This is a genomic window from Marinobacter sp. L-80 (assembly GCF_056859395.1).
The window spans coordinates 1-115,343 of the sequence record NZ_JBSXOI010000077.1; the positions used below are offsets into that span (position 1 = coordinate 1).

98 protein-coding genes, 2 tRNA genes and 1 pseudogene (1 of these 101 running past the window's edge) are annotated in these 115,343 nt (G+C 57.7%); 44 read left to right on the forward strand and 57 right to left on the reverse strand.

The window, feature by feature from the left end:
- Positions 1–153: 153 nt before the first annotated feature.
- Entirely contained in the window at positions 154–924 is a 771-nt protein-coding gene (locus tag AC13E3_RS19595) for a carboxylesterase family protein (RefSeq protein WP_482902420.1), read from the forward strand.
- Between the two features lie 87 nt (positions 925–1,011).
- Here the strand turns inward: AC13E3_RS19595 and AC13E3_RS19600 are convergent, their stop codons facing one another.
- From AC13E3_RS19600 to dapA, 10 genes are all read right to left on the reverse strand, one after another.
- The gene (locus AC13E3_RS19600; RefSeq protein ID WP_008171966.1) at positions 1,012–2,328 is read right to left on the reverse strand and encodes an HlyD family type I secretion periplasmic adaptor subunit; all 1,317 of its coding nucleotides are present in this window, start codon (positions 2,326–2,328) and stop codon (positions 1,012–1,014) included.
- Positions 2,328–4,163 (reverse strand): type I secretion system permease/ATPase, encoded by a 1,836-nt coding sequence (locus AC13E3_RS19605; protein WP_482902421.1) that lies wholly within the window; start codon positions 4,161–4,163, stop codon positions 2,328–2,330. The genes AC13E3_RS19600 and AC13E3_RS19605 overlap by 1 nt, the downstream gene beginning before the upstream one ends.
- The gene (locus AC13E3_RS19610) at positions 4,156–4,836 is read right to left on the reverse strand and encodes a PEP-CTERM sorting domain-containing protein (protein WP_482902422.1); all 681 of its coding nucleotides are present in this window, start codon (positions 4,834–4,836) and stop codon (positions 4,156–4,158) included. The genes AC13E3_RS19605 and AC13E3_RS19610 overlap by 8 nt, the downstream gene beginning before the upstream one ends.
- Positions 4,837–4,934: 98 nt before the next feature.
- Positions 4,935–23,405, reverse strand: coding sequence for an Ig-like domain-containing protein (locus AC13E3_RS19615; protein WP_482902423.1), 18,471 nt, complete (start codon positions 23,403–23,405; stop codon positions 4,935–4,937).
- Positions 23,406–24,016: 611 nt separating this feature from the next.
- Positions 24,017–24,553, reverse strand: a complete 537-nt coding sequence (locus tag AC13E3_RS19620) for a lipocalin family protein (RefSeq protein WP_482902424.1) — start codon at positions 24,551–24,553, stop codon at positions 24,017–24,019.
- A gap of 60 nt (positions 24,554–24,613) precedes the next feature.
- On the reverse strand, positions 24,614–25,621 hold the full coding sequence (locus AC13E3_RS19625) for an NAD-dependent epimerase (RefSeq protein ID WP_482902425.1): 1,008 nt from the start codon (positions 25,619–25,621) through the stop codon (positions 24,614–24,616).
- A 28-nt stretch (positions 25,622–25,649) separates the two neighbouring features.
- Positions 25,650–26,378, reverse strand: coding sequence for a TIGR04219 family outer membrane beta-barrel protein (locus AC13E3_RS19630; RefSeq protein WP_482902426.1), 729 nt, complete (start codon positions 26,376–26,378; stop codon positions 25,650–25,652).
- Between the two features lie 31 nt (positions 26,379–26,409).
- Positions 26,410–27,123 carry a phosphoribosylaminoimidazolesuccinocarboxamide synthase gene (gene purC / locus AC13E3_RS19635; RefSeq protein WP_008169108.1) on the reverse strand — a complete coding sequence of 238 codons (714 nt, stop codon included), beginning with the start codon at positions 27,121–27,123 and terminating at the stop codon, positions 26,410–26,412.
- 44 nt (positions 27,124–27,167) lie between these two features.
- The gene (bamC, locus tag AC13E3_RS19640; protein ID WP_008169110.1) at positions 27,168–28,265 is read right to left on the reverse strand and encodes an outer membrane protein assembly factor BamC; all 1,098 of its coding nucleotides are present in this window, start codon (positions 28,263–28,265) and stop codon (positions 27,168–27,170) included.
- Positions 28,266–28,300: 35 nt separating this feature from the next.
- Positions 28,301–29,179 carry a 4-hydroxy-tetrahydrodipicolinate synthase gene (gene dapA / locus AC13E3_RS19645; protein WP_092029757.1) on the reverse strand — a complete coding sequence of 293 codons (879 nt, stop codon included), beginning with the start codon at positions 29,177–29,179 and terminating at the stop codon, positions 28,301–28,303.
- 74 nt (positions 29,180–29,253) lie between these two features.
- Here dapA and AC13E3_RS19650 point away from each other — a divergent pair, with 74 nt between their 5' ends.
- Complete coding sequence (locus AC13E3_RS19650) at positions 29,254–29,721, forward strand: peroxiredoxin (protein WP_053112173.1); 468 nt, start codon at positions 29,254–29,256, stop codon at positions 29,719–29,721.
- A gap of 7 nt (positions 29,722–29,728) precedes the next feature.
- On the opposite strand, the gene AC13E3_RS19655 is transcribed toward AC13E3_RS19650, so the two are convergent.
- Positions 29,729–30,808, reverse strand: a complete 1,080-nt coding sequence (locus tag AC13E3_RS19655) for an AI-2E family transporter (RefSeq protein WP_286802558.1) — start codon at positions 30,806–30,808, stop codon at positions 29,729–29,731.
- A 16-nt stretch (positions 30,809–30,824) separates the two neighbouring features.
- Complete coding sequence (locus tag AC13E3_RS19660) at positions 30,825–31,052, reverse strand: sulfurtransferase TusA family protein (protein ID WP_008169116.1); 228 nt, start codon at positions 31,050–31,052, stop codon at positions 30,825–30,827.
- 203 nt (positions 31,053–31,255) lie between these two features.
- On the opposite strand from AC13E3_RS19660, the gene AC13E3_RS19665 reads away from it, so the two are divergent.
- Positions 31,256–32,689 carry a M48 family metalloprotease gene (locus AC13E3_RS19665; RefSeq protein WP_094182482.1) on the forward strand — a complete coding sequence of 478 codons (1,434 nt, stop codon included), beginning with the start codon at positions 31,256–31,258 and terminating at the stop codon, positions 32,687–32,689.
- Here AC13E3_RS19665 and nadA read toward each other — a convergent pair whose 3' ends face one another.
- The 15 genes from nadA to aspS form a co-directional block, all read right to left on the reverse strand.
- The gene (gene nadA / locus AC13E3_RS19670) at positions 32,690–33,751 is read right to left on the reverse strand and encodes a quinolinate synthase NadA (protein ID WP_014577384.1); all 1,062 of its coding nucleotides are present in this window, start codon (positions 33,749–33,751) and stop codon (positions 32,690–32,692) included. It abuts the gene before it with no gap.
- Positions 33,752–33,942: 191 nt separating this feature from the next.
- Positions 33,943–34,018, reverse strand: a tRNA-Lys gene (locus tag AC13E3_RS19675).
- Positions 34,019–34,086: 68 nt separating this feature from the next.
- Positions 34,087–34,162, reverse strand: a tRNA-Lys gene (locus tag AC13E3_RS19680).
- 85 nt (positions 34,163–34,247) lie between these two features.
- Complete coding sequence (gene ybgF / locus AC13E3_RS19685) at positions 34,248–34,994, reverse strand: tol-pal system protein YbgF (protein ID WP_008169119.1); 747 nt, start codon at positions 34,992–34,994, stop codon at positions 34,248–34,250.
- A 16-nt stretch (positions 34,995–35,010) separates the two neighbouring features.
- Positions 35,011–35,583 (reverse strand): peptidoglycan-associated lipoprotein Pal, encoded by a 573-nt coding sequence (pal, locus tag AC13E3_RS19690; protein ID WP_008169120.1) that lies wholly within the window; start codon positions 35,581–35,583, stop codon positions 35,011–35,013.
- A 67-nt stretch (positions 35,584–35,650) separates the two neighbouring features.
- A complete protein-coding gene (gene tolB / locus AC13E3_RS19695; RefSeq protein ID WP_482902427.1) occupies positions 35,651–36,964 on the reverse strand; it encodes a Tol-Pal system beta propeller repeat protein TolB in 1,314 nt (437 codons plus the stop codon).
- A gap of 16 nt (positions 36,965–36,980) precedes the next feature.
- Entirely contained in the window at positions 36,981–37,961 is a 981-nt protein-coding gene (gene tolA, locus AC13E3_RS19700; protein WP_482902619.1) for a cell envelope integrity protein TolA, read from the reverse strand.
- Positions 37,962–38,040: 79 nt separating this feature from the next.
- Positions 38,041–38,487 carry a protein TolR gene (gene tolR, locus AC13E3_RS19705; protein WP_014577388.1) on the reverse strand — a complete coding sequence of 149 codons (447 nt, stop codon included), beginning with the start codon at positions 38,485–38,487 and terminating at the stop codon, positions 38,041–38,043.
- A gap of 46 nt (positions 38,488–38,533) precedes the next feature.
- Positions 38,534–39,223 carry a protein TolQ gene (gene tolQ / locus AC13E3_RS19710; RefSeq protein ID WP_014577389.1) on the reverse strand — a complete coding sequence of 230 codons (690 nt, stop codon included), beginning with the start codon at positions 39,221–39,223 and terminating at the stop codon, positions 38,534–38,536.
- A gap of 3 nt (positions 39,224–39,226) precedes the next feature.
- Positions 39,227–39,688: a YbgC/FadM family acyl-CoA thioesterase gene (locus tag AC13E3_RS19715; protein WP_014577390.1), complete on the reverse strand. Its 462-nt coding sequence runs from the start codon at positions 39,686–39,688 to the stop codon at positions 39,227–39,229.
- On the reverse strand, positions 39,681–40,712 hold the full coding sequence (gene ruvB / locus AC13E3_RS19720) for a Holliday junction branch migration DNA helicase RuvB (protein WP_008169131.1): 1,032 nt from the start codon (positions 40,710–40,712) through the stop codon (positions 39,681–39,683). The genes AC13E3_RS19715 and ruvB overlap by 8 nt, the downstream gene beginning before the upstream one ends.
- Positions 40,713–40,844: 132 nt before the next feature.
- Complete coding sequence (gene ruvA / locus AC13E3_RS19725) at positions 40,845–41,474, reverse strand: Holliday junction branch migration protein RuvA (RefSeq protein WP_482902428.1); 630 nt, start codon at positions 41,472–41,474, stop codon at positions 40,845–40,847.
- Between the two features lie 30 nt (positions 41,475–41,504).
- The gene (ruvC, locus tag AC13E3_RS19730; protein ID WP_014577393.1) at positions 41,505–42,032 is read right to left on the reverse strand and encodes a crossover junction endodeoxyribonuclease RuvC; all 528 of its coding nucleotides are present in this window, start codon (positions 42,030–42,032) and stop codon (positions 41,505–41,507) included.
- 18 nt (positions 42,033–42,050) lie between these two features.
- On the reverse strand, positions 42,051–42,317 hold the full coding sequence (locus AC13E3_RS19735; RefSeq protein WP_273072735.1) for a YebC/PmpR family DNA-binding transcriptional regulator: 267 nt from the start codon (positions 42,315–42,317) through the stop codon (positions 42,051–42,053).
- Positions 42,318–42,342: 25 nt separating this feature from the next.
- Positions 42,343–44,151, reverse strand: coding sequence for an aspartate--tRNA ligase (gene aspS / locus AC13E3_RS19740; RefSeq protein ID WP_482902429.1), 1,809 nt, complete (start codon positions 44,149–44,151; stop codon positions 42,343–42,345).
- Positions 44,152–44,359: 208 nt separating this feature from the next.
- On the opposite strand from aspS, the gene fabR reads away from it, so the two are divergent.
- Complete coding sequence (gene fabR / locus AC13E3_RS19745) at positions 44,360–44,977, forward strand: HTH-type transcriptional repressor FabR (protein WP_108017333.1); 618 nt, start codon at positions 44,360–44,362, stop codon at positions 44,975–44,977.
- A 13-nt stretch (positions 44,978–44,990) separates the two neighbouring features.
- Here the strand turns inward: fabR and AC13E3_RS19750 are convergent, their stop codons facing one another.
- The 4 genes from AC13E3_RS19750 to tadA are packed head-to-tail and all read right to left on the reverse strand — an operon-like array spanning position 44,991 to position 48,331.
- Positions 44,991–45,431 (reverse strand): HIT domain-containing protein, encoded by a 441-nt coding sequence (locus AC13E3_RS19750; protein WP_482902430.1) that lies wholly within the window; start codon positions 45,429–45,431, stop codon positions 44,991–44,993.
- Between the two features lie 17 nt (positions 45,432–45,448).
- A complete protein-coding gene (locus AC13E3_RS19755; protein ID WP_008169144.1) occupies positions 45,449–46,792 on the reverse strand; it encodes a UDP-glucose dehydrogenase family protein in 1,344 nt (447 codons plus the stop codon).
- Positions 46,793–46,822: 30 nt separating this feature from the next.
- Entirely contained in the window at positions 46,823–47,818 is a 996-nt protein-coding gene (galE, locus tag AC13E3_RS19760) for a UDP-glucose 4-epimerase GalE (protein WP_482902431.1), read from the reverse strand.
- 9 nt (positions 47,819–47,827) lie between these two features.
- Complete coding sequence (gene tadA, locus AC13E3_RS19765) at positions 47,828–48,331, reverse strand: tRNA adenosine(34) deaminase TadA (protein ID WP_482902432.1); 504 nt, start codon at positions 48,329–48,331, stop codon at positions 47,828–47,830.
- Positions 48,332–48,738: 407 nt separating this feature from the next.
- On the opposite strand from tadA, the gene AC13E3_RS19770 reads away from it, so the two are divergent.
- Positions 48,739–49,695, forward strand: a complete 957-nt coding sequence (locus AC13E3_RS19770) for an arsenic resistance protein (RefSeq protein WP_482902433.1) — start codon at positions 48,739–48,741, stop codon at positions 49,693–49,695.
- Positions 49,696–49,710: 15 nt separating this feature from the next.
- On the opposite strand, the pseudogene AC13E3_RS19775 reads toward AC13E3_RS19770, so the two are convergent.
- Positions 49,711–49,968, reverse strand: a pseudogene (locus AC13E3_RS19775) (mercury(II) reductase); the annotation flags it as partial.
- Between the two features lie 106 nt (positions 49,969–50,074).
- Between AC13E3_RS19775 and AC13E3_RS19780 the strand changes: the two are divergent.
- The 6 genes from AC13E3_RS19780 (at position 50,075) to AC13E3_RS19805 (ending at position 57,487) form a co-directional block, all read left to right on the forward strand.
- Entirely contained in the window at positions 50,075–50,422 is a 348-nt protein-coding gene (locus AC13E3_RS19780) for a hypothetical protein (protein ID WP_153740020.1), read from the forward strand.
- A 63-nt stretch (positions 50,423–50,485) separates the two neighbouring features.
- Positions 50,486–51,796 carry a TolC family protein gene (locus tag AC13E3_RS19785; protein WP_103918245.1) on the forward strand — a complete coding sequence of 437 codons (1,311 nt, stop codon included), beginning with the start codon at positions 50,486–50,488 and terminating at the stop codon, positions 51,794–51,796.
- Positions 51,797–51,819: 23 nt separating this feature from the next.
- The gene (locus AC13E3_RS19790; RefSeq protein WP_009575228.1) at positions 51,820–53,034 is read left to right on the forward strand and encodes an efflux RND transporter periplasmic adaptor subunit; all 1,215 of its coding nucleotides are present in this window, start codon (positions 51,820–51,822) and stop codon (positions 53,032–53,034) included.
- A gap of 14 nt (positions 53,035–53,048) precedes the next feature.
- Positions 53,049–56,195 carry an efflux RND transporter permease subunit gene (locus tag AC13E3_RS19795; protein WP_044629832.1) on the forward strand — a complete coding sequence of 1,049 codons (3,147 nt, stop codon included), beginning with the start codon at positions 53,049–53,051 and terminating at the stop codon, positions 56,193–56,195.
- 80 nt (positions 56,196–56,275) lie between these two features.
- The gene (locus tag AC13E3_RS19800) at positions 56,276–56,470 is read left to right on the forward strand and encodes a DUF6316 family protein (RefSeq protein WP_044629833.1); all 195 of its coding nucleotides are present in this window, start codon (positions 56,276–56,278) and stop codon (positions 56,468–56,470) included.
- Positions 56,471–56,578: 108 nt separating this feature from the next.
- Entirely contained in the window at positions 56,579–57,487 is a 909-nt protein-coding gene (locus AC13E3_RS19805) for a cation diffusion facilitator family transporter (protein ID WP_042924023.1), read from the forward strand.
- Positions 57,488–57,593: 106 nt separating this feature from the next.
- Here the strand turns inward: AC13E3_RS19805 and AC13E3_RS19810 are convergent, their stop codons facing one another.
- The gene (locus AC13E3_RS19810) at positions 57,594–58,499 is read right to left on the reverse strand and encodes a cation efflux transmembrane domain-containing protein (protein WP_153740021.1); all 906 of its coding nucleotides are present in this window, start codon (positions 58,497–58,499) and stop codon (positions 57,594–57,596) included.
- Positions 58,500–58,577: 78 nt separating this feature from the next.
- Between AC13E3_RS19810 and AC13E3_RS19815 the strand changes: the two genes are divergently transcribed.
- The 3 genes from AC13E3_RS19815 (at position 58,578) to AC13E3_RS19825 (ending at position 60,544) form a co-directional block, all read left to right on the forward strand.
- Complete coding sequence (locus AC13E3_RS19815) at positions 58,578–58,946, forward strand: Cd(II)/Pb(II)-responsive transcriptional regulator (RefSeq protein WP_482902434.1); 369 nt, start codon at positions 58,578–58,580, stop codon at positions 58,944–58,946.
- Between the two features lie 41 nt (positions 58,947–58,987).
- Entirely contained in the window at positions 58,988–60,211 is a 1,224-nt protein-coding gene (locus AC13E3_RS19820; RefSeq protein ID WP_233048513.1) for an IS256 family transposase, read from the forward strand.
- Positions 60,212–60,367: 156 nt separating this feature from the next.
- Complete coding sequence (locus AC13E3_RS19825) at positions 60,368–60,544, forward strand: type 2 periplasmic-binding domain-containing protein (RefSeq protein WP_228247729.1); 177 nt, start codon at positions 60,368–60,370, stop codon at positions 60,542–60,544.
- A 122-nt stretch (positions 60,545–60,666) separates the two neighbouring features.
- On the opposite strand, the gene guaA is transcribed toward AC13E3_RS19825, so the two are convergent.
- Positions 60,667–62,244 (reverse strand): glutamine-hydrolyzing GMP synthase, encoded by a 1,578-nt coding sequence (gene guaA / locus AC13E3_RS19830; RefSeq protein WP_008169149.1) that lies wholly within the window; start codon positions 62,242–62,244, stop codon positions 60,667–60,669.
- A 62-nt stretch (positions 62,245–62,306) separates the two neighbouring features.
- Positions 62,307–63,770: an IMP dehydrogenase gene (guaB, locus tag AC13E3_RS19835; protein ID WP_008169151.1), complete on the reverse strand. Its 1,464-nt coding sequence runs from the start codon at positions 63,768–63,770 to the stop codon at positions 62,307–62,309.
- A 192-nt stretch (positions 63,771–63,962) separates the two neighbouring features.
- On the opposite strand from guaB, the gene xseA reads away from it, so the two are divergent.
- The 3 genes from xseA to AC13E3_RS19850 all read left to right on the forward strand — a co-directional run bounded on the left by xseA (position 63,963) and on the right by AC13E3_RS19850 (position 67,855).
- A complete protein-coding gene (xseA, locus tag AC13E3_RS19840) occupies positions 63,963–65,351 on the forward strand; it encodes an exodeoxyribonuclease VII large subunit (protein WP_288367870.1) in 1,389 nt (462 codons plus the stop codon).
- A gap of 103 nt (positions 65,352–65,454) precedes the next feature.
- Positions 65,455–67,329: a propionyl-CoA synthetase gene (locus AC13E3_RS19845; protein ID WP_288365429.1), complete on the forward strand. Its 1,875-nt coding sequence runs from the start codon at positions 65,455–65,457 to the stop codon at positions 67,327–67,329.
- A gap of 316 nt (positions 67,330–67,645) precedes the next feature.
- Positions 67,646–67,855: a cold-shock protein gene (locus tag AC13E3_RS19850; RefSeq protein WP_008169155.1), complete on the forward strand. Its 210-nt coding sequence runs from the start codon at positions 67,646–67,648 to the stop codon at positions 67,853–67,855.
- Between the two features lie 92 nt (positions 67,856–67,947).
- Here the strand turns inward: AC13E3_RS19850 and leuA are convergent, their stop codons facing one another.
- Complete coding sequence (leuA, locus tag AC13E3_RS19855) at positions 67,948–69,642, reverse strand: 2-isopropylmalate synthase (protein ID WP_008169156.1); 1,695 nt, start codon at positions 69,640–69,642, stop codon at positions 67,948–67,950.
- 145 nt (positions 69,643–69,787) lie between these two features.
- Between leuA and AC13E3_RS19860 the strand changes: the two genes are divergently transcribed.
- Positions 69,788–70,285, forward strand: coding sequence for an Lrp/AsnC family transcriptional regulator (locus AC13E3_RS19860; protein WP_474545665.1), 498 nt, complete (start codon positions 69,788–69,790; stop codon positions 70,283–70,285).
- A gap of 1 nt (position 70,286) precedes the next feature.
- Here the strand turns inward: AC13E3_RS19860 and AC13E3_RS19865 are convergent, their stop codons facing one another.
- Positions 70,287–70,901, reverse strand: coding sequence for a TetR/AcrR family transcriptional regulator (locus tag AC13E3_RS19865; protein ID WP_041646252.1), 615 nt, complete (start codon positions 70,899–70,901; stop codon positions 70,287–70,289).
- A gap of 127 nt (positions 70,902–71,028) precedes the next feature.
- Here AC13E3_RS19865 and AC13E3_RS19870 point away from each other — a divergent pair, with 127 nt between their 5' ends.
- Positions 71,029–72,762 (forward strand): proline--tRNA ligase, encoded by a 1,734-nt coding sequence (locus tag AC13E3_RS19870; RefSeq protein WP_474545663.1) that lies wholly within the window; start codon positions 71,029–71,031, stop codon positions 72,760–72,762.
- A 55-nt stretch (positions 72,763–72,817) separates the two neighbouring features.
- On the opposite strand, the gene murB is transcribed toward AC13E3_RS19870, so the two are convergent.
- The 9 genes from murB to AC13E3_RS19915 all read right to left on the reverse strand — a co-directional run bounded on the left by murB (position 72,818) and on the right by AC13E3_RS19915 (position 81,742).
- Entirely contained in the window at positions 72,818–73,864 is a 1,047-nt protein-coding gene (gene murB / locus AC13E3_RS19875) for a UDP-N-acetylmuramate dehydrogenase (RefSeq protein WP_104270085.1), read from the reverse strand.
- Positions 73,861–74,340 carry a low molecular weight protein-tyrosine-phosphatase gene (locus tag AC13E3_RS19880; protein ID WP_008169166.1) on the reverse strand — a complete coding sequence of 160 codons (480 nt, stop codon included), beginning with the start codon at positions 74,338–74,340 and terminating at the stop codon, positions 73,861–73,863. The genes murB and AC13E3_RS19880 overlap by 4 nt, the downstream gene beginning before the upstream one ends.
- Complete coding sequence (gene kdsB, locus AC13E3_RS19885) at positions 74,333–75,127, reverse strand: 3-deoxy-manno-octulosonate cytidylyltransferase (protein WP_482902435.1); 795 nt, start codon at positions 75,125–75,127, stop codon at positions 74,333–74,335. Before kdsB ends, AC13E3_RS19880 begins: the two co-directional genes overlap by 8 nt.
- Before the next feature lie 26 nt (positions 75,128–75,153).
- Positions 75,154–75,342 (reverse strand): Trm112 family protein, encoded by a 189-nt coding sequence (locus AC13E3_RS19890; protein WP_008169170.1) that lies wholly within the window; start codon positions 75,340–75,342, stop codon positions 75,154–75,156.
- A 19-nt stretch (positions 75,343–75,361) separates the two neighbouring features.
- The gene (gene lpxK / locus AC13E3_RS19895) at positions 75,362–76,408 is read right to left on the reverse strand and encodes a tetraacyldisaccharide 4'-kinase (RefSeq protein ID WP_482902436.1); all 1,047 of its coding nucleotides are present in this window, start codon (positions 76,406–76,408) and stop codon (positions 75,362–75,364) included.
- Entirely contained in the window at positions 76,405–78,183 is a 1,779-nt protein-coding gene (gene msbA / locus AC13E3_RS19900; RefSeq protein WP_082220527.1) for a lipid A export permease/ATP-binding protein MsbA, read from the reverse strand. The genes lpxK and msbA overlap by 4 nt, the downstream gene beginning before the upstream one ends.
- Positions 78,180–78,605 carry an ExbD/TolR family protein gene (locus tag AC13E3_RS19905; RefSeq protein ID WP_014577411.1) on the reverse strand — a complete coding sequence of 142 codons (426 nt, stop codon included), beginning with the start codon at positions 78,603–78,605 and terminating at the stop codon, positions 78,180–78,182. The genes msbA and AC13E3_RS19905 overlap by 4 nt, the downstream gene beginning before the upstream one ends.
- 5 nt (positions 78,606–78,610) lie before the next feature.
- Complete coding sequence (locus tag AC13E3_RS19910; RefSeq protein WP_008169179.1) at positions 78,611–79,237, reverse strand: MotA/TolQ/ExbB proton channel family protein; 627 nt, start codon at positions 79,235–79,237, stop codon at positions 78,611–78,613.
- A gap of 72 nt (positions 79,238–79,309) precedes the next feature.
- Positions 79,310–81,742: a DNA internalization-related competence protein ComEC/Rec2 gene (locus AC13E3_RS19915; RefSeq protein ID WP_482902437.1), complete on the reverse strand. Its 2,433-nt coding sequence runs from the start codon at positions 81,740–81,742 to the stop codon at positions 79,310–79,312.
- 81 nt (positions 81,743–81,823) lie between these two features.
- Here AC13E3_RS19915 and AC13E3_RS19920 point away from each other — a divergent pair, with 81 nt between their 5' ends.
- Positions 81,824–82,369, forward strand: coding sequence for a DUF2062 domain-containing protein (locus tag AC13E3_RS19920; RefSeq protein WP_349518409.1), 546 nt, complete (start codon positions 81,824–81,826; stop codon positions 82,367–82,369).
- On the opposite strand, the gene AC13E3_RS19925 is transcribed toward AC13E3_RS19920, so the two are convergent.
- Together AC13E3_RS19925 and AC13E3_RS19930 are read right to left on the reverse strand one after the other, a co-directional pair.
- Positions 82,357–83,046 carry an ABC transporter ATP-binding protein gene (locus AC13E3_RS19925; RefSeq protein WP_014577413.1) on the reverse strand — a complete coding sequence of 230 codons (690 nt, stop codon included), beginning with the start codon at positions 83,044–83,046 and terminating at the stop codon, positions 82,357–82,359. The genes AC13E3_RS19920 and AC13E3_RS19925 overlap by 13 nt on opposite strands.
- 13 nt (positions 83,047–83,059) lie before the next feature.
- Positions 83,060–84,301 (reverse strand): lipoprotein-releasing ABC transporter permease subunit, encoded by a 1,242-nt coding sequence (locus AC13E3_RS19930; protein ID WP_014577414.1) that lies wholly within the window; start codon positions 84,299–84,301, stop codon positions 83,060–83,062.
- Positions 84,302–84,424: 123 nt separating this feature from the next.
- Here AC13E3_RS19930 and AC13E3_RS19935 point away from each other — a divergent pair, with 123 nt between their 5' ends.
- From AC13E3_RS19935 to infA, 9 genes are all read left to right on the forward strand, one after another.
- Entirely contained in the window at positions 84,425–85,012 is a 588-nt protein-coding gene (locus AC13E3_RS19935; protein ID WP_014577415.1) for a PilZ domain-containing protein, read from the forward strand.
- 95 nt (positions 85,013–85,107) lie between these two features.
- Positions 85,108–85,410 (forward strand): hypothetical protein, encoded by a 303-nt coding sequence (locus AC13E3_RS19940; RefSeq protein WP_008169190.1) that lies wholly within the window; start codon positions 85,108–85,110, stop codon positions 85,408–85,410.
- 101 nt (positions 85,411–85,511) lie between these two features.
- The gene (locus AC13E3_RS19945) at positions 85,512–86,561 is read left to right on the forward strand and encodes an agmatine deiminase family protein (RefSeq protein WP_482902438.1); all 1,050 of its coding nucleotides are present in this window, start codon (positions 85,512–85,514) and stop codon (positions 86,559–86,561) included.
- Positions 86,561–87,484, forward strand: coding sequence for a carbon-nitrogen hydrolase (locus AC13E3_RS19950; RefSeq protein ID WP_482902439.1), 924 nt, complete (start codon positions 86,561–86,563; stop codon positions 87,482–87,484). The genes AC13E3_RS19945 and AC13E3_RS19950 overlap by 1 nt, the downstream gene beginning before the upstream one ends.
- 7 nt (positions 87,485–87,491) lie before the next feature.
- Positions 87,492–88,403, forward strand: a complete 912-nt coding sequence (locus tag AC13E3_RS19955) for an AAA family ATPase (RefSeq protein WP_014577419.1) — start codon at positions 87,492–87,494, stop codon at positions 88,401–88,403.
- 142 nt (positions 88,404–88,545) lie between these two features.
- Positions 88,546–89,499, forward strand: a complete 954-nt coding sequence (trxB, locus tag AC13E3_RS19960; protein ID WP_008169196.1) for a thioredoxin-disulfide reductase — start codon at positions 88,546–88,548, stop codon at positions 89,497–89,499.
- Between the two features lie 200 nt (positions 89,500–89,699).
- Complete coding sequence (gene aat, locus AC13E3_RS19965; protein WP_014577421.1) at positions 89,700–90,413, forward strand: leucyl/phenylalanyl-tRNA--protein transferase; 714 nt, start codon at positions 89,700–89,702, stop codon at positions 90,411–90,413.
- Complete coding sequence (locus tag AC13E3_RS19970; protein ID WP_482902440.1) at positions 90,414–91,127, forward strand: arginyltransferase; 714 nt, start codon at positions 90,414–90,416, stop codon at positions 91,125–91,127.
- A gap of 80 nt (positions 91,128–91,207) precedes the next feature.
- A complete protein-coding gene (gene infA / locus AC13E3_RS19975; protein ID WP_008169200.1) occupies positions 91,208–91,426 on the forward strand; it encodes a translation initiation factor IF-1 in 219 nt (72 codons plus the stop codon).
- Between the two features lie 105 nt (positions 91,427–91,531).
- On the opposite strand, the gene clpA is transcribed toward infA, so the two are convergent.
- Both clpA and clpS read right to left on the reverse strand, forming a co-directional pair.
- Complete coding sequence (gene clpA, locus AC13E3_RS19980; protein ID WP_053112223.1) at positions 91,532–93,802, reverse strand: ATP-dependent Clp protease ATP-binding subunit ClpA; 2,271 nt, start codon at positions 93,800–93,802, stop codon at positions 91,532–91,534.
- 18 nt (positions 93,803–93,820) lie between these two features.
- On the reverse strand, positions 93,821–94,180 hold the full coding sequence (gene clpS, locus AC13E3_RS19985) for an ATP-dependent Clp protease adapter ClpS (protein ID WP_008169202.1): 360 nt from the start codon (positions 94,178–94,180) through the stop codon (positions 93,821–93,823).
- A gap of 306 nt (positions 94,181–94,486) precedes the next feature.
- On the opposite strand from clpS, the gene AC13E3_RS19990 reads away from it, so the two are divergent.
- The 8 genes from AC13E3_RS19990 (at position 94,487) to AC13E3_RS20025 (ending at position 101,536) form a co-directional block, all read left to right on the forward strand.
- A complete protein-coding gene (locus AC13E3_RS19990; protein ID WP_008169203.1) occupies positions 94,487–94,798 on the forward strand; it encodes a cold shock domain-containing protein in 312 nt (103 codons plus the stop codon).
- Positions 94,799–94,982: 184 nt separating this feature from the next.
- The gene (locus tag AC13E3_RS19995) at positions 94,983–95,615 is read left to right on the forward strand and encodes a pseudouridine synthase (protein WP_008169204.1); all 633 of its coding nucleotides are present in this window, start codon (positions 94,983–94,985) and stop codon (positions 95,613–95,615) included.
- Entirely contained in the window at positions 95,612–96,076 is a 465-nt protein-coding gene (locus AC13E3_RS20000) for an NUDIX hydrolase (RefSeq protein ID WP_008169205.1), read from the forward strand. The genes AC13E3_RS19995 and AC13E3_RS20000 overlap by 4 nt, the downstream gene beginning before the upstream one ends.
- A gap of 36 nt (positions 96,077–96,112) precedes the next feature.
- A complete protein-coding gene (gene mnmA / locus AC13E3_RS20005; protein ID WP_053112227.1) occupies positions 96,113–97,300 on the forward strand; it encodes a tRNA 2-thiouridine(34) synthase MnmA in 1,188 nt (395 codons plus the stop codon).
- Positions 97,297–97,941, forward strand: a complete 645-nt coding sequence (gene hflD / locus AC13E3_RS20010) for a high frequency lysogenization protein HflD (protein WP_008174761.1) — start codon at positions 97,297–97,299, stop codon at positions 97,939–97,941. The genes mnmA and hflD overlap by 4 nt, the downstream gene beginning before the upstream one ends.
- A gap of 87 nt (positions 97,942–98,028) precedes the next feature.
- A complete protein-coding gene (gene purB / locus AC13E3_RS20015) occupies positions 98,029–99,396 on the forward strand; it encodes an adenylosuccinate lyase (RefSeq protein ID WP_482902441.1) in 1,368 nt (455 codons plus the stop codon).
- A 17-nt stretch (positions 99,397–99,413) separates the two neighbouring features.
- The gene (locus tag AC13E3_RS20020) at positions 99,414–100,565 is read left to right on the forward strand and encodes a cupin domain-containing protein (protein ID WP_008174755.1); all 1,152 of its coding nucleotides are present in this window, start codon (positions 99,414–99,416) and stop codon (positions 100,563–100,565) included.
- Positions 100,566–100,570: 5 nt separating this feature from the next.
- Positions 100,571–101,536 (forward strand): GNAT family N-acetyltransferase, encoded by a 966-nt coding sequence (locus tag AC13E3_RS20025; protein ID WP_062782559.1) that lies wholly within the window; start codon positions 100,571–100,573, stop codon positions 101,534–101,536.
- Here AC13E3_RS20025 and AC13E3_RS20030 read toward each other — a convergent pair.
- Positions 101,525–102,535, reverse strand: a complete 1,011-nt coding sequence (locus AC13E3_RS20030; RefSeq protein WP_039882066.1) for a LysR family transcriptional regulator — start codon at positions 102,533–102,535, stop codon at positions 101,525–101,527. The two genes, AC13E3_RS20025 and AC13E3_RS20030, sit on opposite strands and share 12 nt — an antisense overlap.
- Before the next feature lie 235 nt (positions 102,536–102,770).
- Between AC13E3_RS20030 and AC13E3_RS20035 the strand changes: the two genes are divergently transcribed.
- Positions 102,771–103,538 (forward strand): hypothetical protein, encoded by a 768-nt coding sequence (locus AC13E3_RS20035; protein ID WP_273158067.1) that lies wholly within the window; start codon positions 102,771–102,773, stop codon positions 103,536–103,538.
- Positions 103,539–103,591: 53 nt separating this feature from the next.
- Positions 103,592–105,919, forward strand: a complete 2,328-nt coding sequence (locus AC13E3_RS20040; protein ID WP_273158065.1) for an ATP-binding protein — start codon at positions 103,592–103,594, stop codon at positions 105,917–105,919.
- A 9-nt stretch (positions 105,920–105,928) separates the two neighbouring features.
- On the opposite strand, the gene AC13E3_RS20045 is transcribed toward AC13E3_RS20040, so the two are convergent.
- Complete coding sequence (locus AC13E3_RS20045; RefSeq protein ID WP_092029806.1) at positions 105,929–106,420, reverse strand: glutathione peroxidase; 492 nt, start codon at positions 106,418–106,420, stop codon at positions 105,929–105,931.
- Positions 106,421–106,672: 252 nt separating this feature from the next.
- Between AC13E3_RS20045 and AC13E3_RS20050 the strand changes: the two genes are divergently transcribed.
- From AC13E3_RS20050 to htpX, 3 genes are all read left to right on the forward strand, one after another.
- The gene (locus AC13E3_RS20050) at positions 106,673–107,887 is read left to right on the forward strand and encodes a pyridoxal phosphate-dependent aminotransferase (protein WP_014577437.1); all 1,215 of its coding nucleotides are present in this window, start codon (positions 106,673–106,675) and stop codon (positions 107,885–107,887) included.
- 11 nt (positions 107,888–107,898) lie between these two features.
- Positions 107,899–108,369 carry a hypothetical protein gene (locus tag AC13E3_RS20055; RefSeq protein WP_088557032.1) on the forward strand — a complete coding sequence of 157 codons (471 nt, stop codon included), beginning with the start codon at positions 107,899–107,901 and terminating at the stop codon, positions 108,367–108,369.
- A gap of 95 nt (positions 108,370–108,464) precedes the next feature.
- A complete protein-coding gene (gene htpX / locus AC13E3_RS20060) occupies positions 108,465–109,346 on the forward strand; it encodes a protease HtpX (protein WP_053112243.1) in 882 nt (293 codons plus the stop codon).
- 49 nt (positions 109,347–109,395) lie between these two features.
- On the opposite strand, the gene pdxB is transcribed toward htpX, so the two are convergent.
- The 3 genes from pdxB to AC13E3_RS20075 are packed head-to-tail and all read right to left on the reverse strand — an operon-like array spanning position 109,396 to position 112,435.
- Positions 109,396–110,547 (reverse strand): 4-phosphoerythronate dehydrogenase PdxB, encoded by a 1,152-nt coding sequence (pdxB, locus tag AC13E3_RS20065; protein WP_482902442.1) that lies wholly within the window; start codon positions 110,545–110,547, stop codon positions 109,396–109,398.
- Between the two features lie 17 nt (positions 110,548–110,564).
- A complete protein-coding gene (locus AC13E3_RS20070; RefSeq protein WP_482902443.1) occupies positions 110,565–111,848 on the reverse strand; it encodes a DEAD/DEAH box helicase in 1,284 nt (427 codons plus the stop codon).
- Positions 111,845–112,435: an elongation factor P hydroxylase gene (locus tag AC13E3_RS20075; protein ID WP_405420254.1), complete on the reverse strand. Its 591-nt coding sequence runs from the start codon at positions 112,433–112,435 to the stop codon at positions 111,845–111,847. The genes AC13E3_RS20070 and AC13E3_RS20075 overlap by 4 nt, the downstream gene beginning before the upstream one ends.
- A gap of 187 nt (positions 112,436–112,622) precedes the next feature.
- On the opposite strand from AC13E3_RS20075, the gene dsbD reads away from it, so the two are divergent.
- Positions 112,623–114,491 carry a protein-disulfide reductase DsbD gene (gene dsbD, locus AC13E3_RS20080; protein ID WP_405420256.1) on the forward strand — a complete coding sequence of 623 codons (1,869 nt, stop codon included), beginning with the start codon at positions 112,623–112,625 and terminating at the stop codon, positions 114,489–114,491.
- Between the two features lie 8 nt (positions 114,492–114,499).
- On the opposite strand, the gene tusA is transcribed toward dsbD, so the two are convergent.
- On the reverse strand, positions 114,500–114,739 hold the full coding sequence (tusA, locus tag AC13E3_RS20085) for a sulfurtransferase TusA (protein WP_482902444.1): 240 nt from the start codon (positions 114,737–114,739) through the stop codon (positions 114,500–114,502).
- A gap of 86 nt (positions 114,740–114,825) precedes the next feature.
- Between tusA and AC13E3_RS20090 the strand changes: the two genes are divergently transcribed.
- Entirely contained in the window at positions 114,826–115,116 is a 291-nt protein-coding gene (locus tag AC13E3_RS20090; protein ID WP_014577445.1) for an antibiotic biosynthesis monooxygenase family protein, read from the forward strand.
- On the opposite strand, the gene rlmM is transcribed toward AC13E3_RS20090, so the two are convergent.
- Positions 115,113–115,343: the 3' end of a 23S rRNA (cytidine(2498)-2'-O)-methyltransferase RlmM gene (gene rlmM, locus AC13E3_RS20095; RefSeq protein ID WP_092029813.1), read on the reverse strand. It continues 846 nt past the right edge of the window; only the last 231 of its 1,077 coding nucleotides appear in the window; the start codon falls outside the window, past its right edge; it ends in the stop codon at positions 115,113–115,115. The genes AC13E3_RS20090 and rlmM overlap by 4 nt on opposite strands.

The following is a 115,343-nucleotide window of genomic DNA, read 5'->3' on the forward strand; positions in this document are numbered from 1 at the left end:
CCACTCGTTCAGGCTCGGGGGAAGAAGCAGTTCCTGGCCAGGCGAATACGGGCGGAAAGTGGTTCCCATCAGTCATCCTGTTGCTGAAGAATTTTGATCTATTGTGCCAGAATGTAGCTTCTGCCGCGCAGACTCCTAGAGCAACTCCTTGCTTTGCAGGCCGGCGATCCTGAATTCGGTTCGGAGATTGTTCAGCGACCGGGTGTTCTTGAGCAGACTGTGGCAGCCGCCTTAGCAAGTGGGCAGTTCACCGCAGACCAGGTGTTGGAGGGCTCCAACCGAGATGAATGGCGATTGTTTGTTGCCGCTGAACAGCTGGTGAGTGGTCGCGATTCACTTGAGGATCGGCTTGCAGGGAGTTCGACGGACTATCGGCAAGAACTGATCCGGCGATATGGTTCAGTCACGGAGGCCAATGCAGACGCAGTGGTAGATCGCTATCCCCTGAATGATTTTGACAATGCCGACATCGCGGTCTCTGCCGTAGGCACCGATGCTATCTTTGCGTGCCCAGGCTTTGGCAACATCGCAGCTGCCGCGAAACATGTCCCGGTCTACGCTTATGAATTTGCAGACCGAAATGCCCCGCTGCCTTCACCATTATTTACAAGAGTTCAACCCGCGTTAGGTGCTGCGCACGCCACTGAGATTCCTTATGTATTTGCCTCTCAGGCTGAGCTGGAAGCAGAGTTCTCTGAAGACTCGGCAACGCTTGCAGAAACGATGGTCCGCTACTGGGCTGCATTTGCCCGCTCAGGCAATCCAACGCCGAGCGACGGAACTCTGCCTGCATGGCTGTCCTTTGTGAATCAGGGCTATCAATCGTTGCAGGCGCCTGCCGAAAACACTGGTCCTTTTTCGATGCTGTCAGGTGGCCCAACGTTCAACGAGGCTCGAAACTGCAGTTTCTGGTTAGGTAGTTGAAACTGGCACCTTAGAGGCACATCCTCTTGAAAAGCCCGGTGCGCTTCCGGCTCCGGGCTTTACTAATGAGGCCGAGTGAGAGGCATTCTAAGATTCGCGCCAAGCCTTTCTGGCGCTGCTGATAAGAGGCTCCAAAAGGTAGTCTATCGGTCGTCTATCAATGGTGCGAATAACAATATCAGCAGTCATCCCTGGCTGTATTCTCCGGTCTCCTAAACGCAAAATTTCGCTATCCTCAACCTCTATTCGGGCTTTGTAATAGCTCTCTTCAGACTTGCTGTCCTCAAAAATATCCGCAGCCACGTATGTCACGACACCTTGAATTTCGGGAACTTCACGTTGGTTGAAGGCCGTGAATTTGACGCCGGCGGCAAGGCCCGCGCGCACGTTGTCAATATCCTGAGGGCTGACCGCGGCCTCAATAATCAGGCGATCATGGACAGGGACAATTTCCATCAATACAGCACCGGGGGAAACCACGCCACCCACTGTATGCACTCCAGAACCGACCACCACGCCATCAACGGGAGATTTTAACTCCGTCTGGTCCAGTACATGTCTGGCAGCCAGCAAACGCTCGGTATAGTCGTGAACCTCTGCCTGCACTTCCTTGAGCTCATTAGACACCGACTCCTTGAATGATTTCATCAGCTGGAACTTTTCCAGCTCCTTCTCCCCGATATTCGAATTCGCGGCGGCGATCTGGGAAATCAATTCACCGCGTTCCCCGGCCAGTTCAGCCCCATCCCTCTCCAGTGCAAGCACCCTGGTTTTATCAATCATTCCCCTGGCGAGCAAACCCCGCAGCCCCTCCAGCTCGCCCTCGATTGAATCAATCTGAGAGGCCTTGGCGTTCTGCTGGGCATTGAGCCCCTGTATCTGTTCGCGCAGATGCAGGATCTGCTGGTCAAGTATCTGGATCTGCCCCTTTAGTGAAGTTCGGCGAGCCTCAAATAACAGGCGCTGGGATTTCATGATCTCCAGAGCCTTCGGATCGGAGGTACGTTGAGCCAGAGGCTCCGGAAACTCTATTTCCTCAGCATCTTCCTGTTCCGCCAGGAGTCGGGCCTTGGATGCCTGGGCGGTTTCCAGCCCCTGGCGGATCAGTTCCATCGAGGTGCCTGCCCGGGTTTTGTCCAGGAGCACGAGCGGCTGTCCAGCTTCGGCCATATCCCCGTCCCGCACCAGGATCTCTGCCACAATACCGCCTTCCAGGTGCTGTATCTGTTTGCGGCTTGTGTCTACCCGAACCGATCCGGCTGCCAGAACACCACTGGCCAGTACTGTCAGCAGCGACCAGAGTAGGAAACCTCCGATAAAGACCAGAATAATAACAACACCGGTATAAATGGGAGCGTTTGGGGAAGTAACGATTGGAGGCACGCTGTCTTCAACTGGAGTCATCACTGCTTTCCTTGATTCTCGTTGGCGCTGACCCTTGTTTCAGCAGCAGTCAGCTTCACACGACCGTTCTTGACAGGGATCCGTGCCTCGACATTGCTTCCGACGATACCGGAACCGGCTGCTCCATAGGCAGGCACAGTGGTTTTCTCCGCCGGTACCTGACGAGTGATCCCCGGAAGAACCTCGTCTAAAGGACCGAACTGGCTAAGGACTCCTTTTTGAATAACCATCAGTTTATCGACTCCACCGATAACCGTCGGTTTATGGGCGATCACCACGCAGGTAATCTTCTGCTTTTTTAGCCAGCCAATCAGTGTGCGTACCGAAGATTCACCCTCTGCATCAAGATTCGAGGTGGGTTCATCCAGCACAATCAATTTGGGAAGATCGTAAAGTGCTCGGGCCAGACCGATACGCTGGCGCTGCCCGCCGGAAAGGTTGGCTCCTCCGGGTCCAATCAGCGTGTCGTATGCCTTAGGCAGATCCAAAATCATACTATGGCCACCGACCAGCTTGGCGGCAGTGACTACTTTCTCCGGGTCTGCTTCGCCGAAGCGGGCAATGTTGTCCGCAACCGTACCCGGAAAGAGCTCAATATCCTGCGGCAGATACCCGATATAGCGACCCAGCTGGGCACGGTTCCAATTGAGGAATTCAGCACCGTCCAAACGGACACTTCCGGACTCAGGAAGCCAGATACCGGTCATCAGCTTGACCAGAGATGATTTACCAGCACCGCTGGGACCCGTTATACCTACCGAATCCCCTGCTTCTATGGCAAAGCTGAAGGCCTTGATGATGGGCGCCTCTAAACCGGGAGGGCGGGCATAGACATTTTCAAAGCCAATCTGCCCATTGGGTTCGGGTAATGACATTGGCGTACCGGCTTCATAATGCTCGAAGGCTTCCTGCAACCGCGCATAAGCACGCTTTGCACCCTGGAGTCCCTGCCAACTAGAGATGGAGGATTCCACCGGTGCCAGCGCACGGGACATGACGATAGAGGCCGCAATCATAGCGCCGGGACTGATAATGTCCTGGATCGCCAACCAGGCACCAGTGCCCAAGATCGCCACCTGAAGGGTAAAGCGAACGAATTTGGCGGCAGAAACAAGGGTTCCTGCACGGTCACTGGCGATCGCCTGAAACGCCAGTGCTGCACGCTGGTCTCCCAACCAGCGTTGCTGCAGATTGTCCAGCATACCCATTGCATTGATCGCTTCGGAGTTGCGCGCACTGACTTCGGTAAAATCCGTTGCCTTACGCTGATACTCCCCAGCTTTCGCCAGCAACCCGCGGGTACGTTTTTCATTCCAGACAGCCAGGCCAAAAAGCACAACCGCCCCGATGAGTGCCACATGACCAAGATAAGGATGCAATATATAGACAAAACCCAGAAACAAGGGCGCCCAAGGCACATCGAAGAGAGTCACCATGGAGGAGCCGGTAAGAAAGGTGCGTACGGTTTCCAGATCACGTAATCCGTTCGCTGTTCTCGCTCTACCCAGAATCAGGCGAAACAATTCGGGAGTAACCGTCTGACTGAAGTTGTTGCTCAATCTCACCAGAATGCGTGAACGCACCACATCCAGCGCCGCCAGAACAAGCAAAGCCGCGACTGCCAGCAGAGTAAGATAAACCAGCGTCGGTTCATTGCGCGACACCAACACCCGGTCGTATACCTGCAGCATATACAGCGGACCAGTCAGTATCAGCAGGTTCAGGAAGCAACTGAAGCCGAGTAGTACCTTTAGGTACCGCTTGAGCCCTGCTACCGCTTGCGCAAGAGGGCTGTCGTTGTCGGCCCCCGAAGGAACACCTGTCGTATCAGCCATGGCACGCAGCGGATATCGAACGAGTGCACCGTCCTCTTTGACGGAAAAGCAGGCCAGACAGACCGAGCAGCATTAAAACCCAAGACTCAGGTTCAGGGACGTCTATGACAGCCGGTTCGCCACTCAACACAAAGGCCAGATCGTAGTCGGAATACTCATCGGTCCATGTGTCCAGTGCATCAACCCGGAACCAGTTGGTCAAATCACCAGAAGCCGCGTCCGCCCAGAACCACGAATCATCGGAATCAGTCATGATCGAGAGGTAGAAATCGCCCGGCCCCAGCATCAGGCTGAGAGATACTTCGTAGCGGTATATCTGTTGACCATCGGCATCCGTTACGCCATTTTCGGCAGTTCGACCGACATCCAAAGAATTGCTATCGAGGATATCGGCGTTTGCTGCAGGCTGCCCACCATCATCGCTGAGCAATCGGACAGTAAATGAGTCTCCTGTGTCAACTTTATAATAGGAGCCCCACCAAGCCAGGCCGGTGATCGAATACTCCTGATCGAATGAAAAATTATCGGCAACCTGATTCCCACCACTCAGCGAACTAAAGGTTCCTAAACTGGTGCCGTCGTCCAATAGGGATTGTGAATAAATTGGGCCCGCCTCGGCCATGGGCATTGATAGAGCCAGCACCAGACCCGTCAATAACTGCTTTGAGTTCATGAGAAACACTCCATTTTTTTGCTTTATTACCCCGCGTGTTGCCGAGCTCCTTCTTGGCTTTATTACCCGGAGCATGGCTACGCTCCGGGTAACCTGGGTCAGACGAACTGATCCGGGCCCTCGGGCTCCTGAATACCAATCAGTGGCATATCAATCTCCAGAGGATCGACATCCGTAGTGCTGCCCTCACCGCCTGCTGACTGCGCCACCGCCTGCAAGGGTTCTGGCTCTGTCGCAACAGCGCCAAAGACAAACTCAACGCTATCAAGCAAGTAGTCGCTACCCTGACTGAGCGCTCCATTGGCAGGCGCCGCATAATCACCCTGATCATCTGCCAGCGCGCCATACACAAAAGTAGAGCCATCATAGGTGCCAGCAGTCAGTACCAATTGCGTGAAGCCCTGGCTCGCGGAGATTTGGACTGGCTGATCGCCGGCGAGATCATCGGCGTTGAACAGGACTTCTGCGACTACATTGCCCTGGTCGTCCAGCGCCTGCACCCTGCCCGACTCCCGGAAAACGCCTTCGGTATCGAGCCGGGATATCTCCAGCGTTGCTTCGGTAGCAACGCCATCCAGCTCAAAGCGAAGGGCTTCGGTTCCTTCAATCTCCTGGCGTGCCTGCCCGGTCTCAATGGCCTGTCCGCTGACACCGAGATCCCCGGCATAGATATCGCCTCCAGATAGCACATGGGAGCCGGCAGCAGAGAGGGAGGCATTGCTCCAGACTTCGCCGCTGTCAGTGATATCGGCCTTGTGAGTAATGGTCACGGACGCATCGGTCCAGGCATTACTCCAGGCATCCCGGTCAGACCTTGGCAGTCGGGTCGGAGCATCGCCCAGGGAGATGGTTTCAACTTCGCTTGGCAGCACATCGATGGTCACCGTGCCGGTGCTGTTGGTGGTACCGTCACTGACCGTGTAGGTCAGCTCCTCGGTACCGACAAAGCCCGGATCCGGCGTGTAGGTGAAGGAGCCGTCCGTCGCTATATTGAGAGTCCCGTTGGCCGGGGCCTCAATGGACTGCACGTTAAGCGGATCGCCATCCGCATCGCTATCGTTCGCCAACAACCCGTCCAGCGCAGCGACCGTCAGTACCTGGCCGGCGTGTACCGTATAGCTGTCGTCCCCAACCAACGGGGCCTCGTTCTGCACCTCGATGGTGACCGTCCCTGTACTGGTGGCGGTACCGTCACTGACCGTGTAGGTCAGCTCCTCGGTACCGACAAAGCCCGGATCCGGCGTGTAGGTGAAGGAGCCATCCGTCGCTATATTGAGAGTCCCGTTGGCCGGGGCCTCAATGGACTGCACGTTAAGCGGATCGCCATCCGCATCGGTGTCGTTGGCCAGAAGACCGGCCGCTGCAGCAACCGTGAGCACTTCACCAGCATGAACGCTGTAGTTTTCATCCACGACATCCGGTGCCACATTGCCAGCCTGATCAGTCACCCCGTTGATGGCAATATTGACGGTTGCCGTGTCGGTTCCCCCTTCACCATCGCTGACGGTATAGCTGAAGGAATCGCTATCCGTATCGCCATTGTTCAATGACTCGAACTGACCGTTCGGGTCATAGGTGAATGTGCCGTCGGCGTTCAGTGTGACCTGTCCGCCTTTGGCCGTAGCAAAGCTGCCCGCAGTGACCGTCAGGGTGTCCCCGTCCACATCACTGTCGGCGCCGTTGCCGTTATCCACCAGAACATTGCCTGTAACCGGGCTATCCTCGTCGGTCACCACGTTATCGTCTGCCGCAACGGGCGCATCGTTGGCCCCGTTTATGGTCAGCGTCACCGTGGCCGTATCGGTTCCACCGTTGCCGTCACCAAGGGTGTAGGTGAAGCTGTCGGTGTCGCTGTCGCCCACGGCCAGTGATTCAAATACGCCACTGGGATCATAGGTGAAGGTGCCATCGGCATTCAGCGTGACCTGACCACCCTTGGCCGTGGCAAAGCTGCCCGCAGTAACCGTTAGGGTGTCCCCGTCCACATCACTGTCTGCGCCGTCGCCATTGTCGGCCAGCAAGTTACCGTTGACCGCGGTGTCCTCATCGGTGGTCGCAGCGTCGTCCTGCGCCACCGGAGCGTCATTCACCCCATCGATGGTGATGGTCGCGGTGGCCGTATCGGTGCCGCCGTTGCCGTCGCTGACGGTGTAGCTGAAGCTGTCGCTGGTGCTGTCGGCCACCGCCAGCCCTTCAAACTGGCCATTAGGGTCGTAGTCGAAACTGCCGTTGGCATTCAGCGTCAGCAGGGCGCCGCTGGCCAGGGTGATCTGAGTGCCGACATTCAGCCCGTTGCCGTTGACCTGGGTAACGGTCAGCGTATCCCCGTCGGCATCCGAATCGCTGCCATTGCCGTTGTCTACCAAGACACTGCCCGAAAGCGGCGTATCCTCGTTGGTGCTTAGATTATCGTCCTGAGCCACCGGCGGCACATTGTCGGGCACATCCGTGACCCCGTTGATGACGATGTTCACCGTGGCTGTGTCACTGCCACCATTGCCGTCGCCAAGGGTGTAGGTGAAGGCATCGGTGTCGCTGTCACCGGTGTTCAGGCCTTCAAAAGCGCCGCTCGGGTCGTAGGTGAAGGTGCCGTCGGCATTCAGTGTGACCTGTCCACCTTTGGCTGTGGCAAAGCTGCCCGCGGAAACCGTCAGGGTGTCCCCGTCCACATCGCTGTCGGCGCCGTTGCCGTTGTCGGCCAGCACGTTGCCGTTCACCGGGCTGTCTTCGTCAGTCACCAAAGCGTCATCAGCCGCCACAGGCGCGTCGTTCACCCCGTCGATGGTAATGGTCGCGGTGGCCGTATCGGTGCCGCCGTTACCGTCGCTGACGGTATAGCTGAAGCTTTCACTGGTGCTGTCGCCCACCGCCACAGTCTCAAACTGCCCGTTGGGGTCGTAGTCGAAACTGCCGTTGGCATTCAGCGTCAGCAGCGCGCCGCTGGCCAGGGTGATCTGGGCGCCAACATTCAGCGCGTTACCGTTGACCTCGGTGACAACCAGCGCATCACCCTCTACGTCGGAATCAGATCCGGCGCCGTTGTCCGCCAACACATTGGCCGATAAGGCAGTGTCTTCATCCGTCGCAAAGGCATCGTCAACCGCATCCGGCGCATCGTTGACCCCGTTGATTGCCAGGGTCACCGTGGCGGTATCGGTGCCACCGTTGCCGTCGTCAATGGTGTAAGTAAAGCTGTCAGTATCAGACTGGCCAACACCCAATGACTCAAACTGAGCGTTCGGGTCGTAGGTGAAGGTGCCGTCGCCGTTAACGGTGAGTAAGGCCCCGCTTGCCAGCGTAATCTGAACCCCCACATTAACGGCATTACCGTTGACGGCTGAGACAACAAAGATATCGCCTTCGGCATCCGAATCCGCCGCCACGCCGTTATTGGCAAACACATTGCCGGAAAGCGGCGTATCCTCGTCCGTGCTGAGCAGGTCGTTGACAGCGTCCGGTGCGTCGTTAACACCATCGATCGCGAAGTTGACGGTGGCAGTGTCCGTTCCGCCATTGCCATCACTGAGCGTGTAGGTGAAGGAATCCGCATCATTCTCACCGGCTGCCAGTGACTCAAAAGCAGCGTTGGGGGAGTAGTTGAACGAGCCGTCGGCGTTGATGTTAATCAGGCCGCCACCGGTGGTTGCAAAGGTGCCTACTGTCGTGACGGTTAGCGTGTCACCGTCGGCGTCGGCGTCCGCTCCACTGCCGTTGTCGCTGAGCACATTACCGGCAATCGCGGTGTCTTCATCGGTGGTAAAGCTGTCATCCTGAGCAACCGGTGGGGTGTTGGTGGTACCGACACCATTGACCGTTACATTGACCGTCGCGGTGTCCTGTGCCCCACCTTCATCCTCAATGGTGTAGGTGAAGGAATCACCGCCGGTTTCCCCGGAATCCAGTGAATCAAACTGCCCATTGGGGTCGTAGCTGAAAGTGCCGTTGGCATTGAGTGTCAGCAGCGCGCCGCTAGCCAGTGTAGCCACGGCACCAACATCCACTGGTGAGCCATTGACCGCCACCACCGTCAGTCCGCCCACACCGCCGTCGATGTCCTCATCCGCGCCGTTGCCGTTATTCACCAGAACATTGCCGTTCAGCAAAACATTTTCATTGGTGCTGACGTTGTCGTCTTGCGCAATCGGATCGTCATTCAGTCCATTGATGGTCAGATTCACAGTGGCGGTGTCGGTTCCACCGTCGCCATCTGACAGGGTATAGGTGAAGCTGTCGGCTCCATTCTGTGTGCCTGACAGGCTATCGAATGCGCCGTTGGTGTCGTAGGCAAAGGTGCCATCGGCGTTCAACGTCAGCAGTGCTCCGCTGGAAAGCGTAATGGTACTGCCAATGTCCGCCGGAACACCGTTGACCGCAGAGATCGAAAGCGTGTCACCGCCGGTATCCGAGTCCGCGCCAGTGCCATTGTTGAGCAGCACATTACCGTTAACGCTGTCGTCCTCATCAACCGTAAAGAAATCGTCCCGTGCTATCGGATTGCCGTTCTCCACCGTAACCTCGAAAGTATCCGTTTCTTCGGCATTGGCCGCAGCGGAGTTGTCATTGACGGTCACCGTTACCGTGTAGGTGCCTTCCAGGGCAAAAGTGTGATTGATGTTAGGGCTCTTGTTGGCACTGTTGAACACCAAAGGCTCCGAACCATCTCCCCAGTCAACTGTGATGGTGTAGGTGTCCGGATCCGGATCGGACAGCGTCAGGTTCTGACTGAAATTCTGCCCTTCCGTACTGGTGCCATCGGCACCCGCTTCAAGCCCGGGCGCATCATTGACCGGTGCCAGTGTGATATTGGTCTGGGCAACCTCCGTCGACAACACCAGCCCATCGCTGCCCCGCCAGCCAAAGGTGTCCGGTCCGAAATAATCCGAATCACCCAGGTAGGCCAGATCGCCATTGGCGAGCTGGGCCAGCGAAATCTGATCACCGACACTGACCGGCGCACCACTGAGTAGCAGATCGCCATTGTCCGGCAGTACCGCGATCTCAATGAACGCAAGCCCCTGACCATCGGGGTCATCAAAATTATCGACAAACAGTTGATCGCTCAGCACCAGGAGCTGATCCTCGAAGCCATCCACGTCACCATCCGTGACCTGGGGAGGCGCATTACCATACAGCTGGTAAAAGACGCCATAGCCGCTGCCGTCGCCGCTGGCACCACTGGTAAAGGCACTCCAGGACACCACAAATCCGCCGCCAGGCAGGGCCGACAGGGCAGGTTCAAACTGGGTTGAGCTGAACTCCGTGTTGACCTGAAACTCGCTGTCAAGACGATTACCGGAAGCATCATACTGCTGGCCAAACACGCCGGTGCCGCTGCCATCACGGCCACTGTCGTCCCGCCAGGTCACCACAAAACCGCCGGTGTCTAGCGCCGTCACCGCAGGCGTGAGCTGGCTGGAACCACGCTCGTCATTGACGCGGAACTCGTTCTCCACAGGCAAACCGTTGTCGGCGAACTGGCGGGCATAGATTCCGTCGCCGCTGCCATCCTGACCGGACGATTCCCAGGTCACTACGAAACCGCCACCGGCCAGCCCTGCCACATCCGGGACATCCTGTGCGGCATCGATGGTGACGTTGATCTGGAACTCGCCGCTTTCTCCTACCCCTAGTACTGATCCATCCCGATCAACGGCACTGCCCACCGCGTCGTAGCGCTGGGCAAAAATACCGTTGCTGTCTCCATCGCCCGCATCGCCGCTGGTTACCGAGGTCCAGACCACCAGGAAGCCACCGTCCGACAGTGCGGTCACCTTGGGCTGGAATTGCGTAGAGCTGGTTTCAGTATTAACGACGAACTCGGCGCCGACTGTGGCGCCGGCGGCATCGAATACCTGACCAATCACCCCGACACCACTGCCGTCACCGCCAGCCGCGCCGCTAGCCGAGGACTCCCACACCACCACAAAGCCTCCACCTGGCAGAGCGACGACATCCGGTTCATCCTGAGCTGAAGAAGTACTGGTATTAATCACGAAATCAGCGGCCGAAGCGGTGGGCGTGCCATCGCCGGCAACACCGTCAAACTGACGGCCAATAACGGCATTGCTGCTACCGTCACCGGCGGAGCCACTGGAAGCGGACTGCCAGACCACCACAAAGCCGCCATCGCTGGTGGCCGTTATCTGGGGATTGTTCTGGTTAGTGGCGGTTTCCGTGTTGATCTGGAACTCCGCTCCCAACGGATTTCCAAGTGCATCGAAGTGCTGACCAAAGACGCCATCGCCATCGCCGTCACCGGCTGTCCCGGAGGACTGGGAGGTCCACACAATGACAAAGCTGCCATCAGACAGGGTAGCCACGGCAGACTCATCCTGAGTGCCATCGGTCTCAGTATTGGCCTGTCGTTCGCCAAAGATTGGCACTGCGGCATCCGGGGTCGGTGTGATGTTGACGGTGACCACCTGAGGCTGGCTGGTACCGCCGTCCCCGTCGCTGATCTGCACCCGGAACTGACGACTGGGCACCGGATCATCCGAGGTGTTGGCATAGGTCAGGTTTTCAACTACGGCCTCCACCGCCTCGGCGCTTGCATTGGCGTTTAATGTAATTTCAAGGGGGCTGCCGTTCTGCCCATTGGACACGATAGTACCGACGACCGTTCCGCCGTAAGTAACTGACGTGCCAGAGACGCCCACCTCGGCGGGCCCTACGCCCTGATTGCGGACGCCCAACTGATCCTGGGTGCCGTCGTCCGGAATATTGAACTGATCCAGCATGGCTTCTGGAATATTCAAACGGGATACCAGTATATTGCCGCCGTCGAAGTCGCTGGAATCTGCATCGCTAACTGCGACCGCCGCATTGGCATCGAGTAACTGAGGCGTCAGATTGACGGCCGATTCTGCCAGCGTAATCTCGCTATTGAACGCCTCCAGTTCCGGTGCGGCCTGGCTGGAGAAATCTCCCACATTGCCGAACAGTTGATGGCTGATACCGTAACCGCTGCCATCCCCTGCCGTGCCGCTGGTAAAGGATTGCCAGGCCACCACGAAGTTGCCATTCGGTAGCGCGGCAATGGCGGGCGAAGCCTGGGTGCTGCCCGTTTCCGTGTTCACCAGGATTTCACCATCGATGCGATTGCCGGCAGAGTCATACTGCTGGGCATAGACATCGTCTGAACCAGTGCTGTCTCGCCAGGCAATCACAAAGCCGCCAGTATCCAGCGCGGCGATCGTCGGCTCGAACTCGGAGCCTTCGGTAGTCTCATTGACCCGGAATTCGCTGCCCACCGAATTTCCTGCTGCATCATAGAGTTGGGCAAAAACGCCGCTGCTGGCGCTGTCTAGCGCGCTGTCATCACGCCAGGTGATCACAAAGCCGCCACCGGTCAGCCCGGTGGCGACGGCTTCATACTGCGAGCCCTGGGTGTTGGTATTGACCTGGAATTCGCCGCCAACCGGATTGCCAGCTGCGTTATAGCGCTGGGCGAAAGTGCCCCAGCCATCACCATCACCCGCACTGCCACTGTTGACCGAGGTCCAGGTAATAACGAATCCGCCGTCAGCAAGCGACGCCGCGCTTGGATCAAACTGGTTGGAGCTGGTCTGAGTGTTGACCTGGAATTCGGCACCGACGGTCGCGCCGGTGGCGTCGTAGCGCTGAGCAAACACGCCGTCAGCACTGCCATCGGCGTTGCCGCCGTCCCGATAGGCAATGAGAAAGCCACCGTCATTCAGGGCTGCAATGGAAGGCTCAGACTGAGAGCTGGCCGTAGTCGAGTTGACCTGGAATTGCGATCCCAGGGCCTGGCCGTCCACACCAAAACGCTGGGCAAATATTCCCCAGCCAGAACCGTCAACACCGCTGAGCTGGTCGGTCCAGGTCACTACGAAACCACCGCCAGCCAGCCCCGTGACCTGAGGATCGACCTGGCTGCCAAGAACCTGGGTATTGACCAGGAATTCAGGCCCGACAATCACGCCATCGGCGGAGTAGCGCTGACCAAAAACACCACTGCCGGTGCCGTCCTGCTCGTCTGACTCCCAGACAATCACGTATCCGCCGTTGGCCAGTCCCGCTATGGCGGGCTCGTCCTGATTGCCCTCGACAAAACTGTTGGTGGTACGCTCCTCAAATACCGCCTCAGCACCGTCCCGTTCAGGTGTAATGTTGACCGACACTACCGCCGGCTCACTGGTTCCGCCGTCACCATCACTGACCTGAATGCGGTACTGGCGTGATTCCACCGGGTTATCCGACAGGTTCTGGTAGGTCAGGTTCTCAATCAGTGCCTCCACCGCTTCGGCATCGGCGCTTGCGTTGAGACTGATTTCCAGCGGATTGCTGCCCTGCCCGTCCGATACCACGCTGCCAATCACCGTGCCTTCATAGGTGACGTTGTTACCACTCACCCCGATCTGGCCGGCGCCCGTTCCCTGATTGCGGACGCCAAGCAGATCCTGAGTACCGTCGTCGTTGTTTTCAAACTGATCCAACAGCGGCTCGGGAATAGTCAGGCGGCTGACCAGGACACTGCCACCGGCGAAATCGGTGGAGTCCACATCCGTCAGCGACACCGAGCCGTTGGCGTCCAGTAGCTGCGGCACGGCGTTCACCAGATTTTCAGCAAAGGTCACCGTGCTGTTCACTTCGGCCAACTCTGGGGAAGCCTGGCTAAAGAAATCACCGGCATCACCGAACAGCTGGTGTGAAATGCCGTAGTTGCTGCCATCGCCGGCGGAGCCACTGGTGAACGACTGCCAGGCCACCACAAAATTGCCACCAGGCAGACCTGCGATGGACGGTGACGCCTGGGTACTGGCGGTTTCGGTATTGACCCTGAATTCGCCGTCAACGCGATTACCAACCGCGTCGTACTGCTGCGCGAAAACATCGTCGGGGCTGTTGCCATCGCGCCAAGCGACCGCAAAGCCGCCATTGTCGAGAGCAGCAATCGCCGGTTCGGTCTGGGAATTGGACGTAGTCTCATTGACCCGGAATTCCCCGCCGACCGGCGCACCGCTGGCGTCGTAAAGCTGGGCAAAAACCCCATTACCACTGCCATCCAAACCACTGTCGTCACGCCACGCCACCACAAAGCCGCCCCCAGACAGGCCCACGACCACGGCTTCATACTGCGAGCCCTGGACGTTGGTGTTGACCTGGAACTCGCTGCCTACCGGGGTGCCAGCTGCGTTATAGCGCTGGGCGAAGGTACCCCAGCCATCACCATCACCGGCGCTGCCACTGTTGACTGAGGTCCAGGCAATGACAAACCCACCGTCAGCGAGCGATGCCACACTTGGATCAAACTGGTTGGAACTGGCCTCTGTGTTGACTTGAAACTCGACACCGACAGTGGCACCTGCGGCGTCGTAGCGCTGGGCAAACACGCCGTCAAAACTGCCATCGGCGTTGCCGCCATCGCGGTAGGCAATGAGGTAGCCGCCATCATTAAGCACCGCCACAGAGGGCTCATATTGAGAGCTTGATGTGGTGGTATTGACCAGAAACTGGGTACCTTGTGGCGTGCCATCGGCCTGATACTGCTGGGCAAAAACGCCCCAGCCGGAACCATCCACACTGGAATCCTGATCCGTCCAGGTCACTACAAAACCACCGCCGACAAGACCGGCGACCTGAGGGTCCACCTGGCTTCCCAGCACATTGCCATTGACCAGGAATTCCGGCCCAACGATGACACCTTCGGCGTTATAGCGCTGACCGAATACGCCATTGCCCGACCCATCCTGAGCGTCGGATTCCCAGACTATGACGTATCCACCGTCGGCCAGTGACGCCACCGCCGGATCTTCCTGCGACCCGGTGACAAAGCTGTTGGTCTGGCGTTCACCGAATACCGGCGCTGCGCCATCGACCTCAGGCTCAATGTCGATCGTGATAATGTGAGGATCGGAGCTGCCACCATCGCCATCGCTGATCTGAACGGTGTACTGGCGGGAGGGTACCGGATCACTGGAGGTGTTCTGATAGGTCAGGTTTTCAGCCAGTGCCTCTAATGCTTCAGCGGTGGCATTGCTGTTGAATTCGACAATCAGGTCACTGCCATTGCTACCATCACTCAGAACGCTACCTATAACGGTGCCACCATAAGACACACTGCCGCCGCTCACCCCGATCTCGCCGTTGGCGTTACCCTGGTTGCGGATACCCAACTGTTCCTGTGATTCGGCATCCAAACCAAACTGATCGGCCGAACCAAAACCAACCAGCCGGCTGACCACCAACTGGCCGCCCTCGAAATCGGCTGAATCCATATCGCTGACCGCGACAGCGCCGTTGGTATCAATCAGCTGAGGTGCTGCATTCAGGTCGTTTTCCAGGTAACTGACGACGCTGGGCAGGCCTTCCAGCTCAGGATCCGCCTGCACCGTGAAATCGGCGGCATCGCCGAATAAACGCTGGAACACCCCGTAACCACTGCCATCGCCAGCTGACCCGCTGGTGAAAGAACTCCAGGCGACGGCAAAGGTGTCGTTTGCAAGACCGGTAACCGTCGGCTGGTACTGGGTGCTGGTGAACTCCTGGTTGACCTGGAACTCCGCCCCCACTGGGGTGCCGGCGGCGTCGAATTCCTGCCCAAAGACGCCCCAGCCACTGCCATCCGAGCCGCTATTATCGGTCCAGGTCACCACAAAGCCGCCACCGGACAAGGCAGCAATAGAAGCGTCTTCCTGATTGGAAGCAGTCGTGGTATTCACCAACACCTCACCGGTCAACGCGGTGCCCGCAGCATCAAAAAGCCGGGCAAACACGCCATTACTGCTGCCATCTCCTGCGGAACCGCTGGTCGTAGATGTCCAGACCACCGCGAAATTGCCACCGGCCAGTTCGACAACCTCGGACTCGTCCTGCGTAGAAGCTGTTTCGACATTAACCTGGAACTCGGTGCCCAACGGCGTGCCGCTGGCATCATAACGTTGGGCGAACACGCCCAGACCGCTGCCGTCGCCGGCACTGCCCGAGGTGTTGGAGGTCCAGGTCACGATAAATCCAGTGCCCAGCGCCGACACCGCCGGATCATTCTGATTACTGGAAAACTCGGTATTCACCTGGAATTCGGAGCCGACCGGGCTGCCGGCCGCGTCATAGCGTTGACCAAAGACACCGTCGCCACTGCCGTCACCAGCCGTGCCGCTGTTAGTGGAGTCCCAGATCACTACAAAACCACCACCGCTAAGGCCAGCCACTACCGGGCTATCCTGAGTACTGCTGGTTTCGGTATTAACCTGGAATTCGCCGCCGACGGTCGCCCCTGAGGCGTCATAACGTTGCGCAAACACACCGGCGCCGCTGCCGTCCTGACCGGTATTGGCGGTCCAGGAAATGACAAACCCGCCATCATTCAAGGCACCAATTTCCGCCTGATACTGCTGCCCGATGGGCTGGGTATTGGCCTGGAATTCCGGCCCGATACGTTCGCCGGAGGCGTTGAAACGCTGTGCGAAGATGCCATCGCTGTCGCCGTCCTGACCGGCAGACGTCCATACCAGCACGTAGCTTCCATCCGTCAGGGTGGCAGAGGCTGGAGCATCCTGATCTGCGCTGGTGAACAGATTCACTGGCCGTTCATTCAGCAGATCAGACGGTGGCTCATAAGGCGCCGGCGAGGCGTCCTGGAAGCGCTGCAGGAAGACACCGGAGGAGCTGCCATCCCCCGCAGTACCACTCGTTAACGAGCTCCACAGGGCGACGAAACCACCGCCTGCCGAGTGGGTCAGCGCCGGTTCGTACTGACTGCTGCTGAATTCGGTGTTGACCTGAAACTCACCGTCAACCCGGGCGGCACTGGCATCATACTGCTGCCCAAACACACCTGCACCGCTGCCATCGCGGCCGCTGTCGTCGCGCCAACTAATCACAAAACCGCCGTTATCAATGGCGGTAATCGCCGGTTCGTACTGGTTGCTGGATGTGCTTTCATTGACCCGGAATTGCTCACCCAACGGCGTGCCATCTGCCGCAAAGTGCTGGCCAAATACGCCCCAGGACGAGGCATCCAGAGCGGCCCGATCCGTCCAGGCCACCACAAAGGTGCCGTCAGCCAAGCCCGCCACCACCGACTCCCGCTGATCACCGGACACTCCGGTGTTCACCAAAAACTCGCTACCCACAGGGTTACCAGCCGCGTCGTAGCGCTGGGCAAAAATGCCTTGGCCGCTGCCGTCACCGGCAGAACCGGAGGTAGAGGACGTCCAGGTAACAACAAAACCGCCACCAGCGAGGCTGCTCACACCCGGCTCATACTGGAATGAACCGGTTTCCGTGTTGACCTGAAACTCAGTGCCGACAGGATTACCCGCCGCGTCAAATCGTTGACCTTGAACACCGGAAGAGCTGCCGTCCGAGCCACTATCATCACGATAGACGACAACAAAACCACCATCATTGAGTTCGGCAATCGCCGGTTCATACTGACCGCTAGATGTTGTGCTGTTAACCACAAACTCGCTGCCCTGAGACACGCCCGCATTGTCAAAACGCTGGGCAGACACCGCACTGGACGAACCATCGGTGCTGCTATTTTGATCCCTCCAGGTCACGACAAAACCGCCGCCCGTCAACGCAGCCACATCCGGTTGATCCTGGGCATTCACCGCTTGTGTATTGATCTGGAACTCCGTGCCGAGCGGCGAGCCGTCAGCGGCAAAGCGCTGGCCAAAGATACCGAAGCCACTGCCATCCGCACTGCCACCGCTGCTATCGGAGCGCCAAACGACAATGTAACTGCCATCAGACAAGGTCGCTGCTGACGGCTCGGATTGTTCCGCCGCCGTTTCTGTGTTGACCTGAGTTTCTGCCCCTATGGCTTCAACACCATCAACTTCCGGAATGATATTGACGTTAACTAACGCCGGTTCGCTTGTGCCGCCATCTCCATCGCTTACCTGAATACGGAACTGGCGGGTGTCTACCGGGTCATCTGAGGGGTTGGCATAGGTCAGGTTTTCGACCAGCGCTTCAACCGCCTCTACCGTCGCATTGCTGTTCAGGTCAATCTGCAGGTTGGATCCATTACTGCCATCGGAGGCAATGGTTCCGATGACGATGCCCCCATAGGTAACCGCTGTACCGGATACTCCAATCTGTCCTGCGCCGGGACCCTCATTCCTGACGCCCAACTGATCCTGTGTGGCGTCATCCGGTACGTTGAGCTGGCCCAATAAAGGCACGGGAATAATCTGCCGGGAAACCAGCACCATGCCGCCGTCAAAATCGCTGCTGTCCAGATCACTCAAAGCGACTGCCCCGTTGGCATCCAGCAGCTGCGGCGTCGTGTTGACATCCCCCTCAAACAAATCCAATTCAGTGTTAACGCCTTCCAGCGTCGGCGAGGCTTGGCTGCCGAAGTCTGCCGGCTCCCCAAACAACTGCTGGAAGATGCCGCCGCCACTGCCATCGCCAGCGGTGCCGCTGTTCTGAGAACGCCAAACCGCCACAAAGTTGTCGCCAGAAAGTCCCGCCAGTGCCACCTGGCTCTGGGTACTGGAGAATTCGGTATTGACCTGAAACTCGCCGTCGACCCGGCTGGCTGCCGCATCATACTGCTGCGCAAAGACGCCCGTGCCACTGCCGTCGCGACCACTGTCATCCCGCCAGCTAATGACAAACCCGCCGCCGTCCAACGCAGTGATGGCCGGTTCGTACTGGTTGCTGGAAACGTTTTCGTTGACCCGGAATTGGCCGCCCAGAACACTGCCATCCGCCGCATAATGCTGGGCATAGACACCGTAGTTAGAGGTGTCCAGCCCGCTCTGATCCGTCCAGGCCACCACAAAGGTGCCATCGGCCAGACCCGCCACCACCGATTCTCTCTGCTCGCCGGTCACTTCGGTGTTGACCAGAAACTCGCCACCCAGGGGGTTACCGGCTGCATCGTAACGCTGGGCAAAGATGCCCTGCCCGCTGCCGTCACCGGCAGACCCGGACGTAGCAGACGTCCAGGTCACCACAAAACCGCCGCCACTCAAGCCACTGACGCTGGGCTCGTATTGAAAAGAGCTGAATTCGGTATTGACCTGAAATTCACCCCCAACCGGGTTACCCGCCGAATCGAACCGCTGCCCCAGCACTCCAGAGCTACTGCCGTCCGCACCCCCATTATCCTGCCAGACTGCGACAAAGCCGCCGTCATTCAATGCGGCAATGGCCGATTCCTGCTGAGAGGAGCTGGTGGTGGTATTCACCAGGAACTCGCCGCCCGCGGGCAGACCGTCTGCGCCAAAACGCTGGGCGAAGATTCCCCAACTAGACCCATCTGCATTCGACGACTGATCGGTCCAGCTTACGACAAACCCGCCACCGTTAAGGCCAGTAACCTGGGCTTCAACCTGATCACCAAAAATCTGGGAATTGACGATGAACTCCGGCCCGGTGATCACCCCCTCGGCGGTATACCGCTGACCAAAAATGCCATAGCCGGAACCGTCCTCCCCGTCTGAATCCCAAACCACCACGTAACCGCCATCGGCCAGAGAAGCAACTGACGGCTCACGCTGTTCACCTTCCACAAAGCTGTTGACCTGGCGTTCGCCAAACACGGGTGCAACACCGTCCTGTTCCGGCGTGACGTTGACCTTGACCACCACGGGTTCAGATGTACCACCATCACCATCGCTGATTTGAATCCGGAACTGCCGGAATGGCACCGGATCGTCGGAGGTATTGGCGTAGGTTAGGCGCTCGACCAGCGCTTCTACGGCGGCTGCATCGGCATTACTGTTGAAGGTGATCTCCAGTCGGCTACCGTTGCTGCCATCTGAAACGATGGTGCCGATGACTCCCCCTTCGTAGGTTACACTGCTTCCGCTGACACCGATCTGGCCGGCGCCGACGCCCTGATTCTGAACGCTCAACTGATCCTGAGTACCATCATCGGGGCTCTCAAACTGATCGAGTATTGGTTCGAGCAGGCCCAGTCGAGTGACCAGCAGACTACCGCCGTCAAAGTCAGCTGAATCACTGTCCGCCACGTAGACAGACTGATTCGCATCCAGCAGCAGTGCGCCGGCATTCAGTGCTGCTTCCGAGAATGTCACTTCGGGCGTGAACTCCGATAAGATGGGCGAGGCTTGGCTACCAAAGTCTGCCGGCTCCCCAAACAACTGCTGGAAGATGCCGCCGCCACTGCCATCGCCGGCGGTGCCGCTATTCTGAGAACGCCAAACCGCCACGAAGTTGTCGCCAGAAAGTCCGGCCAGTGCCACCTGGCTCTGGGTACTGGAGAATTCGGTATTGACCTGAAACTCGCCGTCGACCCGGCTGGCTGTCGCATCATACTGCTGCGCAAAGACGCCCGTGCCACTGCCGTCGCGGCCACTGTCATCCCGCCAACTGATCACAAACCCGCCACCGTCCAACGCGGTGATAGCCGGTTCGTACTGGTTGCTGGAAACGTTTTCATTCACCCGGAACTGGCCGCCCAAGGCACTGCCATCCGCCGCATAATGCTGGGCATAGACACCGTAGTTAGAGGTGTCCAGCCCGCTCTGATCCGTCCAGGCCACCACAAAGGTGCCATCGGCCAGACCCGCCACCACCGATTCTCTCTGATCGCCAGTCACTTCGGTGTTGACCAGGAACTCACCACCCTGGGGGTTACCGGCTGCATCGTAACGCTGGGCAAAGATGCCCTGACCGCTGCCGTCCCCGGCAGACCCGGACGTGAAGGACGTCCAGGTCACCACAAACCCGCCGCCACTCAGGCCACTGACGCTGGGCTCATACTGAAAAGAGCTGAATTCGGTATTGACCTGAAATTCACCTCCGACCGGATTACCTGCCGCGTCGAACCGTTGCCCTTGCACACCGGCAGAGCTGCCGTCCGAGCCACTATCATCCCGCCAGACCGCGACAAAACCACCGTCATTCAGTGCGGCAATCGCCGATTCATACTGAAAGGAACTGGTCGTGGTATTGACCAGAAACTCACTGCCCGCGGGCAGCCCATCCGCACCAAAGCGCTGGGCAAAAACCCCATAGCCCGAGCCATCGGCGCTGGACACCTGGTCGGTCCAGCTCACGACAAAACCACCACCATCAAGGCCGGTGACCCGCGCGTCGACCTGATCACCAAAAATTTGGGAATTGACGATGAACTCCGGCCCGGTAATCACGCCCTCCGCAGTATAACGCTGAGCAAAAATCCCATAGCCGGAGCCGTCTTCGTTATCCGATTCCCAAATCACGACATAACCGCCATCGGCCAAAGAGGCGACCGACGGCTCACGCTGCTCCCCCTCCACAAAGCTGTTGACCTGACGTTCACCAAACACCGGTCCAACGCCGTCCGTGGATGGCGTGATATTGATGGTTACTATGACCGGCTCAGAAGTACCGCCGTCACCGTCGCTGAGCTGAATGGTGATATCCCGGGAAGCCACCGGATCGTCCGACGTATTCTCATAGGTGAGATTTTCAACCAACGCTTCAACACTGGTGGGATTGGCACTGGCATTGAGCGTGACCACCAGATCACCGCCGTTGCTGCCGTCTGACGTGATGGATCCGATAACGATGCCGCCATAAGTTACGTCGGTGCCTGACACACCAATCTGGCCGGCAGCGGTGCCCTGATTGCGGATACCGAACTGTTCCTGAGACTCTGCATCCTGTCCGAACTGATCAAAGATACCGAAACCGGTGATCCGGCTGACAATCAGGGTGCCTCCATCAAAGTTGGCCGAGTCTGCATCGCTGACTGCCGACGCACCGTTGGTATCAATCAGCTGCGGAGCGCTGTTGAGGTCGTTCTCATCATAGGTGACGTTGGTGTGAATGCCGTCCACTTCCGGGCTGGCCTGAATCGAAAAAGCAGCAGGATCGCCAAAGGTCTTGCTGAAGATGCCGTAACCACTGCCGTCACCGGCAGAGCCACTGGTAAAGGAAGACCAGGCGACCACATAACCGCCATTATCCAGCGCAGTCACCGTGGGCTGGTACTGGACACTGCTGATCTCTTCGTTCACCTGGAACTCAGAACCTACTGGATTGCCGGACGCGTCAAACTCCTGACCAAAAACCCCACTGCTACTGCCGTCTGCGCCACTCTGATCGGTCCAGACAATAACGAAACCACCGCCTGCAAGGGCGGTAATGGCGGAGTCCTGCTGGTTACTGCTCGTGGTGGTATTGACCTGTATCTCGCCACTAAGCGGTGTGCCACTGGCATTGAATAAACGCGCGAACACCCCGTCACTGGAACCATCCCCGGCAGACCCACTGGTTGCAGAAGTCCAGACCACCACAAAGTTACCGCTGGCGAGTTCAGTAACCCTCGGCTCGGTCTGATTGCCCGATGTTTCCAGATTGATCTGGACCTCCCCGCCGAGCGCTGTCCCCGTATCGCTGTAGCGCTGCACAAAAATGCCGTAGCCGCTGCCGTCGCCGGCAGTGCCACTGGTAAAAGACGCCCAGGCCACCACAAAACCATCCCCGAGAGGGCTGACACTGGGTTGAAACTGGGAGCTGGAAAATTCGGTATTGACCTGGAATTCACTTCCCACGGCATTGCCGGCGGCATCGTAGCGTTGCGCAAAAACCCCGTCGCCACTGCCGTCCAGGCTGCCGCCATCACGCCAAACCACCACATATCCGCCATCGGTCAGCCCTGTCACCTGCGCCTCATACTGAGAGCTAGAGGTGGAGGTATTGACCAACGCGACGCCACCTAAAGGCTGGTCGCTGGCATCAAACTGCTGTTTGTAGATGCCGGTTCCGCTCCCATCGGCGGCTTCCCAGGTCACCACATAACCACCTCCCGACAGAGCGGCCACTGCCGCTGTGTTCTGATCCCCGATGGCGGAGTCACTGATCTGAAATTCCGCACCGAGGCGGGCGCCGGACTCGCTGAAACGCTGCGCAAAGATACCGTCGCCACTGCCATCCTGATTCTGCGACGTCCAGACCAGGATATAGCTGCCATCGGCCAACGTGCGTATGACGGGCTCATCCTGATCACCACTGGTGTAGAGGTTCACCTTGCCCTCATCAAAGGGGTTGTCATCGAGTGAGTACTCATAGGTGGCCATGGCAAAGGATGAAAGCGGGAGAGTGGAAGTCGTACCCGAATTATCCATAATCGCCCAGTTTCTGCCCGCTTCGGTATGACCCAATTTGGTTGGGGATGCAGAAACCCTAACGCCCCAATGCTGGCCCAATGCCTCCAGCAGACGCACCCCACACTCCTGAGCTGAGACGCTGCACGCGATCAGCCCTAATCTCTTCCCGCGCATCCACTTTGAAAGCCCCAGGTTCAGACTTGTTCGCACTGCCAACTGGTTCGTATCAATCTCATGTGCCCCCAACTTTAATTTTCCGGGGGCGCCGTGACACAAAATAAAGTATTGACTGAATTCGCGACCTGCCGAGTTCAGATAGCGCTCCAATTTAAACAAGGCGTCATCATCACGCTGGACTAGCAAGATGTGGTCGGCTTTCAGTTCACCGGACAGGAGTAGTTCTATGCCTTTCAGTTCGGCGTCAGCAATGAGTAGGGTTTTGGATGGGTTATTGGTCTGAGAATTGAGTACCATGTTCACGTCGAGAACCCCTTCTAGAGTTTCAATCCATGAAGAACCCGGCGGCATGACACACGAATGCGCAGCACGAAATCCGGATGCGGGTGTTATTGGCACAAGGATTTACTGATCCATAATCCTTTACAGCATGCCCTCGGGTCGAGACGGCTTAAATCCCAATAATTCACTCAGGCAGGGTAATCGACCACTTGATGTGCTTGAGCAAAAACCAAACCACAAAGTTTTTTTTGCTGCGAAACAATAATTTATTTCTTAAAGATATTTGAAAACACCCTGTTTGGCCCAGATGCACGAGGATGGTGTAAATTTTTTGGACATTTCGTCATTCACCCCACACACCCAACCGACGCCTTAAGCAGGGGATATATTCAATAGGTTAAATACTGAATTAGTTGCACGGCTGCATGTCTCGGCATGCTCACGGCATGTAAAGTTCCTGGACAGTTGGAAACCTTTGCTGCTGAGTATTCAGTATATGAGTCACCACGACTTGTTGTTCCTATTTTTCTGGCATCACGTAAAGGCATTGGTGGAGGGGCGTAAAACAGCTAGACAGTCTAATTGGATAGGGCCTTTACATAACTCAATTTGATAAACCACGACCATGTCAACTTTCAGATGTTGTATGACCCAGATCGAATCTGATTGGTCCACTGATCCTAGAGGTTCTCGTCATGCTCCACTATGATCAACTCTTCCAGATCAAATCCCTCTTCTATTACCCGCTCCCTGAACGCCTCAATCGCCCCTTCGCTGACTTCCGGCGTGCGTGAGAGAAACCAGAGATAGTCCCGATCGTAACCGGTCACATAGGCATACGAATACTCTTTCTTGTCGAGCTCGAACACCACGTAAGAGGCGTAAAAGGGCCCAAAGAAAGACACCTTCAGGTGGCCTGTGTTTTCATCTTCCACAAACACCGCTCGGCCGTCAGCTTCCTCCCATGTTTCTTTTTCGACGTTATAACCCCGATTGATTACCTCGATGCTGCCGTCGTCGTTACGGCTGTATTCCGCGCGAACATTGGTGAGACCGCGCTCAAAGGAATGGTCCAGGCGGGCGATTTCGTACCAGGTACCGAGGTAACGGTCACTCTCAAAACCGGAGACTGGCTCAATACCCTCTGGAAGACCGGTGCAGCCGGTCATGCCGATAAGCGCGGCTACCAGAAACCATCTTTTTAACACTGCCATCATCGCCAATGCTCCATTGTCGAGTCCCAGATACGAGAAGGGCCAGCAGTTGCTGGCCCTCTTTTATACGTTGTAGAAGTCCCGATACCAGTCCACAAACCACGCAATACCCTCCTCTACGGGGGTAGCTGGCTTATAGCCCACATCGTCGATCAGATCATCAACATTGGCGTAGGTGGCCGGCACGTCGCCCGGCTGCAACGGAAGCAGGTTTTTCTGGGCTTTCTTCCCGACTCGCTCCTCGATAATCTCGATAAAGCGAGATAGCTCAACCGGGTTGTTACTCCCGATGTTGTACAGGCGATAAGGCGCCTTGCTGGTTCCGGGATCCGGGTTTGCTCCGCTCCACTCATCGTTTGGTTCGGCAACGTGGTCCAGGGTCCGGATTACGCCTTCGACGATGTCGTCGATGTAGGTGAAATCCCGGCGGTGGTGGCCATGGTTGAAGACGTCGATGGGCTCGCCGGCAAGGATCTTTTTCGTAAAGATAAACAAGGCCATATCCGGACGACCCCAGGGACCATAGACTGTAAAAAACCGCAGCCCGGTGGTCGGCAGGTTGTACAGGTGGCTGTACGTGTGGGCCATGAGCTCGTTAGCCTTCTTGGAGGCCGCGTAGAGACTCAGCGGGTGATCCACGTTGTCGTGCACCGAGAACGGCATGGTCTCGTTGGCACCGTACACCGAGCTGCTGGACGCATAGACGAGGTGCTTGACCTTATTGTGCCTGCACCCTTCAAGGATGTTCATGAAACCAACGAGGTTGGCGTCCACATAGGCGTGAGGATTCTCGATGGAATACCGAACACCCGCCTGGGCCGCCAGGTGCACTACCCGCTCAGGTTTGTGCTCGGCGAAAAGAGCTTCCATGGCGGCGCGGTCAGCCACATCCTGACGGACTTCGGTAAAACCGGCTTTGTCGGTCAGGCGCTTCAGCCGCGCTTCCTTCAGGTTAACATCGTAGTAATCATTGACGTTATCAACGCCAATGATTTCATCGCCCCGATCAAGCAGGCGATGAGCCAGGTGTGAACCGATAAAACCGGCCGTTCCGGTAACAAGAATCTTCACGTGTCTCTCCCTGAAAAGACTGCCGGTCTCAGAACGAGACCCCGGCACTCACGAACGGTCCGCCTATCTCGACATCAAGCCGGTCATTGCCATCTTCGTAATCAATAGACATCTGACGATAGCCTGCGCGGAACTGGATCAATGAGATCTCGTACTGGCCGTAGGCGTTGAAATCGTGCAGAGAGTCACCGTCGAAGCTGATGAAGTTGCCTTCTGCACCTACTGATACGCCGGTTAACGGCAGATCAAATCGGGCTGCGAGATAGCCCATGGGAATCACGCCATCAATGCTCGTTTCGCTAGTGGCCAACCCATTCGCTTGCCGCACGATCAGGTCGCCCGTCAAATCGCGGGCAGTGAGGCCAAGGTCGAGATTTACCCAGTTATCAAGCACTTCGTAATACAGGGTCAGATCCAACTGTTCCAGATCCAGATCAGACTGGACATCACCAGTAACACCGTCGAAGCCAGCCAGACCTACATCGCCTCGACCACTTTGCTCAACCAAAGTGTAGTTCAACCGAACATTGGGCAACAGCGGCACCGGATGCTCAAGGTACAGGGAGGCATTGGCGTTGGCATCGCTATCGAGATTCAGATCGTTCTCGACATCCACAAGGTCGTTGTTGGTGGCAGCCTGGCCGGACAGATCCGAATCCCAGTAACTTACGCTGGCTCCGAGACCAACCACATCTGCCTGTGACACAGGCGCCACCAGAAACAGTGAACCACCTACAGCAAGCATCAGTTTACGCATGACACACCTTTGAATTTGTTGTCAGTTTCAGTCAGTCGAACTGGATTCCCAGACGGCGCCCGACTTCTTCGTACGTTTCGATCACTTCGCCAAGCCCCTGGCGGAAACGATCCTTATCCATTTTCTTGCGGGTTTCCTTGTCCCAGATCCGGCAACCGTCCGGACTGAATTCGTCACCCAGAACGATCTTGCCCTCGCAGCGACCAAACTCCAGCTTGTAATCCACAAGTAGCATGCCTGCCTCGTCAAACAGGGCCTTCAGCACGTCGTTAACCCGATAGGTCAACGATTTCATCTGCTCCAGCTCATCCGCCGCGGCCCAGCCAAAGCTGACGGCCAGGGATTCGTTGACCATCGGATCGTGGAGTGCGTCGTTCTTGAGGAACAGTTCGTAGGTGGGCGGATTCAGTTCCTGCCCCTCCGCCACGCCAAGACGACGGCAGAGACTGCCGGCGGAAACATTGCGAACCACGCATTCAACCGGAATCATATCCAGCTTCTTGACGAGCGATTCGGTGGACGACAGCAACCCTTCAAAATGGGTCGGCACACCTGCCGCTTCCAGCTTCTCCATGATGAACGCATTGAACTTGTTATTCACCATGCCCTTGCGATTGAGCTGTTCCTTTTTCTCACCATCGAAGGCGGATGTGTCGTCACGGAATACCAGCACGAAACGTTCGGGGTTGTCGGTACGGTAGACGGATTTTGCCTTGCCGGCGTAGAGTTCTTCGCGTTTTTCCATTGGGGTCTCCGAAAAGCGGCCGCCTCTGGCGGCCTCTTCCTGAATCAGTATAGGTAATCGAACAGTTGCTCGAGCAGATCCGGCGTCGTCCGGCTGCCAGTGTAACCCGGAACGTCCTCGGCAGAGATGACAATGGCGTCGCTCTGCTGGCTAAGGCTGACTGTGTGCGTATGCTGGGGTGCGTCCTTGTCGCTGAACCAGCTGAACCAGCCCGGATCCCGCTCGTCTTCGGTGCGGAAATCGACATGGAACCAGCCTTCACTGCGGTTCAGATCGACAACGGGAATGCCGGAATCTGTAAGTGCCCGACTTACTTCCGCCCAGGAACGACCATAATCAAGCTCCATGCGGATCGCGACGGCTTCATCGTTTTCCGAGATCAGGCGAACCAGCGGATCGCTGACCATTCCGGATGCCGCCCGGGAAAAGGACTTGGTTTCTTCACGCGCCCTGAGAAAGTCACCCAGATCGGACAGCAGGCGTCTCTGCAATTCCAGAGCCTGCTCGGAGGGATCAGAAACGCCAGTCCAGGGGATCAGCTCATCCGGCTGATCTTCAACATCAAGCCGGCGTACCTGCACCTCTGTGGTCTTGCGTCGCACACCGGGAGCCATCCGAACTTGAAGAACGACTTTCTGTTCGCCGGCAGACGGGTTATCCGACAGCTCTACAAGGTTTCGGGCACGCTTGCTGAAATTGGCAAGTTCGGTCTGCAGGATGCCCAACTGGGGACTGTCGAAGCCGACGCCAAGACCCCGCTCGGACAGATAGCTGTTTACCGCAGGCCAGATTCTGCCCGGCACGTCGTTGACCAGGAGCCAGAGCCGACCATCCAGCTCTTCGATAACATAGTTTTCATCAAGGATGTCCGATGTCATGTCCGGCGGGCGCGGAATATCGGACGGATACATTTTGCTGGCGTCAGCCGGCTGGACATCACGGATGGGCATGGTCTGGCTGAAACGGGAATCGTCGGCAGTCTCCGGCAATTCCAGTGGTTTTCCTTCCGTGGCATTCACATAGCGTTCGGAGCGGTCTTCAACCAGACTGCAGCCCGAGGCTGCTGCCAGAAGCAACAGCCCGGATGCGACAACAACGGGTTTGAACATCAGGGTACTACCGGTTCCTTTTAGAACCTGCATCAGGTTACTCCGGTGATGGGATGATTTAAGCAAACTCAGAGAACACCTGAGGCCTTGAGGGCATCTTCCACTTCGCCATGGAACTTTTCGCTGAGCACGGTCAGCGGCAGGCGGATGCCTTCCCCAATCATTCCCATATGATGGAGCGCCCATTTCACCGGGATAGGATTCGCTTCGAGGAACAGCTTCCGGTTAAGAGGCATGAGCAGTTCGTTCAAACGCTCGGTTTCTTCACGATTTCCGGCAACAGCGGCTTCGCACAGCTGGGACATTGCCTTTGGGGCGACGTTCGCGGTGACGGACACGTTGCCCTTGGCACCGGCCAGCATAAGTTCCGCTGCCGTTGCGTCATCACCTGAATAGACAGCCAGACGGCCGTCCAACGCTTCAATCAGTTCGGCACCCCTAGGAATGTTGCCGGTGGCGTCTTTGATGCCCACGATATTCGGAATATCGGCAAGCCGGAGCACGGTCTCGTTCAGCATGTCGCACGCTGTCCTGCCGGGCACGTTGTACAGCATCTGGTTCATGCTGGGGACGGCTTCGGCAATCGCCTTGAAGTGCTGATACAGGCCTTCCTGGGTCGGCTTGTTGTAGTAGGGAACAACGAGCAGGCAGGCATCTGCGCCAAGCTTATGGGCCTCGGCCGTCAGTTCAATGGCCTCACGGGTGCTGTTGCCGCCGGTGCCCGCAATAACCGGGATGCGACCATTAACACGTTTGATGATGTGGCCAATGGTCTGGCAATGCTCTTCCGGGTCGAGCGTTGCGGATTCGCCGGTGGTGCCCACAGCAACGATGCCGTGTGTGCCGTTTTCGATATGAAAGTCTACCAGCTTGTCCAGATCCTCCCAGTGGATGTCACCGTTTGGATGCATGGGCGTGACCAGTGCGACAAGGCTACCCGTAATCATAAAAGCTCCGTCCGAATAAAACCGATATGGTAATGTTGGGCACGAACTGACACAAGGGAATTAAAGGAGATGTCATGCCATCCGTTGAGTTAAACAAACCCGTACCGGATTTTGAAGCACCCGCTACCGGAGACCAGACTGTTCGCCTGGACGATCTGAAAGGTCAGAACGTGGTGATTTATTTCTATCCGAAAGACAACACCCCTGGCTGTACTACTGAGGGACAGGACTTCCGGGACCGGATGAAGCAATTTGAGGAGCTTGATACGGTGATTCTCGGCGTATCGAGGGACGGCCTGAAAGCCCATGAGAATTTCCGGGCCAAGCATGAGTTTCCCTTTCACCTGATTTCAGACAAGGACGAGGCCCTGTGCACCCTCTTCGACGTGATCAAGCTGAAAAAGCTTTACGGGAAGGAGTACATGGGAGTTGACCGGAGCACCTTCCTGATCGACAAGGATGGCGTGCTGCGGGCTGAATGGCGCGGCGTAAAAGTGAAAGGCCACGCTGACGAGGTGCTAGAGGCTGTCAAGGCACTTTAAGCGCCTGTCAGGCGCTTCCGGGTTCCGCCGGCGGCGCCGACTCCTTCACTGGCCAGGCAGCAAACACCGCCTTGAGCATGGTAGCCAGTGGAATTGCAAAGAAAACACCCCACAAGCCCCAGATTCCCCCGAAGAACAGCACCGCGACGATAATGGCCACCGGGTGCAGATTGTTGACCTCCGAGAACAGAATGGGCACCAGAACATTGCCGTCAAGCGCCTGAATGACACCGTAGATGACCATCACCCAGATGAACTGGCTGCCCCAGCCGAAGGCGAACAGGGCAATCACCGCAACAGGGATGGTGACGACGGCCGCGCCGATATAAGGAATCACCACACTCAGCCCCACCAACAGCGAGAGCAGCGCAGCGTAAGGCATCCCCAGCAGCTTGAAGGCAATGTAGGTGGCGCCGCCCACAATCAGGATCTCGACGGCTTTGCCGCGCACGTAGTTGGCGCACTGGAGGTTCACCTCGTGCCAGATCTGCAGCATCATCGGGCGCTGAGGTGGCAGCAGCCGAGCGATGGAGTTGAGCAGCACCTCCCTGTCCTTCAGGAAGAAGAACACCAGGATAGGCACCAGCACCATGTATATCAGCAACGCCACGAGATCTGGAATACTGGACAGCGAGAACGACACCAGCCATTGGGTCATGTGCCCCACTTCCGTACTCACCTGGATGTAAACGGTGCTGACAGCTTCTCCGGAGATCAGGTGGGGATACTGCTGCGGCAACAGCTCAAGATAGGATTGCAGCTCCCGGATAATGCGTGGCGCCTCGCCGGCCAGGTTGCTCAACTGCGTCCAGATCAGCGGAAGCAGGCCAAACAGGAAGCCAACAAGCACGCCGAGGAAAACCAGGAAAACCCCAATAATGGATACCGTCTCCGGCACGCCCAGCTTGTTGAGCTTGGTGACCAGACCCTGCAGAATAAAGGCCACAATCAGCGAGGCAATGGCCGGCGCAAGCATGGCACCGAACCAGATAACAAAAATGGTTCCTGTCACCAGTATCAGGAACAGGATGACCGCTTCTTCATCCGAGAAGTATTTGTGCGCGAGACCGCGTAATGTCCTGATCATTTACAGCTCCGAAATCTTAACCGCCGCACTTTATCACAAACCGGTACTGCCCGGCGGTTTCAGAACTGCTCATCAACTTGTGATCGGACATCTGCAGAAAGGCCGGAATATCCCTGGCGGAACCTGCGTCCGTAGCAATCACCTCGAGTTCTTCACCGGGCGCCATGCTGTTCAGTTCCAGCTTTGTCTTCAGCAGCGGCATCGGGCAGCGCAACCCTGAGGCATCAAGCGTTCGATCAACCATACTAGCGATACACCATCACAAAATAATAAGCGGATTTAACAAGCAGGCATTATGCCGACAGTGATAATGTATTGCATCACAATCCTCGTTAACCAGAGGATCAGAACTTTGTATCGCAAACCGCTGTCAAACCGGCGATTCAGACCACAGGCACCCGGCTTTACATGATTGCTATCCAACCCAGATCCCGAACGCTACCGGCCATGGCCATCACCGCCCTGCTGGCCCTGCTGCTTTTTTCAATGCCGGGCCACGCTCAGGAGAGCAGGCTGCCAAGCATTGGCGGTTCCGGTGGAGGCCTGATCGCGGGCCAGCAGGAATCGGATATTGGCCAGCAGGTAATGGTATCTATCCGCCGATCCGCGCCGAGGATCAGCGACCCCCTGGTGTATGACTACCTCAGCGCCATTACCTATCGCCTGGTGCCCTCGGCCCCACTCCAGAATCGGGACCTGACCCTGGCATTGATCGACAGTCCTGCTATCAACGCATTTGCGGTGCCCGGTGGCATAGTAGGCGTTAACGGCGGTCTGTTTCTCAATGCTGCGACCGAGCAACAATTTGCGTCCGTTCTCGCCCACGAACTTGCTCACCTCAGCCAGCGGCATTTTGCACGGCGCATGGAGCAGCAGGAAACCAGCGCTCCGCTCACACTCGCCGGTATGATTGCGGGCATTGTCCTGTCGGCGGTCACCCAGTCTGATATAGGTTTTGCCGCTATTGCCGGAACCCAGGCCCTGGCCGCCCAGAACATGCTCGCCTACAGCCGCTCCCACGAACAGGAAGCCGACCGGGTCGGTCTGGACATTCTGGCCAGCGCCGGGATGGACCCTCGCGGCATGCCGGAAATGTTTGAAATCATGATGCGCCAGAACCGCATGCAGGGAAATCGACTGCCAGAGTATCTGTCGACGCACCCGTTAACCCAGAGCCGCGTGGCCGACACCCGGAATCGTGCCGAACAGTATCCAGATGAAAACATCCGGGACGGCCAGGAATACCATCTGATGCGCAGCCGGCTGCAAGTGCATTACGCGCCCTCCCCCGACGTAGCCGTCGAAACCTTTGAAGCCTACCTCGATCGGCCGGATGCCCAGAGAAACGATGCCATCCGGTATGGCTTGTCCGTGGCCTACCTCGAGGACCGGCAATACGAGAAGGCAGTGGATATACTGAACGATCTGCTGGCCACGAATCCGGGCCGAATCACCTTCCAGGTAACCCTCGCAGAGGTCAGGCTTGCACAAGATCGTGTGGACGAGGCTCGATCCATTCTGAAAGACGCACTGGCGAGGAATCCGGGGAACTATCCAATCACCCACACCCTCGCCCTCACGGAAATAGCCGATGGTAATGGCGCCGCTGCGGCGGAGCATCTCAAACAGCTGACCCGTCAGCTACCGGGACAGGAGCATCTCTGGCTGAAACTGGCCGAGGCGGAGGGCATGGCAAGGAATATTGTGGGCGTGCATCGTGCCCGGGCAGAGTACGATGTTCTGATGGGCGATCTGGAGTCTGCCCAGCGTCAGCTCAGGCAGGCTCAGGAGAAGTTGCCGGCCGGCGCGCCACAGAGGCAGATTGTGACCGAGCGGCTGGCAGAAATCACCAGCCGCCTGCACGCCAGGGCCAACAGCTGATCAGGCGTTGCCAGCAGCCTTGAGATTCATGTTGGCGGTAAAATCCAACATGCGCTGCAGAGGCTGCAGCGCTTTCTCTCTCAGTTCCGGATCCACGAACACTTCCTGATCGCCCCGCTCCAGTACCTGTAGCAGATTCTGAAGGCCATTCATCGCCATCCAGGGGCAATGGGCGCAGCTACGACAGGTAGCTCCATTGCCTGCGGTGGGCGCTTCAATCAGCGTTTTGTTCGGAGCCAGCTGCTGCATCTTGTAGAAAATGCCGTTGTCAGTGGCAACGATGAACTTTTCGTTAGGCATAGTCTGGACAGCATGAATCAGCTGCGAGGTTGAACCCACAACATCCGCCATCTCAACAACGGCATCGGGCGATTCCGGGTGGACCAGTACCGCCGCGTCCGGATAAAGGGCCTTCAGATCCTCCAGCCCGCGGGATTTGAATTCCTCATGAACGATGCAGGAACCGTCCCAGAGCAGCATATCAGCACCCGTCGTTTTCTGGACGTAGTGCCCGAGGTGCTTATCCGGCGCCCAGAGGATTTTTTCGCCGCGGGCATCCAGATCTTCAACAATAGCCTGGGCACAGCTTGAGGTAACCACCCAGTCCGCCCTCGCCTTCACAGCCGCAGACGTATTGGCGTAGACCACGACCGTGCGATCCGGGTGCTGGTCACAAAACTCGGCGAACTCATCGGCAGGACAGCCCACATCCAGGGAACAGGTCGCCTCAAGCGTTGGCATCAGAACGCGCTTTTCAGGATTCAGGATCTTGGCGGTTTCGCCCATGAACCTCACGCCGGCAACAACGATGGTGGAGGCCGAATGTTGGTTGCCAAAACGGGCCATCTCGAGGGAGTCCGCAACACAGCCACCGGTTTCCTCGGCAAGCCGCTGGATATCGGGATCGGTGTAATAGTGAGCCACAAGCACCGCATCCTGCTCCTTCAGAGCCGATTTTATACGAGCCTCCAGGTCGGACTTTTCGTCCGCGCTGAGCGGCTTCGGCTCGGCAGCATGCGCCAGGTGCTCTTGTACAAGGATACGGTCTTCAGCGTATGTCATTACTGCGTCTCTGTATTGCGTGAACCCGGACATTATAACATTCATGCCCCAGGCTTAATGTTTCTGAAACAGTGCGATCATACACTTGTGATCGCTTTGCCTGTTCCCTGTTTACCTAGGTAGGAACGTATACGCAAAAAAAAAGAGCCCGGAGGCTCTTTTTTCACAAAAACCCGCAGGCTTCTGTTATTTGGTGGGTCGTGAAGGATTCGAACCTTCGACCAATTGGTTAAAAGCCAACTGCTCTACCAACTGAGCTAACGACCCGTAACTGGCGACCGAAGCCTTGACTTCAATCTATACCGAATGACTCAGCCCACCCGGTATTTCGTGTTTGGTGGGTCGTGAAGGATTCGAACCTTCGACCAATTGGTTAAAAGCCAACTGCTCTACCAACTGAGCTAACGACCCAAACGAGGCGCATATAGTAATGATTTTTGGCCGTTGATCAACCCCTTTTTCTCAGGTTTCTCAACATTTTTGCCGCGCCAGACAATCAGCCGTTCTGGGACTCGAGAAACTTCCGTGCGAGGTCAGCAGCACTGCTGGACGGGTAATCATCAATCACAGTTTGCATGCTGCGCCGAGCCTGTTCCTTTTCGCCCAGGCGATCATGAGTTACGCCCAGCTTATAGACCGCATCCGGAGCCTTGCGATGGTCGGCAAAACGGGTAGCGACAATCGTGAACGCCTGTTTTGCCTGTTCGAGCTGCGGCTTGACCAGATAGACCTCGCCGAGCCAGTAATAGGCGTTGACCGTCAGATCACCTTCCGGATATTCATCGATAAATTCGTATATCCGACTAATGGCCTCATCGTATTTTTTCTGATTACGAATCAGGTCCTGGATCTGCTCGTAGGCCTTTCGTTCTTCCGCATCGGGCTGGCGGTATTCCCTGGCCTCCCGGGCCTGGCCTGAGGCAGCAGAGCCACCACCTTCGCTGGCTTCGGGAGCCGGCTGTGATGCGACCTTTTCCGAGAGATCCAGAATACGCTGATCCAGATCGATATAACGGTCGCGCCCTTGCTGCTGCAGGCGGTTAATCAGGTGCCGCTGCTCCTCCACTTCGCCCTGGAGCCGTCTGACTTCACCCTGAAGCTGCTGGATCATGTAGAACAGTTCCGACGTCGCCTGACTGCTGTTGGCGTTACGCTGACTGTCCTGGGCTGATTGCGCCAGGGCCACTCCCGCCTGCCCGAGGGCAAGCGGAAGCACCACTGTCGCCATGAGGATTTTTCTCATGGTCGTTCCTGTGTGATTACTCAAATACGAGTTCTACACGACGATTCTGGGCCCAGGCGCTCTCGCTGGAACCCATCACGGCCGGCTTCTCTTCGCCATAGCTTACGGTCTCGAGCTGGCCACGTGAAGCACCGTTTACGATCAGGAAACGCTGAACGGCGTTAGCACGACGCTCGCCAAGGGCCAGGTTGTATTCCTTGGTACCGCGCTCGTCGGCGTGACCCTCAATGCGGACGTTCTGACCCGGGTTGTTGGCGAGGAAACGGGCATGTGCCACCAGAACATCGCGGGCTTCCTGCTTGATTTCAGCCGTATCGAAATCAAAGTAGAAGGTGGTGATTTCACGCAGGGCCTGTTGTTCGGCCTGCTTGCGAGCTTCCATACGCTCTTCTTCGGTCATGGCTGAAGAAGAAACACCGCCCTGGTCGTCACCTCCGTAAACAGTGGATCCACCTTCCTGGTCTACAGCAGCCACATCGGAACCATACTCGCCGCCTTCTTCGGAGGTACCACCGGTAGAGCTACAGCCCGCTACCAGACCGACGGACAACAACAGTGCGAACGCTTTTGATTGAGCTGAAAAATTCATGTTTTCTTCCTTTCAGTTGAGTGACGTTATTGCTTGAGCAATGGCCAACACCGGAAAGCTCCGGGAGTCAGCGAACCAAAGGTCCCCAGGCGGGCTCACGGACATCGCCTTCGGATGCCGGCAAGCTGTACGCTGCTCCACCATCCGCGGAAATAACCGTGAGCACGTTGCTGCCATTCTGCCGGGTAGCGTAGATCAGCATCCGGCCATTGGGCGCAACACTGGGAGACTCATCAGACTCGGTGCGGGTTAGGATCGTTTCCTCCCCGGTTTTCAGTTCGGTACGGGCAATATGAAATGCCCGATCGCGCTGGTGAACGTAATACACATAGTTACCGTCATTGTCGGGCCTTGGCCGAGCGTTGTAACGGCTGCCGAAGGTGATACGACGAGGCTCCGCACCCGGTGTATCCATGTGGTAAATCTGCGGACCTCCGGACCGGTCCGACGTAAAGAAAATGCCCTTGCCAGTGGCGTCATAGCTCGGTTCGGTATCAATCGCCCAGTGGTTCGTAAGCTTGGTCAACTGCCGGGTATCGAGGTTCATCCGGTAGATCTCGGCGTTGCCGTCTTTCGAGAGGGTCATCAGCAACGATCGGCCATCGTCGGACCAGGCCGGCGCCGAGTTGAGCCCCGGAAAGTCTGCCACTTTAGTGCGATTGCCGGTTGCAAGCTCATGAACAAAAATCACCGGTTTCCCTGTTTCGAACGACACATAGGCCAGCTTTTCCCCGTCTGGCGACCATGCCGGTGACAGGATGGGCTCCTGGCTTTCAAGCCGGATTCTGGCGCGTTTGCCGTCCACGTCGCTGACCTGCAGTCGGTAACGTGGTTTGCCATTGGCGGTATCAAGCGTGATGTAGGCAAGCTTAGTTGAGAAGGCACCCGGCACACCCGTGATGGCCTCATATACCTTGTCGCTGATGTGGTGAGCGAGCGAGCGCATATTGGAGGCAGGTGCCGCCGCAGTTTCACCGAGAATCCGTTCCTCGCGGTTTACATCGAACAGCTCATACCGGGCCTGAACACGGTCACCGCTTCGGCTGAGGGCCCCCACCAGGACATAGCGCTGGCCCAGCAGGCGCCAGTCCCGGAAATACACTTCCTCCCGCCTGGATGGCAGGCTCAGCATCTTCTCCGGAGGCAGAGTCCGGAATTCGCCTGTCATGGTCAGATCCGCCTGAACAATGCTGCTGGCCTTGTCGCCAGCGGGCATCTGTCCAGACTCGGCGAAAGGCACCACTGCAACAGGAATGGCCGAATCCGCGCCCTCAGTAATCCGGATCAACAGCTCCGCCCGGGCTGCCGAAACCGCGAAAAAGATCAGCGCCGTGGCGGCAAGAAGCGTTCTGGACGGTTTGTGCCAAATCCGATGTGTCATGGTGTTATCCGCATCCTTATCTCAACCGGCGTGGGTTGAATTCAATCGTAAACTGTCGGAAATACCGTTCAAAGGTATCCCGATCATTGGGTATCGGGTAACGACTCAGGGAACGCACCGCCCCCAGAGCGGAGTTATCGAACGCTGTATTCCCGCTGCTACTGACCAGCCGCACCCCGGCAAGCTCACCCGTCGGTAACAGCGTAATCTGGAGCCGCGCGGTCATCTCTTCAGTAGCCGAACTGGGCGGATACCACGCTTGGCTCAAACGCTCACGGATCAGAGCCTGGTACTTCTCACTCTCCGACAGCATCTGGGCTTCTCGCGCTTTCGCAGCGGCCGCCTCTCTCTGGCGACGGGCTTCCTCTTCCCGGGCCCTCTGAGCCGCCTCCGCCTGGGCTTCAAGCTGCTGTTCCCGGAGCTTGCGCTCTGCCTCGAGGCGCTTGCGCTCAGCTTCCTGGCGAGCCAGTTCCTCCTGGCGCTTTCGTTCGGCCTCTTCCCGCTTCCGCTGCTCTTCCTGGCGCCGCTTCTCTTCTTCGGCTTTTCGTTTTGCCTCTTCCTGACGGCGTTTTTCTTCCTCAGCTTTCTGCCTGGCCCGCTCCTTGGCTTCCGCTTCCGCCTTTTGACGGGCAGCCTCCGCTTCACGGGCTTTCCGGGCTTCGCGTTCTTTCGCCTCTGCTTCCTGTCGCTCCTGCTCTTTCTGCTGCTGGAGCCGTTTTTCTTCTTCCTGTCGCTTCTGCTCTGCAATGCGACGGGCTTCTTCTTCCTGCCTCTGTCGTTCAGCTTCTTCCTTGCGACGCTGCTCTTCGGCCCGGCGTTCTTCATCCCGCTTTTGCTGATCGACCGGCTCTACCACCGGGCTCGGTTCCGGCTCCTGCTGGGTAATCAGCCGGGCCGATATGCTCCTGGGTGGCGGCTCATGATCGGTGCTGGTCCAAGACCAACCCGCAAGCGCAATGCCCAGAATCAACAGGTGCAACGTGACCGAGAGCGCCACCGGTGATTTCCATGGTGGCACGCCTGTTGTGGTTACTTCGCGCTGGTGATCTCTCACAACACTCCTGCCCGCAACACTATCAATTGTCGTCCCGCGGTGATTCGGTGATCAGGCCGATACTGCTCGCCCCGGCACCCTGCAACTCGGCCATCAACCGAACAACTGTGCCGTAAGTAACATTCTCATCGCCGCGAACCAGAATCTCACTGGAGGCCCGCTGCGAGAGGATCTTGGAAACCTGGGCACGCAGGTCGGACAGCGTCATGGGGTCACTGCCCTCGTCTCCGATCTCGACGTAGTACGCTCCGTTTGCATCAACCGAAACAATGATCGACTCAACATCCTTGTCAGACTGAATAGGATCGGAAGTGGTCTGGGGCAGATCAACCTTCACCCCTTGCGTCAGCATCGGGGCGGTGACCATGAAGATGATCAGCAGCACCAGCATTACGTCAATGTACGGAACCACGTTGATCTCCGACATTGGCTTGCGCCGGTTTTCCGGCATCATTCCCATGCCTTTCATAGAACTGTGCTCCCGGGCTGATACCTGCCTCTAATTACCAACCGCATCATGCGGCGCCCTTGTCGCTCTGATGGACGCGGCGATGGAGGATGCTGGAAAACTCATCCGCAAAGGTTTCGTAGTTCTTCAAAAGGGCATCGGACATGGCGGAAAAACGGTTATAGGCAATAACCGCCGGTATTGCGGCGAACAGACCCATGGCGGTTGCGATGAGGGCCTCGGAGATGCCGGGCGCCACCGTCGCCAGTGTCGCCTGCTGAACCTGTGCCAGCCCCCGGAACGAGTTCATGATGCCCCAGACGGTACCAAACAGACCCACATAAGGGCTGGTGGAGCCGACCGTCGCCAGAAAAGGCAGGCTGGCCTCCAGCCGCTCGTGCTCCCGGGAAAAGGCCACCCGCATTGCGCGCTGGGTACCTTCCATGACCGCATCGGCATCCCGGCTTTGCTGGCGCAACCGGGAAAACTCCTTGAAACCGGCCCGGAACAGGGATTCCATGCCGGAAAACGGTGTTGGATCGGCGTTCACCTCCCGGTACAACTGCCCCAGATCCATGCCTGACCAGAAACGCTCCTCGAACGCCAATTGCGCCCTCTTGGCCTTCCGGAACACCTGCAGGCGCTGGAAAATCAGGGCCCAGGACATGATTGACGCCAGGGCCAGCAAAAGCATGACCAGCTGAACCAAGACACCGGCATTGGCAATGAGGTACCAGACTGAAAGTTCTGAATCCACTTCTTACTCCTGGCTCGTTCTGTTTATCGTTTCGGTGGGCTGGACATTCCTGGCCAGCAATTCCTGCATATTCGTCGGTAACCGGCGGGGACGACCGGAATCAAGCGCTACGCAGGCTACCCGCACATCACTGTCACTCAGCAACTTTCGGTCTTCGGCCCGCATCACACGCTGACGGAAATCCATCCAGACTCTACCAAAAGCTACCGGTTCCGCAGTAACCAGCAGTTCGTCATCAAGCTTGGCCGGCACCGCATAATGAATGGTCAGCCGTTGCACCACATAACTGATATTGTCTGCCAGACCCGCCCTGAGGCCAACGCCGCAACTGCGCACCCATTCGGTTCGGGCCCGCTCCATGTAATGGAGATATTTGGCATGAAATACGATGCCACCAGCGTCGGTGTCCTCGATATAGACCCGAATCGGCAGTTCGAACCTTCCCTCTGGCGCCTGTTCAACCAAAAAGATCGTCCTCCCTGCCCGACTTCGGCGGAATCACGCCGAAATGCTGATAGGCGTTGGAGGTCACCATCCGCCCTCTGGGAGTCCGGACCATATAACCCTGCTGGATCAGGAAGGGCTCAAGCACATCCTCAATGGTGCCGCGCTCTTCACTGATCGCGGCAGCAAGGCTTTCGACCCCAACAGGGCCACCGTCGAATTTCTCGATCATGGCCAGCAGCAGGCGCCGATCCATGTGATCGAAACCCTGGTTATCCACTTTCAGCATATTCAGTGCCTGATCGGCGATGTCAGAAGTGATACGACCGTCTGAGCGGACTTCCGCAAAATCGCGGACACGGCGCAACAGGCGATTGGCGATACGCGGGGTACCCCGGGACCGGCGGGCAATTTCGAACGCGCCTGCCTCATCGACGGCTACCGAAGACAATCGCGCGGAGCGCAGAATGATGCTGGTAAGATCTTCGGTGTTATAGAACTCCAGCCGTTGCACGATGCCGAAGCGGTCTCGCAGCGGCGAAGTCAGCAAGCCTGCCCGGGTGGTCGCCCCGACGAGGGTGAACGGCGGCAGGTCAAGTTTGATGGAGCGGGCGGCCGGGCCCTCACCGATCATGATGTCGAGCTGGTAATCTTCCATCGCCGGATACAGCACTTCTTCCACTGCCGCGCTGAGACGGTGGATCTCGTCAATGAAGAGAACGTCACCTTCTTCGAGATTAGTCAGCATAGCGGCTAGGTCACCGGCTTTTTCAAGCACAGGACCAGACGTTGTCTTGATGGATACGCCCATCTCATTGGCGATGATATTGGCAAGGGTTGTTTTGCCCAGACCGGGCGGGCCAAAGATCAGAACGTGGTCCAGCGCTTCCTGACGACCCCGGGCCGCGGATATGAAAATATCCATCTGCTCACGGACCGTGGGCTGGCCAACATACTCGGCCAGCAGGGTCGGGCGAATGGCCCTGTCTTGTACTTCCTCGTATTCACCGGCCCGGGCCGAGATCAACCGGTCGGATTCGATCATGGCATCACCCATAGTGTGGGAATCAACATCGTGCCTCACGTTTGCCCGCTATTCCAGCGCAGCCCCAATTGTACAAAGGGGTTTGCAGGTGTCACGTTACGCTCTCTACAGGTTCACGACAGGTTTTCACGCTCAGGCCGGTATCATGTTTCGCAGGGCCAGACGGATGAGGGTTTCGCTGGTCATACCCTCCTCGGCCACTTTGCTGATGGCCTTGGCGGCCTCCTGGGGCTTGTAACCCAGTGCAATCAGTGCGGCTTCCGCTTCCTCGGTGGCCGCCGGCCCGCCAGCGGGACCTTGTCCGCCCGGCTGCACAACTCCTGTCGTCTCTGGCGACGTTGGCACAAATTGCCCTTCAAGTTGCCCTATCCGGTCCGTCATTTCAATAAGAAGGCGTTCTGCGGTTTTCTTGCCAACGCCGGGGAGCTTGACCAGTGAGGCGGAGTCACGATTCTCAACGCAGCGAATGAACTGCTGTGCGTCCAATCCGGAAAGAATGCCAACGGCCAGCTTCGGGCCAACCCCATTAACCTTGATCAGCAGGCGGAAGAGGTCCCGGTCCAGGCTGGAAGCAAAGCCGTAGAGGCTCTGGGCGTCTTCTCGGACGGCAAAATGGGTGTGCAGGGTGACTTCATCGCCGGTCTCCGGCAGATGAAAGAAGGTGGTATAGGGGATGTCGACTTCATAGCCCAGGCCCGCGCACTCAACCAGCGCCTGGCCCGGAGCCTTTTCGACCAGAATACCTCGGATACGACCAATCAAGCTGAATCTCCTGTCGCTCCTGGGAGCGGTTTATTGTTGTCGCACACGACCGCTTCGGACTTTTCCCGCGCCACTGGCTACCCGCAGGATACTCTGACTCATGTGGGCATGGCACATGGCGATGGCGAGCGCATCGGCCGCGTCTGCCTGGGGTTTGCGTGAAAGCGAGAGTAACACCTGAACCATGTGCTGAACCTGGGATTTGTCAGCGCCACCCTTGCCGACCACCGCCTGTTTGACCTGCCTCGCCGAGTATTCGTGAACCGCCAACCCGCTGTTGGCGGCACTGACGATGGCTGCGCCGCGGGCCTGGCCGAGTTTCAGTGCAGAGTCCGGGTTCCGGGCCATGAACACCTGCTCGATGGCGAATTCTTCCGGCCGATACTCACCGATCAGAGTGGCAAGGCTCTGGAATATGGTCTGAAGGCGTTCAGCCATGGGCTTCTCGCCCACCCGGATACAGCCGCTATCGATGTACTCGATGTGTCGACCATCGGCGCGAATGACGCCGTAACCGGTAATTCGTGACCCCGGATCAACGCCCAGAATTATCGCCACATCAATGCTCCTGACTGGTCAAAGCGATTCCATTATTTCGCCGGAGATATCCGCGTTGTGGTAGACATTCTGAACATCGTCCAGATCTTCGAGCATATCAATGAGCTTCAGGATGGTTTCAGCGCCGGCGCTGAGCACGGCTTCCACCAGGCGATCCTCTTCCCACTCGGGACCGTAGCCTTCGTAGGTCAGCTCACGAATGATTTTGGTGAAGATCTTGCCCCGCCTGGCGTCCTGTGCCGCCTTGCGGTGCTTGATGTTGGCCCACTTACTGTGACCCGCCATACAGCTCCTCGCTTAAATCACTGACTTACTCGTTGCCCTCACCGGCTTCCGCCTTGTTGCCTTCAACCGGCTTTGACGGCTTGCGCAGACGGATATGCAACTCACGCAGCTGCTTCTCATCCACTTCGCCCGGCGCCTGGGTCATCAGACAGGTGGCACTCTGGGTTTTCGGGAATGCGATAACGTCACGGATGGACGAAGCGCCGGTCATCAGCATGACCAGGCGATCCAGGCCGAACGCCAGACCACCATGGGGCGGGCAACCAAACTTCAGGGCATCCAGCAGGAAGCCGAACTTGGCGCGGGCTTCCTCTTCACCGATACCCAGAATACGGAACACCGCTTCCTGCATTTTCTCATCGTGAATACGGATAGAACCGCCGCCCAATTCAGTGCCGTTCAACACCATATCGTAGGCGCGGGACAACGCTTTGGCGGGGTCTGCGGCCAGATCTTCCGGACTACAGGACGGCGCGGTGAACGGGTGGTGAATCGCGGTCAGGCCGCCGTCCGGAGTTTCCTCGAACATCGGGAAATCGACAACCCAGAGCGGCGCCCACTCGGAAGTCAGCATGTCGAGATCGTGACCGATCTTGATCCGCAGTGCGCCGAGGGCTTCATTGACCACGTTGGTTTTGTCCGCGCCGAAGAACACGATGTCGCCGTCTTCGGCACCCACACGCTCCATGATAGCCAGAGCAACATCATCACCCAGGAACTTGATGATCGGGGACTGCAGACCTTCAACGCCCTTGGACAGGTCATTGACCTTGATATAGGCAAGACCTTTGGCACCGTAGATACCAACAAACTTGGTGTAGTCGTCAATCTGCTTGCGCGTCAGCTCGCCGCCTTTCGGCACACGCAGAGCCGCCACACGACCTTTCGGATCCTTGGCAGGACCTGCGAAGACCTTGAAGTCCACGCCTTCAACCAGATCATTTACATCCAGCAGCTCCAGCGGGATACGCAGATCCGGCTTGTCGCTGCCGTAACGTTGCATTGCCTCGGCATACGGCATTTGCGGGAAGGACGGCAGTTCAACCTCCAGCACATCCTTGAACAGAGCCCGGATCATGTCCTCGTTCAGCTTCATCAGGGTCTCTTCATCAATGAAAGAGGCCTCGATGTCTACCTGGGTGAACTCCGGCTGACGATCTGCACGCAGGTCTTCATCCCGGAAACACTTGGCGATCTGGTAGTAGCGGTCAACACCAGACACCATCAGCAGCTGCTTGAACAGCTGGGGAGACTGGGGAAGCGCGAAGAAGGAGCCTTCGTGGGTACGGCTCGGCACCAGGTAATCCCGCGCGCCTTCCGGCGTGGCACGGGTCAGGATAGGAGTTTCCACATCCATGAAGCCGTTGCTGTCGAGGTAGTTGCGGATATAACTGGTCACCCGGGAACGGAAACGCAGGCGGTTGATCATTTCCGGCCGACGCAGGTCCACAAACCTGTAGCGCAGACGCACGTCCTCGCCCACGTCAACATGCTCATCCAGAGGGAACGGTGGCGTTGCGGCGGCGTTCAGGATGCTCAGTTCCTTACCCAGAAGCTCAACCTGCCCGGTCGGCATGTTGTTGTTCTCGGTGCCGGCAGGACGACGACGTACCCGACCAGTGACCTTGATCACGAACTCGCTGCGGACTTTTTCCGCGAGCGCGAAGCTCTCAGGGGTATCAGGGTCGACAACCACCTGAGACATACCATCCCGATCCCGCAGATCCAGGAAGATAACCCCACCGTGGTCACGACGGCGGTGTACCCATCCGCAAAGTGTGACTTCCTGATCGATGTGGGATTCGTTGATCCCACCGCAATAATGACTGCGCATACCGGTTCCCGTTACGTTTAATGTGTTCAAATATGGTGCGTGTTCTGGATCGCTTGAAAAATGGTGCGACCATAGCGGAAAAGCCGCCCATTATAAACACAATGGCGGTGAAAATCAGGCGTGCAGGCACGCAAATCAAGCGGTCGGATGACTGCAGGTTGGCAGCCGGCTAGAATGCTTCTTTTTTACCAGCAGATGGAGTCTGAACTTGGCCACCAGAGCGGAGCAAAAACAGAAAACCCGGCGGGCACTGATGGATGCGGCGCTCTCGCAATTGAGTGCGGACCGGGGCTTTGGCAGTCTGAGTTTACGGGAAGTTGCCCGGGAGGCGGGAATCGCCCCCACGTCTTTCTATCGGCACTTTGCCGAGCTTGATGAACTGGGCCTGGCTCTGGTGGACGAGGGCGGCGTTGCCCTGAGACAACTTATGCGTCAGGCCCGCAAGCGGATTGCCCGTGATGGTGGCAGCGCCATTTCCACTTCTGTAGAAACCTTCATGGAGTACCTGGGCAACAATGCCAACCTGTTCCGGCTGATGCTTCGGGAAAGGACCGGGGTTTCCAAGCCTTTTCGGACAGCCGTAAAGGCCGAGATTGACCACTTTGTGACCGAACTGGCCGATGACCTGCGGCGGATCGCCGACGAGCAGAACAAGCCCCTCTCAGAAGCCAGGCTGGTGGCCGAGGCCATGGTAACGCTCGTCTTCAACCAGGGGGCAGAAGCGCTGGATGCAACCGCTTCCGAACGTGATGAGCTGAAGGCCAAGCTGAAAACCGAGCTCAGAATGATCCTGGTCGGCTCCCAGACTCTGGCGAGACGCAACTGACCTCACTTTCGAATTAGAAACCGGCCTCAAGCTCAGCAAGAACCGGAGCCAGTCTCGAGCGAACCTGCGCCAGCTCCTCATCGAAATAAGCAACCGGCGCCTGCTTGCCCCACACAGGGCCCGGCCATGCCGGGTCGCCTTCGAACCGCACGATATGATGAAGATGAAGCTGGGGCACCATGTTGCCAAGGGCTGCGACGTTCATCTTGTCGCCGCCAAAGACATCCATCATGGCTTCGCTGAGCGCGGAGGATTCGCGGACCAGCTGGTGCTGCTGGTCCGCCGACAACTGGTAGATCTCACGGATGCCAGTGACAGCTGGTACCAACAGCACCCAGGGCCAGGTGCTGTCATTCATCAGTCGGATTTCACAAAGCGAGGTGCTTCCAAGGCCAATCGTGTCAGCCTTCAGTCGCTCGTGTAACCGGAAAACTGCCGGTTCGCTCATACTCATCCTCCGATTATCTGGGTTTACTCGGAGTGGAACTGGGTGCGGCCACGGCCAATGGCGTAGTAAATGAGGCCGTAGCGATCCAGCATTTCCGGCTCGTAGAGATTGCGGCCATCAAAGACCACAGGTTCACGAATGGTCGCAGCAATGGATTCGAAGTCTGGCGACCGGAACTCTTTCCACTCGGTGCAGATAGCGAGAACATCTGCCCCTTTAAGCGCCTGCTCTTTCGTGCCGCACAGGGTCAGGCCTTCCTGATCACCGTAGATTCGCTGAGTTTCCTCCATGGCCTCCGGGTCGAAAGCCTGCACTCTGGCGCCGGCTTTCCAGAGATCTTCCATCAATGTGCGGGAAGAAGCTTCGCGCATATCGTCGGTATTCGGCTTGAACGCCAGCCCCCAAAGCGCAACGACCTTGCCATTGAGATCACCACCAAAATAGTGGCTGATCTTGTCGAACAACACGTGTTTCTGGGCGTAGTTGACCGATTCAACCGCATTGAGCAGCCGCGCTTCGTAACCGCAGTCGCTGGCGGTTCGGGCCAGGGCCTGAACATCTTTCGGGAAGCAGGAACCGCCGTAACCGCAACCGGGGTAGATGAAGTGATAACCAATCCGCGGGTCGGAACCAATGCCCCGGCGCACGGCTTCGATATCAGCGCCCAGTCGCTCTGCCAGATTGGCGATTTCGTTCATAAAGCTGATTTTGGTGGCCAGCATGGAGTTGGCCGCGTACTTGGTGAGCTCTGCGGACCGCAGGTCCATAAAGATCATACGGTCGTGACTGCGGTTGAACGGGTAATAGACCTCCCTCAGAAGCTCAGCCGCGCGCTCGCTATCAGTCCCGACAACAATGCGATCAGGCTTCATGAAATCGTTGATGGCCGCCCCTTCCTTGAGAAACTCAGGGTTGGACACCACGTCGAAATCCAGTTCCAGGCCACGACGGTCGAGCTGGGCACGAACCGCCGTCCAGACCTTGTCGCCGGTACCGACCGGCACCGTGGACTTGTCGACGACTACCTTGTAGTCCTCCATGTATTCGCCGATGGAACGGGCTACCGCGGTTACATACTGGAGGTCGGCAGAACCGTCTTCGTCCGGGGGCGTACCCACGGCAATAAACTGGAGTGTGCCGTGACGAACGGCATCTTTGGTATCGGTTGTAAAGGAAAGGCGGCCTGCCTCAACGGTGTGCTTTACGATATTGTCGAGGCCCGGCTCATAGATGGGAATCTGGCCATTCTTGAGCTTTTCAATTTTGCCCTGGTCCACGTCCATACAGAGAACGTCGTGGCCAACATCCGCCAGGCAAGCACCAGTAACCAGGCCAACATAACCGGTTCCAAAAATCGTTATTTTCATCCTTTAAATCCCGATACAAATACAGAAAAGTTATTGGGTGTCGTCAGCTTTTTTCGTCTGCCAGATCGCTTCCCACGCCAGGGCGGTGCCGACAATGGTATCCAGATTGTCGTAGTCCGGCTGCCAGCCCAGGGTCTGGCGGATAAGTGTGTTGTCCGCCATCAATGCTGCCGGGTCGCCGGCGCGGCGGCCGGTTTCGGTGACCGGAAAATCAACGCCGGATTGCGCCTTGACCACATCAATCACTTCCCGGACCGTAAAGCCGCGACCATAACCGCAGTTCATGACCTTCGAATGACCGCCGTCTGCCATGTAGTCCAGCGCCATCACGTGGGCCTTGGCCAGGTCCTCCACGTGGATGTAGTCGCGAATGCAGGTGCCGTCCCGGGTATCGTAATCGGTGCCGAAGACACTCATGCCTTCCCGCTGTTCCGTCACGCACTCACAGGCGACCTTGATCAGATGCGTGGCTTCAGGTGTGGCCTGCCCCAGCAGCCCTTCCGGATTCGCGCCTGCTACATTGAAGTAACGGAGAATCACATAATTGAGGCTGGAGGCTGCGGCCAGATCCATGATCATCCGCTCGCTCATCATCTTGGACGCGCCGTAGGGGTTGATCGGGGCCAGCGGCAGATCCTCAGTGAGCACCGTCTGCTCGGGCATACCATAGACGGCCGCGGTGGAGGAAAACACCATGTACGGCACTTCGTGCTTTTCGACCGCTTTCAGGAGGTTCAGGGTATTGCGGGTATTGTTGCTGTAGTACTTCAGGGGGTTGGCGACAGACTCCGGCACCACAATATTGGCAGCGAAATGCAGAACCGCCTCAAACCGGTGACGGGAGAACAGATCTTCGATTGCCGCTTCGTCGGCCAGATCCCCGACCACCAGTTCGCCGGCGGTGACCGCCCAGCGGTAGCCAGTGGAGAGGTTATCGAAAACAACGATATCGTGACCGGCCTGGCCCAGCTGACGGACCACGTGACTGCCAATATATCCGGCTCCGCCGGTAACGAGGACTTTCATAGGCGAAAACTACTCCTTCCCTGAATTCTGTTTGCGCAGACGCCGGATCTCTGCCCGTCGCCGACTGAAAAACTCACTGATCGCCTGGCTGCACTGATCTGACAAGACGCCGCCAACGGCGGTCACGTCCCAGTTCAGATGGTACTCTTCGAGTGTCCGGCGTGCAGACTCTATTGCACCGGCCTTGGGCTCACGCGCCCCATAGACAAGCCGACTGATTCTGCCGTGGACGATAGCACCCACGCACATGGTACAGGGCTCCAGAGTAACGTAAAGCGTGGCATCCGGCAGCCGATAATTGCCCACCCGGGCCGCGGCATCGCGCAGCGCCCTGATTTCGGCATGGGCCGTGGGATCGCAACCGGAAATCGGCGCGTTAAAACCCGCGCCGATTTCCTTGCCATCCAGAACCACCACGGCGCCAACAGGCACCTCGCCCTTTGCTGCAGCCTCACCAGCCAGCTGGAGCGCGCGATTCATCCAGAGCTCGTCTTCCGGCGTCGCCTCAGACATCGGACCGGCTCACCCGTCGATTATTCCCACTCTATTATTAATAAGCCATTTTTGTTTTTTATTTTCAACGGCTTATTATACTGATAATCGGTAACACCATGATAAATACCATGCTCAGAAATTCCTTAAAAATAATTTCATTTTTTACTGACAGCTCCTCTCAACAGGGTCAGAACCAGCCAAACCGGGTAAAAAGCCACCAACCCTGTGGAGACGCCCATCCCCGCTACTGTCAGAAAAAAGGTATAACGCTGACGCTAACCATTTTACCGTATCTCTCCCGACCCAACCTAAAGAGATTTCAGTCCCCCTCGAAGCCTGCCGAAATGCTCAGGGCAAGTGTCGGGAGTTCATTGCGCCCCAATGATACTATCGTGCCCTCGAAAAAACAGCGGGAACAGCCTTAAATGCGCGAACAATTGGAGCGATATCAAGTCTGGCTTTATCTCCTAGTCATCCTGGCCGGCATGACCATCGGCTGGATGTCACCAGAGCAGACCCGTCATTGGGAAGCGCTGCTTTGGCCCGCACTGGGCGTTCTCCTGTACACCACTTTCACTCAGGTACCACTGATACATCTCAGGTCGGCATTTCGTGATCGCCGCTTTCTGGCCGCTTTGCTGACGGGCAATTTTATCCTGATACCGGTGGTCGTTGGTCTTCTGTTGTGGCTGTTACCGGATGATCCCGCTATTCGTCTCAGCGTGCTGCTGGTACTGCTGGTACCCTGTACGGACTGGTTTATCAGTTTTACCCATCTCGGTGGCGGGGACGGTGCCCGGGCCATCGCGGCCGCGCCGATCCTCCTGATTGTCCAGCTCATTTTGCTGCCCGTTTACATCTGGCTCTTCATGGGCAATATCGCCATTGAACTGGCGGTTGGCAGCCACTTGTTGCCAGCCTTCTTCGGACTGATTGTCACTCCGCTGATCCTGGCCTGGTTAACCGAACGGCTGACGGAAAAGCACCAGCGAGCGCAAACACTGGTGGACTGGCTTGGGTGTCTGCCCGTGCCATTGCTGGCGCTGGTGGTGTTTCTGATTGCCGGCTCCCAGGTCAGCCTGGTGATCGACAATGGCGCCCTGCTGTGGTCCGCGCTCCTAGTCTTTGTACTTTACCTGGTTGCCGCCGCCATTATCGGCAAGGGGCTCAGCGAACTATTCGGGTTCACACCCACTACCAGCTGCACCCTCACCTTCAGCTTTGGCACCCGAAACTCCTTCGTTATGCTGCCACTGGCCCTGTCACTGCCGGAACCCTGGCGGGCCGCTGTCGTTGTCATTGTTTTCCAATCCCTGGTCGAGTTGTTCGGTATGGTCGCGTATCTGCGCTGGCTGCCGCACCTGATCAGGCATTCCGACTGAGCCGGGAACGCAGCCTTACCCGGCACAACAGGACAATTGAGTCACGTCCTTGGTAAAAGTCTGGGCGCAGTGCTTGAGCCCTTCCACTGTGGTCCGGTAGGGAAACAGCTCTTCAGCCAATTTCTGCACGGTCATATTGGCCCGCATCGCCATGACCGCCGGCATGGCGCGAAGATCGAGCATAGCGTCGCCGCCGGCCATATTGATCCCGGCCCGGCTGCCCCCGGCGGCAGCCACATAGACGAACTGCGGTTGGTCGGTGCAATCGCCCGCCACTCAGGGCAGCGCACTACGGACACACGTAACGCCATGGGAGTCCAGTCCTTTCTATGTGGTTGCCTTTCTGCTAGGCTCACGATCAAATTCCGGGACCACTTGCATGATTAAACGCTGTTTCATAGTCGCAATGACGCTGTTGATTGCTTTGCAGTCAGTGGCATCTATTGCCTATGAAGCACAACCGCACAACCCCGCAATGCCACATTATGATGAGCATTCACACGAATCAGCGGATTTTTCCAGCGAAAATCAGGCAACCAAGTCGTCTCCCGACAGCCCCAGTCATTCAGCGGACCATGGCCATCACAGCCACAGCTGCTTTCACATGGTGTTGCTGGGAACCCTCACAGACATTTCCGGCTTGGCTGCGGGAATAGTACAGTCCGACTACCAAGCCAACTTCACCACCGGGGTTCAATCCTCCCTTTTCCGCCCTCCCGTTTCCTGACCCTGCGAATACCTTCCCCACCCGGGGAACAACTGTCATTTAGACTTTCGTAGGAGCAGCCTCATGCTTTTCAGAATGCCCATGAAAACTGGGCGGCGCGCAATGCCGTCCCACTCTATTATCCATGCCTTTTCCCTTCTAGCGCTGGCATTCGGTGCTGCCCTGGCACACGCCGGGGAGAAACCGCTCACTCTGTCCGAGGCCCTCTCGCGGACCATGGCGCAAAACCCCGGCCTCCAGGTCTTCGATTTTCGCCTTCAGGGCCTTGATGGCCGCCGCATTACGGCAGATCAAAATCCTGCCCTGGAGGCCGGCCTGGAAGTGGAAAACTTCCTCGGCAGCGACAATCTGCGAGGAGTTGACGGGGCAGAGTACACCCTATCCCTGTCATCGGTTCTCGAACTTGGCGGCAAGCGTCAGGCCCGCGTCAGCGTGGTTGACTCACGATACGGGCGCGTCGAGGCCGAGCGCCGGGCCGAGACCCTGGATGTGCTCGGACAGGTGACCCAGCGCTTTGTCGCCACCCTGGCCCTGCAGGAAAAACTCCAACTCGCCGCTGAAGCCGTGGCGCTGGCCGAGGCCACCCACGAGATCGTCACCCGTCGCGCCGACCGCGGCGCGGCGCCCCAGGCCGAAGTCCTGCGCGCCAGGGCCGCGCTCACCCAGAGTCGTATTGAGCAGTCCCATCTGCGAGCCGCCTACGAGAGCCGGAAAATGGCTCTGGCTTCCCTGTGGGGTGATACCAGCCCGGACTTTCAAATGCTGGAAGGCGACCTGTTCCAGTTCGGTTCCTCCGACAACTTCGTTGCTCTGTACCAGCGGGTCAGCGACAGCCCGGCCATTCAAATCTACGCCAGCGAACAGCGTATCCGCGAAGCGGAAATTCAGCTGGCGCGCAGCCAGTCCGAGAGCGACATCCGTTGGCAGGTCGGCATCCGGCGCTTCGAAGAGACGGATGATACGGCCTTGACCGCTGGGCTCTCGGTACCGCTCTTTTCCGGACGGCGCAATCGCGGCGAGGTGCAGGCCGCCCTGGCGGCGCGGGATGAGGTCCGATTCCGCCGGGAGGATACCCTGCTGCGCCTCCATTCGCGCCTGTTCGACGCCTACCACTTGCGGCAACAAAGCATCGAGACTGTTGAGCAGATTCGCAGCCAAATGCTTCCCGACCTGACCGAGGCACTCACTCAGACCCGCGAAGCCTATGAAAACGGCCGCTACAGCTATGTGGAGTGGACCGCCGCACAGCGGGAGCTGCTCTCAGCACGGGAGGCACTGGTCGACGCCGCCACCACGGCGCTGCTCAACCAGGCGTTGATCGAACAACTTACGGCGCAGCCACTCGCGACTGTTCCGGGCGCCCCGACGCGCTAACCCACAAATTCAGGATTCACACCATGCAACTGATAAAACAACTCTGTCTGATTCTGGTGGCCACCTGCCTTGCCATCAGCCCCTTACAAGCTGCCGAGGAACAACACGACGAATCGCAGGCAGAGGCCAGGGGGCCTCACGGCGGCATACTGCTGCAACAGAACGACGCCACCGTCGAACTGCAGATCTTCGAGCAGGGGGTCCCACCGGAATACCGGGCCTGGGTCACCAGGGATGGCCGCGCCGTTACTGATGATATTGACCTCAATGTCCAGCTCACCCGCCTGGGTGGGCAAGTGGACACCTTCGACTTCGCCTACCAGGGGGACTACTGGCTGGGGGATGGCGTGGTGACCGAACCCCACTCCTTCGACGTAGAAGTGAGCCTCGCCATGGACGGCAAGAACTACCGCTGGCACTGGGAATCCCACGAAGGTCGCACCCGGATCGCCCCGGCTATCGCCCGAAAAGCGGGTATCACAACGGCCGCAGCCGGGCCGAGTGCCATCGAGCGCAGCCTCACCACCTACGGCAGCCTGACCACGGCACCGCAGCAGATTGCCCGGATCCGCGCCCGTTTCCCGGGCGTGGTCAGCCAGGTGAAGGTCAATCTGGGCGATCGGGTCGAGCGTGGTGACGTGCTCGCTCAAGTCGAGTCCAACGAAAGCCTGCAAACCTACGCACTGCGAGCGCCCATCGACGGGATCGTCATTGAGCGTCGGATCAGCAACGGAGAAATGACCGGGGAGCAACCCCTATTCGCCATTGCCGATTTGACCACTCTGTGGGCGGAATTCAAGGTCTTCCCCGGCCAACGGGCCGAGGTTGCCATTGGCCAGAAAGTCCGACTGAAGGCTGACGGCATTGACCGGGAAGGCACCATCCGCCACCTGCTGCCGGCACCCGGCAACGCGCCCTACACCCTGGCCCGGGTCGAAGTCGACAATGCCGAGGGACTGCTGACCCCCGGTTTGCTGGTGGCCGGGGATATCGTGGTGGAAACGGTGGAGGCCCCCTTGGTGGTTGACAACCGCGCCCTGCAATCCTTCCGGGACTGGACCGTGGTGTTTATTCAGGTGGATGACACCTACGAGATCCGCCCACTGGAGCTGGGCCGCAGCGACGGCAACCTGACTGAGGTGCTGGGCGGCCTGCAAGCAGGCGATCGCTATGTGGTGGAAAACAGTTATTTGATCAAGGCCGATATCGAAAAATCCGGCGCATCCCACGACCACTAACCCAGGAGGCTTTGATGATAAACGCCATCTTACGCTTCTCGGTAGAGCGGCGGTTTTTAACGTTATCCCTTATTCTGGTGCTGGTCGGCGTGGGCGTGTGGAGTTTTCAGCGCCTGCCCATCGACGCGGTGCCGGATATCACCAATGTCCAGGTACAGATCAACACCGAGGCACCGGGCTATTCGCCCCTGGAGGCAGAGCAACGCATCACCTTCCCGGTGGAAACGGCCTTGTACGGCCTGCCCAACCTGTCCTATACCCGGTCCCTGTCCCGCTACGGCCTGTCCCAGGTCACGGTGGTGTTCGAGGAAGGCACGGACATCTATTTCGCCCGCAACCTGATCAATGAGCGCTTGGGCGCCATCAAGAGCGCGCTGCCACCCGGGCTGGAGCCGGAGATGGGTCCCATCGCCACCGGTCTTGGCGAGATCTTCATGTACACCGTAGAAGCCCTGCCCGGTGCCACTCAAGCGGATGGCAGTCCGCTGGACGCTACGGCACTGCGTGAGATCCAGGACTGGATCATCAAACCCCAGTTGGCCCAGGTGCCCGGCGTGATCGAGGTCAACACCATTGGCGGCTACGACAAGCAGTACCACGTCACGCCGTCGCCCCAACGGTTGCTGGAGTTCGGCATCACGGTGGATGAACTGGTCAGCACCCTGCGGGCCAATAACACCAATCGCGGCGCCGGCTATATCGAACGCAACGGCCAACAGCTGTTGGTGCGCTCGCCCGGGCAGCTGGCCACCATTGGCGATATTGAACAGGTGGTGATTGCCAACCGGGATGGTGTGCCAGTCCGGGTAGCCGATGTAGCTGAAGTGGCCATTGGCAAGGAGCTGCGCACCGGCGCCGCCACCCGCGACGGCAAGGAAACGGTGATGGGCACCGCCATGATGCTGGTGGGGGAAAATTCCCGGGCGGTAGCACAGGCGGTGGCCGAAAAGCTGGAGGCCATTCAGCCCTCCCTGCCCGACGGCGTCAAGGTGGAGGCGGTATACGACCGCACAGCCCTGGTGGACAAGGCGATTGCCACGGTGGAGAAGAACCTGCTTGAAGGGGCACTGCTGGTGATCGTGGTGCTGTTTCTGTTGCTGGGCAACCTGCGCGCCGCCTTGATCACGGCAGCTGTCATTCCGCTTTCGATGCTCGCCACCATCACCGGTATGGTGCGGTCTGGCGTATCCGCCAATTTGATGAGTCTGGGGGCGCTGGATTTCGGCCTGATCGTCGACGGCGCGGTCATCATCGTCGAGAACTGTATCCGGCGCCTGTCCCAGGCCCAGCACCAGGGTCAGTTGGCCCTCAAGGAACGTCTGCAATTGGTGTTCGAGGCCACCAACGAAGTGATTCGTCCCAGCCTGTTTGGTGTCGCCATCATTACTGTGGTGTACCTGCCGATCTTTGCTCTCACCGGGGTCGAGGGCAAGATGTTCCACCCCATGGCGGCCACTGTCGTAATGGCACTGCTGGCGGCCATGGTGCTGTCACTGACCGTGGTGCCCGCCGCTGTTGCGGTCTTTATGGGGGGCAAGATCAGCGAAAAGGAAAGCCCGGTAATCAGCGGTGCTAAATCGCTCTACAGGCCTGCGCTGCGGGTGGCTATGAGGTTCCGCTGGCTGGTGTTGGGCGGCGCGACCACGCTGGTAGCGGTCTGTCTCTGGCTGGCGACCACCCTGGGGTCGGAATTTATTCCACAACTGGATGAAGGGGATATTGCACTCCATGCCCTGCGCATCCCGGGCACCGGGTTGGAGCAGTCCATCGAGATGCAATCGCAGCTGGAAGAACGGCTGAAGGCCTTTGGGGAGGTGGACAAGGTGTTCGCCAAGATCGGCACGCCGGAAGTGGCCACCGACCCCATGCCCCCCAGCGTAGCGGACAACTTTGTTATCTTGAAGCCCCGCAGCCAATGGCCGAACCCAGACAAAACCAAGGATGAACTGGTGGCGGAAATGGCAGCAGCGGTGGAAATGCTTCCCGGCAACAAGTATGAGTTCACCCAGCCCATAGAAATGCGCTTCAACGAACTGATCTCCGGCGTGCGCGCCGACCTCGGCATCAAGGTGTTCGGCGATGACCTGGATCAGCTGCTGGCATCGGCCAACGACGTCCTTGAGGTTGTGGAATCCATGGAGGGCGCCGCCGATGCCCGGGTCGAACAGGTGACCGGCCTGCCCATGCTGTCGGTACACCCCAAGCGCATGGCGCTATCCCGCTACGGGCTGACCGTGGATGATCTCCAGGATCTGGTGGCAGCCGGTGTCGGGGGCGAAAACGCCGGCCTGATTTACGAAGGCGACCGCCGCTTCCAGTTGGTGGTGCGTCTTCCCGAAGACATCCGCCGGGATGTGGACAGCCTCGCGGACCTACCTGTCCCCCTGCCGGACGGTGGCTATGTGCCCCTGTCGGAAGTGGCCGAGCTGGAGCTGGCTCCGGCGCCCAACCAGATCAGCCGGGAAAACGGCAAGCGTCGGGTGGTGGTCACCGCCAACGTGCGGGACCGCGACCTGGGCGGATTTGTCGAGGAAGCACAGGCGCGCATTGCGGACGACGTGGACCTACCCGCCGGATACTGGCTGGATTACGGCGGGACCTTCGAGCAACTGCAGTCCGCCAGTCAGCGGCTTGCCATCGTGGTGCCCGTGACCCTCGCCATCATCCTCGCACTCTTGGTGATGGCCTTCGGCTCCCTCAAAGATGCCTTGATCATCTTCACCGGCGTGCCACTGGCCCTCACCGGCGGGGTTCTGTCCCTGTGGCTGCGAGACATGCCCCTGTCGATCTCGGCGGGTGTTGGCTTTATCGCCCTCTCCGGGGTGGCGGTGTTAAACGGCTTGGTGATGATCGCCTTTATCCGCGATCTGTGGCACGAGCAGGGTGACCTGATGAAGGCCATTGTCGAAGGCGCCCTGATCCGCTTACGGCCGGTATTGATGACCGCCCTGGTAGCAAGCCTCGGCTTTGTACCCATGGCACTCAATACCGGCACCGGTGCCGAAGTACAGCGTCCTCTGGCGACCGTGGTGATCGGCGGGATTATCTCGTCCACCCTGTTGACGTTGTTTGTACTCCCTGTGCTCTATGCGCTGTTGCATGGCAGAAGTGCCAGTAACTCCACGCCCACAGGCGACATTAATCACGACACTGATAGTTAACCAACACTCCATCGTGGGGGGGGAATCTCCCCATGATTTTTTCAATGTTCTTTTATTGCGGTTTATATCCTGGAAAGACTATGAACGATCCACCCAAGCAACGAATAGATGACTTGAAAGAAGCCTCACCCTTTCGAACACATCGCATCCACGCCATCAACAGTGACTGGTATTTTTTAACCCGTGAAGGTCAAAATATCGGGCCATTCCCGAACAAAAAAGCGGCCGAAGACAGCCTTGCGGAACTCCTGAAAACTGTCAAAATGGATGAGTAGCCAATGGCCCAAAATCCACAAAGTCGCCAAGGTACAGGCGACCAGGCACAGAGTAAGCTGAATACAGCAGATGCCTCTTTATAAATAGCCACCAACTAGGTTAACCCAATGAGTCACGACCATGTGCATATACCCCCCGAGACCAAGGATAAACGCGTTGCCATCGCCATCTGGGCGAACGGGATCCTGACCCTGGCTCAGATTGGGGGAGGTATCTTTGCCGGCAGTCTCGCCCTTATCGCGGACGCCTTGCATAACTTCTCTGACATGGCCTCACTCGTCATCGCGTTCGCGGCGCAAAAAATTGCGCGCCGCCAGGCTGACGCAAGGATGACCTTTGGCTACGGACGCATTGAAATCGTTGCAGCTCTCATCAACTACACTACCTTGATCATTATCGGGATCTACCTGGTTTACGAAGGTGGCATGCGGATAATCGATCCTCCAGAGGTAAAGGGCTGGTGGGTCGTCTGGCTTGGTGGTATCGCTCTGGCTGTGGACGCCTTGACAGCGTTGCTCACCTATTCGATGCAGAAAGACAGCGTCAATATCCGTGCACTGTTTCTTCACAATCTGTCGGATGCACTCGCGTCGGTCGCCGTGGTCATTGGCGGGACTCTTATTTTGCTCTACGACATGCGCTGGGTTGATCCTGCCATCACCATCGGTATCGCGGGCTATATTCTCTACCTGGGCCTGACAGAAATCGGCGGCACCATCAGAACACTCATGCTGGGTAGCCCGGTGGACATCGATACCGATGCCGTCATTGTTGCCCTCTCCAACATCGAAGGCGTTATCGACCTTCACCATGTGCATTTTTGGCAGATGGGCGAACACGATGCCTCGCTGGAGGCCCATGTGATTATCGAGGAAAGTGCATGGGATCAGCTTGAGAATATCAAATACAGGATAAAACAGGCTCTGGCGCAGGAATTCAACATACGTCATTCAACACTGGAATTCGAGCACCCGGACCACATGCACAAGGATGCCCACACCTATGGGCACGGTTGACAGAAAATTCTCCATAAGCATCGGCGAGAGCGGCGACTATTTTAATAGGCCGCCCAGGCGCGGAATTTTGCCGGCATGAATCCGAGCAGCGAGAAAGAGCCAGAGACTAATAGCGCAGTTGCAGAATACGCCGGGCGCCATTCAGCACAATCAGCCCGATGATCAGACCAATGACCAGGTCGGGATGACGGGAGCCCGTCCAGGCGACCAATACACCGGCGACGATAACCCCCACATTGGCGATGACATCATTAGCCGAAAAGATCCAACTTGCTTTCATGTGTGCGCCGCCGTGCCGGTTTCTTGCGATAAGCACCAGACACCAGACGTTGGCCGCCAGGGCCACAAGACCAAAACCCATCATTAACGCGGATACAGGTTCGCTGCCGAAGACAAATCGCCGCCCGACTTCAGCCAGGACTCCCAGCGCCAGAATCAACTGAAGCCAACCGGAAAAATGCGCAGCGCGCAGCTTCATCCGTACACTGTGTCCAACGGCATACAGTGCCACGCCATAGACGGCGGCATCAGCAAACATGTCCAAAGAATCCGCGATCAAGCCAGTGGATTGCGCCAGCCAGCCTACTGTCAGTTCAACCACGAACATAACGCCGTTGATGGCCAGCAACCACTTCAGTATACCGGCTTCGACCTGGGCGGTTGCCTCTTCCTTCTCCCTGGCCAGGACTAGATCCCCTTCCCCCACCGGGGTGGTTTTTTCCAGCGTGGCACCCAGCCCCAGGGAGCGCATCCTCTCCTCGATGGCAGCCCCATTGTCGCCATGGAATACCCGCACCTTCCGATTCGGTGTATCGAACTCCAGTAAAACGCGGGGCTCAATACTGTCCAGAGCCATGCGGATCATCCCCTCTTCCGACGGGCAGTCCATTTTTGGTACCCGGTAGTCACTGACATAGCCATGCTGCAAAGCTACGTCAGTATTCGCTATCCCAGAGGTGGGGGCACTGGCAATCTTGTTGCTCTGACAGTTGTCATTGCACGGGTCAGACATCGAATAAAGCCCTTGTGGATGTACAGACAGCCACTATAAACTCTATAACAACTATAGAGTCAATCGGAATATTGAGAGATGATGAAAATCGGCGAACTGTCGAAAGTGACTGGCTGCTCCGTGCAAACCATCCGGCATTATGAAAAGGAACATTTGATTGCCTCTGTAGAACGCAGTGAAGGCAATTTTCGCCTGTACGATGAAGCTGCCGTTGAGCATTTGCTGTTCATCAAGCACTGCCGCAGCCTGGATCTCAGTTTGCCGGAGATCCGGCAGTTGTTGGCTTTAAACCGGTCACCCGGTGCGCAATGTGATGATGTGAATCGGATGATGGATAGGCATATCGAGCAGGTGGAGGCGCGTATCCAGGAACTAACCAAACTGAACGAGCAACTGAGAATGCTGCGCCGCAGCTGTTCAAACGGAGGTGTACGAATTTTTGTGTAACCGGCTAATGAGCGACACTGTCGCTCCGAACCGGAGACACGATGAGCAAGAAACTACATCCCATCACCGACGAGCTGCTGGATCAGCTCTTGGCCAACTATCAAAAACCTGAAGACCTGATTGGTGCCGAAGGCATCCTCAAGCAGCTGACCAAAAAGCTGGTTGAGCGTGCGCTGGATGCCGAGTTGACTCACCATCTGGGGCACGACAAGCATCAGCCGGTCGGTAACTCGTCTGGCAATACCCGCAACGGCTTTAGCCGCAAGAAGCTCAAGGGCGAGTTCGGCGAGCTGCCCATTGAGATACCGCGTGATCGGCATGGCACCTTCGAACCGCAGATCGTCGAGAAGCACCAGACCCGCTGGGTGGGGTTCGACGACAAGATTCTTTCGCTGTACGCACGGGGCATGACCGTGCGCGAGATTCAGGCACACCTACAGGAGATGTATGGCGCCGAGGTATCGCCCAGTCTGATCTCCTCGGTGACCGATGCCGTAACCGATGAGGTGAAGGCCTGGCAGTCACGGCCGCTCGACGCGGTCTATCCCATCGTCTACCTCGACTGCATCCACACCAAGGTGCGTGAGGGTGCCGTGCGGGTGAAGGCGGTTTACCTGGCGCTGGGCATCAACCTGGCCGGGGAGAAGGAAATCCTCGGGCTATGGATCGCCCAGAGCGAGGGTGCCAAGTTCTGGTTGCAGGTGGTGACCGAGTTGCGCAACCGTGGCGTGCAGGACATCTTCATCGCCTGCGTGGATGGCCTGAAGGGCTTCCCCGAGGCCATCGAGGCTGTCTTCCCGCACACCAGCGTGCAACTGTGCATCGTGCATATGGTCAGGCACAGCCTGAACTACGTCTCTTGGAAACGGCGCGCCGAGGTAGCGGCTGACCTGAAGCGGATTTACCAGTCCAGCACGGCGGACGAGGCTGAGCTGCGCCTTGGCGAGTTCGAAACCAAATGGGATGACGACTACCTGCCAATTGGTCAGTCCTGGCGGCGCAACTGGGCTCGGATCACGCCGTTCTTCGACTTCCCACCGGAGATCCGCAAAGTGATCTATACCACCAACGCCATTGAGTCGGTGAACATGAGTTTGCGCAAGATAACCAAGAACCGCGGCTCGTTCCCCAGCGACGAGGCGCTGCTGAAACTGTTCTATCTGGCGCTACGCAACATCAGCAAGAAATGGACGATGCCGATCCGTGACTGGAAAGCGGCACTGACACGCTTTACGATCAGCTACGAAGGCAGGCTGCCACAGTAGTAACCCCATCCCCGGTTACACAGAATTCTGCACACCCTCGTTCAAACCGTCGGACAGTCGAGCAATGCGGCATATTGCGGAATTTGTCGGCTACTCCGGTTTCGAGCGGCTGACACCCGGTTCCAAAAACTCTCCTGAACGTTCTGTAACAGGGGCATTTTTCCAGCGTGGGCGCCGACCGCAATGGTGAGAGAAGAACTGCACAGCGGAAAACCGGTCAGTCTGTTGAATGACTGGTTTACCACCTATGACGGCTATTACCTGTATTACCCGAGTCGCCGTCAATCATCCCCGCTGTTTCGCTTGCTGGTGGATGCACTGAGGTTCAAATAGAAAAACCGGGTAATTCCAGGTAATTAATCAAAGTCCAAAAACAAACAACCCGGCAATGGCGCCGGGTTGAATGAACGCCTGTCATTGACAGACGGTTACCAGAGAGTGCCCGTCGTTGCCGGCTACTCCCACTCAATAGTTGCCGGCGGCTTGGACGAAACATCGTAGGTCACCCGGGATACACCGGTGATCTCATTGATGATCCGGTTGGAAACGGTCTCAAGGAGATCGTAAGGCAGATGCGCCCAGCGGGCGGTCATAAAATCGATGGTTTCAACAGCACGAAGAGCCACCACGTATTCATAGCGGCGGGCGTCACCTACCACGCCAACCGACTTGACCGGCAGGAATACTGCAAAGGCCTGGCTCGTCTTGTGGTAGAAATCCGCACGGTGGAGTTCTTCCAGGAAAATGGCGTCGGCGCGGCGCAGGATATCGGCATATTCCTTTTTCACTTCACCGAGAATACGCACGCCCAGACCCGGCCCCGGGAACGGGTGGCGGTACACCATGTCGTAGGGCAAACCGAGCTCCAGACCGATTCGGCGCACCTCATCCTTGAACAGCTCCCGCAGCGGCTCCACCAGCTTCATTTTCATGGTTTCCGGCAGGCCGCCCACATTGTGGTGGGACTTGATAACGTGGGCCTTGCCGGTCTTGGACGCAGCAGACTCGATCACGTCCGGATAGATCGTGCCCTGTGCCAGCCAGTTCACGTCCTTGATATTGGCCGCTTCATCGTCGAACACGTCGATAAAGGTATTGCCGATGATCTTGCGCTTCTGCTCTGGATCATTGACCCCTTTGAGCTTCGACAGGAAAAGGTCTTCGGCATCAACCCGAATCACTTTGACGCCCATGTTGCTGGCGAACATGTCCATCACCTGGTCGCCTTCATGAAGACGCAAGAGACCGTTGTCCACAAACACACAAGTGAGCTGATCACCGATTGCCCGGTGCAGCAGTGCTGCCGTCACCGAGGAATCGACGCCACCCGACAAACCAAGCAATACCTTGTCGTTGCCCACCTGCTCGCGAATTTGCTGAACCGCATCATCGACGATCTTGGCCGGCGTCCAGAGGGCTTCGCATTTGCAGATAGTCAGGATGAAATGCTCGAGAATCCGCTTGCCCTGAAGGGTGTGGGTTACTTCGGGGTGGAACTGGACGCCGTAAAGGTTCCGGCTGAGATCCTGCATCGCGGAAATTGGCGCGCTCTCGGTGGAGGCCAGTAGCTCGAAGCCTTCAGGCATCGCCACCACCTTGTCACCGTGGCTCATCCACACGTCCAGCAGGGACTCACCAGCCGGCGTCAGATGATCCGTGATATCCGCCAGCAGCGGACCCTTGGCGCGAACCTTCACCTGGGCATAACCGAACTCGCGTTTCTCGGAACTGGCAACGCGGCCTCCAAGCTGCTCTGCCATAGTCTGCATGCCGTAGCAGATGCCGAGAATCGGGATACCGCGGTCAAACAGCCCTTCCGGCGCCCGGGGACCGCCCAGCTGAGTTACCGACTCCGGACCGCCTGCAAGAATAATCCCCTTCGGATTGAACTCATTAAGCTCGTCATCGGTGATATCGAACGCTTTGATCTCACAGTAAACGCCGATCTCGCGAACACGGCGGGCAATCAGCTGGGTGTACTGGGAACCGAAATCGAGAATCAGGATGCGGTGGTCGTGGATGTTCTGGGCCATGGAGTCCTCGGGGCTGAATAAACAACGCGGCCCTCTGGGGGCCGCGTCTGGTAGGGCAATGGTTAACCGATACGGTAGTTGGGCGATTCTTTGGTGATGGTCACATCGTGCACATGGCTCTCACGCATACCCGCGTTGGTGATGCGCACGAATTCAGGCTTGGTGCGCATTTCTTCCATGGTGGCGCTACCGGTGTAGCCCATGGCAGCCCGCAGGCCACCAACCAGCTGGTGAACGATGTTACGCATCGGACCTTTGCAGGCAACGCGGCCTTCGATGCCTTCAGGAACCAGTTTCTCGATACCCTTACTGGCGTCCTGGAAGTAACGATCGCTGGAGCCTTGCCCCATGGCGCCGATGGAACCCATGCCACGATAGGCCTTGTAACTGCGGCCCTGGAACAGCTCCACTTCGCCAGGTGCCTCATCGGTACCTGCCAAAAGGCTGCCGATCATGACGCTATGGGCGCCTGCGGCAATGGCTTTGGCAATATCACCGGAGAAACGGATACCGCCATCAGCGATTACCGGGACTCCGTGCTCTTTCAGCGCTGCGGCCACGTTGGAAACCGCAGAAATCTGGGGCACACCAATACCCGCCACAATACGGGTGGTGCAGATGGAACCGGGGCCAATGCCTACCTTTACTGCATCCGCGCCGGCTTCCGCCAGGGCGAGCGCCGCATGTGACGTGGCGATGTTGCCGCCAATCACCTGCACATCGGGGAAATTCTTCTTGATGAAGCGCACGCGTTCCATCACACCACGGGAATGACCGTGGGCGGTATCCACCACGATCACGTCGACCCCGGCTTCGGCCAGTGCGGTAATGCGGGCTTCGGTGTCGCCACCGGTGCTCACGGCCGCGCCAACTCTCAAACGACCCTGATCGTCTTTACACGCCAGCGGGTAATCTTTCGCCTTCTGGATATCCTTGACCGTGATCAGGCCGCGCAGCTCGAAGTTATCGTTAACGACCAGAACCTTCTCGATCCGATGGCGATGCAGCAGCTCTTTCACTTCCTCGAGACAGGCGCCTTCCTTGACCGTAACCAGCTTTTCCTTGGGCGTCATGATATCCCGAACCAGCGTGTCCATACGGCTTTCAAAACGGATGTCGCGGCCAGTGACGATACCGATCAGGTCGTGGCCGTCCACCACCGGAAGACCGGAGATGCTGTTCGCCATGGTGATATCTACCAGTTCGCGAACCGTTGTCTCGGGCGAAACTGTAATCGGATCCTTCACCACGCCACTCTCGAACTTCTTGACCTTGCGGACGGCTGCCGCCTGTTGCTCAACGGTCATGTTCTTGTGCATGATGCCGATACCGCCTTCCTGAGCCATGGCGATGGCCAATTCTGCCTCGGTAACGGTATCCATGGCGGAAGACAGAAGAGGAATGTTGAGGGTGATACCCTTGGTCAGCTGGGTTTGCAGGCTAACCTCGTGGGGCAGCACTTCTGAATATCCGGGAACCAGCAGAACGTCATCAAATGTGAGGGCTTCTTCGGCAATTCGCAGCATTGGGATCCGCCTTTTGATCGTGCTAAGTTGGGAATTTCCGTGCCGTACCCGCGGCGGTACGACAAAGCAAAATCCTTAATCGATCTATTATAATGGGGCTCTCGAAGACAGTAAACCGGCCCTTTTTTAAGGTTCGATTGCATCTTTTTGAAATTTCGCTATTTTTACCCTCCCTCTTTTCGGCTATTGCGTATGTATAACGACGGATCAGGACCGGCGACGCCGCATCTTCAGGACACCCGCCCCCGGGCACTCAGCGTCAGCGAGCTCAACCACCAGGCCAGACATCTTCTGGAATCGAGCTTTATGCAGGTGTGGGTGGAAGGTGAACTCTCCGGATTTTCTCGCCCCTCGTCCGGCCACTGGTATTTTTCCCTGAAAGACCGGAAATGCCAGGTGCGATGCGCCATGTTCCGGGGCATGAACCAGCGCATCCGCATACCACCGAAAGAGGGAGATCAGGTCCGGATCCGCGGCAAGGTCACTCTTTACGAGAACCGCGGCGACTTCCAGATTATCGTTGAACACGTCGAACCTGCGGGGCTCGGCGCCCTCCAACAGGCCTTCGAGGAGCTCAAGCGGAAATTGCTGGCCGAAGGACTGTTCGAACAGGCCAGCAAGAAACCGCTGCCCTCACTGCCCAGGCACATCGGTGTCGTCACTTCACCCACCGGCGCCGCGATCCACGACATACTCACCGTTCTCGCCCGGCGGTGCCCCGCTATACCCGTAACGCTCTACCCCACTGCCGTTCAGGGCAAGGCGGCGACCGCTGACATCGTACGAGCCATCGAAGCCGCACAGAACCACGGCGTTGCCGATGTCCTGATTATCGGCCGTGGCGGTGGCTCTCTGGAGGATCTCTGGTGCTTCAATGAAGAAGCGGTCGCCCGCGCGATTGCCGCTTGCCGGATCCCCACGGTCAGCGCGGTTGGTCACGAGGTGGATGTAACCATTGCCGATTTCGTGGCTGATCTTCGGGCCCCGACGCCCTCGGCGGCCGCCGAAAAGATTTCGCCGGACCAGTCAGACTGGCTTAAACAGCTAAGAGACCGGGAATTCCGCCTGTCCAACGCCATGGGCCTGGCCCTGAAGCGCCTGGGCACTCAGCTCGGACATCTGAGCGCCCGGTTGCGGGACCCGCGACGGGAACTTCTGGAGAAAGCCCAGCGAATGGATGAGCTCGAACTGCGCCTCCGGAAAGCTATTCGACAGCGCCTGACAACCGTTGGCGTGCGCAATGATCACCTGCGCCAGAGACTGGTCATGCAGTCGCCACACCGCCAGCTCTCGGATAGCCAGGACGCGCTGCGGCGCGTGAGCGAGCGATTGGTTTCGGTAATGCAGCAGGACCTGAAACAGCGTCGCGACAACCTGGAACATGCGGCGCAGACTCTGAATGTGGTCAGCCCCCTTGCGACCCTTGGACGGGGTTATTCCATCGTGCGCGACAACAACGGAAACATTATTAGGGATGCCACAAACGTTAATCCCGGCGACACCATCTCAGCCCACGTTGCACGGGGTGAAATGACTGCGAAGGTGACTTCGGTCAAATCTGCAGAAGAAACTGGCCCCTAGAGCCCCAAGACTAAGCCAATGGTCTACTAGTCCATGATTTCAAACGGCCTAAAGTTGTCAGGAAACGTATTAAAACAACAACAGGCACGATGAGGTGGAATGTATGGACTACCACTCAGAGTTCCGGCGGTCGATAGACAAACCGGACGAATTCTGGCGTGAACAGGCGGAAAAAATTGACTGGATCGAACCACCGAAAACCATCTGGCAGCCAACCGACAATGGGCACGGGCAGTGGTTCCCCGACGGCACTCTGAACACTTGCGATGTGGCACTGGATGCCAACATCCGTGCAGGGCGTGGCGACCAGAAAGCCCTGATCTACGATTCTCCGGTTACCGATACCCAGCGCTCCTACACCTACAACGAGCTGACCGATGAAGTGGCCCGGTTCGCTGGAGCCCTCAAAGACCGTGGCATCACCAAGGGAGACCGGGTCATCATCTACATGCCGATGATTCCGGAAGCCGTCATTGCAATGCTCGGCTGCGCGCGAATTGGCGCCATTCATTCTGTGGTCTTCGGCGGCTTTGCAGCCCATGAGCTTGCGGTTCGCATCGATGACGCCAAACCAAAGGCTGTGATTACCGCTTCCTGTGGCATCGAAGTCACCCGTGTGATCGAGTACAAGCCCCTGGTCGACAAGGCCATTGATCAGGCCAGCCACAAACCGGAAACCTGCATCGTTTACCAGCGCCAACAGGTACAGGCCGAACTTCAGGCTGGCCGTGACCACGACTGGAACGAATTGATGGAAACGGCCGAACCAGCCGACCCGGTGCCCGTCAAATCAACAGACCCGCTCTATATTCTTTACACTTCAGGCACCACCGGTAAACCCAAAGGTGTGGTGCGCGACAACGGTGGTCATGCGGTTGCGCTGAACTACAGCATGAAGCTGGTCTACGACGCCAAACCCGGCGATGTTTACTGGGCTGCCTCTGACGTTGGCTGGGTCGTCGGCCACAGCTACATCGTCTACGCGCCATTGTTTGCGGGTTGCACGACCATCATGTACGAGGGCAAGCCGGTGAAAACACCGGATGCCGGCGCCTTCTGGCGAGTGGTTCAGGATCACAAAGTGAACATGCTGTTCACTGCCCCGACCGCATTCCGGGCCGTCCGCAAGGAAGATCCGGAAGCAGACCAGCTTTCACACTACGACATCAGTTCACTGAAAAGACTGTTCCTGGCCGGCGAGCGACTCGATCCCGCCACCTATGAGTGGCTGAAAGAGCACACTGGCCTGCCGGTTCTCGACCACTGGTGGCAGACCGAAACCGGTTGGGCCATTTGCTGCAATCCGGTGGGAATCGAGTTAATGGCGACCAAACCAGGTTCGGCAACCGTTCCCTCCCCTGGCTACAACGTGCAGGTAGTGGACATGAAAGGCAGCCAGATGCCCGCCGGCGAGCAGGGTCAGATTGCTGTAAAACTGCCACTGCCACCCGGCTGTATGATGACAGTCTGGGGCGACGATGAGCGTTTCCGCAAAACCTACCTGGAACCGATATCGGGATTCTACAGCTCCGGCGACGGCGGCTTTATTGACGATGACGGGTACGTGTTCGTTATGGGCCGTACCGATGACGTTATCAATGTCGCTGGCCACCGGCTCTCTACCGGTGAGATGGAGGAAGTCGTCGCTTCCCACCCGGCCATAGCCGAGTGCTGCGTCGTGGGTGCGCACGATGATATGAAAGGGCAGATCCCCATAGGGCTGGTTCTGATCAAGGACGGCGCAACCATCGACCATGACGAACTGGAAGACGAGCTGGTGGAGATGGTTCGAGACAAGATTGGCGCCATCGCCTGTTTCCGCCGCGCCCTGGTGGTTGATCGCCTGCCCAAGACCCGTTCCGGCAAGATCCTCAGACGGGTCATCCGCCAGATTGCCGATGGCGAGGAATACGCGGTGCCCAGCACCATTGATGACCCTGCCATTCTGGAAGAAATCAGCGAGCAGTTCCGCCGCTGACAGAGCCACCGTGAAAGCTGCCCGCCCCGCCCGAACCGGGGGCGGGCAATTTTTGCCCAATCAAATCCCAACCTGTTGTTTTTGCCCGCAATAAAACCTTCACGAAAGCTGCAAAAATTTCGTTGACGCCCCCCAAAGTCGGTCTATACTGAAATAGCTGTGAAAATACAGCGGTATTTGGTGAATGCGTTTCAACGTCCTGCCGAAGTGCTCTTCGTTGCCCCTTCCTCAGTACTCTCTGGATTTCTCAGCAACGATTCCATGTGGAATTTTGAAGGTCCCGTGAGGGCAAATTACAGAAAGACAGGAAAGATCAATGTCCGATACTAAAACCGGCCACGTTAAGTGGTTTAACGAGTCCAAAGGCTTTGGCTTCATTGCTCAGGACGGTGGCAGCGACGTGTTTGTTCACTACAGCGCAATCAATGCAAGCGGTTTCCGCACCCTGACCGAAGGCCAGCAGGTGCAGTTCACCGTAACACAGGGCCCGAAAGGCCCGCAGGCGGAAAACGTTACCCCGGTCTAAGGGTATACGCTCCGTCCTTTGCCCCTCACGGGCATCGGAAAACCAACAAGCCGGCATTCGTGCCGGCTTGTGTCGTCAGGACGGCAGGTTTTTCAGGCACCCGCCGATTCAGGTTCGGCTTCCGTCTCAGGCATTTCGATACCCACTGCCTGGGCGACTGCCGAAAACAAGGCCTGCAGGGTGGCAGATGTCGTGTCTTCGGCCAGTGCCGCAGCGCTGCAATGCATACCGTTTGCAGTCAAGCGAATACAGGCCAGTGCGTTGGCATTGGTGCCCTCACCCAGCGCAAACTCGTCGTAAGCCTCGACAGCAATGGAGATATCAAAGCGCATCTCCAGCGCCTCAGATACGGCCTCCACTGCGCCCAGCCCATGGCCATCCAGACGAACCGGCGATGCATCGCGACCCACCGACACCTCGGCATGCACACCCTCTTCGTCCCGGTGCAGGTCGTAGGAGCGCAGTGCCCAATCGGCGTGGACTTTCAGATAGCGATCCTCGAACAGGCGATGAATGGTCAGTGAGTCAATCTCGCCACCGTTGGTTTCCGCCTCTCTCTGGACCACCTTGCTGAACTCGATCTGCAACCAGCGCGGCAGGCTGATGTTGTAATCCCGCTCCAGCACATAGGCGACACCGCCCTTGCCAGACTGACTGTTGATGCGCACCACTTCCTCATACCGGCGACCGACATCAAACGGATCGATGGGCAGGTAGGCAACATTCCAGGTCTCTCCGTCCTTGCGGCGCGCCAGGCACTTGCGGATGGCGTCCTGGTGGCTGCCGGAGAAGGCGGTGAACACCAGTTCGCCGGCGTAGGGATGGCGTGGATGAGTGGAAATCTCCGTACAGGCCTCAACCACTTCGGTGATCTCCGCCATGCCCGACAGATCCAGCGTGGGATCAATGCCCTGGGAGTAAAGGTTCATGGCCATGGTCACCAGATCCATGTTGCCGGTGCGCTCACCGTTGCCCATCAATGTGCCCTCGACCCGATCGGCCCCTGCCATTACGGCCAGTTCGGCGGCGGCCACGGCACAGCCGCGATCATTGTGGGTATGCACGCTGATGCTGATGTGTTCACGGCGCCGGATGTTGTCGCAGATCCACTCGATCTGGTCCGCAAACACGTTGGGTGTCGCCATTTCAACGGTGGCAGGCAGGTTGATAATCATCGGCTGGCCCTCTTCCGGACGCCAGACCTCACTCACGGCATCAATCACTTCCGCGGCGAAATCCAGCTCGGTACCGGTAAAGCTTTCCGGTGAATACTGGAACGTCCACTCGGTCTCCGGGTGGCGCGCGGCGATGTCACGAACCAGTTTGGCACCATTGACGGCAATGTCCCTGATACCGTCACGATCTAGACCAAACACCTGCTCCCGCTGAACCGTGGAAGTAGAATTGTAGACATGCACGATTGCCTTTCGGGCGCCGGCCAATGCTTCATAGGTACGCTCGATCAACTCAGGACGGGCCTGGGTCAGCACCTGTATTTTCACATCCTCAGGGATGCGATTTTCTTCAATCAGCTTGCGGCAGAAATCGAAATCCGGTTGGCTGGCAGCGGGAAAGCCAATCTCGATTTCCTTGAAGCCCAGCTTGACCAGCAACTCGAACATCCGCGTTTTCTGGGCGACAGACATGGGCTTCACCAGCGCCTGGTTGCCATCCCGAAGGTCAACGGCACACCAGGTCGGCGCCTTCTCGATGACCTTGTCCGGCCAGCGACGGTCGGTTTTGGCAACAGGTTTGAACGCAACGTATTTGCGATGATCGAAAGCCATGCGTGTAATTCCTTGCGGTTTCGGGAATGAAATTTTCAATGTGTACAGGTTAACGCGGTAAAGCTGGTATTTGATTGCGAACTTTGGTGGGAAAGCGTATTTTTTAATTCATAAATTGCCAAATAACGAGGTTTCGTAGAATTTTATGACCGCAAATCAGAAAACCCTCGTCAAAGTTGACAAGATGGACCGCCGGATCCTCGAACACATCCAGCAGGATGGCTCCCTGACCAACCAGGAGCTGGCTGAGAAAGTCGGGCTATCCCCTTCGCCCTGTCTCCGTCGTGTACGGGCCCTTGAGGATGCCGGTATCATCGTCAGAACCGTCACCATTCTGGACCACAAGAAACTTGGCCTTTCTCTGACGGCAATCATTCTGATTGGCATGGATCGGCATACACCCGAGCGTTTCGCGGCGTTTGAAGAGCAGGTTGCCGAGTACCCGGAGGTGCAGGAGTGCTACCTGATTACCGGCCAGGACGCCGATTACATGCTGAAGGTGGTGGTACCGGACATGGACCATTACCACCATTTCCTGCTGAACCGCATTACCCGCATTCAGGGCGTCAGCGGCGTGCACTCCAGCTTCGTGCTCCGGCGAGTGATCGACAGTACTGCCCTGCCATTGGGGTACCTTTCCTGACTCAGGCGACAAGCTCGCGCACGTAAGCCCTTGCCATGCATTTGAGCTCCTCCACCAGTTGTCGACCCTGGGCGTCGGGCAGAGTTACCGCCAGCCGGAGGACAGTGCCGGCGGACCTTGGCAGCAAAAGGCTTGCGGTCCAGCGCCGATCATCAGGAATCCGGGGACACTCCTCTTTGAGTTTCCGGTCCAGATCGCGGGCGTTGGTGTACAGCTCTCTCAGATCAAGCTCCCTCAGCTCAGGCATTGCCTCTACACCACTCCAGATCGCCGAGTAGGCGGGCTCGTGGCGATAGAACTCATAAAACTGATCGATGAGAACGTCTACCGCATCGCTGAGGTTCAGTTCCTGCAACCGTTCCCGCAGAGCCCGCTCCATCTTCTCCACGTGCTGTTCGGCAATGGCATGGACGATGGCTGCCTTGTTGGGAAAGTAGCGGTAGAGAGAAGCCAGCGACATGCCCGATTGTCGGGCAATGGCTGACATGCTCGCAGCATCGACACCGGTCTCATGAAAAATGGCGGCGGCATGGCGAAGGATGGTGTTGACGCGCTCCCGGCTGCGGGCCTGAACCGGCCGGCGCCGCGGGGCGACATCAATAGATTCGTCGGTCATCATCTGTACCTTGTGCAACAGGCTCCGTACAATAATGGCCACTTTACGACAAATAAAGGCTCCGGCGGGCCAACCGCCGCCTGTCCATTAGTCTAACACTTCAGATTTATTACAAACGGAAGACACGATGCGAGCAAGCCGCTACCTGATTGCCACCCAGAAAGAGACCCCCGCCGACGCCGAGATCATCAGTCATCAGTTGATGTTGCGTGCCGGCATGATTCGCAAACTGGCCGCCGGGCTATACACCTGGTTGCCAATGGGCCTGCGTACCCTGCGCAAGGTCGAGCGAATCGTTCGCGAAGAAATGGACAAGAGTGGCGCTCAGGAAGTGTTGATGCCTGCGGTCCAGCCGGCCGAACTCTGGGAGGAATCCGGACGCTGGACCCAGTACGGCGGCGAACTGCTGCGAATGAAAGACCGTCATGGCCGTGATTTCTGTTTCGGACCGACCCACGAAGAGGTCATTACCGACCTGATCCGGAATGAGATCAGCAGCTACAAGGAGTTGCCAGCCAACTTCTACCAGGTTCAGACCAAATTCCGGGACGAGCGTCGCCCCCGGTTTGGCGTGATGCGCGCCCGGGAATTCCTGATGAAGGACGCTTATTCCTTCCACCTGAACGCCGAGTCCCTGAACGAAACCTACGAATTGATGCACCGCACCTACTGCGCCATTTTCGACCGTTTCGGCCTGGATTACCGTGCTGTACAGGCGGACTCCGGCGCCATTGGTGGCAGCGCATCCCACGAGTTCCATGTGCTCGCATCTTCGGGTGAAGATGACATCGTGTTCAGCACCGGGAGCGATTACGCAGCCAACATCGAGAAAGCAGAGGCAGTAGCCCCGAGCGGCACCCGCCCTGCTCCGGCCGAGGAAATGAAGGAAGTCGCCACGCCGGACCAGAAAACCATCGAGGCGGTATCACAGCTGCTGGGCATTGACGCCACCCGCACGGTTAAAACCCTGCTGGTGAAGGCGGAAGCTGACGAGGACGGCAACTCCGGGCTGGTTGCACTGGTTCTGCGGGGCGATCACACCCTGAACGAGATCAAGGCCGAAAACCTGGCCGGCGTTGCCGAGCCTCTGACAATGGCCACCGATGAGGAAATCGAACAGGCTGTCGGCTGCAAGCCCGGATCTATCGGACCGGTAAACCTCAACGTGCCCGTCATTGTGGACCGCAGTGCCGCGCATCTGGCGGACTTTGTCTGCGGCGCCAACCGGGAAGGCTTCCACCTTACCGGCGTGAACTGGGAGAGAGACGCTGGGCTTGAACGAGTGGAAGACCTGCGCAACGTGGTTGAGGGCGACCCCAGCCCGGATGGCAAGGGCACTCTGGAGATCCGGCGCGGCATTGAAGTGGGCCACATCTTCAAACTTGGCAACAAGTACAGCACTGCCATGAACGCCACGGTTCTCGATGAAAACGGCAAAACCGTGATTATGGACATGGGCTGTTACGGCCTGGGTGTTTCCCGGGTTGTTGCCGCAGCCATTGAACAGAACCACGATGAAAACGGCATCATCTGGCCCGATGCCATTGCGCCTTTCCAGGTGGCCATTGTTACCCTGAACGCCCATAAGTCACCGACCGTTGCCGAGGCCGGCGAAAAGCTTTATGAACAGCTACGCCAGGCCGGTTACGATGTGCTTCTGGACGACCGCAAAGAGCGCCCGGGCGTGAAGTTTGCCGATATGGAATTGATTGGTATCCCGCACCGGTTCGTGGTTTCCGAGCGCGGTCTGGCAGCCGGAACCCTGGAGTACAAGGGCAGAAAGGATGCGGAAAAACAGGATGTACCGGTAGCTGAAGCGCTGCCATTCCTGGTCAACGCATCGCCCCGAAAAGGGCTCTGATCGCTGTCTGCATGCGCGGACAAGCCTCTGACGGCACTTGCATAAAGCAGTGCCGTCAGGGATTTTCCCTTCCCGAACCACCGACAATCCCTGGCTCCATTTCCAGGGTGACACCGAACCGGTCAACCACTGACTGACGGACTTCTCTGGCAAGCTCCAGTATGTCGGCACCTGTGCCGCCCGAGTGGTTAATCAGAACCAGTGCCTGTCGGTTATGCACGCCCACCCGGGCATTCCGGAAGCCTTTCCAGCCACTTTGATCGATCAGCCACGCCGCTGCCAGTTTGACCCCCTGCTCCTGAGGATAAGCCACAATATCCGGGTGCCGCTCGCTGAGTGCCTCGAATGTTTCTCCGTCAACCACCGGGTTCTTGAAGAAACTTCCGGCGTTCGGAATCATATCCGGGTCCGGCAACTTTCGTCGGCGAATGGCCATTATGGCCTCTGCCACATGCAAAGGGTCGAGGGCGGTTTCCGCTGTATCACCGAGGTACTCCCGGAGATCCCGATATCCGAGCACCAGAGGACGTGAGCGGGACAGACCCAAACGGATTTCGGTGATCACATAGCGACCCGGCGTCTGTTTGAACAGGCTGTCGCGGTAGGAAAAACGGCACTGGGCGTTATTGAGAACAACCAGCTCACCCGAATTGCGATCCAGTGCGGTGACGGATTCCAGGCAATCGCCGAGCTCAACACCATAGGCACCAATATTCTGGACGGGCGCCGCGCCGGCCGTGCCCGGGATAAGCGCCAGATTCTCGATACCGCGATAACCGGCCCGGGCAGCATACAGGACCGCCTCATGCCAGTTTTCACCCGCACCAAGCACCAGGGTCGCCCTGTGGTCCTCAATGTGCTCCCAACGGCGGCCACGAATCGCCAGACGCACCACCAGCCCCGCGAAGTCACCCGCGAACACCAGGTTACTGCCGCCACCCAGAATCAGGACTTCCTGATCCTCCGATGAGGCCCAGTCCAGAGACCTGACCAACTCATCTGAGGTGTGAACTTCGACATAAAAACGGGCTTTGGCCGGCACGTGCAGGGTATTCAGCGCCTCCAGCTCTATGTTTTCCCGAATTTCCGGCTGCTGACTCAAGCCAGGCGCCCCCGGATGTCCGCCAGCAGGCCCTCGCCGGCTTCCTGGATCAGGTCAAGCACGGTTTCAAAACCTGCGTCACCACCGTAATAGGGATCTGGCACTTCCTGATGGGCCGACTGACCGAACTCCAGAAACAGGGCTGGCCGGGTGCCGCCATTTTGATGCCATACGTCCTTGATGTCCGCCAGGTTCTGGCGATCCATCACCAGCACGTAGTCAAAGGTGTCCAGATCCTCCGGACTGAACTGGCGGGCCCGTAATCCACTGATGTCGATACCCCGGCGCCGGGCAGCCTCCTGGGCGCGGGCGTCAGGAGTCTTGCCAATGTGCCAGTCACCGGTGCCGCAGGAGTCGATGTGAACCTGATCTGCAAGGCCCGCCTGCTCCACCAGTGAGCGAAACACACCTTCAGCACTGGGCGATCGACAGATGTTGCCAAGGCACACGAAAAGAACGTTTACCGGTTCAGCCATTCTCGCTATTCCTCTTCTCCAGCCAGCCTCGGACCCTGCGCAAATCGGCGTCGGTATCAACGCCGCCCGGCGGGTTGACGGCGGCCACATCCACGTGAATACGGGCACCATTATAGAGAGCCCTCAACTGTTCCAGAGATTCGGTTACCTCGGTCGGCGCAGGCGCCCAGCTGACAAACTCGGCCAGGACGGAAGCACGGTAACCATAGATGCCGATATGCCGGAAATATCCGACATTATCCGGCAAGGCAGCGTCCAGCCCCGTCAGAGGTGTGCCCTCCTGCCACTGGTCCCGGGCCCACGGGATCGGCGCACGGCTGAAATAATGGGCGATCCCCCTGTGATCGAACACCACCTTGACCACATTGGGATTGAACACGTGCTCCGGATCGTGGATCCGCTCACACAGTGTGGCAATGGCGACTTCAGGATAAAACTCCAGATTGTCGGCCACCTGGTTGATCAGTTCGGGCGGGATCAGGGGCTCGTCACCCTGCACGTTAACGACCCGATGATCCGGCCCAAGACCCAGCACCCGTGCAACCTCCTCAAGACGGTCTGTGCCGCTGGCGTGATTGGGTGATGTCATGACCACTTCTGCACCGAAGCCTTCGCAGGCGGTCCGGATCCGATCATCGTCCGTGGCGACAACGACCCTTTCTGCCCGGCTTTCCGCGGCACGCTCACAGACATGCTGGATCATCGGCTTGCCGGCAATGTCTGCCAGAGGCTTGCCCGGAAGGCGGCTGGACGCATAGCGGGCCGGAATCACAACGGTAAAAGACATGTAGTAACCACCTGGCTGACTTGGGTTTAGCGCTTGTGCAGACGCTCATCAGTAGAGAGCGTCCGGGCTTCGGTAGCCAACATCACAGGAATCCCCTCGCGGATCGGGAACGCCATGGCGTCCTGGTAACAGACCAGCTCGGTTCTGTCCTCGTTGAGTTTGAGGTCGCCCTTACACACCGGACAGGCCAACAGCGCCAACAGTTTTTTATCCATGTTGCTCACTCACTTGATATCAGGAAGTTAACGGCTCGGAACATTGGCGAACCCGGGCCAGAAACGCGTCCCGGAACGGTCCCGGCAATCTGGCCTCAACGATGAGGCTCCAGGCATTATCGGGTGCAAATTCCCGGCATTTCACCGCGTCTTTTGCGGTCATGACTATCAACTCATCGGTATCACTGTTCAGATCCTCGGGACGGAAACGATGGTGATCCGGAAAGGCCGCTTCGGTAACATCGGCGCCAAGGGTTCTGAGTGTATCGAAAAACCGGGCCGGGTTTCCGATCCCGGCCACAGCCCTCACGGCCTTTCCCCTGAGATCGCCAACGGCTCTCGACTCCCCTGTTTTCAGGTGAACAAGGGTTGCAGGCTCAAGAATCATGGAAAATATCGCAGGGTGGTCAATGCCAACAAAGCTTTCCATGGCCTGCTCTGAAAGCTCTTTGCCATTTACAATAACAAAGTCCACAGAAGCCAGTCGCGAAACCGGCTCCCGAAGCGGGCCAACGGGGATCAAGGCGCCGTTACCGATGGCCCTTTGCCCATCAAATACCGACAGCTCCAGGTCTCTGGGCAACTTGTAGTGTTGAAGGCCGTCGTCACAAATCAGCACATCACCCAGGTTTTTCTCAAGAGCATAATCGGCGCCCCGTCGGCGGCGCGGATCAACAACAACCGGGCAACCGGTCCTCAGCGCCAGCATGACAGGCTCGTCACCGGCTTCGGAAGGACTGGTCTCCGCCGCAACTTCCAGCGGGTACTGGCCAGCATCGCCACCATAACCCCTGCTGAGAATAACCGGCCGCCAGCCATCGGATGCCAGTGCGGAAACCAGCCAGGCGGTGAGCGGCGATTTGCCGGTTCCACCGGCAGTGATGTTGCCAACCACAATGACCGGAACCGGGAGCGACGCATCTCTCGCATCCCAGGCGGCCCGACGGCGGGCTTCCGCGATGCTCCGGTACAGCCAAGACAGCGGTGCCAGAAAAGCCAGAGGGCGCTTCCTTCCATACCAGAGACGCTCAACCAGCGAACTCATGGCAGATTGCACCGCGCTCATGACTGCTCGCTGAACTGCATCTGGTGCAATTGAGCGTAAGCGCCGCCAGCGGCAAGGAGTTCGTCGTGGCGGCCGGATTCGGCGATGCGGCCATTGTCCATCACCAGGATTCGGTCCGCTTTCTCGATGGTGGACAGGCGATGCGCAATAACCAGAGTGGTACGGCCCTGCATAACCGTTTCCAACGCTTCCTGGATATGGCGTTCAGATTCCGTATCCAGCGCCGATGTCGCCTCATCAAGGATCAGAATCGGGGCGTTCTTGAGCAGCGCCCGGGCGATGGCGAGCCGCTGTCGCTGCCCACCGGAAAGCATGACCCCGTTGTCACCGATCATGGTATCCAGCCCCTCGGGCATACGGTCAATAAATTCGAGCGCATGAGCCTTGGCGGCGGCCTCGCGGATTTCCTCCGGTGTGCAGTCTCTCAAAGCACCATAGGCGATATTGGCAGCGATGGTGTCGTTGAACAGGACAACGTTCTGGGTTACCAGAGCGATCTGTTTACGCAGGGCCTTGAGGGAGAAATCGCGCAACGAGTGCCCGTCGATTCGGATATCTCCGCCGGTGTACTCATAGAACCTCGGCAACAGGCTCACCAAAGTGGATTTACCGCTGCCGGAACGCCCAACCAGAGCCACACTCTGCCCGGCAGGAATGCTGAGGGATATGCCTTCCAGCACATTGTCCAACTGGTCACGGTACCGAAACGCCACTTCGTCAAACTCGATGTCGCCTTCAACGCGATCCGGCGAATATGTGCCCGGATCCTGCTCCGGCGACTCGTCGATGGTTTCGAACACATCGTAAGCCGCGGCAACGCCCTTCTGGATCTTGGCGTGAACAGAGGTGACCTGGCGGATGGGCTTGGCCATGGTCGTCGCTGCCGTAATGAATGCCACCAGCTGGCCGGTGGTCATCTCACCACGAATTTCCGGCGCCAGCATCATCCAGACGAGCCCGGCAATGGCGATGGCCACCAGCACCTGAATCACTGGAACACTGATCGCCTGAGTCGACGCCATCTTCAGACTTTGCTTGAGGTTTTTGTTATTAACCTCTTGAAAACGTTGGCGTTCGTAATCTTCACCGCCGAACGTACGAACAACCCGGTAGCCGGTAATGGATTCAGAGGCCACGTGGGTAATATCACCCATGGAGCCCTGGATACGTTTGCTGATCTTGCGGAAGCGCTTGCTGGCATAGCTTACAACCGCGGCAATAAGCGGCCCTACCGCCAGGAAAATCAGCGTGAGTTTCCAGTTGGTGTAGAACATGTAACCCAGCAGACCGACGATGGTCAGCCCTTCGCGGAGCGTGATGGTTACGGCGTTGGTTGTCGCCTCCGCCACCTGCTCGACGTTAAAGGTAAGCTTGGACACCAGCCGTCCCGCCGCGTTGTCATCGAAATAGCGGGAAGGCAGTGTCATCAGTCGATCAAACACATCGTTACGGAGCGCATTGATGACCTGGCGACCGACATAGCTAATAAAGTACTGGCTCAGGAAGGTGCCAAGCCCACGGAATGCGAACACGCCAACGATAACCAGCGTCAGCATCAGACGATTCTGCTCGGTCGGATTCTCGATAGCCGCGATAACGTATTCCATGGCCGCCGCCATGCCCGTCGATGCGGCGGCATAGATGATGTTACCCAGTACCGCCAGAGAGAAGGCCAGCAGGAAGGGCTTCACATAGGCGAGCAGGCGTTTGTAGGTTTCCCAGCTGCCCGCCGGCAGGCCGGCCGCAGGGTCTGGCAAAGGCTCGGGTACCTTCACTGGCTCTCAGCCTCCCGCTCAGTGGTGATACTGAGCTTGGCGAACCCCAGGCGTCCGGCAACGTCCATGGCACGAACCACAAATTCATGGGGTGTGCGGGCGTCAGCGGTAATGATGAACGGAAGCGAGTTATTGCCTTCAGCCAGTTCACGAACGCCCCGCTCAAGGGTTTCCCGCCGATTATTGACCAATGTGCGGTCGTTCAGGATGTACTGCCCCTCGGCATTGATCACCACGTCAATCTGCTGCACTTCAGATGCCGGCGCAGGCTCGCCGCTGGCCTCAGGCAATTCAACCTGCAGATGGCTCTCGCGGGTAAAGGTCGTGGAAACCATAAAGAAAATCAGCAGCAGAAACACCACGTCGATCAGTGGCGTCAGGTCTACCCCGACTTCCTGGCTCCTCTGGCGCTTGAACTTCACGGCGTTCAGGCTCCTTCCACGTCGATTTCGCGGTCTCCGTGCACTACCTCAACCAGCTTGATCGCTTCCTGCTCCATGCCGACGACCAGCTCATCCACTCTCCGGATAAAGTAGCGGTGGCAGATAAGTGCCGGGATGGCGACGCTCAGGCCAGCGGCCGTAGTAATAAGCGCTTCAGAGATACCACCGGCGAGGTTGCCGGCGTTGCCAACCCCGGCCAATTGGATCTCGGCAAATACCTTGATCATGCCAATGACGGTGCCAAGCAGCCCCAGCAGAGGGGTGATCGTCGCAACGGTGCCCAGCGGGTTAAGGAAACGCTCCAGATCATGGATGACCTGGCTTGCCTCGTGCTCGATGCTTTCTTTCATGATTTCGCGGCCATGCTTGGCGTTAAGCAGGCCACCGGCAAGAATCCGGCCCAGGGGTGATGACCCCTGCAGGGCTTTCAGTTTCCGGCCATTGAGTTCTTTCTTCTTGATCCAGCGCCATAACTCATTGATGGTCTGGGGGGGCGCGACCCTGGAGGCGCGAAGGGTCCAGAAACGCTCCAGAATGATGGCCAGCGCCAGAATGGAGCAGGCAACAATTGGCACCATCAGAATGCCACCGGCTTTCAACAGCTCGAACACGCTTGGTCTCCCTGATTGTTTGCAAGCCGCGCTACTTTAGCATAGCTACCCGTGGAGGCCACACCTGCAATGTCACGGTATTTTACATTGGTCACGGGCAAGCCCCGAACCACCGACCCAGAACGACGAGCCATGCCGCATTTCCTTTAATACCAGCTTGTTATCGACAACGGTCATCTCGACGCTGCCTGAACATGCTGTGTTCAGCGGCACCGCTCCGACCCCCGCGTAACGTGCGGTTACCGTCGGGTGGGGATGACCGTACCGGTGGCGATAGCCAGCGGTATAGATGACCCGATCTGGTCTCAGCACGCGCACCCAGGGTTCGGAAGATGAGGTTTTGCTCCCGTGGTGGGGCGCAACGAGCACGCGAGTCGAAGGAACCTGAACGTCCTCTCGGCCAGCCATATAAGCCAGATACTCTGCCTCCACGGGTTCGGTAATATCTCCCGGCAAGAGCCACTCAGTTCCGGAGTCAGGGTGGTAGATACGCAACACACAGGAAGCGTCGTTACCCTCTTGTGCGCCCTCACCCTGCCAGAACTCGAGGACCAATCCTCCCAGCCTATCTTCAGCCTGTTTGCAGGCTTGCACAGGCAGTTCGCCAACCTGCTGTCTGACCGCCGCAGGCTCACCAGCAATCACACGGCCGACACTGACGTTCCGGGAAAGCTCCGAGATGCCACCGGCATGATCGCTGTCGGCGTGGCTGATCACGAGGGTGTCAATTCGCTTGATTCCTTCAGCCGCCAGATTGGGCAAAAGCGTGGATTCGACGGCCGAAAACACGCCGGGCACGGCGGGACCGGTATCGTAGACAAGAACCTCGCGCTTGTGTCGGACCAGAACTGAAAGACCCTGCCCAACATCCCATACCCTTACAACTGGCACTGCCACGTACGAATTCCTTTCGGAAGAAGGAGCCGGATACATCAGCCAAAACACCGCAGAAAGGACCGCCACAAGCCGGAACATGGCGAAAGGCATACACAATACCGCGACGCTTAGCAACGCCCAGCCAAACAGCTCCGGGACACCAGCCCGGATGTCCGGCGCCTGCCACTGCGCAAGCCACATGAGCAATTGCCACAGAACACCGAGGGTTAGATCGAATATTGGCAGGAACAGCTGGGCGGTGCCTGGGACTACGGCGGCAAGCAACCCACCCGCGACAAGCACTGGCATAACCACAAGGGATACCCAGGGAATGGCGACCAGGTTGGCCAACAAACCTACCAGGGGCTGGCCCTGCCCCAGTATTTCGAGGATTGGCCATAATCCGCCAAAAACCGCGAGCTGGGCCAGGACGAGTCCTCTCAGCCACCCGGTTCCAGCCAGTCGCGACGAGAATACAGTGATCAGGGTGGCAACCGCGGCAAACGAAAGCCAGAATCCCTGGTCCAGGGGCGCGAAAGGGTCCAGCACAAGAACGGCAGCCAACGCGGCCAGGAAAACGTTCCAGACCGGGGCCTGACGACTCATCAGTACCAGCCACCCACCGGCCACAACCATCACCAGAGCCCTCTGGGTTGGAACGGTAAATCCCGCCGCCAGGGCATAAACCAGACAGCAGAGGATAACTGCCAGGAAGGCAAACCAACGCCTTGAGCTATCGCTGACTATTTGTGCCGGAACAGTCAGCAACAGTCGCCGGCACAGAAACCCTGCGCCCAGGGCGATCAGACCCAGGTGCAGGCCCGATATGGCAACCAGGTGAATGGTGCCGGTCGCCTTGAGCACATCCCAGTGCTTCTGTTCCATGTGGCCGCGATGCCCTATGAGCAATGAAGAAACCAGCGGAAAATGACGGGCACCGCTAAATTGCTCGATGGTCCATTGGTGAAGCAAACGATGCAGCTTCCGGTACTGGCAATGGACGAAACACCCGACATCCCGGTCAACCTTCACGCCACGAATGCTGCCCGTGGCCCGGTAGCCTTTGCGAAACAGCCAGTCCTCGTAGCGAAAGCCTGCGGGGTTCAGGGAGCCGTGGGGGCGCTTGAGCACAACCTCCAGCCGCAAACGGTGGCCCGGGAGCCGCTCCGTTCCGTGACCGTACCAGGACAACCTGAGCAGGTCCGGCATCCTTGCTTCCTCTCGGGTCGGGATGGGAAGGTTGTGCCACTGGGTGACACAGAAACTCAAACGTAAACTGTTGAAGCTACCGGGCGAAGGAATATCACATACGTATCCCGAGACAGAGAGACGCTCGCGTTCCAGGCTTGCCGGCAGAACCGTTGAAAGCCGGTCACTGGCATGCCACGAGGCCCAGGAGAGTCCGACGATGAGGCCAAGAGCAGATACGAATGCGGAGCTGGCAAAGGTCGGGAAAACGCAGATCCGGCCGAAGGCCAGCAGTGGTATCGCGGCTATCAACCACGTGGGAGGTGGCAGTATCGACAACCAATACAGTAAGATAACGCCACAAGAGAAGGCGATAACGCCCAGCGCTGCGGAACCGGAGTCGCCCGAAGGGCCCACCGGTCTGTTGATACTTCCGGACAATCCTTGTCCTCCTGTATGTCACAAACACCGGCAACATCCGATGAGCCGGTCTACTAACTCCGTCTAAAGGCAGAACTTCCAATGCCAAAGAAGTTCATGAAACGCTATCTGCCCTCACCAGAGAAGGTGCAAGCGATGCAGTCGCTGAGCTTTCTGGGCGATATCCTTCATGAACCGAACCTCTGGCACATCAACCGTCATAGTGTTGCGCGGGCCTTTCTCGTCGGCATCTGGTTCTGCTTTATTCCCATGCCCTTCCAGATGCTCGCGGCGGCCTTTTTTGCCATCTGGTTCAATGCCAACCTGCCGCTTTCAGTGGTCCTGGTATGGATCAGCAACCCTGTAACCATGCCGCCGATGTTCTATTTCAACTACAAGATTGGCGCCTGGGCTCTGGATCGGCCTGTACTCAGTTTTGATTTCGAGCTCTCGTGGTCCTGGATCAGCGAGCGGCTGCTGGATATCGGCATTCCCCTCTATCTCGGGTCCCTGGTGGTCGCAACGGTCTCGGCTTGCGTGGCCTACCTGATTATCCAGTATCTGTGGCGCCGGAAAATTCGCTCTGACTGGCAGGTGCGACGCACCGCACGACTCAGACGCCGTCGTGGGGCTGATCAGGCTTCCTGAATCAGGCGACCCTGCTCAAGCCGCATAACACGCCCCAGGCTTCTGGCCATTTTCATGTCATGGGTGACCATGACAAAGGCAATACCCAGCTGATCCCTCAATGACTCGATCAGCGCCTGCACACCTTCTCCGGTATGTTCATCGAGGTTGCCCGTCGGTTCGTCCATCAGAACACAGTCCGGTTCGTTGACCAGTGCGCGGGCAATGGCCACCCGCTGGCGTTCGCCACCGGACAGCTCGCCGGGTTTGTGATCCAGCCGTTCGGCAAGCCCAACCCGCTGCAGCAGGCTGGCCGCCTTGTCCCTCGACCTGGATACCGCCATACCGCCCAACGCACAAGGCATCATCACGTTCTCCAGAGCGGTGAACTCCGGCAACAGGTGATGGAACTGATAGACAAACCCGAGATGGGCATTCCGGAACCGGGCGCGCCGTCCCTCGGAAAGCCGGTGAATGTCTTCGCCACAAATGGAAATCTGGCCGGAAGATGGCTTGTCGAGCCCGCCCAACAAGTTGAGCAACGTGGTTTTTCCGGCACCGCTACTGCCCACAATGGCAACGGTCTCCCCCTGTGCGACTTCGAGCGAGATATCCGAAAAAATGGTGAGCTTACCGAGACCCTCGTTATAGGTCCGGGTCACCTGACGGCAGTCTATTACCAGGGCAGAGTGTGCCATTGCGGATTGTTCCTTACTCATAACGAAGCGCCTCCGCCGGATCCACCCTGGAAGCCCGCCAAGCCGGATAAATCGTTGCCAACAGACTCATGGCGAGGCCGGCGCCACTGATGATAAACACGTCCTGCCATTGCAGCTGGGAAGGCAGATAGCTGATGAAGTAAACGTCCGCGCTCAGGAATTGGTGGCCAAGCGCTCCCTCCAGCCAGGAAATAAAGGCACTGATATTGAGCGCTCCGAAAACGCCCAGCGCCGTGCCAACAATGGTTCCGAAGATACCGATGACCGCCCCCTGAACAATGAAGATCCGCATGATGCGTCCCGGTGTTGCCCCCATGGTCCTGAGGATGGCGATGTCACCGGTTTTATCGGTAACCACCATCACCAATGTGGACACGATATTGAATGCAGCGACAGCCACGATAAACATCAGCAGCAGGCCGATCATGGTTTTCTCCATGCGGATGGCCTGGAACAGGTTGCCGTGGGTTCGGGTCCAGTCGGATACGTAATACCGGCCGCCCAGGGACTCAGCAGCCTGCTGCGACACCTTGGGAGCGGCAAAAAGGTCATCCACCAGCAGGCGAATACCCTCGGCTTTGCCCCCGGTCCGCATGAGCTTGGCGGCATCATCCATGTGAATCAGGGTGTAATTGCCATCCAGTTCTGCCCCGACACTGAAGATGCCCTTGACCGTGAACCGTTTGAGCCTGGGCAGGACCCCGGCCGGCGTAACCGAGGCTTCCGGCAGGACCACGGTTACCTTGTCACCGATCTGAAGACGCAGGCTGGCCGCCATCAACCGACCGATGATGATGCCGAATTCGCCAGAAACCAGATCGTTGAGACTGCCTTCGACCATGTGGTTTTCAATGATGGAAACCGTGCGCTCCTCTTCCGGGAGAATGCCGTTAAGCACGACCCCGCGAACATTTCCACCGCCGGTAACCATACCCTGCCCCTGTATGAAAGGCGCAGCAGCCAGCACGCGGGGGTGCTGCTGCACCTTCGCGTCGATTGATTGCCAGTCGTCGAGCGGCCCGGCTCCCTGAATGGTAGCGTGGGGCACCATCCCGAGAATTCTCTGCTTGAGCTCCCGATCGAAACCATTCATGACCGAGAGCACGATGATCAGAACCGCAACTCCCAGCATCAGCCCGATCATGGAGGTCAGGGAAATAAAGGAAATGAAGTGATTGCGGCGTTTGGCGGCCGTGTAACGCAAGCCAATATAGAGTGATAAGGGTCTGAACATTGAGAGGTGCCTGTTGCTACCTTCCGGTCTGTCGTGGTCTGGTTTTCCCGGGTACCTTCCAGCACGACGGGAAACTGCTAAACTGTTCTGTACCAAATAAAAATTCAGCCTTCCGGAGCCGCGATGCAGTCGTCCGACATCCCCAACCAACCGGTGGACTATTCACCCGAACGGCGGGACTTTTTCCGCATTGAAGACCGGATCGGCCTGGAGATCCGCAAGCTGGCGCCTGGCACCGCAATGGAAGAAGATGCCTTCGACGGCGACCATCTTGAGAGCCTGAAAGCTGAATTCAGGCGGCTGGATCAGGACGTTAAATCCCAGCTTGCCAGCCTTGCCGAAAAAGACCGGCTGCTTACCGGACTGATCAAATCCCTGAACGGCAAGCTGGACACGCTTGCGCGCATTATGGCCTTTGAGCAAAATCCGTTGCAACCTGAGGACTGGCAGGAAGTAACCCTGAGCGAGGGTGGGCTGTCGTTCTCGAGCAGCACCCCTGCCTGGCAGCCGGGAGACCGGCTCGCTGTTCGAATGACCCTCCCACCCGAACTTTTCCAGCCCCGCGCAGTTGCCCGAGTTATTGAGGTACACCCCGATTCGTCAGGCGGAGCAAGGGTCCACACCGAATTCGCCCGGATTGAGGACAGCGATCGCCAGCAAATCGCACGACATGTGATGCGGTGGCAGATTCGACAGCGTCAAAAGGAGTAGACTGGGGAAAAACGAGTGACTTTTGCTAATCTTTTTCGGATATTACGCTTTATCCATGTCCTCCCGAGGACATCAGTTTTCATGGAGACCCATCAATGAGAAAGCAAACTACCCTGTTCGGCGCACTGGCAGTGACTGCCACACTGGCCCTTTTCCCGATGATGTCCGCGGTAGCTGAAGAAGTCCGCGTGCCAGTTGGCACCCAGGCCGATCGCGACCAGGCCAGCTTCCCCGGCTCTGGCATGAGCCAGTCATCAGTGCGCGCTTCCTGGGGTGCACCCGTGGAAATTGAAGGTCCCGTGGGCCAGCCACCGATTACCCAGTGGCACTATCAGGGCTTTATCGTGTATTTCGAAGGCGACCGGGTTATCCATACCGTTCTCAAGCCGAATCGCTGAAGGCCCGAGGGGCCTTTCCAGGCTGGAAATTCCCTTCCCATGTCCTGACGTTCAACCAATCGTTGGTTAGAATGGCGTCTTTTATGATTCAAGGTGACGTAGTGACAACCAAACGAGTGTTGCCCGCAGAGTGGGCGCCCCAGAGTGCCGTCATGCTGACCTGGCCCCACCCGGGAACCGACTGGGCAGGCCTGATCGACGAAGTTGAACCGGTGTTCCTCGACATCGCGAAAGCCGTACTCCCACACGAACACCTTGTTATCAGTTGCGAACACGTAGTCCGCCTGCAGGAGCTAGAACGGGACCTCAATCGGTACGCCGCGGACAACGGTTTTCCGGGCCGCGTGAGATCGGTTCCGGCACCGGCGAATGACACCTGGACCCGCGACCATGGCCCCATCACCATTCTCACCGACGAAGGGCCGACACTGCTGGATTTCAGGTTCAACGCCTGGGGCGGAAAGTTCCCCTGGGAAAAGGACGATGCGTTAAATAATCACCTTTTCAATGCTGGCGTCTTCGGCACAACCGGGATGCAGCAGGTCGGTTTTGTGCTGGAAGGGGGTTCATTTGAATCGGATGGTGAAGGCACCCTGCTGACCACATCCGAGTGCCTGCTGACGCCCACCCGAAATCCGGCCATGGATCGCACGGCGATTGAACAGCTGCTTTCCGAGGTGCTGGGAATCCGGCGGATTCTCTGGCTCAACCACGGCTATCTTGCCGGGGATGACACCGACAGCCACATCGATACCCTCGCCCGATTTTGCGCCCCGGATCACATCTGCTACGTGAGTTGCCCAGATGTGGCGGATGAACACTACAGCGCGTTGGCGGCCATGGAGGAGGAACTTCAGGAGTTCCGCCAGGCCGACGGCGCCCCCTACAAGCTGACGCCTCTGCCCTGGCCTGATGCCATTCATGATGAGGACGGTGAGCGTCTTCCGGCCACCTATGCCAACTTCCTGATCATCAACGAAGCGGTTTTGCTTCCCGTTTACGGCGTTGATCAGGATCAGGACGCCATTGCTGTCATGAAAGAGATCTTTCCGACAAGAGCAATAGTGCCGATCAATTGCCGGCCCTTGATTCGTCAGCATGGCAGCCTTCACTGTGTAACCATGCAAATTCCGGCCGGAGTAGTCAGTTGATGAGCAGTGAGTTGCGCAAAAGCCAAATCAATGTTGCCGCCATCCAGCAGGCCTGTAGCAGCGACAAGGCCGCCAGCCTCGCCACTACCGAAAAACTGGTTCGTGAGGCCGTAGCCAGTGGCGCCAACCTGGTGATCCTCCAGGAACTTCACGCCACCTTATATTTCTGCCAGACCGAGGAAACGTCTGTTTTCGAGCTGGCAGAGCCGATTCCCGGTCCTACCAGCAAGCGCCTGTCTGACCTGGCCCGGGAACTGGGTATTGTGCTGGTTGGATCCATTTTCGAACGTCGTATGAACGGCGTGTACCACAACACGGCGGTCGTATTTGAGAAAGACGGCTCCCTGGCAGGGCTGTACCGGAAAATGCACATTCCGGACGACCCGGGGTTCTATGAAAAATTCTACTTCACGCCCGGTGACGCCCAGTTCAACGATGGCCGCAGCGGTTTCACGCCTATCGATACGTCTGTCGGCAGGCTCGGCGTGCTGGTGTGCTGGGACCAGCGGTACCCCGAGGCCGCAAGGCTGATGGCCCTGGCTGGCGCCGAGATCCTGATCTACCCAACTGCGATCGGCTGGGATGTAACGGATGACCCCGATGAACAGGCGCGTCAACTGGACGCCTGGGTCACCGTGCAAAGGGGCCATGCCGTTGCCAACAACCTGCCAGTCGTGGCTCCGAACCGGGTAGGCACCGAACCCGACCCCTCCGGGCACAGCGACGGCATCCGTTTCTGGGGCAACAGTTTTATCTGTGGCCCGCAGGGTGAGTTGCTAGCCCGGGGCGATGATAGCTCCGAATGTATCCTTGCCGTCACCCTGGATCGCAACCGCAGTGAATCGGTTCGCCGTATCTGGCCGTATTTGAGAGATCGCCGAATAGACGCCTACGGCGACATCCTCAAACGCGTAAGAGACTGAGCCCCGAATGAAAAAACTGGTCGATACCGTAGTCAGTGAACTGAACCAGATACTCTTGGGCAAAGACCAACAGGTACGCCTTGCCCTCTGCGGGCTTCTGGCCCGGGGGCACCTGCTGATCGAAGATATCCCCGGCATGGGCAAAACCACTCTTTCTCATGCCCTGGCCAAGGTGATGGGGCTGACGTACCAGCGCATCCAGTTCACCAACGACCTGCTTCCGGCGGATGTGCTGGGTTACTCCATGTACGACAAACAGGCCGGTAGCCTGGTATTTCACCCCGGCCCGATCTTTGCCCAGGTGGTGTTGGCTGATGAAATCAACCGGGCATCACCGCGAACGCAGAGCGCTCTGCTCGAAGCCATGGAAGAACGGCAAGTGTCCATCGAGGGCGAGACCCGGCCACTGCCCCATCCGTTCTTCGTGATTGCCACGCAGAATCCCATTGAGCAGGGCGGCACCTATCCCCTGCCCGAGTCCCAACTGGACCGGTTCCTTATGCGTCTTCGCCTCGGCTATCCGGACCCACGGGCCGAGCGGGAGCTGCTGGAGGGCGAAGACCGTCGTGCCATGACCGAAAAGCTGCCGACCCTGCTCTCCCAGGCCGACCTGAAAACCCTGCAGGAAGGCGTCACCCGGATAACCGCCAGCCCGGCTCTTCTGGATTACGTGCAACGGTTGCTGGAACAGAGCCGGAGAATGCCCGGCCTTCTCTACGGGCTTTCGCCCCGGGCGGGATTGGGACTGGTGCGGGCCGCCAAGGCGTGGGCTCTGATGGAGGGGCGTCATCACGTGCTGCCTGACGACATCCAGGCCGTGTTCCCTGCAGTGGCGGCCCACCGTCTCGAACAGGGCGAGTCCGGCAAAAGCGCGGAAAGGGTTCGTCAGCTGTTGGCAACTGTTTCTGTGCTTGAGTAAATAGCAAGGTTTTATAAGCGGAATTGGCCAAAACGAATGGCAGACCGCGCCTTTCATGTTAGCCTTTGCTCCTTTCCCCGAAGCGTCTGGCCCTGAAACCGGGGCCCGGCAACGTACGGCTTTTTCAGTGAGAGAATTCCCAATGAGCGACACCAAACATTCCCGACTGATCATCCTCGGTTCCGGCCCCGCAGGTTACACCGCTGCCGTTTACGCAGCGCGCGCCAACCTGAACCCGACCCTGATTACCGGTATTGAAGTCGGCGGCCAGCTCACCACCACCACCGACGTCGACAACTGGCCCGGCGACAACGACGGCGTTCAGGGCCCGGAGCTCATGCAGCGCATGCTCAAGCACGCCGAACGCTTCGAAACCAGCATCGTCTACGACACCATCAACGAAGCCGACCTTCGTAACCGCCCATTCCGCCTCAAGGGCGATGGCGGCGAGTACACCTGCGACGCCCTGATCATTGCTACCGGCGCCTCCGCCATGTATCTCGGCCTCGAGTCTGAAGAGAAATTCAAAGGCCAGGGCGTCTCCGCCTGCGCCACCTGCGACGGCTTCTTCTACAAGAAGCAGAAAGTTGCCGTTATTGGCGGCGGTAACACCGCGGTGGAAGAGGCTCTGTACCTCTCCAACATTGCCGACGAAGTGACCCTGGTGCACCGCCGCGACAGCCTCCGTGCCGAAAAGATCCTCCAGGACAAACTGTTTGAAAAGGCCGAAAACGGCAACGTCAAGATCGTCTGGGACCACACCCTCGACGAAGTCCTGGGCGACGGCACCGGCGTCACCGGTATGCGCATCAAAAGCACCAAAGACGACTCCACCCAGGAAATGGACCTGGCCGGCGTATTCATCGCCATCGGCCACAAACCCAACACCGACCTGTTCCAGGGCCAGTTGGACATGGAGAACGGCTATATCCGCATCCGCTCCGGCCTCGAAGGCATGGCCACCCAGAGCAGCATTCCCGGCGTATTCGCCGCCGGCGACGTAGCCGACCACGTCTACCGCCAGGCCGTCACCTCCGCCGGCTTCGGCTGCATGGCCGCCCTGGATGCGGAAAAGTTTCTGGATCAGCAAGACTGATTGTGCTTGAGTAAAGAAAAGGAACGCGAACTCAAAAGTTTGCGAAGGTCGGTGGGAGCCGCCTTCTGAAACTGTGCGGAGCCATGGATGGCGGAGCCAAGCGTACAAGGACGTATTCACAGCGTGTTTCAGAAGGCGGCTCCCACCGGCCGGTACTCTGTAAAATAGAACCGAAACATTGCAGTAATTGCCGGAGAAGGATGACCTCACTACCCTGGCTAGACCCGGACCAACTCTGGTTCCCCCCCGCCAACGAAGCCCTGGACGACCCGGACGGCCTTCTTGCCCTCGGCGGCGACCTTTCCACCGAGCGACTCATACTGGCCTACCGGAACGGCATCTTCCCCTGGTACAGCGACGACCAGCCCATTTTGTGGTGGTCACCGAATCCGCGGTGTGTCCTTTTTCCGAACGAAATCCACGTTTCACGGAGCCTGCGCCGGACCCTGAACCAACAACGCTTCCAGGTAACCGCAGACAGACACTTCGGACGAATCATCCGCCTGTGCGCCTCAACCCGTGCCGAAGGTACCTGGATTACCGAAGAAATGATTGCCAGCTACTCAGAGCTGCATCGCATGGGCGTCGCCCACTCCATCGAAATCTGGAACCAGCGTGGTGAATTGGCCGGTGGCATGTACGGACTGGCCATTGGCCGGTGTTTCTTCGGTGAATCCATGTTTTCTCTGGAAACCAACGCGTCCAAAGTTCTCATGGTTCACCTGGCGCACCAGTTACAGCTCTGGGGCTACCGGATCATGGATTGCCAGGTAGAGAGCCGGCATCTGCTTACCATGGGCGCACGGACTATTCCACGGGAAGAGTTTTTATCTATACTCAGGATGAGCATCGATCAGAAACCGGATCAGACCGACTGGACCTTCCGATGGCGTTGGCCCGGGCCGGAGGAGTGAATGAGCAATCTCAGAACCCTGGTGTTCTTCGCGACACCACCGCACGATTGCAGCTACCTGCCAGACCGCGAGGCCACCACCATGTTTGTGGATCCGCGGGCTCATATCGACAAAAAGCTTTACAGCCAACTCACGGCTCTCGGCTTTCGCCGCAGCGGATCCCACTACTACCGCCCTCACTGTGAGCAGTGCAATGCCTGCATACCGGTTCGGTTGAAAGTTGATGATTTCAAGCCGGACAGAAGCCAGCGGCGTGTTCTCCGCAAAAACAAGGATTTGCAGTGCACCATGGTGCCCGCCACCTTTGCGGAGAGGTATTACCAGCTCTACGCCAATTACATCGAACAAAGGCACAAGGACGGCGATATGTACCCGCCGACCCGGGAACAGTTCACCTCGTTTCTGGTAGAAGGCGCAACCGATTCCTGGTTTCTGGAAATCCACCAGGGCGAACGGCTGGTAGGACTGGCAGCCGTCGATCTTCTGGACGATGGCCTTTCGGCCATCTATACAGTTTTCGATCCTGATCTGGAGGACCGCAGCCTGGGCACCTTCGCAATCCTCTGGCAAATTGAGGAAGCCCACCGCAGGGGGCTTCCCCACCTGTACCTTGGTTACTGGATCAAGCAGTGCCGAAAAATGAATTACAAAACACGCTTCCGACCCATCGAAGCACTGAGAGACGGGCACTGGCGTGAACTGGACGCAGGCTAACTTTGCCAAACGCCGATAAATCAGGCAGAATTGCGCAATTTAGAATCACCAGAAGCATATTCAAACGAGGTTTCTACTGAATGCCGAAATCAGATGCCATTGAAATGGAAGGCGTTATTATCGATACCCTTCCAAACACCATGTTCCGCGTTGAGCTGAGCAACGGTCATGTTGTGACAGCCCATATCTCCGGAAAGATGCGCAAGAACTACATCCGCATCCTGACAGGTGACAAGGTCAAGGTTGAGCTGACTCCCTATGACCTGAGCAAGGGCCGGATCGTATATCGCGCCCGTTGATGCTCCCATGACATCTGAAAGCCCCTTCGGGGGCTTTTTTCGTAAGCGCACAAAAAAACCGCTGCCGGTTACCCGGACAGCGGTTTTTCTTTAATCGAGCCTGCCTCAGACCGCCTCTGCAGGCTCGTCTTCGTACTCGAATACCAGCTCGTCATCCCGCAGGTGGATGAAGACATCCCCGCCTTTCTCTGAAAGGCGCCCGAACAGGATCTGCTCGGCCAGCGGCCGCTTGATCTTGTCCTGGATCAGGCGGGACATGGGGCGGGCGCCCATGGTGACGTCATAGCCCTTCTCGGCCAGCCAGGCCTTCGCCTCGTCATCCACATGCAGAACCACATGCTTCTCATCCAGCTGCGCCTGCAGCTCGGTGAGGAACTTGTCAACCACGTGGGTGATGGTATCGATCTGCAGGTCGCCGAACTGGATGATACCGTCCAGGCGATTGCGGAATTCCGGCGTGAAGGTCTTGCTGATAATTTCCATGCCGTCGGTGCTGTGATCCTGCTCGCTGAAGCCAATAGAGCGACGAGCCATGCTCTCGGCACCAGCGTTGGTGGTCATTACCAGAATCACGTGGCGGAAATCTGCCTTGCGGCCGTTGTTATCGGTCAGCGTACCGTGATCCATGACCTGCAACAGGAGGTTGAACACTTCCGGATGGGCCTTCTCGATCTCGTCCAGCAGCAGGACACAGTGCGGATGCTTGTTCACCGACTCGGTCAACAGGCCACCCTGATCGTACCCAACGTAGCCCGGAGGCGCACCGATCAGCCGTGATACGGTGTGCCGCTCCATATACTCCGACATGTCAAAGCGTACCAGTTCGATACCCAGAACCTTGGCCAACTGCTTGGTAACCTCGGTTTTACCGACACCGGTCGGCCCTGCGAACAGGAAGGCACCCTCTGGCTTCTCAGGGGCCTTGAGCCCGGCGCGAGCCAGCTTGATAGCAGTGGACAGCGATTCGATGGCCGGATCCTGACCAAAGACCGTCATCTTCAGATCCCGCTCCAGATTCCGCAGCAGATCCTTGTCGCTGGTAGACACGTTCTTCGGTGGGATACGGGCAATATTTGCAACCACATCCTCGATCTCGGTGACATCAACGGTCTTCTTACGCTTGCCTTCCGGCTGCAGCCGCTGGCGCGCGCCCGCCTCGTCAATGACGTCAATCGCCTTGTCCGGTAGGTGACGATCAGTAATGTAACGGTCGGACAGCTCTGCAGCCACCCGAAGCGCCTTGTCGGTGTATTTGAGATCGTGGTGCTTTTCAAAATTCGGCTTGAGGCCCTTCAGGATCTGGTAGGTGTCCTCAACACTGGGCTCGTTCACATCGATTTTCTGGAAACGGCGCGCCAGGGCACTGTCTTTCTCGAAAATACCCCGGAACTCCTGGAACGTTGTAGAGCCAATGCACCGGATTTCACCCGAACTGAGCATGGGCTTCAACAGATTCGACGCATCCATCACGCCGCCGGAGGCAGAGCCCGCTCCGATAATGGTGTGGATCTCATCGATGAACAGGATCGCGTGGTTTTCTTTCTTGAGTTCGGCAAGCAGACCTTTCAGACGCTTTTCGAAATCGCCGCGATACTTGGTTCCTGCCAACAGGGCACCCAGATCCAGCGAGTAGACCACCGCATCGGAAATAATATCGGGGACCTGTCCGTCGACGATACGCTTGGCGAGCCCCTCTGCGATGGCGGTTTTGCCAACCCCGGCCTCGCCGACCAGCAGCGGATTGTTCTTCCGGCGGCGTACAAGGATCTGCACCACCCGCTCGACTTCGTGTTCACGGCCGATCAGCGGATCAATGCGGCCCTGACGGGCCTGCTCGTTCAGGTTGGTGGCGTAGCTTTCAAGCGGCTTGGATTGTCCGCCTTCCTCGCCAGCCTCCTCGTGGGACGCCTGATCGTGACTTTCCTGATCTTCTGCGCCCTGAACCCTGGAAATGCCGTGGGAAACAAAGTTGACCACATCAATGCGGGCGATGCTCTGTTTCTTGAGCACATACACCGCCTGGCTTTCCTGTTCACTGAAGATGGCCACCAGCACATTGGCACCGGTTACCTCTTTCTTGCCCGAGGACTGCACATGGAACACAGCCCTTTGCAGGACTCGCTGGAACCCCAGTGTTGGCTGGGTCTCGCGCTCACTGTCGCTGCTCGGAATCAAAGGTGTGGTGGAGTCCACGAATTCGACAAGCTCTTCCTGAAGCCGCTTGAGGTCTGCACCACAGGCTTTCAGGACGCCCACTGCCGATTCATTATCCAGTAGGGCCAGCAACAAATGCTCCACAGTCATGAACTCATGACGCTTGTCCCGGGCATTCTTGAAGGCCGTATTCAGCGTAATTTCTAGATCTTTGCTCAGCATGGGCCACCCCAACGTCTATCAGTCCGCACGTTCAATCTCGCAAAGGAGCGGATGTTCGCATTCCGAAGAATACTGGTTCACCTGTGCCGCCTTTGTTTCCGCGATGTCCCGGGTATATACCCCGCATACAGCTTTTCCCTGTGTATGGACGAGCAGCATCACCTGCGTCGCCTTTTCTTCATTCATTCCGAAGAACTTCATCAACACATCGACCACAAAATCCATGGGCGTGTAATCATCGTTCAGAAGCACCACCCTGTATCGCGCCGGGCGCTTGAGAGCGGGCTTCTCGGGAGCAACGCTGAGGTCATCCTGTCGCCCCGGTTGTTCGTCCTCCCCCTGATTGAATACTAGTAGAGAATTTTCGATAGTCCGCATCATTCCTTACCGGTTTATCGGTGCCCTTGTTAAATGTGGATGTCCGCCCCGGGGTTTTCAAGCGGGGCATGAGATATTTATCAATACGAACATGATACCGCTTCCAGACTGCGTTCAACCACACATTCCCGGCATAGAAACTATTGACTCACCGCAATGATTGGCCGAAAGTTAAGTTGCAATGTAAAATAATGTAAATCCATGCAAGGTTTGTGTAACAGGATTCGGACCGACTGTGCGACGGCGCCGATAGGCACACAGAGAATTAACAAGAATAGAGACAGCAAAAGAACAGGGGAGTTCATCATGCCAAGAGGCAAGGTCAAGTGGTTCAACAATGCCAAAGGGTACGGATTCATCATCGAGGATGGCTGCAGTGACGACCTGTTTGCGCACTTCTCTTCGGTGCAAATGGACGGTTACAAGACCTTAAAAGCCGGCCAGGCCGTAACCTTCGACAAAAAGCCCAGCGACAAGGGCATTCACGCAGTCAACATCGTTCCCGACGAGCTGCCTGCCAGCAAGGCGCAAACTGACGCCAGCACCGACTCTGCCGGACAATCCGGCCAGCAGGAATCAGGCAGGGACGGCTATCCGCCCCGTGCAGTCAACGCCTGACCTGTTCTGGTAACGCAAAATCACACCCACCGGTCGTCTGCTGGTGGGGGTCTCTTTTTTTGTCCTTCAAAACGTCGGGTGACAGGTCCCCCTGGGCGGTGGCGCCCGCCCTACTTTGCCAGCCTTCCTGTTTGCAGTACGCTGCACTGCTCAAAGACAGCGGATATCCGGGAAAGTCCTTCGCATGGCAGAACTCGTGCTTTTCAATAAACCCTTTCATGTTCTGAGCCAATTCACAGACGATGGCGCTTCCGGAAGTAAACCACCTCGCGCTACCCTGGCAGATTACGTACGCATCCCGGGCATTTATCCGGCGGGACGTCTGGACTACGATTCCGAGGGCCTGCTCCTTCTGACCGCGGAAGGCTCCCTCCAACACCGCATAGCGTCACCATCACTGAAGATGCCAAAGACCTATTGGGTGCAGGTAGAAGGAAACATTTCTGAAGAAGCACTGAGACACCTGGCTACCGGCGTGCAACTCAAGGATGGTCTGACCCGGCCGGCAAAAGCCGACAGAATGCCTGCCCCGGCGGTCTGGCCGAGAGTGCCTCCGGTGCGACATCGGGATAACATTCCGACGAGCTGGGTTGAACTGACGATAACCGAGGGCAAAAACCGGCAGGTACGTCGAATGACCGCTGCCGTCGGGTTTCCGACCCTTCGCCTGATCCGGTACCGGATTGGTGACTGGACCCTTGACGGCCTCGAATCGGGAGCCCATCGAACGGTCACCGTCAATCTACCCGCTTCACCAAAACCAACCCGCCGCGGCAACGCCGCTGGCGCCCGAACCAGGAGAAACCGGAAATCATGACCTGGACACCCCATGCTACCGTGGCCGTTATAGTCGAGGATGAAGCCGGCCGTTACCTGATGGTTGAAGAGATCAGCGGCGGCAAGGTTGTTTTCAACCAGCCGGCTGGCCATATCGAAGAAGATGAAGCCATTCTGGATGCCGTCCGACGGGAAACCCTTGAAGAGACGGGCTGGAACATAGAGCCCATACACTTCCTTGGCATTTACACCTACAAGGCTCCGGCCAACGGCGTTACCTACTATCGTTTCTGCTACGCTGCGCGTGCTGGCGACCGGGTTACTGAACAGCTGGACGATGGCATCATCGCCGCCCACTGGCTCACCCTGGATGAAATCCGCGCGCTGGGGGACAAACTGCGCAGTCCGCTGGTCATCCAGTGCATAGAAGATTACCGAAACGGCCGGCGATACCCGCTGGACGTGGTGGTGGACGCGCAGACGACACCCTCGGAAAGATGATAAACTCGCGGTTTTTTAGCCGGTAACGAAGCTGTCATGACCAACGCACCCGAAGCCTCCTCTCCAAACAGTAACGCCAACACGCGTGTGATCGTCGGCATGTCCGGCGGCGTGGATTCTTCAGTGGCCGCCTGGCTTCTGAAAGACCAGGGCTACCAGGTTGAAGGCCTGTTCATGAAAAATTGGGACGAGGATGACGGCACCGAGTACTGCACAGCCATGACAGATCTGGCCGACGCCCAGGCCGTTGCCGATGCCATCGGCATCAAACTGCACACCGCCAGTTTTGCGGCCGAGTACTGGGACCGGGTTTTTGAGCACTTCCTCTCTGAATATCAGGCCGGACGAACACCCAATCCGGATATTCTTTGTAACAAAGAAGTGAAATTCCGGGCTTTTCTGGACTATGCCATCACCCTTGGTGCCGACTATATTGCAACGGGCCACTACGCCCGGCAACGGCCGATTGCTGGTTCAACGGGCAAGGCCCAACTCCTGAAGGGACTGGATCCGAACAAGGACCAGAGCTATTTCCTGCATGCCGTCTCCGGCGACCGCATTGCGCGGACCCTTTTCCCGGTCGGCGAGCTGGAAAAACCGGAAGTCCGCCGTATTGCCGAGCAACAGGGTTTCGTTACCCATGATAAAAAAGACTCCACCGGTATCTGCTTTATCGGCGAACGCAAGTTCAAAGACTTCCTGAAGCAATACCTTCCGGCCCAGCCCGGCGACATTGAAACACCGGACGGCCAGAAAATTGGCCGGCACCAGGGCCTTATGTATCACACCATCGGCCAGAGACAGGGCCTGGGCATTGGCGGTCTCAGTGAATTCGGGGACGAGCCCTGGTATGTGGCGGAGAAAGACCTCAGCCGCAATGTGCTTGTTGCGGTTCAGGGCAAACACCATCCCCTGCTCTTTTCCCGTGGCCTAGTATCCGGCCCGATCGACTGGGTTGCCGGAGAGGCACCAGCTGGACGTTTCCGCTGCAAGGCCAAGACCCGTTATCGCCAGCCGGATCAGGATTGCCAGGTTCTGTTGATCGACGGCGGTGTCCGCGTCGATTTTGACGACGCCCAGCGGGCTGTCACGCCCGGGCAGTCCGTGGTTTTCTACGACGGCGAGGTGTGCCTTGGTGGCGGCGTTATTGAGCAGACCTGGCGTGACGACGAACCACTTCCAGACCGTCTGACCGGCACACGTTCCGAGGAACAGACCGCATGAGCCGCTCACTCAAGGATCAGACCCTGGCGTTGGCCGGGGTATTCCAGGCCGCCAACCTGGTCCAGCAGATTGCCCACAATGGCCAGTGCAACGAGGCCAGCCTGGAAACATCTATCCGTTCCCTGTTTGCCACCAACCCCGAGAACACACTGGACGTCTACGGAGGCGAGCTTCGCGATATCCGCGAAGGCCTCGTCACCCTGTCCTCGGTGCTCAGCCAGCAGTCACGGCAGCAGGACATCGAAGTTCTGCGCTACGCCCTCAACCTGATCCAGCTCGAATCCAAACTGAATCGCCGCTCTGACATGCTGGACGTGATTGGCAGTCGCATTGATCAGGCCAGGCACACCGCCAGCCACTTCGGGTACACACACCCGAACCTGATCAGCAATCTGGCTTCCGTCTACGCCGATACCATCAGCACCTTTCGCCAGCGTATCCAGGTGAGCGGTAACCCCTCTGTGCTCCAACGCGAGGAGAATGCCGCGAAAGTGCGGGCACTGCTGCTGGCGGGTATCCGTTCCGCCGTGCTCTGGCGCCAGACCGGCGGCCGACGCTGGCAACTGATCTTTGCCCGCAAGAAAGTGATCGGGCTTGCCAAAGAGCTTGCCGAAGAAGCCAATCGCTCCCTCTACCACTGACGGCGCTGATTCAGAGCCGGCGGTGGTGTATGATATGTACCCCTATTTTCTTTTGATCCGATTCTTTGATGACTTGAGAGGTTTTCGATGGAACTCACCGCCCTGACCGCCATTTCCCCGGTCGATGGACGCTATGGCAACAAGGTCAGCGTCTTCCGTGAAATTTTCAGTGAGTATGGCCTGATCCGGAATCGGGTGACCGTCGAGATCCGCTGGCTACAGAAACTGGCCGCTCACCCTGGCGTGGCCGAGGTTCCTCCGTTTTCCGCCGACGCCAACGACTTCCTGGACCGTCTGGTGGGCGAATTCAGCCTGGAAGACGCAGAGCGTATCAAAGACATCGAACGCACCACCAATCACGATGTGAAAGCGGTGGAGTACTTCATCAAGGAAAAGATCGCCAGCGTTCCTGAGCTGCACGCTGTCACGGAATTTGTTCACTTCGCCTGCACTTCTGAAGACATCAATAACCTCTCCCATGCGCTGATGCTGCGGGAAGGCCTGGACCACGGCCTGCTACCGGCCATGGACCGCGTTGTCGACAAGTTGGCGCAGCTTTCTCATGACCACGCCGAACAACCGATGCTGTCGCGCACTCACGGCCAGACCGCCTCGCCCACGACCGTGGGCAAAGAGCTGGCGAACGTCGTTCACCGTCTGCGTCGCCAGGTAAAACAGATCCGGGAAACCGAGCTGTTGGGCAAGATCAACGGTGCCGTGGGTAATTACAACGCCCATCTCTCCGCCTATCCGGAAATCGACTGGGCCCAGAACGCACGGGAGTTCATCGAGAGCCTCGGGCTCGACTGGAACCCTTACACCACCCAGATCGAACCGCACGATTACATTGCCGAGCTGTATGACTCCGTCGCTCGCTTCAACACCATCCTGATCGACCTGGACCGTGACGTCTGGGGCTATATTTCCCTCGGCTACTTCAAGCAGAAAACGGTAGAAGGCGAAGTGGGCTCCTCGACCATGCCCCACAAGGTCAATCCCATCGATTTCGAGAACTCCGAGGGCAACCTTGGCATCGCCAATGCGCTGTTCAGCCACCTTTCTGCCAAACTGCCGATATCACGCTGGCAGCGGGATCTGACCGACTCCACCGTACTGCGTAACCTGGGTGTTGGCTTTGCGCACAGTTTGATTGCCTACGAAGCCACCCTCAAAGGCCTGGGCAAACTGGAAATCAATCCGGCCCGACTGGATGAAGACCTGGACCATGCCTGGGAAGTGCTTGCCGAGCCGATCCAGACGGTGATGCGCCGTTACAATATCGAAAAGCCCTATGAAAAACTCAAGGCATTGACCCGTGGCAAGGCAATGACGCCGGAAGTGATCAAGAATTTCGTTGAGAGCCTCGACATTCCAGATCAGGCCAAGGCCGAACTGATGGCTTTGACGCCGGGCCGTTACATCGGTAACGCAGTCGATCAGGCACAAAACATCTGAAACCGGGAGTAACACCCATGGACATGCTTGGCGGACTCACACCCTCTGAATTTCTGCGGGACTATTGGCAGAAAAAGCCGCTGGTTATCCGTCAGGCGTTTCCCGATTTCCAGTGCCCGGTCAGCGCTGATGAACTGGCCGGCCTGGCCTGTGAGGAGGGCGTGGAGTCCCGGATTGTGATCGAAAATGACGATGGCAAGCCCTGGCAGCTCCACAACGGCCCCTTTTCGCCGGACCGGTTCAGCAGCCTGCCCGAACAGGACTGGACGCTCCTGGTGCAGGGGCTGGACCACTGGGTGCCCGATATTGCAGATTTGCTGGAACACTTCCGCTTCATCCCCAATTGGCGCCTGGATGACATTATGGCCAGTTTTGCCCCGAAAGGCGGCAGCGTTGGTCCCCATTACGACCAGTATGATGTATTCCTCCTCCAGGCCCAGGGCCACCGCCGGTGGACGTTTGGAGGCCATTGTGATCATACCTCTCCCCGCGTGGAGGGCACTCCGCTGCGCATTCTGAGCAGCTGGGATGGCGAAGAAACCGTTACTCTGGCACCCGGTGACATGCTGTATCTGCCGCCGGGTATTGGCCACCATGGAGTGGCCGAGGATGACTGTATCACGCTGTCGGTTGGCTTCCGTGCACCCACCGTGGATGACATTCTGACCGGATTTACCGATTTCCTCTGCAGCCAGTCCGACGCCTCAGATCACCTGAACGATCCGGATCTGAAAATACAGGACAATCCGGGCACGATTCAGCCGGACGTTGTTGACCGCCTCGAGACCGTTATCCGGGAAAAGCTTGAGGACCGCCGGCAACTGGCCCTCTGGTTTGGCCAGTTCTCAACGGCGCCCAAGAGCATGGATATTGTCGTGCCCGCGGAGGAGCCAGCGTCCACCGGAGACGTCGCCGAAGCAATACACGCGGGCGAGCAGCTGCGGTGGAACGAAGGCTCCCGTTTCGCCTACTACGAGTTTGCCAGCGAAACCGCCCTGTTTGTGGACGGCGAGCAGTTCCTGCTCAAGGGCGATGCCCAGCCGTTTGCTCCGCTTCTTTGCTCGGGGGCCCGCGTCGATATGCCGACCCTCGCCCGGCTCTCCGAAGACGAAGCATTGCTTGGACTTCTGACCACCCTCTACAATCAAGGCTCGATTTACTTCGAATAAGCTTTATGAGCATCCGGTTTCGCAAATACAGCTGGCAACTGGCCCCGGCATCCATCCGCGATATCCGCCAGCAGGTGTTTATTGAGGAACAGAAAGTCCCGCCGGAGCTGGAGTGGGATGAAACCGACGAAATTGCCGATCACTATCTGGCAGTGCTGCCAGACAATACCCCGGCAGGCGTGGCACGACTGTTTTCCACCCTTGAAGAGACCGGCCACATCGGTCGCATGGCGATCCTGCCCCAATACCGCGGACAGGGTATCGGGGAAGCGTTGCTCCGGCACCTGATCGCAGAATCGGCTGACCGTTTTGCCGAGCTCAGGTTGTCTGCCCAGGAGCACGCCATTCCTTTTTATCAACGGTCAGGCTTCCACGTCTGTTCGGGCGTTTACGACGACGCCGGCATTCCCCACTTTGACATGCGTAGCCTGGCACCGGGACTCGCGGCCGAGGGCCTTGGCTCCCGGGACCGGCCGATGATTCTGGGCAGCGACACAGACTCCTGGCTGTTTGATACCGAGGCCAGGCTACTGGGGCTAATGGATTCGGTGGTTGGCCAGGCCGGCCAGCGCATCTGGCTGTATGACCGCCTGCTCGAACACGATCTGTATGATCGGCATCGTTTCCGGGAGCTGATCTCCGCCCTGGCCCGTCGGCACCGGCTCAGCGAAGTCAGGTTGCTGATCCATGACGACAAGCCGCTGGTGAAACGTCGACACACACTGGTCGAACTGATGCGCCGGCTGCCGAGCCGCATGGAACTTCGACTGGTCAACGAGGACTACCCGGTTGAGGACCAGCCCTTCATTATTGCGGACCGTGAAGGCGTGGTGTACCGACATGATTTCTACAAGCCAGAGGGTTTCGCCAAGTTCTCGGACGGCGGCCGCGTAAAGCTCTTGTCGGAAAACTTCCAGCGCATGTGGGATGCAGCCCGCCCTTCCCTGGAGCTTCGGGAACTACCGCTCTGAGTGATGGGCCTGGGGCGCGTCCGGCGCTTCGAACCTGGCCCCGAACGGAGCAAACTCGGTATCCACCTCCGTAGCCACCTCAGCAATCAGTTTGCGCAGCCATTGATGATCCGCGTTGTGCTGCAACAGAGGGCTCCAGGCCATTTTCAGCTCGAACGGTGGAATCTCGAACGGAGGCACCTTGACCACAAGATTCGGGTTGTCTTTCTGCAGCCAGGCTGCCCGGGATGGCAGCGTGGCAATCAGGTCATGCTGCTCGGCCAGCAGCATCGCAACCTGATAGTGACGGGTGAAAACGGAAATCTGTCGCTTGCGCCCCATTCTCGACAGCGCCTCATCAACCCAGCCCAGTCGCTGGACATCCTTTGGGTTTACACCAACACCAACACCAAACCCGGTCTTGCTGACCCAGATATGGCTGGCGTCCAGATAGGTGTCCAGGGTGAAGGGCTCCTTCAATACCGGGTTACGGGCGTTCATCAGGCAGGCAAAATACTCGGTCCAGAGGGTCTTCTGATGGAAAGACTGGGGGATCTTGTCGAACCGGTTGATCGCCATATCCAACCGCCCCTGCTCGACATCCAGGAAGCTGACGTCACTGGGCGTGAGCACATCCAGGGTGACGTGCGGGGCTTCCTGACGGATCCGCCTCAGAACCCGGGGCATCAGGCAGGATTCGGCATAATCACTGGCCATAATCCGGAACACGCGCTGGCTTTCAAGAGCCGAAAACGGTGTCTTATCTTGCACGGCCTGCTCAATATCCGACAGGATTCCACGCACCAGCGGTTGTAATTCACGCGCGCGCTCCGTGGCCGTCATACCCTCACTGGTTCGCACCAGGAGCGGATCACTGAACAGATCCCGCAACCGCTTCAAACCATTGCTCATGGCAGGCTGGGTAATACCCAGGTGGTTCGCTGCCTTGGTCACATTCCGCTCGCGCAGCAACACATCCAGGTACACGAGCAGGTTCAGATCAACACGGGAAATATCCACAAAAACTCCGGAACACCAGAACAACAGGAAAAGCGAGGCTCATTCACGAGAGCAATATACATGATAGCGAGGATTCACGTAATCAATCAGCAACACGATCTTTCACATTTGAAAACGGATCTGGAGCGGTATTTCTGCTAGTCTTTCGGATACTTGCTGAATAATATCGGTGTTTTGAGGCCGGTTTGTACACCCGCCATCATTTGATCCTGAAGCCGGAGTCGTTACTGACAAAATGGATACCACTACGATCGTCCTTTTGCTGGCGGCCATCGTGACCGTCTCGATTGTCATTATTGTGCTCAGTCAGATGCGGGAACGCGCCCGCATTGAACGGGCGCGCAAGATTACCGCTCAGGAAGACGCCTATAAAAGGGCCAATCGCCTGCTGACCGAAATTCCAGGCCAATACCTGACAGCCGATCTGAAACTGCTCCTGATTAAACGCATGGAAGAAGCTTGCACGGAGTTGGCCGGCCTGAAGTCGAACCTGCCGGTCAAGGAATGGCAGAAGTCCGCTGCAGAACTGAAAACACAGATCGTTGAAAAGCGCGACACCACCACGCCAGTCAAGATTGATTCCGCGGAAAAGTCGAATTACGTCAAGGAATTGCTTCAGAATCTGTTCAAGATGATTGAAGCCATGCACAAGAGCGGGCGGATTGATTCGGCCACCGCCAAGAAAAACCTCAAGTATGTGCTCTTCCTTGTCCACAAGACCCACGCGGATCTTCATGTGTTTCAGGCCCGGGACTATGTTCGCCAGAACCAGATCCGGAAGGCCATTCATGCCTATCACCTGGCCAGTACCGAAATGGGTAAATCCCGCGACAATCCACTTGCCATGAAAGCAGTGAAGAGCTTCCGGACGCGCATTCAGGAACTTGAGGCCATGAGTGCAGAGGGTAAGGAAAGCCCGCAGGGAGAGTCCAAACTGGACCGAGAGTGGGATACTTTTCTCCACGACGATGAGTGGAAGAAAAAGGCCGATTACGACGACTGAAGGTACCGAACGGGTCGCTGTGAGAGGCCCGTCAACAGGGACAGTGCAAACCCGTGAGCAACGGCTTCAAACAACGGCTTTCCTATAGACTGACTCGAGACACGGTCCTCGTTGCCATGGCCCTCGGGCTGGTGCTGAATGTGGTCCAGATTACCCTGGACTACTTTAGCGCGAAGGATTCCATGGAGAAGGAAATCCATGCGCTGATCGATATCAGCAACAGCCCGGCCTCCCAGATTGCCTACAACATCGACGTCCGCCTGGCGGAAGAGTTGCTCGACGGCCTGCTTCGCCATCCCGCGACCATTGATGCCCGGATTACCGATAATGACGACGAGACCATGGCAGCATCCAGCAAGAGCAGCCCGGTCTCGCCCTATCGCTGGGTCAGCGATCTGCTGTTCGGGCCGGATCGCGTATTTCGACAGGAGCTCCGGGTTCCGCAACTTGAGGATCTGCCACTTGGGCATCTGATCGTCACCATTGACACCTATCACTATGGGGCGCTCTTCCTCCAACGAGCCGGATACACGCTGATCAGCGGGCTACTGAAAAGCCTGATCCTGTCTGCAGCTCTCCTTGCCATTTTCTATTTTGTGCTGACCCGTCCCATGCTCAATGTGATCAGCGCACTGAGCCAGGTGCGGGCTACCTCTCCGGAAAAGGTCAGGCTTCCGATCCCGGCAAACCATCGGGAAGACGAGATCGGGACCATGGTTGGTATCATCAACCAGCACCTGGAAACCATCGATTCCAGCCTTGCACAACTCCGGCACGCCGAGAGTGCCATGAAAAACTACTCCACCCAGCTTGAGCAGGAGGTGGCGGACCGGACCCGGGAGATCTCCGAAAAGAACGATGCTTTGCAGCGCGGTAATCGCGCCCTGGTCAAAGCCAAGGAAGATGCAGTTCGCCGGGCGCGGGCAAGGGCCAATTTCCTGGCCAGCATGAGCCATGAGATCCGGACTCCGCTCAATGGAGTTCTCGGGATGCTCGGCCTGGCACTCGAGAGCGAGTTGGATTCTGCCCAGCGCAACAGGATAGAAATTGCTCTGAACGCCGGTGAAAGCCTGCTCGGGCTGCTTAACGACATACTGGACATCTCGAAAGTAGAGGCCGGGAAACTCAGTCTGGAAAACATCCCCTTCAGTGTTCGGCACCTGATCGAAGAGTGCGCGACACTCCATGCCCAACAGGCGCGGCGCAAGCGTATTCACCTGGTCACCGAAATCGATCCGGATCTGCCTGAAGACTTCCTGGGAGACCCGACACGGGTACGCCAGGTGCTCAACAACCTCCTGAGCAATGCCATCAAATTCACGGACGAAGGCAGCGTGAAATTAAAGGCAGCCTACTCCGGGGGTAGCCTGAGAATCGATGTCGTGGATACCGGGATCGGTATGTCTACTGAGGGCCTGCACCGGATTTTCTCACCCTTCTCCCAGGCTGATGCAGAGACCACGCGGCTTTATGGGGGCACCGGGCTCGGCCTGACGCTCTGCCGTCAACTTGTCGAACGCATGCATGGCCAGATTCTGGTGGACTCCCGGGAGGGCAGCGGCACACACTTCACCGTCACCCTGCCCCTGCCGGTTCATGGAGCCAGCGAAGATTATGATCTGCCCCGCGTGGATTCCCGCCTCAAGGACATTGGCATAGCGATGGCCATACCACCGGACAACCCACACCGGTCTGCGATCGAAGCCCAACTTCGCAAATGGGGCATCCCGATACGCGGCGCGAGCAGACACCCTGATGGAATTCTACTTGCACTTGCCAACGCCGGAGACGAAGAAACCCTGGCATTCGCAGACAACTGGCAAGGCGCCGGCGTCGTACTGGTGGACTCTTTCGGCACCCTGCCCCCTGCACTGGGGCAGCAACAGCTGCTCTCGTTGCCATTGCGACGGGATGAATTGCTACGTTGCCTGCTTCTGGCCGCGGGGCTGCTGAACAGCGAGGAACAAACGGCTACCGCCGTGGAAGACGATGAGCAAACCGGCACGGAGGCTTCCCTGAAAATCCTTCTGGTGGAGGACAATCAGGTCAACCAGATGGTGGCCGTCAGCCTGCTCAAGAAACTCGGCCATCGCACAGATCACGCAGAGAACGGCCTCAAGGCCATACAGGCATTGGAAAACAACCACTATGACCTGGTACTGATGGATTGCCAGATGCCGGTTATGGACGGCTACGAAGCAACACAGAGGATTCGGCAAAACCCCGAATGGAAAGACCTGCCGATCATCGCTGTTACCGCAAATGTGATGCAGGGCGACCGCGAGGACTGCCTCGCCTCAGGCATGAACGACTACATTACCAAGCCGTACAAGCGCGAAGAGCTCAGGACGGTCATCGACCGCTGGCGCCCCGCGATTTGACCGCGACCTTCAGGCCGGTAACAGTTTCTCGATGTCGGCCCGAATATCCTCCGGCTTGGTTGTAGGCGGATAGCGACGGACTACCTTGCCATCAGGAGCTACCAGGAACTTGGTGAAGTTCCACTTGACCTTTTCAGACCCCATCAGTCCCTTGGCTTCATGCTTGAGAAAGCGAAACAGTGGGTGGGCGCCATCACCGTTGACTTCGACCTTGGAAAACATGGGGAAGTCGACCCCGTAGTTGAGACTGCAGAACTGGCTAATTGCATCCTCGTCGCCCGGGTCCTGATTAAGGAACTGGTTGCAGGGAAAACCCAGAACCTCAAACCCCTTGCTCCCCAATTCGTTGTGCAGGGACTGCAGGCCTTCGAATTGCGGTGTGAAACCACATTTACTCGCGGTGTTCACTATCAGGAGCACCTTGCCCCGGTACTCCGCCATGCTTTGTTCATTACCCTTGATATCCCTTACCGTAAAATCGTAGACCGTCTCGCCTGCCATGAAGCTCTCCCTTCGATGTTTGTGTTCGTCGTGACTCCATTGTTCACAACACAGACCAAAAAACCATGGCAATGCAGGCTCTACGGCGATCATTTTTAAAAACCGGTTCAGGTTTGTGTGCTAAATCTGCCTTAACACGACACAATTCATCATAATTCCCCTGTTGCCGCCGGGCCTCGCTCCGCTAGAATAAAGGCCTCTCGTATTGGCAGGTGCCATTTTTCGATCTCAAAAGAAGGACGTCCGGGTCTTATGCAGAACTACTACAAATCCGCCAAGCTGGATAACGTGTGTTATGAAATCCGTGGCGTGGTTCTGCGGGAGGCACGCCGGCTTGAGGAAGAGGGTCACCGGGTACTCAAGCTTAATATTGGCAACCCTGCAGCGTTCGAACTGGATGTCCCGGAAGAAATCCAGCAGGACGTCATCTACAACATGCACCAGGCCCAGGGCTATGTGGAGTCGAAGGGGTTGTTCTCCGCCCGCAAGGCGGTCATGCACTACTGCCAGCAGCGGGGTATCGACAAGGTCGATATCGACGATATTTTCCTGGGCAACGGCGTCAGCGAGTTGATCGTTATGACGATGCAGGCCATGTTGAATACCGGCGACGAAGTCCTGATCCCGGCCCCCGACTACCCCTTGTGGACCGCAGCCGTCACACTTTCCAGCGGCAAGCCCGTGCACTATCGCTGCGACGAACAGCAGGACTGGTTTCCGGATATTGACGATATCCGCAAGAAGATCACCCGGCGGACCCGTGCCATTGTTCTGATCAACCCCAACAACCCGACCGGGGCAGTGTATTCAAAGGAGCTTCTCGAGCAGGTCATCGAACTGGCCCGCAAGCACAACCTGATTATTCTGTCGGACGAGATCTACGACAAGATCCTCTATGACGGTACCCAGCACATCTCGACCGCCTCGCTGGCCGACGACGTGCTGTTCTTTACCTATAACGGCCTGTCCAAGAATTACCGGGCAGCGGGTTACCGCTCGGGCTGGATGATCGTCAGTGGAGCAAAACACCGGGCGAAAGATCTGATCGAAGGCATCGACATGCTCTCGAATATGCGCTTGTGTGCCAACGTTCCGGCCCAACTGGCCATTCAGACAGCCCTGGGAGGCTACCAGTCCATCAACGATCTGGTGGCACCAGGCGGGCGGCTCTACGAGCAAAGGGAAACCGCCTGGCGCATGCTTAACGACATTCCGGGCGTAAGCTGCGTCAAACCCCAGGGTGCGCTTTACCTGTTTCCGAAACTGGATCCCAAGCACTTCCCTATCGTGAACGACGAGAAACTGGTTCTGGACCTGCTGTTGCAGGAGAAGATCCTCCTGGTGCAGGGGTCGGCCTTCAATATCGATGACAGGCAGCACCTGAGAGTCGTGTTCCTGCCCAGGGAAGATACCCTCGAGGATGCCATGGGCCGGCTCGGCAATTTCCTTGGCCAATACCAGCAATAACGGGGAAAACCATGGCGGATATTCACGTCGAGGAATTCTACAAGGATGCGGCCATTGCCCTGGTGCAGTTGTATGGTGCCTTTCCCAGGCGCATCAACCTGTTTGTCGAGGACATTGCCGGCCCGGATGAGCCGGACGAATTTGGCCTGCACAGCAAGCGACACATGGCCTGTTTCGGCGCCCTGCTCTGGCTCGCAGAGGAAGGTCTGCTCCGGTACGTCGACACCATCCGCCAGGAAGCTCTGGACCAGGCGGTTCTGACCAGAGACGCCTTTATCCGCCTGAGCGCGCCGGCGCCAGAGACTCTGACCAGCGAATTCGGAATCCCCGAGGAAACGGCTGCCGGTAATCTGCCCCCTTCCGTTCAGGAGGATCTTTCCACTCACATCCACCTGATTCGCAAGGCGCTGCGCGGGGGGAACTCCGCCCGAATCAGCCAGATCATGCAGGCAACCTTTTTTGCCGACCGCGGCAATTATTAAATCACCGTAAGCTCGTTGATTGATTGAACCGCGACCGCATATAACGGTCTGAATAGCGGCTTTATTTTCTTTGACGAACTGATCAGGGCACCAACATGCGTATTCTGCTGTTTCTGGCAACCAACCTTGCTGTCATCCTTGTCGCGAGCTTTACACTGCGGCTGTTGGGCGTGGATAGCTACCTCGCCCAGAATGGTATTCAGTATGGCTCTTTGCTGGCCTTCGCGGCGGTCTTCGGATTTGCCGGCGCCATCGTGTCTCTGCTGATATCCAAACGAATGGCCAAGTGGAGCACCAGGGCCCGGGTTATTGATTCCCCGAGAACACCTGCCGAGCGCTGGCTGGTGGATACCGTAGCCGAGTTGGCGAAGAACGCCGGTATCGGAATGCCGGAGGTGGCTATTTTCCCGGCGTCCCAATCCAACGCCTTCGCAACGGGTTGGAACAAGAACGATGCCCTGGTCGCCGTCAGCGAGGGCCTTTTGCATCGCTTCAACAAGGACGAAATCCGGGCAGTTCTGGGCCACGAAATCGGCCACGTGGCCAATGGCGACATGGTGACCCTGGCTCTGATTCAGGGTGTGGTGAACACGTTCGTGATCTTCGCCTCCCGGGTCATCGGTTCGTTTGTTGACCGGGTGATATTCAAGAACGAAAGTGGGCATGGCCTTGGGTTTTTCGCCGTCAGCATCGTTGCCGAGATTGTCCTGGGCATTCTGGCCAGCACGATCGTGTTCTGGTTCTCCCGCCGGCGGGAATTCCGGGCCGACATCGCTGGCGCCCAACTGGCGGGGCGCACAGCCATGATCAGCGCGCTTGCAAGACTGAAACAGGAAAGTGAAGTGCCGGATCAGATGCCGGATTCGCTCCAGGCATTCGGCATCAATCGCGGAGCCCGGGGCGGCCTGAGCGCCCTGTTTATGACTCATCCGCCCCTGGAAGACCGGATACAGGCATTGCAGCACGCCAAGCTGTAAAAAAACGGGGCCCGAGGGCCCCGTTTTTTGTTGTACAGGTGAGACTCGTTCAGATTTTCAACTTGAACCCAATGGCCCGGAAACTGTCCTGCAGCGATTTGCTGGTGCCCTTGAGCTGAATCTTGAGACTGGAACACTCCCGACGGACCGGGTAATCACGACGGAGCCTGTCAAAAGCCGCACCTCGCTCTTCAACGGATCCAGTCATGGCATTCCGCAGCCGGGCATCGTCGGGACGAGGGTCATAGCAAGCCCTCAGCGCAATGCGGATGGCATCGTCTTCGTCGGCCGAGCTGGTAAAGGAAATCTTGCTGAGCGCCGGCTCGGGTAAAAACTGGCCGGCTTTTTTGCGAACCGGCAAGCCCAGAAACTGGCTAAGCGCCTGGTAGATCATTTCCGTCCCCTGAACCTTGCCTTCGAGGCTGTATCCGGCGATGTGCGGTGTCGCCAGCCAGACCCGGTCAACCAGTTCGGGGTGAATCCTCGGCTCCTGTTCCCAGACATCCAGCGCCACGGTCGGCGCGTTACCCTGGTCAAGCCGGGCCAGCAATGCTGACGAGTCGATGACTTCTCCACGACCAGCATTGATAAGGAGCTGATTTGCGCCCAGAGCCTCAAGCTCGCGATGACCAATCATATGCAGCGTGGGATGGTCCCCTTCTCGCGTCAAAGGTGTGTGCAGGGACACCACATCACACTTCATGGCCTCTTCCAGCGACACAAACTCTTGGTCGTCCTCTTCCCGATCCGCCCTGGGCGGATCACAGAGGCGCACATCAAATCCAAGGCGTTCCAGTTTGTGGGCCAGTTCGCCACCGACATTGCCGACCCCGACTATACCAACACTGAGTTGGGACCAGTCTGCAAGGCCACGCCGCTCGGCATGCAGCGAAAGCACAGACAAAACGTACTCGGCAACACTGTTGGCGTTGCAGCCGGGCGCCGCCGAGAAGCGAATACCCGCGGCCTCGAGCCAGTCGAGATCGACATGGTCGGTACCGATGGTGGTTGTGCCAACAAACCGAACCCGACTGCCCTCCAGGAGCTCACGATTTACCCTGGTGACGGAACGAACCAGGACGATATCGGCATCCCGGACATCCTCGTTCGACATGGAACGGCCGGATACCCGGCGAATCTCGCCGATATCGCCGAAAAAGGAATCCAGTAAGGGAATGTTTTCGTCTGCTACGATCAACATGATGATATTCGGCCCTGTCAGTTCCTGCGCTGACGCTGATTGCGCCCACCCTGACCACGTCCACCGCCACCCTGCGGGCGACGACCGCGCTTGCGGGTAATTGGCGGATTGTCCATCGGCGCCATGAGCGCTTCATCGGGCACGGCAGTCTTCAGCTTCTGGCTGATGTAGGTTTCGATGGCGGGAAGCGCGAACGAATCGTCCTCACCGGCAAAACTGATGGAAACGCCATGCTTGCCAGCCCTGCCAGTACGCCCGATACGGTGCACATAATCTTCGGCATTATCCGGTAGATTGTAGTTGAACACATGGGTCACGCCGTTCACGTGAATGCCACGGCCGGCCACATCGGTGGCAACCAGCACCTGGATGCTGCCCTTTTTGAACTGGTCCAGGGTTTTGAGGCGTTTGTTCTGGGCGATCTCACCGGACATCAGGGCCACCTTGACTCCCTGGTTCCGCAGATCCTCTTCCAGGTCACGGCACTGATCCCGGCGGTTGGCAAACACCAGCGCCTTTTCCACTTCCGGACGCTTGAGAAAATTGACCAGCACCGGAAGTTTTTCATCGTCGCCCACCAGGTACACCGTCTGCTCAACCCGTTCCGCCGTTTTCTGTTCCGGTTCTATCTCCACGAACTCTGCATTACTCGTCCACATGGAGGCAAGATTCAGCACGTCCTGGTTGAAGGTGGCGCTGAACAGGAGTGTCTGGCGCTCATCCTTGGGTGTGCACTTGCGGATAATGCGCTTCACGTCCGGAATGAAGCCCATGTCCAGCATACGATCAGCTTCATCAAGAATCAGGATGTCGAGCTGGTCCAGAAATACGTCCTGGGAGCCGAGAAAATCGATCAGGCGCCCCGGAGTCGCCACGAGAATATCGACGATCTCGTTCTGCAACTGGTCCCGCTGCTTGTCATAGTTCATGCCGCCCACAACCGTCACCACATTATGGCCGGTATGCTGGCACAACTGCTCTGCGTCCTTGGCGATCTGCATGGCCAACTCACGTGTCGGTGCCAGGGCCAGCACCCGCGGCTCTGACGCAAACCGGTCTGTTTCGGGAATCGGCGTCTCCAGAAGGCTTTGAATCGCCGTAATCAGAAACGCTGCGGTTTTTCCGGTGCCGGTCTGGGCCTGGCCAATCAGATCCTCACAGGCCAGCGTCCAGGGCAGTGTTTCCGCCTGGATGGGTGTGCAATATTCAAAACCGATAGCCGTGATGGCATCCAGCAAGCGCTTGTCGAGGTTCAGATCGCTGAATCTCAGGTCGCCGGTGTGTTTTGGGTCAGATGTCATAGAGTCTCAGTTTTCCTGGAATGTCCTGATTCAGAATATAACGGAGCGATGCGCCGGGCATCTTCTTGCCAGCGCTCTTCAAGGATTTCTCCGGTACCGTAAAATGTTGCCAGCGTATCGAAAAACGCCTGTGCCCGGGGCGGCAACCCCCGGTCCAGATACTCGCCCGCCTGGATCCGCACATTGTGACGGAACCGCTCTTCATTGGCGGCGCCAGCTCCCGAGAGGTTATCCACGCTGATGTGAAAACGGAAACCTGCAGCCACCGCAAACAACCATTCAATGGCCTGGGGCTTGACCTCAACCTGCTCGAAAGCCTGTTGCTGCTGCAGTGTACGGCCATCCGGACAGTACCAGTAAGCATAGTCGTGAAGTGTGCGCCGGTACTCACCAGCAATACACCAGTGGCTTATTTCATGCAAAGCGCTGGCATAATAACCATGAGCAAAGACGACCTGTGCGAGACCTTCCGGCCCGCTCGCAGGCAAGTATTCAGGTTCATCGCTGCCTTTGACCAGAACTGTCCGGTATGCTTCCCGGAACTGGTCATTAAACAGCATGATAAGATCATTTGGACTGTGATTCATTGGGTGGCTATTGTGCGACTTTACCGCCCCCAATACCAGAGGGAACTTTGCCCATCCCCTCGTGTCCACTGCTGGCGTGAACCGGCGGCTGTAATGCTGTAACAATCCGACTTTTAGAGACTCTGATCAAACAGACACTAACCGGGAAATCTTACAATCAATGATGGCTTTCGCTGCAGTAAAGAAGATGAAATGCCAATGGGTGAATCCGTTGAACCTGTTCCTGGCACTCGCCCTGATGCTTTTGGCCTCCCCTTCTGCCTGGGCCCTCGGCGGCAACGGGAGTTCCCTGTTTGGCGGCCAGGGTAATGATTTCCTCCCGGTCGACGAAGCTCTGCCCTTCAGTTTCACCACCGACGCAGACACGGTGGTTCTCACCTGGGATATCACACCCGGACACTATCTTTATCGCGAACGTGTCAGCATTACCGCCACCAATCCCGATGTCGGACTTGGGGAACCCGCGTTTTCGGCGCCGGGAACGGTGACCGAAGACGAATTCTTCGGCAAGACCACGGTCTTTTTTGATCCGATTGAAGCCCGTGTTCCGATCTCGCTTCCAGCCGGCGTCCGGGAGGCAGAACTGCAGGTAACCTATCAGGGCTGCGCAAAGGCGGGGCTGTGCTACCCGCCCCAGACCCGGGATGTACTTTTCTATCAGGGTAGCGGTGGCTCCGGCTCGCCAACAGCTTCAGCAGCGGGTTTTTCGGGGGGCGGCAGCGCACCCGTGGACACTGAAACCGCCACCGGACTTGCAGGCTTTCTTGCACAGCAATCGACGCTCGTCATTGCAGGCGTGTTTCTGCTGCTGGGGCTGGGGTTAACCTTCACCCCCTGCGTACTGCCGATGGTTCCGATTATTTCATCGCTGGTTTCTGGCAGGAACACCCGGACAACCAGCCATGCCCTGCTCCTGTCGGGTAGCTATGTTCTGGGCATGGCACTGACCTATGCAGCGGCCGGCGTGCTGACGGGTCTGCTCGGAGCCAGCTTTAATTTGCAGGCACAACTGCAATCTCCCTGGGTTTTGAGCGTCTTTGCCCTGCTGTTCGTCGTCTTTGCCCTGTCCATGTTCGATCTCTTCGAGATCCAGCTGCCACGCTTCATTCGTGAGCCCCTCAATGATGCCAGTCACCGGCTCACCGGCAGCCGGGTATTCAGCATATTCGGCATCGGCGCCCTGTCGGCCCTGATCGTCTCGCCCTGTGTCTCGGCGCCTCTGGCCGGCAGCCTGCTGTATATCTCCACAACCCAGGACGCCGTGATCGGCGGGGTGGCGCTGTTTGCGCTCGGCCTTGGCATGGGCATTCCGCTGATTCTTGTGGCGGTCGGGGGGCGAAAATTGCTGCCGACTACCGGCCACTGGATGACCGCAGTGAAGCACTTCTATGGTGTGATGCTGCTGGCCGTGGCGATCTGGCTGGTGGAGCGACTGGTACCTGGCTGGCTGGCACTGACGCTCTGGGGCCTTCTTATCGCCATAACCGGCGTGCAGCTTGGCGCCTTTGATACTGCCAGGGCCGGCTGGGAACGGACCCGGAAGGGGCTGGGGCTGGTTCTTTTCGCCTATGGCCTGGCTCTGCTTGCCGGTGCTGTGGCCGGGGCCAATGACCCGCTGAAACCTCTAGCGCCCTTTACAGTCGCCTCCGCGTCATTCGGCGGGGCCGGCAATGCCGGTGTCCAGCACGCGGATTTTGTGCGCGTGAAACAGCCCGGTGAAATCGAGGCGATGCTCCAACAGGCCCGCGAACAGGGACGGCCCGTTCTGCTGGACTTCTACGCCGACTGGTGCATCTCCTGCAAGGTTATGGAACGCAATGTTTTCAGCAAGCCGGATGTAATCCAGGCGCTTAGCCCCTACACCCTGCTGCAGATCGATATGACCGACAACACCCCTGAACAGCAGGCAATGCTGGACGAACTCGGCCTCTTCGGCCCCCCGGCTATTCTGTTCTATCGCGGTAACGGCCAGGAGCTGCCCCAGCACAGGGTGCTCGGAGAAATGGATCGGGAGGAATTCCTCGGCCACCTCCAGAAACTGGACTCGGAGGTATAGCAGAGGGGCTACTCCCCCCTGCGTATCAGGTAGATGAACAGATCGTCGGATTCGGCCTGATGGACGAGTTCGTGGCCGAGAAACTGGCAGAAACGCGGGATATCCCGGGTGGTAGAGGGGTCGGTGGCCACAACCCGCAACACGCCACCGGGTTGAACATCGTTAATACGGTTATGCAGCATCATGACCGGTTCCGGGCAGAAAAGGCCCCGGGCGTCCAGCTCAAGGTCGTAGTCAGTTGCGGTCACACGTCGTCTCCTGTCAATGAACCTGATTTTTCGTAAAAACCTGCTAAATTATTGTTTATAACAGTTAAACCACTTGGAGGTTTCTCATGATCCGGGTTCTGATCGAACGCCATATTGCCGAAACCCTTGAAACAGCCTACGAAGAACGGTCGCGCAAGGTTCTGCAGCAGGCTGTCAGTGCCCCCGGTTTCATTTCTGGCGAAACCCTGCTCGACAGCCACGACCCCAATCACCGGATAACACTGGCGAACTGGCGCTCCGAAGCAGACTGGGATCGATGGTTTCACTCCGATGAGCGCCGTGAACTCATGCTGGAGCTTATCCCCATGATGGACGAAGAAGAGCACATTACAGTGCTGGAGCAAAGCGCCTTTTAACCCGTCCGCTCGATGAAACAGGTTATTTCTTCCCTGTCATGGTAAAGGTGGCGGGCTTTAAGGCGAAAACCGATGCCCGCCTCTTTCAAGCCATCAACGAGAATGTCCCGGCAAATCAGCCACTCGTCATAGCGCTTTTTCATAGGCAGCTTCAGATTGAAAACCGTGTAACGGCAAAGGCCGTCACCTAGCCAGGTCACAGCCAATTTTGCCGTTTTCCGGGGCTG

Excerpts from the sequence above, each read along its gene's own strand:
- AC13E3_RS19820 (WP_233048513.1), top strand. The coding sequence starts at position 58,988 with ATGAGCAAGAAACTACATCCCATCACCGACGAGCTGCTGGATCAGCTC.
- AC13E3_RS20000 (WP_008169205.1), top strand. The coding sequence starts at position 95,612 with ATGACCTGGACACCCCATGCTACCGTGGCCGTTATAGTCGAGGATGAA.
- xseA (WP_288367870.1), top strand. The coding sequence starts at position 63,963 with ATGTATAACGACGGATCAGGACCGGCGACGCCGCATCTTCAGGACACC.
- AC13E3_RS19655 (WP_286802558.1), bottom strand. The coding sequence starts at position 30,808 with ATGATCAGGACATTACGCGGTCTCGCGCACAAATACTTCTCGGATGAA.
- ruvB (WP_008169131.1), bottom strand. The coding sequence starts at position 40,712 with ATGATCGAATCCGACCGGTTGATCTCGGCCCGGGCCGGTGAATACGAG.
- AC13E3_RS19605 (WP_482902421.1), bottom strand. The coding sequence starts at position 4,163 with ATGGCTGATACGACAGGTGTTCCTTCGGGGGCCGACAACGACAGCCCT.
- pal (WP_008169120.1), bottom strand. The coding sequence starts at position 35,583 with ATGAATTTTTCAGCTCAATCAAAAGCGTTCGCACTGTTGTTGTCCGTC.
- mnmA (WP_053112227.1), top strand. The coding sequence starts at position 96,113 with ATGACCAACGCACCCGAAGCCTCCTCTCCAAACAGTAACGCCAACACG.
- lpxK (WP_482902436.1), bottom strand. The coding sequence starts at position 76,408 with ATGAGCGCGGTGCAATCTGCCATGAGTTCGCTGGTTGAGCGTCTCTGG.
- AC13E3_RS19650 (WP_053112173.1), top strand. The coding sequence starts at position 29,254 with ATGCCATCCGTTGAGTTAAACAAACCCGTACCGGATTTTGAAGCACCC.
- tadA (WP_482902432.1), bottom strand. The coding sequence starts at position 48,331 with ATGTCTGAGGCGACGCCGGAAGACGAGCTCTGGATGAATCGCGCGCTC.
- dsbD (WP_405420256.1), top strand. The coding sequence starts at position 112,623 with ATGAAATGCCAATGGGTGAATCCGTTGAACCTGTTCCTGGCACTCGCC.
- AC13E3_RS19880 (WP_008169166.1), bottom strand. The coding sequence starts at position 74,340 with ATGGCTGAACCGGTAAACGTTCTTTTCGTGTGCCTTGGCAACATCTGT.
- aspS (WP_482902429.1), bottom strand. The coding sequence starts at position 44,151 with ATGCGCAGTCATTATTGCGGTGGGATCAACGAATCCCACATCGATCAG.
- pdxB (WP_482902442.1), bottom strand. The coding sequence starts at position 110,547 with ATGTTGATCGTAGCAGACGAAAACATTCCCTTACTGGATTCCTTTTTC.
- AC13E3_RS19935 (WP_014577415.1), top strand. The coding sequence starts at position 84,425 with ATGCAGTCGTCCGACATCCCCAACCAACCGGTGGACTATTCACCCGAA.
- AC13E3_RS19805 (WP_042924023.1), top strand. The coding sequence starts at position 56,579 with ATGAGTCACGACCATGTGCATATACCCCCCGAGACCAAGGATAAACGC.
- AC13E3_RS19930 (WP_014577414.1), bottom strand. The coding sequence starts at position 84,301 with ATGTTCAGACCCTTATCACTCTATATTGGCTTGCGTTACACGGCCGCC.
- AC13E3_RS19780 (WP_153740020.1), top strand. The coding sequence starts at position 50,075 with ATGATTAAACGCTGTTTCATAGTCGCAATGACGCTGTTGATTGCTTTG.
- purB (WP_482902441.1), top strand. The coding sequence starts at position 98,029 with ATGGAACTCACCGCCCTGACCGCCATTTCCCCGGTCGATGGACGCTAT.
- purC (WP_008169108.1), bottom strand. The coding sequence starts at position 27,123 with ATGGAAAAACGCGAAGAACTCTACGCCGGCAAGGCAAAATCCGTCTAC.
- AC13E3_RS19785 (WP_103918245.1), top strand. The coding sequence starts at position 50,486 with ATGCTTTTCAGAATGCCCATGAAAACTGGGCGGCGCGCAATGCCGTCC.
- AC13E3_RS19845 (WP_288365429.1), top strand. The coding sequence starts at position 65,455 with ATGGACTACCACTCAGAGTTCCGGCGGTCGATAGACAAACCGGACGAA.
- AC13E3_RS19940 (WP_008169190.1), top strand. The coding sequence starts at position 85,108 with ATGAGAAAGCAAACTACCCTGTTCGGCGCACTGGCAGTGACTGCCACA.
- kdsB (WP_482902435.1), bottom strand. The coding sequence starts at position 75,127 with ATGTCTTTTACCGTTGTGATTCCGGCCCGCTATGCGTCCAGCCGCCTT.
- AC13E3_RS20025 (WP_062782559.1), top strand. The coding sequence starts at position 100,571 with ATGAGCATCCGGTTTCGCAAATACAGCTGGCAACTGGCCCCGGCATCC.
- guaB (WP_008169151.1), bottom strand. The coding sequence starts at position 63,770 with ATGCTGCGAATTGCCGAAGAAGCCCTCACATTTGATGACGTTCTGCTG.
- AC13E3_RS20050 (WP_014577437.1), top strand. The coding sequence starts at position 106,673 with ATGCAGAACTACTACAAATCCGCCAAGCTGGATAACGTGTGTTATGAA.
- AC13E3_RS19790 (WP_009575228.1), top strand. The coding sequence starts at position 51,820 with ATGCAACTGATAAAACAACTCTGTCTGATTCTGGTGGCCACCTGCCTT.
- AC13E3_RS19850 (WP_008169155.1), top strand. The coding sequence starts at position 67,646 with ATGTCCGATACTAAAACCGGCCACGTTAAGTGGTTTAACGAGTCCAAA.
- AC13E3_RS19665 (WP_094182482.1), top strand. The coding sequence starts at position 31,256 with ATGGCCATCACCGCCCTGCTGGCCCTGCTGCTTTTTTCAATGCCGGGC.
- trxB (WP_008169196.1), top strand. The coding sequence starts at position 88,546 with ATGAGCGACACCAAACATTCCCGACTGATCATCCTCGGTTCCGGCCCC.
- htpX (WP_053112243.1), top strand. The coding sequence starts at position 108,465 with ATGCGTATTCTGCTGTTTCTGGCAACCAACCTTGCTGTCATCCTTGTC.
- AC13E3_RS19660 (WP_008169116.1), bottom strand. The coding sequence starts at position 31,052 with ATGGTTGATCGAACGCTTGATGCCTCAGGGTTGCGCTGCCCGATGCCG.
- AC13E3_RS19610 (WP_482902422.1), bottom strand. The coding sequence starts at position 4,836 with ATGAACTCAAAGCAGTTATTGACGGGTCTGGTGCTGGCTCTATCAATG.
- AC13E3_RS19950 (WP_482902439.1), top strand. The coding sequence starts at position 86,561 with ATGAGCAGTGAGTTGCGCAAAAGCCAAATCAATGTTGCCGCCATCCAG.
- AC13E3_RS20090 (WP_014577445.1), top strand. The coding sequence starts at position 114,826 with ATGATCCGGGTTCTGATCGAACGCCATATTGCCGAAACCCTTGAAACA.
- AC13E3_RS19810 (WP_153740021.1), bottom strand. The coding sequence starts at position 58,499 with ATGTCTGACCCGTGCAATGACAACTGTCAGAGCAACAAGATTGCCAGT.
- AC13E3_RS19750 (WP_482902430.1), bottom strand. The coding sequence starts at position 45,431 with ATGAGTATGAGCGAACCGGCAGTTTTCCGGTTACACGAGCGACTGAAG.
- AC13E3_RS20075 (WP_405420254.1), bottom strand. The coding sequence starts at position 112,435 with ATGAATCACAGTCCAAATGATCTTATCATGCTGTTTAATGACCAGTTC.
- AC13E3_RS19860 (WP_474545665.1), top strand. The coding sequence starts at position 69,788 with ATGACCGCAAATCAGAAAACCCTCGTCAAAGTTGACAAGATGGACCGC.
- infA (WP_008169200.1), top strand. The coding sequence starts at position 91,208 with ATGCCGAAATCAGATGCCATTGAAATGGAAGGCGTTATTATCGATACC.
- nadA (WP_014577384.1), bottom strand. The coding sequence starts at position 33,751 with ATGACATACGCTGAAGACCGTATCCTTGTACAAGAGCACCTGGCGCAT.
- tolR (WP_014577388.1), bottom strand. The coding sequence starts at position 38,487 with ATGAAAGGCATGGGAATGATGCCGGAAAACCGGCGCAAGCCAATGTCG.
- AC13E3_RS19620 (WP_482902424.1), bottom strand. The coding sequence starts at position 24,553 with ATGATGGCAGTGTTAAAAAGATGGTTTCTGGTAGCCGCGCTTATCGGC.
- AC13E3_RS19925 (WP_014577413.1), bottom strand. The coding sequence starts at position 83,046 with ATGGCACACTCTGCCCTGGTAATAGACTGCCGTCAGGTGACCCGGACC.
- AC13E3_RS20055 (WP_088557032.1), top strand. The coding sequence starts at position 107,899 with ATGGCGGATATTCACGTCGAGGAATTCTACAAGGATGCGGCCATTGCC.
- AC13E3_RS20035 (WP_273158067.1), top strand. The coding sequence starts at position 102,771 with ATGGATACCACTACGATCGTCCTTTTGCTGGCGGCCATCGTGACCGTC.
- dapA (WP_092029757.1), bottom strand. The coding sequence starts at position 29,179 with ATGATTACGGGTAGCCTTGTCGCACTGGTCACGCCCATGCATCCAAAC.
- AC13E3_RS19630 (WP_482902426.1), bottom strand. The coding sequence starts at position 26,378 with ATGCGTAAACTGATGCTTGCTGTAGGTGGTTCACTGTTTCTGGTGGCG.
- AC13E3_RS19755 (WP_008169144.1), bottom strand. The coding sequence starts at position 46,792 with ATGAAAATAACGATTTTTGGAACCGGTTATGTTGGCCTGGTTACTGGT.
- hflD (WP_008174761.1), top strand. The coding sequence starts at position 97,297 with ATGAGCCGCTCACTCAAGGATCAGACCCTGGCGTTGGCCGGGGTATTC.
- leuA (WP_008169156.1), bottom strand. The coding sequence starts at position 69,642 with ATGGCTTTCGATCATCGCAAATACGTTGCGTTCAAACCTGTTGCCAAA.
- AC13E3_RS19865 (WP_041646252.1), bottom strand. The coding sequence starts at position 70,901 with ATGACCGACGAATCTATTGATGTCGCCCCGCGGCGCCGGCCGGTTCAG.
- AC13E3_RS19800 (WP_044629833.1), top strand. The coding sequence starts at position 56,276 with ATGAACGATCCACCCAAGCAACGAATAGATGACTTGAAAGAAGCCTCA.
- AC13E3_RS19955 (WP_014577419.1), top strand. The coding sequence starts at position 87,492 with ATGAAAAAACTGGTCGATACCGTAGTCAGTGAACTGAACCAGATACTC.
- AC13E3_RS19870 (WP_474545663.1), top strand. The coding sequence starts at position 71,029 with ATGCGAGCAAGCCGCTACCTGATTGCCACCCAGAAAGAGACCCCCGCC.
- clpA (WP_053112223.1), bottom strand. The coding sequence starts at position 93,802 with ATGCTGAGCAAAGATCTAGAAATTACGCTGAATACGGCCTTCAAGAAT.
- galE (WP_482902431.1), bottom strand. The coding sequence starts at position 47,818 with ATGAAAGTCCTCGTTACCGGCGGAGCCGGATATATTGGCAGTCACGTG.
- AC13E3_RS19770 (WP_482902433.1), top strand. The coding sequence starts at position 48,739 with ATGCGCGAACAATTGGAGCGATATCAAGTCTGGCTTTATCTCCTAGTC.
- aat (WP_014577421.1), top strand. The coding sequence starts at position 89,700 with ATGACCTCACTACCCTGGCTAGACCCGGACCAACTCTGGTTCCCCCCC.
- AC13E3_RS19890 (WP_008169170.1), bottom strand. The coding sequence starts at position 75,342 with ATGGATAAAAAACTGTTGGCGCTGTTGGCCTGTCCGGTGTGTAAGGGC.
- AC13E3_RS20070 (WP_482902443.1), bottom strand. The coding sequence starts at position 111,848 with ATGACATCTGACCCAAAACACACCGGCGACCTGAGATTCAGCGATCTG.
- AC13E3_RS19735 (WP_273072735.1), bottom strand. The coding sequence starts at position 42,317 with ATGGCGGGTCACAGTAAGTGGGCCAACATCAAGCACCGCAAGGCGGCA.
- AC13E3_RS19795 (WP_044629832.1), top strand. The coding sequence starts at position 53,049 with ATGATAAACGCCATCTTACGCTTCTCGGTAGAGCGGCGGTTTTTAACG.
- clpS (WP_008169202.1), bottom strand. The coding sequence starts at position 94,180 with ATGCGGACTATCGAAAATTCTCTACTAGTATTCAATCAGGGGGAGGAC.
- AC13E3_RS19615 (WP_482902423.1), bottom strand. The coding sequence starts at position 23,405 with ATGCCGCCGGGTTCTTCATGGATTGAAACTCTAGAAGGGGTTCTCGAC.
- ybgF (WP_008169119.1), bottom strand. The coding sequence starts at position 34,994 with ATGAGAAAAATCCTCATGGCGACAGTGGTGCTTCCGCTTGCCCTCGGG.
- bamC (WP_008169110.1), bottom strand. The coding sequence starts at position 28,265 with ATGCAGGTTCTAAAAGGAACCGGTAGTACCCTGATGTTCAAACCCGTT.
- AC13E3_RS20020 (WP_008174755.1), top strand. The coding sequence starts at position 99,414 with ATGGACATGCTTGGCGGACTCACACCCTCTGAATTTCTGCGGGACTAT.
- tolB (WP_482902427.1), bottom strand. The coding sequence starts at position 36,964 with ATGACACATCGGATTTGGCACAAACCGTCCAGAACGCTTCTTGCCGCC.
- AC13E3_RS19600 (WP_008171966.1), bottom strand. The coding sequence starts at position 2,328 with ATGACTCCAGTTGAAGACAGCGTGCCTCCAATCGTTACTTCCCCAAAC.
- AC13E3_RS19990 (WP_008169203.1), top strand. The coding sequence starts at position 94,487 with ATGCCAAGAGGCAAGGTCAAGTGGTTCAACAATGCCAAAGGGTACGGA.
- AC13E3_RS19920 (WP_349518409.1), top strand. The coding sequence starts at position 81,824 with ATGCCAAAGAAGTTCATGAAACGCTATCTGCCCTCACCAGAGAAGGTG.
- AC13E3_RS20045 (WP_092029806.1), bottom strand. The coding sequence starts at position 106,420 with ATGGCAGGCGAGACGGTCTACGATTTTACGGTAAGGGATATCAAGGGT.
- AC13E3_RS19995 (WP_008169204.1), top strand. The coding sequence starts at position 94,983 with ATGGCAGAACTCGTGCTTTTCAATAAACCCTTTCATGTTCTGAGCCAA.
- AC13E3_RS19970 (WP_482902440.1), top strand. The coding sequence starts at position 90,414 with ATGAGCAATCTCAGAACCCTGGTGTTCTTCGCGACACCACCGCACGAT.
- AC13E3_RS19815 (WP_482902434.1), top strand. The coding sequence starts at position 58,578 with ATGATGAAAATCGGCGAACTGTCGAAAGTGACTGGCTGCTCCGTGCAA.
- guaA (WP_008169149.1), bottom strand. The coding sequence starts at position 62,244 with ATGGCCCAGAACATCCACGACCACCGCATCCTGATTCTCGATTTCGGT.